Source organism: Vibrio sp. D431a, from assembly GCF_030248655.1.
Lineage (GTDB): Bacteria > Pseudomonadota > Gammaproteobacteria > Enterobacterales > Vibrionaceae > Vibrio > Vibrio alginolyticus.
Genome location: NZ_JAHGAP010000007.1, coordinates 1 through 108,936, shown reverse-complemented (window position 1 = coordinate 108,936; position 108,936 = coordinate 1). Strand labels below are relative to the sequence as shown.

The following is a 108,936-nucleotide window of genomic DNA, read 5'->3' as shown; positions in this document are numbered from 1 at the left end:
TAGAAGGTGGTAATTTACTACGGCTACTCATTTAATGGCTCCTATTTGCATCGCAAAAGTGAGTTACATCTCATCTCGTTCATTTCTAAAGGGTTTAGTTATCACAACGTGATGTTAATGCTTTGTTCGAGGGACTCGTTGACTAGAATGTCGCCAGAATTCAAAGGAATGAATCATGCAGCTTCATGCGATTTTTTTATATCCAGAGAAAGCTAAAGCCATAAGAAGGAGTGGTTTTGTGATCGATAAAGTTTGCCCCGTCGTTCTACGTAATCAAAATCAAGAGATCCTACTTTTTAAACATCCGTTGGCGGGTGTTCAGCTCGTCAAGGGCACTGTTGAAGTGTTTGATGAAAGTTACATCATAGCGGCCAAGCGGGAGCTCGCTGAGGAGTCTGGTATCACACATGTTCGTTCCGCACGATATTTATGCTCATGGGACAGTGGCTTTCAAAATCAAGCATGGCATTTTGTTTTGTGTGAGTGTGCTGATCTCGCTAATTCATGGCTGTTTCATACGCAAGACGATGGTGGACATGATTTCGCGTTCTTCTGGCACGATGTCGAGAGCGGCCTTCCCGCGAATGCACATACTGTGTTTCAGCGCGGGCTGGAAAAGGTACGAGAGTTGCTAAACCAAGGCGTGATTTAAAGGAGGATTCTGTCGTTGCATTGGCGGATTTGGGACAATGACAAAGCAAACACTATGCTTCTACTAGAAGCAAATAAAGAAGGTAGAGTAGCCGTTACTGTTCTCATCGTGTTGATAATGGCACTGTCGATCTCAAAAATGGCGATGAGATTACAAATGTTTAAGTGACTTCTATATGCTTTGCTCATTCATTCAGATAAGGAAACGGTAATGGATAAATTCGTCTTGTTTCTCTTATGCCTTTTTATGACAGTTGGCGGAGTGGTTCATCTTTATGACAACATTGTTGGTGGCTTTTTACCTTACGATTTTGCGCCACGCTGGTTGAATATGTATTGGAGCGCTTTGGGACTATTGGACTTATTAGCAGCGTATCTATTGGTCAAGCATCGCCGCTCTGGCATAGTCGTTATGTTATTGATTCTTATAGCCAATGTTATCTTTAGTTCCCACGCTCACTATACATTAGAAATATTAGATAACAACGTCGCCCTACAAATGAAGACACTGTTTTTAGGGTTCTCATTTGGGGTATCTATCTGGTTATGGAATGCGCGAAAACATAGTCAATCGCGCCAAATATTTCGTTAATTATTATTTTCACAACACTCGATTAAGGATTGTAAACAGGGACTCGTTATGAACGATTTTAAAGACTTGGCCAGTTTTGCTGGTTTCAGCGTACTGACAGGTTTGAGCTTTGCCACCACTTTCTTCAGCCTTGCTTTTCTATACAGCTCAATAGAGGCACAGCAAGTAATGAACACCAATGCTTTGGCATGTGCAGTGCTTGGTGTTGTTGGTTTATTTGTTGGTATTACTCAGTTAAACAAAAAGCGTCAGCTAGCAGAAAACTAATCTGTTCTTACACATCATGAGGATGAAGTAGTGTTTAACAGGGGTTTAGGCTTGGTCTATTCGTTTTGTTGACATACTTCATCCAACAATATTTTTTCAACCATTACTTCTTCTCTTTATTGTAGCGAAAGGGCTGCGTTAACAGCTTATCTAATCTTTGCTCTTCTTCGTCTCTAATTTCCGGCACACCAATAACAACATCTTCATGACCCAACTTAGGCTGAGCTCGGTATGTCCCAAAAAAGCGGTCCCAAACTGAAAGGAAAAAACCAAAGTTTGAGTGGGTCTCTTTTACTATCACTGAATGGTGCACGCGATGCATGTCTGGTGTAACGATGACGTTTCGCAGTTTTTGGTCCATAGATAAAGCCAGTTTTGCATTACTGTGATTAAACATCGCGCTCGCATTAAGCACAATTTCAAATACCACAATTCCGATAGGTGAAACACCTAAGATAAACACGGCTGCAATTTTTACTCCCATTGAAATGATTATTTCGAAGGGATGAAAGCGTGCGCCTGTGGTGACGTCTATGTCGAGATCGGCGTGATGCATTCGGTGAATCTTCCACAGCGGTTTTACATGATGAAAGACAACATGCTGAGCGTAAATGACGAAATCAAGCAAAATGACGGTTAGAAAAATATTTAACCAAGCGGGGAGGGACAGAATATTCAGCAGCCCCCATTGTTGCTCCTGAGCTATGACCGCAGCTTGAAAGGCGGCGATAGGCATGATTAAAGCAATAACTAGGCTGTTAAAAGCAACCAATGACAAGTTATTGACCCAACGAAACCTGCGCGAAGCGGTCAGTGTTTTTCTAGGCAATTTGTTCTCCCAAATGGCACAAAGCAATAATACGCCAAGGAAAAAGCCTAATCTGAGCCATGAGGGTTCTTGAAATGTCGTTTCTGTCACTGTCATTCCCTTATTTATTTCTTTATCTATGACCGAGATAAGAGTGAAATTATTTCAACACACTGCTGATGGGCTTATCTTGAGGCGAAACCATAATATCAGTAGAATCGCGCTCTACTTTTTACTTGGCATTACTTACCATGAGAATTCACGCTTTCCACCGTTTATATCAGTACCGACAATCTATCTCAACCAAGCCTTTCAACGCGCGTGGATGTAAAGTGGTTCGTTGCCAATATTGCCAGGTTTCTGAGCAACACTGTTTGTGCGACCTTCAGCCAAACATCAAGGCCAATATTGCATGTATGTTGATTGTTTCTGAAAACGAAGTGTTTAAGCCAAGTAATACCGGTCGTCTAATCGCTGATACGATTCAAGAGACTTACGTGTATCAATGGAACCGAACAGAACCGTCTGAAGAGATGCTAGCGCTACTACAGGATGACAGTTACCAACCGGTGATTGTATTTCCTGCAGACTATGTGGATGATCCCTCTCGTTTAATTGAAGATCTAGAGCCAGGGCGATTGGTAAAAGAAGATGTCGAGAACAAAAAATGGTTGCTGATCTTTATTGATGGTAGCTGGCGTGAGGCGCGAAAGATATTCCGTCGTTCTGATTTTCTTAAATCTTTGCCTGTGCTTTCCATTGAGCCGGAATCTCTGTCTGAATACATCATGCGCCGCTCCGAGAATGATCAGCATCTTTCAACCGCCGAAGTCGCGACATTAGTTTTAAAACAAGCTGGTGAGCCTAAAGCTGCGGAATGCCTTCAATTGTGGTTTGAAGCCTTCAGAGAAACTTACATGCTGAGCAAGACTCGAGTCAAAAACGACCCTAACCAGCCACACTTGAAACGTTTCAAAGAGTGGATGAAAACCGAGAGCTGACTCTAAGGAATGAGCTTTTGTTGATGGTATGTTGTTCAACTGGCTTCGGTGAGGGGATAAATCTGCATTCGGTCACGGTTTGCAGGCGTACAGATATGGATAATGCCATCAGTTTATACTTTTGACTCTAGCCATTTTTGAGAGTCGTTTGAAGCATTTTTTAGGAGAGAAATACATGTATTACGGCTTTGATGTCGGTGGCACTAAAATTGAATTTGGTGCATTTAACGAGAAGCTTGAGCGTGTAGCGACGGAACGTGTACCTACACCAACAGACAACTACGAGCTGCTGGTTGATACCATTGCGGAATTGGTGAATAAATACGATACAGAGTTTGGCTGCGAAGGTACGATTGGTCTTGGCTTGCCAGGTATGGAAGACGCCGATGATGCAACGGTACTAACAGTTAACGTTCCTGCGGCAAAAGGCAAACCACTTCGTGCTGATCTGGAAGCTAAAATCGGTCGCAGCGTAAAAATTGAAAACGATGCAAACTGTTTCGCGCTTTCTGAAGCGTGGGACGAAGATCTTCAAGATGAACCATCTGTACTAGGTTTGATCCTTGGTACTGGTTTTGGCGGTGGCTTTATCTACGAAGGTAAAGTATTCTCTGGCCGCAACCACGTAGCGGGTGAGGTGGGTCACACACGTCTTCCTATCGACGCATGGTTCCACCTGGGTGAAAACGCACCATTACTTGGCTGTGGCTGTGGCAACAAAGGCTGTTTAGATAGTTACCTATCTGGTCGTGGTTTCGAGCTTCTTTACGCGCATTACTACGGCGAAGAGAAGAAAGCGATCGACATTATTAAAGCGCACGCAGAGGGTGAAGAGAAAGCAGTAGAGCACGTCGAGCGCTTTATGGAGCTGCTAGCAATCTGCTTTGCAAACCTGTTTACTGCAACAGACCCACACACCGTTGTACTTGGTGGAGGCTTATCTAACTTCGAATTGATTTACGAAGAGATGCCAAAACGCATCCCTAAACACTTATTGTCTGTGGCTAAGTGTCCTAAGATCATCAAAGCAAAACACGGTGATTCAGGTGGTGTACGCGGCGCTGCGTTCTTAAACATCAAGTAATGACTTAAACCTTACTCGATATAAAGTAAGAAGAAATTTAAAGCCCCGTTTAGACTTTCAAGGTTAAACGGGGCTTTTACTTATATACCTAAGTAATTTCGGTATGCTCGGGTATAGATCATGAACAAAAGTAGCATGCATAAAAAACTCACGACGAATCGTGAGTTTTCTGTTTGCAGCTAAGCTTATTTGTTCTTTTTGCCTACGCCTAGGTTTTCTTTTTGAGCTAGGGTGATTTTACTAAAGCCTAATTTTCTGAAGTAGTTGTCGCGGTAGTTGCGCACTGCTTTAGTGTCAGACACTGCTTCGATTTGTTGCTCCATCTTTAGGAACTCAGTGATATCGATACCTTCTGCCTCGGCAACTGCTTCTTGAATGTTGCGGTGTTGCTGGTATGAGAATGTCAGTTCTTTGTCTTGGTCTTTGTAAGTGTAAAGAATGGTGCGAGCCATAGCTGTCTCTCTGAAAAGGTTTCTGTATTAAACAAAAAGGCCAGACTCGCTGACCTTTGAATTTCTAGTTTGAGCTAGATTCTGCCTTGAAGTGGGATAATTGTCACGCTTTCTCCCGCTTTTACTGTATCAATAGCTGGGGAGATTTCGATCAAACAGTTTGCCTCACTCATTGAGCGCAAAATACCAGAGCCTTGCTTGCCTGTTGTACGAACGGTTAAACGGCCAGTTGCATCCAGTTCATAGACGCCACGGCTAAACTCGGTACGACCTTGTCGAGAGCGAAGGTTTTCAGTCGCGATGGCATTCACTTTCAGAGGCTTCCAGCCTTGTTCGCCTTGCATCTTACGCAGTGCAGGCTCGACAAAGTTAATGAAAGAGACCATCACGGCAACAGGGTTGCCCGGCAGACCAAAGAACGGCTTGTTGTTGATTTGACCAAACGCGAGTGGACGTCCCGGACGCATGTTGATTCGCCAAAAATCGATTTGACCAAGTTTATCCAAGGCAAGTTTGATGTAATCCGCATCACCAACAGATACGCCACCAGAAGTCATAACCACGTCCGCTTGCGCCGATGCGTTTTCCAACGCTTCAATCATTAACTGTTCGTTGTCTTCCAGAATACCGAAATCCAAGATCTCGCAGCCGAGCTTTTCAAGCATGCCCATGATGGTAAAACGGTTGGAATCGTAGATAGAATTCGCTTTTTGCTCTGTTCCCGGTGCTTGTACTTCGTCACCGGTGGAGAACACGGCAACTTTCAATTTGCGGAATACATTCGCTTCACCAAAGCCAAGCGAAGCGATCATGCCCATCTCTGGAGAGGCGAGGCGAGTACCTGCGGTAAAGACGTCACTGCCGATAGCGAGATCTTCACCTGCTTGACGAACGTTTTGGCCTGCTTTGATATTCGCACCGTTAAAAGTGACCTTGTCACCTTCTTGAATGGCTTGCTCACGCATGACCACTGTATCGCCGTTACGTGGTGTTGGTGCGCCAGTCATGATCTTAACTGCTTGACCAACTTCCAGAGGCTGCTCGTAAGCATGGCCCGCCATCACTTCAGCAACCACTTGGTAGCTATCACGGTCAACATCATCACTGCGGATGGCATAACCGTCCATCGCGGAGTTGGTGTATTGCGGCACATTTACTGGTGAAACGATATGTTCCGCAAGAACGCGGCCATAGGCGTTTTCAATCTTGCATGCTTCTATTTCCGAAACCGTGTTCACCAAAGAAAGGATTTTCTCTTGGCCTTGAACCACAGAAAGGAAAGCAGGAGAAAGGGTATCGCAACATGCGGCTTCTTTCTCTTTGTTTTTTGGTGCGTTCGCTTCTTGAACATACTGAATAACGAACTGAGCAATCGCTTCAAGATCATTGATGTTCATTTGTGGCAGTTCAGAGTCCAACTCGCCGCCGTCTGAAGCGATAGCGATGATGTTTTCATCGTTTGGATAAAGCCAAGGCTTGCCGACTTCTTCACGGTGCAATTCGATTTTAGGAAACGCGATGTTTTTGCAGCCTTCGACCAAAACCACATCAAGCATGTCTTCATCAAAACGTGTTAATAGGTATTCAAACTCCGCTTCGGCTTCTGGCGTTTCTGTCATTAACGCAAAACGGTTGCGAGAAGCAATCAGCATTTGAGATGCGCCAGCTTTGCGTAAACGGTAGCTGTCTTTACCCGGCTTATCGACATCGAAGTTGTGATGAGCATGTTTTAGCATGCCAATGCGCAGGCCCGCTTCAGTTAGCTTTGGCAATAGGGCTTCAAGCAGTGTGGTTTTGCCTGTGCCTGAATAAGCCGCAAAACCAAGAATAGGAATGTTTAGCGTGTGTTTCATGATTCTAATTGTCCAAATTGCGCCAGTTCTTCCGGAGTGTTCAAGTTGACGAAACAGTTTGGTGAGTCGCTAAAGTCAACGTAACTGGTGTTGCACTCTTTGTAGAGCAGAATGATTTTGCGGTCGCCACGTTCTAAAAACGCGGTGAGTTTTGGCAGTACGCGCTTGTGGTAGAGCGTAAAAACAGGTTGCTGATGGTCACCATCATGCGCGACCAAAATATCGCTGTCTTCTTTGACAAACTGGCAGAAACGCTCGACAAGGTCGGTGTTAATTTGAGGGCTATCGCAAGGTACAAATCCGACCCAGTCAGTTTCAGCATGCATCAAACCCGCGTGAATACCGCCCATAGGCCCAGGGAAATCTTTGAATTGATCACTAAATACGAAACCAAATTTGCTGTACGCATCTTGGTTTCGGTTGGCATTAATTAAAATGCGTGGAGTTTGTGGAGATAAACGTTCAATAACGTGTTCGATGAGTGGCTTCTGATTTAACTCAATCAGACCTTTATCTTTTCCACCCATACGGCTGGCTTGGCCACCAGCCAAAATGACCCAACTAGTTTGTGTTGGTTGAAGCATATGCATTCTCTTGGGATGTTTCTTTTGGTATGACATACAACAGAGGAGACTCTATCAAAGTCTTGTCTTTAATCCACCACTGTTTTTTACATAAGTCGGTCAGTGCGTTTGCCTGATGGCTTGTCACCACGATACTGGAACCGCGATCCAAAAGATCTTTCGCCATCACCACCAATCGTTCAATGGATTCTTGGTCTAAAGACGCACTTGGCTCATCCATCAATAAAATCGACGGTTTTAAGATCCAAGCCCTTGCCATGGCAACGCGCTGTTTTTCACCGCCGGACAACACGGAAATATGTTCGTCCGCTAAGGTTTCTAAACCTACCATGCGCAGCGCGTGAATAACTTGAGCTCGCTTATCTTTTTGCGTGTCTTGTTGATATTTCACTCCATAGACTACGTTTTCATATACAGTGCCGTCAAAAAGGTAAGGGGATTGATGGAGATAAATCACATCGACACGACCATTGCGACGCGTCAGTCTTTTCAGCCACGTATCTTTTGGCGCAACAACATCGCCAGTAGAGGGTTTGAGCAAGCCAGCAAGGATTTTGAGTAGGGTAGTTTTGCCCACACCATTGTCACCCTTGAGATAAATGGCATCATTTGGGCCGATGGCTAACTCAGGGATGTGGAAAAGCACACGCTCTTTAAAGCGCATGGATAACTGTTCGGCGGTGATTTTTATAGTCATAATTCGCCTCGACATGGGGTTAATGGTGAGTCGTTTGTTTGCTTCATGTTCTATGTTCTGAGGTAGCCTTTGCCTCTCATACTTGATAAGAAGAAGTTTAGAGCCAACGCTAAAGATAGTAATACAATTCCTAATGCAACTCCTTGCGCAAAAGCACCTTTACTGCTTTCCATTGCGATAGCCGTGGGAATATTTCGCGTCACGCCCATAATGTTCCCACCAACCATCATTGAGCAGCCCACCTCGGTCACGATACGTGAAAATCCTGCAATGATAGCCGCAAGTAGAGGAAAGCGGGTTTCCCAAATCATCGTTGCTGCCAAGCGCGGAATGGAGACGCCCAGCGTGATGGCAGTTTCCACTGCACGACGGTCGCTAGATTGTAATGCACCATGCATCATCGATACCAAAACAGGGAAGCAGATCACCATTTGGCCGAAGATCATTGCCTTCTGAGTGAACAGCATTTGCCAGTCTCCCCAAGGGCCAGCACGCGACAGCAACATGTACAGCAACAGGCCAATCACCACGGTAGGGACCGCTTGCAGCGTATTTACGATCGACAACAAAAACCATTTACCGCGAAAGTCGGTATACGCCAGTACAAAGGACATCAAAATAGCCGGCAATACCACTAGGGATATTGCCGTAATAGAAACACTAAAGGAGACCGCAACGATCTCCCATAGGTCTGCATCAAAATTCACCAGTAAGCGAAGCGCTTCCAGTGTTGTATCAGCAAGATTCATATTGCGTTATTTGCTCTCAGCATTCGCAACAAACAGTTGTTTACCGTTTAGGCGGAAACCATTGATAAGTTCCTGTCCGCGAGGGTTTACCAACCAATCACTGAATGCCTTCGCACCTTGGTAGTTGATCGTTGGGTAACGCTCAGGGTTAACAAGAATAACTTGGTACGGGTTAAACAGTTTTTCATCGCCTTGGAACAGAATTTCTAGATCCAATTTGTTTTGGTAAGCCAGCCATGTGCCGCGGTCCGTCATGGTGTAGCCTTGCATTTCAGACGCCATGTTTAGAGTTGGGCCCATACCTTGACCTACGCTACGGTAGCCACCAAAGTTCGGTTCGATTTTAGTTTGAGCCCAGAAGCCCATTTCTTTTTTGTGCGTACCAGAATCATCGCCGCGAGAGATGAACGTTGCGTTTTTGTTTGCGATCTCTTTGAATACATCTAACACGCCTTCGTCATTTTTGATTGTTGCTGGGTCAGCTTTCGGGCCTACAATCACAAAGTCGTTGTACATTAGCTTGCGAGGTAAAACGCCGTAGCCTTTCTCAACAAATGCGCCTTCAGCTTTTGGTGCATGTGTCATCACCAAATCTACGTCACCGTTTTCGCCCATTTTTAAGGCTTTACCCGTACCTGCAGCAATAACATCGACTTTGTAGCCCGTGTCTTTTTCAAATTGTGGAAGCAGGTAATCAAGTAAACCTGAATGGTAAGTACTGGTTGTGGTTGCAAGGCGAACATGTTCTCCGTCTTGAGCAGAAAACGCAGAGTAACTTACAAGCGTGATAGACGTTGCAGCCAGAGTTAGCGCAATTTTTTTCATTTTTATGTGTTCCTTTCCAATGATTCTTTGGAATCTCTCCAGGTTTTAGGGAGAAGCCTTTTTGGACGAGAGCGATTAGCGTAATACGCAAGTTGTCTTAGGGTGTTGGAATAAGCAAACATCAACATCCTGAGATCACTTAAATGCGCTCCGTATCCACCTTATAGCAAACAAGATGCCAACCTTTTACAAGCTTAAAGTGCTTGGTTTATGCACTAAATCATGGGGTTATTTGCATAAAAGTTTGCGTTGGTACAAAATGTCGCACTTTTTGTAGGGTATCTCTGTTTAAACTTGGTACACTCTGTCCCATCGAAATCCATCTGGGGTAAATATGTCTACTCAATCCCATCTTAGTACAAACCAACAATATAGCGCCTTTTCCGTACTGGTCGTCGATGATGAATTAGGCATGCAAGCCATCTTGAAAAAGGCATTGGGTAAGCTTTTTTCACATGTCGATACAGCTGGTAGCATCGAAGAAGCAGAACAACTGCGTAATTCTCGACATTATGATCTGATCTTACTGGATATTAATCTGCCAGGGCGTTCTGGAATTGAGTGGGAAGAAGCGTTTGAAGATGATGACAAACGTGCCGATGTGATTTTTATGACGGGTTATGCGGATTTAGAAATTGCCATTCGAGCGCTACAGCTCGGTGCTTCCGACTTTATCCTCAAACCATTCAACCTTGAGCAGATGTTAAAAGCGGTCAGTCGCTGTATGGATCGCCGTTTGAACGAACGCATGCAGTACGCCATGACACGCGATTACCAACGTCACAATACCTCAGAGATCATCGGCGGCTCAGAAAAAACGCGTCTGCTTAAGCAACTTATTAACCAATTTGCACCATCACGTGCTTCTGTTTTGGTGGAAGGTGAGTCGGGTACGGGTAAAGAGCTAGTTGCACGAGGTATCCACCAGGCGAGTGGGCGAACGGGCCCGTTTGTGCCAATCAACTGCGGTGCGATTGCACCAGAGCTTTTAGAAAGTGAGTTGTTTGGTCATACATCGGGCGCGTTTACCGGTGCAAAAAAATCGCGTGAAGGTTTGTTCCGTGTTGCGAACGGTGGCACCTTATTTCTTGACGAAATCGGGGAGATGCCACTTGCAATGCAGGCATCATTATTACGTGTGTTAGAGCAGCGTACAATTCGCCCTGTCGGTTCAGAAAGAGAGATCAGTATTGATGTCCGTATCGTAGCGGCAACCAACCGAAACCTGCAAGAAGAGGTCAATCAAGGTAATTTCCGCAGTGACCTCTATTACCGTTTAAACGTTCTGAAAATTGAAGTGTGTCCGCTGCGAGAGCGCAAAACCGACTTATTTGAGTTGGTGCCATTTTTCAGCAACATGCTGACGCGCGAGCTCGGTATGCCTGCGCCCAAATGGGCGCACGAGGACATGGAAGCCATGAGTGAGTACGATTGGCCGGGAAACATTCGTGAGCTGAAAAACTTGATTGAGCGTTGTATCTTGCTTGGCAAACCACCTGCACACTATTGGCGAGAGCTGAATGGCGGGCATTCACTGCCTAATGTATCGATTACTGTTTCTCACTCAGCTGAGTTACCAACCTTTAAAGAAGGCAAAGAATTTACTGGCGAGGGCTATCCAAACAGCTGGACGTTAAAAGAAGTCGAGAAAGCACATATTAAACAAGTCGTTAACTTGCATGAAGGCAATAAGTCTGCTGCTGCTCGTGACTTGGGCGTAGCTCGCAAGACCTTAGAACGTAAGTACAAAGAATGGGATTCTGAGGGTGAGGAATATGCCGACTAACGGCCCACAACACAAAGGATTGTCAAAATGGACGCACCGTTTTAAAACCATGGTGCGTTATCGCTTGTTATTCTTAACCTCTGCGCCGATTTTCCTCACATTGTTAGCTCTTATCGGCATTACGATTTATTGGTCTATTCATTACACGTGGCAAAATGCGCTGCTTGATGTCTCGGAACGTCTTGGTGTTGCAAATAACAGCGTAACGTTGTTACAGCAAAAGCAAGCCAATTACGTGCGGGCGTTTGCCGATTCGTACGATTTCCGTATTCGCATTAATCAAGGAACGCCACAAGGTGACCTGCAAAAGTGGGTCACAGAGCAGAAGAAAAGATATGCTTTAGATTTTCTCTCTTTCCAACGCGTTAATTCCATGGAAAACAAATTCCGCTTTATGGATCTCACCAAGCGCGAATCGTTTTTTGATGTACTCAATAAAGAAGAACTCGAAGGCCTCGATCCTGAACTCGCCAAACGAGCAGAAGTGCCTATTCTTGCTGATGGTGACAGGGAGGTGCGTGGGTTAGTCAGTCGGACCGTGATTCCGGTATACAGCCAAGCGAACGATTTGATCGGCTTTCTTGATGGTGGTTTGCTCCTTAACAACAGCACAGTGCTGGTGGATCAAATCCGCGATCTCATTTACTTAAGTGATAACGACCGCCTTCGCCCTGTGGGTACGTTGACGGTATTTCTCGATGATTTGCGTGTGAGCACCAACGTTCCTCTAGACAGCGATCATAGACTAGGGCGCGCTATAGGCACTCGCGTGAGCGCCGAAGTGTATAACCAAGTACTTTCTAAGGGTGAACAGTGGGTTGATCGCGCTTATGTGTATGACGCTTGGTATATTACGGCGTATCAACCGATCAAAGACCAATACGACAATGTTATTGGTATGCTTTATACCGGTTACCTCATGTGGCCATTCGTTAAAGCCTACATGACGAACATTGCCGAAATCAGCTTGATTACGGTTATGTTATTGCTGGTTTCCGGCGTGATGGTATATCGCGGTTCTTATGATCTGTTTCGACCGATCGAACGCATTCATAAAGTGGTGAAGCAGGTCCAACAAGGTAAAGAAAAACGGATTGGCCCGTTAGGATTAGATGCCGATCATGAACTTGCGCAGTTAGCCAGACAGTTTGATGATATGTTAGACGCGCTAGAAGAGCGCAAAATTGAACTGAAAAACTCCGCAGCTCAACTTGAATGCAAAGTTCAAGAGCGTACGGCAAGCCTGAGAGAAAAAACCCAAGATCTTGAACTGCATATTCAATTGCTCAACCAAACCCGCGACAAACTCGTTGTTCATGAAAAACTGGCAGCACTGGGAGAACTCACCGCGGGGATTGCTCACGAAATTAATAACCCAACCGCCGTGATTCTTGGCAACGTAGAATTGATCCATTTTGAATTGGGTGACGATGCAAGTCGAGTACAAGAAGAAATTGATGCGATTCACGCGCAAATTGATCGTATCCGCAATATCACACGCAGTTTATTGCAATACAGTCGCCAAGGCGGTGTTCAAGATGAAATCACTTGGCAACATGTCAATCCTATCATTGATGAAAGCATCACCTTGGTTAAAACTGGCACCAAGAAACGCGACGTTGAGTTTGTGACTGACCTACAAGCGCACACGTCCGTTGAGATAAACCGTCACCACTTGCTACAAATCTTAGTTAATTTGCAAATGAACGCCATTCACGCAATGAGCGGTAAAGGAACTTTAACAGTAGTCAGTGAAGACTGGATTGAAGAGGGCGAAGTGAAAGGAGCCGCGATTCATGTTATCGATGAGGGCTGCGGTATTAAACCAGAAAACTTGAGTCGAATCTTCTCGCCATTTTACACAACGAAACGAGAAGGCACAGGGTTAGGGCTATCGGTCTCCCAAAGTATTCTCAGCCAAACGGGTGGTGAGTTAAAAGCAGAGTCTGAATGGGGAACAGGCAGTAAATTCAGTATTTATTTACCTAAAAAAGCCGAACTGATCCTAGAGGTGACGAACATCGCTTAGTCACTTTTTTGAAGCATTAATGGAAAAAGAGCCACTGACGATAGTGGCTCTTTTTTGTATTTAATGACGCATTTATGTTTACGCTTTTGCTTCTTAGAAACCTTACAATGATTTCACTTGGAGTGAATTAATAAAAACAACACTTGCAGTATGTAGCATGAACAAGTACCGTTGCCCGGTTTTTCTAAATACACCCCAATTGCTAAGGTAAAGGTTTTGATCTCCACAGCGAATATTACTCAACAATTCGGCGCTAAGCCGCTATTCGAAAACATTTCAGTTAAGTTCGGCGAAGGCAATCGCTACGGCTTAATTGGAGCTAACGGTTGTGGTAAATCAACCTTTATGAAGATCCTCAGCGGCGAGCTTGAGCAAACCAGTGGTAACGTAAGCTACGATCCAAACGAGCGCGTTGCAAAACTGAACCAGGACCAGTTCGCTTACGAAGAATTTACGGTAATCGATACCGTCATCATGGGTCATAAAGAACTATGGGAAGTGAAGAAAGAGCGTGACCGCATCTACTCACTTGCTGAAATGAGCGAAGAAGACGGCATGAAAGTGGCTGACTTAGAAGTTCAGTTTGCTGAAATGGACGGCTACATGGCAGAAGCCAAAGCGGGCGAGCTTCTTCTTGCTGTAGGTATCCCAATGGAGCAACACTTCGGTCTAATGAGTGAAGTAGCACCAGGTTGGAAACTTCGTGTGCTTCTAGCGCAGGTTCTATTCGCAGACCCAGATGTGATGCTTCTTGACGAACCTACCAACAACTTGGACATGGACACAATCCGTTGGTTGGAAGACACGCTAAACGCGCGTAACTGCACAATGATCATCATTTCGCACGACCGTCACTTCCTAAACTCAGTATGTACACACATGGCTGACTTGGACTACGGTGAACTACGTGTTTACCCAGGTAACTACGACGAGTACATGACGGCGGCTTCTCAAGCTCGCGAACGTCTACTAAACGACAACGCTAAGAAGAAAGCACAAATCGCTGAGCTACAAACTTTCGTTGCGCGTTTCTCTGCAAACGCATCGAAAGCAAAACAAGCGACATCTCGTGCGAAGCAAATCGACAAGATCAAATTGGACGAAGTGAAAGCGTCTAGCCGTCAAAACCCATTCATTCGTTTTGAACAGTCTAAAGAGCTGTTCCGTAACGCTCTGATTGTAGAAAACCTGAGCCAAGGTTTTGAAGAGGACTTGTTCTCAGACTTCAATGCAATTTTTGAAGTGGGAGAGCGCGTTGCGATCATCGGTGAAAATGGTGTGGGTAAAACAACACTTCTAAACACGCTTGCTGGTGTACTTGAACCGCGTGCTGGTGAGTTCAAATGGTCTGAAAATGCAAACATCGGTTACTACGCGCAAGACCACGCGCATGACTTTGCAGAAGATATGAATCTAACGGATTGGATGGGTCAATGGCGTCAAGAAGGTGATGACGAGCAAGTCGTTCGTGGTTTCCTTGGTCGTATGCTGTTTGGTCAAGATGACATTAAGAAGTCAGTAAAAGTACTGTCTGGTGGTGAGCAAGGTCGTATGCTGCTTGGTAAGCTAATGATGCACAAGCCAAACATGCTGCTAATGGACGAACCAACCAACCACATGGACATGGAATCAATTGAATCTTTGAACACCGCGCTTGAGCAATACAAAGGCACGTTGTTCTTCGTCTCTCACGACCGTGTATTCGTAGACTCGTTAGCAACGCGTATTATCGAAATCCGCGATGGTAAAATCACAGACTTTAAAGGCACTTACTCTGAGTTCCTAAAATCTCGTGGCGTTGACGCGTAATTACTCGCAAAGCGTTTAAAAAGCAAAAGCCTCGCTATTTAGCGAGGCTTTTTTGATATTTGGCCTTAATCCTTAAACTGACCGGTTATATACGCATAGAGCCCGACCACGCCAAAGGTAATAATCATAGAAAGCATGATACCGCTGGGCGTAAGCAGAAAATTCCACAATTGGTCATTATTCATAGTCCACATCCTCTGTGAATCCGCATTATTGGTTTTAGTTTACACTGAAAAGGTGTTATTGGTTGCCTTTTACATCAAATTCAACCTTGTCGGCTCCTGTAAACACTTGGAAGCGCAAACCTTTCGCACGCGCAATGGTCGTAATACCAAATTGCTTCGCTAGATCTAACCCCATTTGAGTAACGCCAGAGCGAGAAAGCAGAACAGGAATGCCCATTTGAGCCACTTTAATCACCATCTCTGATGTAAGGCGACCAGTTGTGTAGAAAATTTTATCTTCACCTGTTTCTTCTTTGAGCCACATCTCACCTGCAAGTGTATCCACTGCGTTGTGACGGCCGACATCTTCCACAAATGACAACACTTCATTACCTTTGCAAACCGCACAGCCGTGTACTGCGCCCGCTTTTTTGTAGGTGTCGTTGTAATGAGTTAACGCTTCCAGCGCAGAATAAATTTCTGACTGCTTAAGAGAAACTTGAGGCACTTGATAATTTTCAAGCTGCTTCATCACGTTGCCATACATGGTGCCTTGGCCACAACCTGAGGTGACGGTTTTCTTTTTCAGGGCGCCTTCTAAGTGTTCAGTGTTTTCTTTAGTAATCACCGCTGCGGAATGCGTTTCCCAGTCAATAATAACGGATTCAATCGCGGCTGGATCGGACAGGAAGCTTTGGTTTTTTAAATAACCCAGTACTAGTGCTTCTGGACGCGAACCTAGCGTCATGAGCGTGACCACTTCTTTCCAGTTCAGCATGACCGTAAGAGGACGCTCGCAAGCGATTTGCTTCGTGAGCTTTTCGCCGTACTCGTCGTACACATCGACTTCAATGGTTTGCAGGGGATTTTCACTGGTTTTAATAATATTTGGTTTCAGCACAGTCGTGTCCTAGTGATTAAGAGCGTTAGGTTGCTACGCATTTTAGCTTGTTAAGTGGCTAGCAAATCTCATTCCAAAATAGCGGTTCCCACAGAAATTGCGAGGTTTTATGTCAACAATGCATTAAAACTGCGAGTTCGCAGTAATGACACATCAATACATTTGAGTTTCGTCTAGTTTGGTACTTATAGCCTGAGGGAGTATATAGACTAAGTTATATCAGCTTGGCGCGTTTATTGCTTCGAAGACAATAAAAATGGTCGAAAACGGGGGCAAAATCTCCTGTGTGTTTTCAGACCAAAAATAGAAAGACTGGGTGAGTTATGTCGGATAAGAAAGATTTCGAAAAAAATTACGAAAAGACTGAGGATACATGGCCAATCGGCGTAGAGCTTGTTGAGCATGAGATCAGTACAGGGATTTGGGTGACAACCCAATGGCAGTTGACAGGATTTGCGCTGAATCCGACGGAAGAGACTCCAGATGTTTGTCCGTTGCAATTACATAAAGATGAACGTACAGACTACCGCTTTAACTTAAGCTCTCAGCAACCTAAACTCTTTTTAGTGATGGATAACGTCGAGTCTGGTGAAAAACCAGCGATACAGTTACTGACGGCTTCACAATCTGTTGCGGCGCAATATATGGATGGTGATAACCTTGTACTATCTAACGATATGCCGTTAGCCGTTCAGGCTTGGATGGAAGCCTTTATTGGTCGTCACGGTGAGTTGTTAGAAGTAAGACGCAAGAAACGCAAAGGAGCAGGCAGAGCAAATGGCAACTAGTTTTTTAAGCCGTTGGTCGAAACGTAAACTAGAAGAATCTTCCCAACATGCTGAAGAGATCACGCCGATAGCAGAGACGGAGCAATCCGAAGATAGTGTCACAGCGCTTTCAAACGCTGACGAAAGCTTAGATGCTTTGAACGTCAATGAGGATAGTCAGGCTCCAGACATTACCGCGAGTGTAGAGACTGAAAAAACCGAAGAAATGTCTGTGGCGCAACTGCTGGTTTCTGAAGCTTCAGAAAGTGTTAAGAAAGCCGCGCTGCGCAAAATGTTCTTGTCCGAAGAATTTAACGTGCGTGACGGCCTAGACGATTACGATGATGATTACAGTAACTTAAAGTCACTTTCTCAAGACGTCGCTGAGACGCTGCGTGATTGGGTTAAAGACAAAGTGGAAGACGAACCAGACGCTGAAACTGCGCAAGGGTCTGAGCTTAGCGCTAACGATATCGCACCAGAGGTAGTTGAAGACGCAGAGTCAAACACCGACAAAAGTGGCCAAATTACTCAAGATGAAAATGAACTGTATATAAATACAGTTCCTGGCGAAAGTGATACTTTTGCTGAAGAATCACAGCCTAACGAGGTGAGACAAAATATACCACACAAAGAATAGGTACATTTTGACTAAACACTCAATGAGCCGGCTGAGACAAAATGTCTCAACCGGTTTTTTTATCCCTACTATTTGTCAGTGAAGTTGATAACCTATTGATTTTAAGTTGATATTTTATTGGCATGACACTTGCTATCTGTTGCTCAATACCAATCTGGTTGAAGTTAGTACGGACGCACTGCGTAGTATTCATCGCCTGTAGACGGCGGAATAAGAATGCTCATTGATAAGTTAATCAGCAGAATCTCCGGCGCTAACTACACTAAGAGATGGAAAAGACTATCCATGTTCATAAATGGAATTGAGCAATGCTGAAACAATTATTAGAACAAGCAACTTCCAATAACGGTAAAGCGAGGCTGTACGCTTTCGAAAATACCGTAGAGTTGACCAATCTTATTCCACCAACCGTAAGCTATGAAAGCGGCGGTAACACCTTGATTGTGGGCCCAACGGCAATCATCGAAAGTGCGGCAGTACAATTGTCGCAAATGAACAGCCTAACGCTGCTTTCTACCGATGGCGAAAAGGGCACAAATCCCGAGCTTTATTACGCCAATTCGGTTCAGGTTTCAGGGTTCTTAGGTACGTTTGAAGTTCTGATTGAAAATCATGGTTCGACCAACAATCTTGCCAAGGTCGCGATCAATAGCGATTGTTTCGATATCGTACTCGATCTTTGCCTTAACAGCTGCATGTCGGAAGAAGTCCCAGTACCGGGCTACTACCCAGTAGGTCGTGGCTATCCGAAACTGGCTGAAGCGTTGGAAGAGATTCCAACCTTAATGGGGACGTTCGATAAACCGAAATTCTTCCGTTTAGATACCGATTTATGTGCACACAGCTCTCGTGGCGTAAAAGGTTGCGAACGGTGTGTGGATGCTTGTCCGGCAGGGGCACTATCGAGTGAAGGCAGCGACAAAACGGGCCATCGCATCGAGATCAACCCATACCTATGTCAAGGCTTGGGTACTTGTGCTACAGCGTGTCCGACAGAAGCGATTCATTACGCACTGCCAAACCCTGAAGATACGCAAAAGTTTATTGAACGTACGCTCGCCAACTATGAGCAAGCGGGTGGTTTAGATCCTATCGTATTGATTTGCAGTTCTCGCCACGAGAGCTACAACGTGATGGCACTAAAAGCACTGCCAGATAATGTGATTCCAATTGTGGTGGAAGAACTGCCTTCGGTTGGTATTGATACTTGGTTCGCCGCGCTTGTGAATGGTGCTACTCAGGTGCTGTTTGCGGCTTCACGTTTTATGCCTCAAACCATTATTCGTATGCTTAATAGCGAAGTAGGTATTGCTCAAGAGCTGCTCGGTCAGCTTGGTATCGCCAAAGAAACCATCGACATTCTGTATCTAGAGTCACTACGTGAAGGTGCTCCGACACTTTGTACCGAGTCTTTTGATTTGGCATTAGGAGACTTGCAAGGCAACAAACGTCAGCGTCTATTTACGGCGTTGGATGCGTTGTCCGCATCACGTATTCCAGTCGAGAACATTGTTGAGCTGCCAGCGAATGCACCTTACGGCACAGTCTCTTGTGAAAGTAAAGATTGTACGTTGTGCATGAGCTGTGTGGCTGTGTGTCCAACACGTGCATTGCATACGGACGGTCGATCTCCGTCGCTTAAATTCGTCGAGCAAGACTGCATTCAATGTGGGCTGTGCGAGAAGGCGTGTCCAGAGAAAGTGCTGACGCTTACTCCTCGTATGAACTGGGTGAAAGAAGAACGCCAGAAAGCGGTTGTGATTCATGAAGAAAAGGCAGCCGAGTGCATTCGTTGTCACAAGCCTTTTGCTCCGCAATCGATGATCGACATGCTACAAAACAAGTTACGCGGTCACTCTCACTTCTCTGATGAAGCGGCGATCAATCGTATCGCGATGTGTGAAGACTGCCGTGTGATCGACATGTTTGAGTCGATGGCAGAAGACCCAATGAAACAACTGAAATACTAGGAGCTCGCAGTGGACACACAACAAGAACAAACACTGAGAACAGACATTTATCTCGTTCTATCTGCACTTTTTCGTAGTGCGCCTAGTGATGAAATGCTGGCGTTCCTGAAATCGCTAGAAATTGAACCGTCTGAGAGCGCGATGCAAAAAGCTTGGCTCGCACTGCAACAAGCCGCGAACGAAGCGCAGCGAGAAGCGTTAGAAGAAGAATATCAAGATCTGTTTATTGGCATTGGACGTGGTGAAGTTGTGCCATTCGGATCTTGGCATCGCACTGGCTCGATGATGGAAAAACCGTTAGCGGAAATTCGTCGCGATTTGGATCTTTTAGGCATCGAACGAGAAGAGAACGTGAAAGAGCCTGAAGACCATATTTCTGCACTGTGCGAAGTGATGGCAATGCTGACAGGTGAAGAGGAAGAACTTCAACAAGCGGTGTTTAACAAACACATCGCCCCTTGGTTCCAATCTTTTACGCGCCAACTAGAGAGCGCAGAAAGCGTGAACTTCTACAAGCCAGCTGCACAGCTTTGCGATGCGTTTTTAACGTTAGAGCAAGTGCGCTTTAGCGTGAACACCAAAAGCAGTAAGAACAAATTAAAAATTGATGTGAAAAACGTCACTGATTACGAGTAATCGAGCAGTACTTGGTCATATCGATAGAGAGGCATGAGTCTCCAAAGATCTACCGTAAGGTAAGGAAGCAATGATGAAAGATAATAAAGAAATAAACACAAGCCGTAGGGATCTCCTAAAAGGCTTCACAACCGCTGCCGTTGCCGGTGCTGTTGTTGCGGGAACCACGAAAGTGGCCGTTGCTTCAGAAACGGTTGAGCCTTCTGAAAATGACGTGAAGAAGAAAGGGTATCGTGAAACTCAACACATTCGCGATTACTACGACACACTTTAGGAGATAACGGATGAAACTTGTCAAACGCTCCGACAGTGTGAGCAAAGAAACGAATCAGCTTGGCGTATCTCGTCGTGCATTCATGAAAAACACTTCGCTTGCCGCTGGTGGCGCAGTGGTTGGTGCTAGTCTATTCGCACCGGGAATGATGAAAAAAGCGCAAGCAAAATCAGTCGATCCAGAAGCGAAAACAGAAATAAAACGTACTATCTGTTCTCACTGCTCAGTGGGTTGTGGTATTTACGCAGAAGTTCAAAATGGTGTTTGGACGGGTCAAGAGCCTGCATTCGACCACCCATTTAACGCCGGTGGTCACTGTGCAAAAGGCGCAGCACTGCGTGAACATGGTCACGGTGAGCGTCGTCTAAAATACCCAATGAAGCTTGAAAACGGGAAGTGGAAAAAGCTTTCTTGGGATCAAGCGATCGAAGAAATCGGTAACAAGGTGATGGACATCCGTAAAGAGTCCGGCCCTGATTCGGTTTACTTCTTGGGAAGCGCAAAGCACAGCAACGAACAAGCGTACTTGTTCCGCAAAATGGCATCACTTTGGGGTACGAACAACGTTGACCACCAAGCGCGTATTTGTCACTCAACAACCGTGGCGGGTGTAGCGAACACTTGGGGTTACGGTGCGATGACCAACTCTTTCAATGACATGCACAACTGTAAGTCGATGCTATTCATTGGTTCAAACCCAGCTGAAGCACACCCAGTAGCGATGCAGCACATTCTGATCGCAAAAGAGAAGAACAACTGTAAGATCGTCGTAGCGGATCCTCGCCGTACGCGTACTGCTGCGAAATCAGATCACTACGTTTCTCTTCGTCCAGGTTCTGACGTAGCATTCATTTGGGGTGTGCTGTGGCACATCTTCGAAAACCAATGGGAAGATAAAGAGTTCATCCGTCAACGTGTATTCGGTATGGATGAGATCCGTGCTGAAGTGGCGAAATGGAAGCCAGCAGAAGTTGAGCGCGTAACAGGCGTAAGTGAAGAAGACGTTTACCAAACAGCAAAACTGCTTTCTGAAAATCGCCCAGGCTGTATTGTTTGGTGTATGGGTGGTACTCAGCATACTACTGGTAACAACAACACACGTGCTTACTGTGTGCTTGAGCTAGCGCTTGGTAACATTGGTAAATCAGGCGGCGGCGCAAACATCTTCCGTGGTCACGATAACGTACAAGGCGCAACCGACCTTGGCGTACTTTCTGACACGCTACCGGGCTACTACGGCCTTTCTGAAGGCGCTTGGCGTCATTGGTCAAAAGTGTGGGAAATCGATTACGAATGGATCAAAGGTCGTTTCGATGACAACGCTTATAGCGGTCAGAAACCAATGCACAGTGCAGGTATTCCTGTATCTCGTTGGGTTGATGGTGTACTGGAAAACAAAGACAACATTCGTCAACGCGAAAACATCCGTGCAATGTTCTACTGGGGACACGCAGTTAACTCTCAAACACGTGGTGTTGAGATGAAAAAAGCGATGCAGAAGTTGGACATGATGGTGATTGTGGACCCTTACCCAACGGTTGCTGCGGTAATGAACGACCGTACCGACGGCGTTTACCTGCTTCCTGCAACAACACAGTTTGAAACACACGGCAGCGTTACCGCATCTAACCGCTCTCTACAATGGCGTGATCAGGTGATTGAACCTTTGTTTGAATCAAAACCAGACCACGAAATCATGTACCTGCTTTCGAAGAAACTGGGCTATTCAGATCTTCTGTTCAAAAACATCCGTGTTGAAAACAACCAGCCGGTGATTGAAGACCTGACGCGTGAATTCAACAAAGGCATGTGGACGATTGGTTACACAGGCCAAAGCCCAGAGCGTTTGAAAGCGCACCAACAAAACTGGCATACGTTCCACAAAACCACATTGGAAGCGGAAGGTGGCCCTGTCAACGGTGAAACCTATGGTCTACCTTGGCCATGCTGGGGCACACCAGAAATGAAACACCCAGGTACACACATTCTGTACGATACGTCTAAGACGGTTGCAGAAGGTGGCGGTAACTTCCGTACGCGCTTTGGTGTGGAATTTGAAGGCAAGAGCCTTCTTGCAGAAGACAGTTATTCGAAAGGCTGTGAAATCAAAGACGGTTACCCAGAGTTCACTGACAAGTTGTTGAAACAACTTGGTTGGTGGGACGACCTAACTGCTGAAGAGAAAGTGGCAGCAGAGGGTAAAAACTGGAAGACTGACCTTTCTGGCGGTATTCAGCGTGTCGCGATCAAGCACGGTTGTATTCCATTTGGTAACGCGAAAGCGCGTGCGATTGTTTGGACGTTCCCAGACCGTGTGCCACTGCATCGTGAACCACTTTACACACCACGTCGTGACCTTGTAACGGACTACCCAACTTGGGAAGACAAAGATGCAATCTTCCGTGTTCCTACGTTGTATAAATCCATTCAAGAGCAAGACAAATCGGGCGAGTACCCAATCGTTCTGACTTCTGGCCGTCTGGTTGAATACGAAGGTGGTGGTGAAGAGACGCGTTCAAACCCTTGGCTTGCCGAGCTTCAACAAGAAATGTTTGTTGAAGTGAACCCGAAAGACGCGAACGATCTTGGCTTTAGAGATGGTGATGATGTTTGGGTTGAAGGTGCAGAGAAAGGACGAATCAAGGTGAAAGCGATGGTAACACGTCGTGTGAAACCTGGTTTGGCGTTCATTCCGTTTCACTTTGGCGGTAAGTTCGAAGGTGAAGACCTACGTCCTAAATACCCAGAAGGTACACAGCCTTACGTTGTTGGCGAATCGGCTAACACGGCAACCACTTACGGTTACGACCCGGTTACCTTGATGCAGGAAACCAAAGTAACCCTATGTAACATTCGTAAAGCGTAAGGAGTCTGACAATGGCACGAATGAAATTTCTATGTGACACCAAGCGCTGTATCGAGTGTAACGGCTGTGTTACTGCATGTAAGAACGAAAACGACGATGCGCTTGAATGGGGCATTCAGCGTCGCCGCGTGGTAACACTAAACGACGGTGAAGCTGGTGAAAACTCTATCTCTGTTGCTTGTATGCACTGTACCGATGCGCCTTGTATGGCAGTTTGTCCAGCTGATTGTTTCGAACATACTGAAGACGGCATCGTTCTTCACAATAAAGATCTGTGTATCGGTTGTGGTTACTGTTTGTTTGCTTGTCCGTTTGGCGCACCTCAATTTCCTAAACAAGAGGCGTTTGGTGAACGTGGCAAAATGGATAAATGTACTTTCTGCGCGGGCGGCCCAGAAACAGAGCCTGGCTCTGAGGAAGAACGCCAAAAGTACGGTGCGAACCGTATCGCAGAAGGCAAGTTACCGATGTGTGCATCGCTTTGTTCAACCAAAGCGCTGCTTGCGGGTGACGCAGAGAAAGTCTCTGACATTTTCCGTCAACGTGTGGTAGAACGCGGCGCGAAAAACGCAGGTTGGACAGACGGAAACGATCTTTCTTACGATGCGACGAAAAGCTAAGTAAGGAGAGGCACATGTTAAACACGCTTAAACGTGCATCTCTAGCAATGTTGTCAATGATGACGGCATTGCTGCTGACTTTTGCAATGCCTGCTTCAGCAGAGGGACAATCTTCTAAAGTTATTCTACAGGAGATCACGCAACTCGCCGGGGCAGACTATTGGCGCGAAGTCAGAGAGGGGCAAGAAGGCTACACCACGTCTCAATCGCCAGAACATGGCGTATTGATCAGTAAACCTGGTGAGACTTGGTACATTCTAAAAGAAAAATGGATGTCTCCTGCTGGTGCTGTCGCGATTTTCGGCAGTATTGCAATGGTAATCATGGCTTACGTATTCGTTGGTCCTTTGATGCTTAGCAAGCCGCGTACTGGTAAAAAAATGAAGCGTTGGTCTCGTTTAGACCGCGCGCTTCACTGGAGTATGGCGTTTACATTCTTAACGCTGGCATTCAGTGGTTTGATGCTGGTTTACGGTAAGCACTTCTTAAAACCGTACGTTCCTACTGAGTTCTGGGGCTTTATCGTCATGTTGGCGAAGCAGTACCACAATTACATGGGACCATTGTTCTTCATTTTACTGATGCTCGTGCTCTTTAAATGGTGGCGCAAGTCGATTCCAAACATGACAGATGTTCGTTGGTTTATGAAAATGGGCGGTATGGTTGGTAAACACAAAGGCACACATCCGTCAGCTGGTTTCTCAAACGGTGGTGAGAAGGCAATCTATTGGTTGTTAATCTTCTTTGGTGCTATCGCGGCAGTGAGTGGCTTAGTTCTGGACTTTCCTATCTTTGGCCAAACTCGCCGTGACATGGAGCTTTCTAACTTAGTTCATGCGATTTCGGCGCTGATTCTAATCTGTGGCTTTATCTTCCACATCTATATTGGTCTATTCGGTATGGAAGGTGCGCTAGAAGGCATGGTGACAGGTGAAGTTGATGAAACATGGGCGAAAGAGCATCACGATCTTTGGTATGAGGAAGTGAAGTCCAAAGAAGCGATGGGTGAAACAGATACGGCACAAACGGAAGTAAAAGGAGCGAAAGCGAATGAACAAACCTCATAACGGGATTTGGGTTGCGTACATCCTGAGCTGTCTGACCCCGTTTACGTTTCTGATCTCAGGCGTTATCGCAATTATCTATGCGGGTTACCGATTAGATAAGGGAGAAGACAGCGACGTAGTGATTTCTCATTACTACGGTTTAATTCGCACCTTCTTTCTCTACCTGACGTTTTTTGTTGTGTTGATCGTCACCGTCGCGACTTCTAACGGTGTACTCGTTGGCGTGAGTGATTATTGGTTGCATAGTACTTTGCTTGAAACCATCGCTTACTTTATTCCTTGGGTAGGGATGGTGTTTGCTGCATTAGCCATCTTGGTGTGGTTTATGCGAATGTTTCAAGGGATGCAGCAACTGCTCAATAACCAACCACACAGACCATCGACAGGTCCAAACCTTTAATCAGTATTCTTTAAGCAAAACCGCCGTAATAGGCGGTTTTTTTGTTGCTGTTTTGTCTCAAATATGAAGCGTTGAGTCGCAGTGGTGATACTTGATGCAACTTATTGAGTGAATTTACGTAACTGGGCAGAAAATCATAGTTAAGTAAGAAACATGTAAAAAAATCGCGTCACGATGAGACATTAGTCTCACTCACGCTATTGTTCATTTACTCAGGATTCATCGTCCCGTTAAAGTACGCTGCGCTCAGAAATTCAAAGAGTTGCATACGTGAAAATTGCCATCAATACATTCAGTCTACGCATACAGAGGAATCTCTATCGGAGGATGTTTGATTAAGGCATCTTGCTCTCACAAATAAAAAGAGCGAAACGAGCATTAAATGATGCGGCAAGGTAAGAAAAGGACAAACACGTTACGGCTATGATCCCTCAATTCGTCATTCCTATCACGAATCGCTTTGGCGAAAGTTATCACTTCTCTGGTCAGTTACTTACTAGCGGCGAACCTAAAACATTCGTGACCAAACAAGAGGCAATAGAGTTTCTTGAGAGCTTTGGTGAGCTTGACCTTCGCTCTGTCGAGGACTTGTTCTATACGATTGGTCAATTCAAGCCAAACATACCTGACGGTGAGCTTACTTCCCAACACTATAATTCAACGTTTGCCAATGCTTTGGTGAACGGTGATTTGCATGTCGCTCGAATTGTACCTACCGGCGAAAACTACGCACTCTCGTCAGCGGTTACGCCTCCACCGACTCAAAATACCGTCAATGCAAAACCATCGAAGGGAAAGGGGAAGTCGAATAAAAAGAGTGGCAGAAGTGCCGCATCCGCCAAGCCTCAGCAACAAAGCAGCGAAAAACATGAGAAAGCCGGTGATCCTGTATCACTTGTGACGGGTGAAGAAATTCTCGAACTCTATGATATCGAGCTACAACAAGGTACTACTTGGCAGCGTACTTACCGCTCTTCGCAGTCGGATGTAAATCATGGAATGGGCTTTGGTTGGCGACATGCATTTCAGTTTGAATTACGCGAAAAGACGGACGAGAAAGACAATGTTATCGCTTGGGAGTTTGTTGACGATAAGGCCGATATCACAGAATTTGAGCCAGTAGATATTGGAGCAACAAGTTACCAGATATACGCTGGTGCGAGCTGTTATTTCCTAAATTCAGCAACTCGGATCGTGACGCTCGCTAGTGGGCATCAATATCGATTTGAACAGAAAGATGATCGTTGGGTTGTTAAACAAGTCAGAAATGGCACGTTTTCAACGTTTCAACTGCAGTATTCTCGAAACCATCGATTGATCGAGATTGCATACAACAAGCGTCCGGTTCTTGAATGTCAATATGATAAGCAAGGACGCCTTGTAGAACTGCTAAATGCAAAGTCCCAAAAAGTTCTGACAACTTATACCTATGATGAGCACGATGATTTGGTCAGTGCAACTAATCATTTAGGCTTAAAGGAACAGTATCAATACCGCGGGCATTTAATTGTTAAACGTGTACGACCAACTGGCTTTACTCATTATTTTGAATGGGATGGCGAAGGTGCAAAAGCGAAATGCATCAGAAACGTTGGGGACGCAGGAATTTATGACTATCGCTTCCATTATCAAGGAAATCACTCTTCTTATTCTGACTCGTTAGATCATCAATGGTCTTTCTTGCATGACGAGCAGGGTAACTTACTCGAGAAAATAAGCCCCACAAGTAGAACTTGGCGATGGCAATATGATGAATTAGGGCGAAAAGCGCAAGCTATCTATCCTGATCAGTCAACGGTCAATTATCAATATAATCAGCATGGTCAATTAGTTTCTAAGTTTCATTCCTCTGGCAAAGAAATTCAATATGGTTATGACGGCTTAGGTAAGTTAGTTAAAACGGTTTCACCTGACGGGGATATCGAGAAGGCTTACTACAATAGCCTCGGTCAAAGAGTTTGGGATACCGATCAGTTCGGCTGTGTCACGGAATATGATTACGATAAACACGGTCAAGTCGTCAAAAAAGAGTCTGAAGATGGTAAGAAAAGTCAGTGGTGGTGGGATGAACAACAAAGACTTATCGCGAATGAAATAGACGGTACATTACTTCGTTATAGCTACAATGAAGAAGATTTAGTGAATGGCGTTGCTTATCCCGATGGGTGTATTGCTCAACTCGCTTATGATCAATTTGGCAGGCGTACATCAGTTCGTTATTTTAACGACGAAGACAAAGTCGGTTATAGCGAAGAATATTCTTACGATGAGCACAGCCGTGTTGCTCAGATTCGAACGCCAGCAGGCATTACCTCGTATCAATGGGGAGCACTCGCGCAACAAGAAGCAGTCATCTTTCCCGATGGCAGCCATATTTCTTACGAATACGATCAACAACGTAACCTGACTAAATTAGTTCGGAGTGACGGCTTAGAGTTCGAATTCCTGTATGACGATGAAGGCCAGCTGTCAGGAACTGTCGGGTTTGATAATCTACAAAGCCAATTTGATTATGATCATATGGGGCGAATCCATCGTAAGCAAGTCGCCGATAGGACGGTGCTGTATCGCTATGACGCTGCGGGTTATCTCAAGCACGTCAAAGCAGGAAATGGTAGCAGTATTGTAGAGAACCACTTCAATTATACGCTTGGTGGGCGACTTACTTTCGCATCCAATCGCCATCACACATTGCAATACCAATACTCTTCATTCGGGCATTTAACAAAGCGCATTCAAGGCCAGTTTGAGATAACGCAGGAGTTTAACAGAGTTGGCCAACGCGTATCTCAGGTACTGCCAGATAATACGGAGCTGAACTTCTCTTATGATCGATATGGGCGTTTTTCAGCGATTCGGTTTGGAAACCTAGATTTACCTCAAATCAAATTTCATTACGATGAAATGGGACGAGTTTCCCAAATTGAAACGGCATATTTTAATGAGCGCATCATTTATGATGGTGTTGGTCGTTTGGTTGAACAGCATTGGCCAGATAGAGAGAAAAAGTACGTTTACAATGCGCAAAACCGTATTTCATCAATCATTGATAATACGGCAGGAGCAACACACTATCAGTACGATGCCTTAGGGCAACTTAAACGAGTCAATGCTTCCGGAGATGTGACTAAATTTGAATACGATAGTTTTGGCAATCCTACTTTGCCAACTTCAGAGGTATTCGCTGATCGTATTGAAGTACACGATGGTGTCAGGTTCAAATATGACGCGCAAGGAAACCAGACAAAACGTGAGGGGCAAGGACACGTTCAGACTCGCGTATTTGATGCGTTAAATCAGCTCATTGAAGCTCACACCGACGATGGTATCAGTCAATATGAATATGATGCATTAGGGCGCAGAACGAAAAAAATTACACAAAAAGGCGTTACGGAGTTCCTGTGGGAAGGTGAACGTTTAATTGGTGAACGCTCTTCAGGTGCTTTCCGTTGGTACCTATATCAACCCGAAACTTACACGCCAGTGGCACTGCTAGAAAATGACGTTATTTATTGGTACCAGTGCGATCAAGTTGGTAAACCAGAGCGACTGATCGATTGCGAAGGGAATGTTGTATGGAGTGCCAGCTACGATGCTAACGGCTTTGCTCATGTACATATTGAAAATGTAGCAAATCCACTGCGTTTTCAAGGACAGTACTTCGATCAAGAAACCAACTTACATTACAACCTCGCTCGGTATTACGATCCTAAACTAGGACGTTTTATCCAACAAGATCCGATATCTATTGCTGGTGGTATTAATCATTACCAATATGCAGTCAACCCTATCCAGTGGATTGATCCAACAGGTTTCCTTTGTGAAGAAGGGCTAAAACGCTTGGGTCAAATGTTGGCAGAGTATCAGGCGCAAAGCGATGTTCCCCAAGAGGTTTGCGATCAGATTTTAGAAGCAGCAAAAGAGTCATCCGTCGGAGAAGATGGCGTTCGATCGCAAGTCAAAATCCGAAAACCCAAAGGTAAAAATCATATTCGATATGAATACGATTTAGACCATATTGATTGCGAGAGAAACGAGATTACTTTTTATCGTCATATCAATCATTCAGATGGCACCAGACACGAAGTGCAGTATGTTGTTGGGATTGAGGAGTTTGTAAATGCGCATGTTTTTGACTCAGAGAAAGTTGGTGGAGAGGAAGGTTGCACGATCTTCACTGAAGATCTTGTGCTGAATAAAGCAGAGTATAAAGAAAACTCAGAACTCAATATGAGTGATTATGAGCTAACAGAAAGAAACAAAGCAAAAATTGATGAATGCTTGAAAGAGCGTCAAGAGGCAATGGACGCTCGATCTGGCGAAGAGGGATATAACGCTCAAATTGGTAATATTAACCAACAGTCTGCAAAAATAGGTGAGTTGGCCGCGGATGACTTTGTCCGGAGTAAACGTCCTAATGCTAAGCTGCTTCATCCCAAAGATATTGGAACCTCAATTTCGAAGCCGGGCGACTTTGATATGGTTTACAAGGTGGAAGAGCCACCACCAGGCGAAATTATAATTGTTGAGGCTAAAGGTGGCAGCAGTTCGCTCGGTAGCCGTAAAATTGGCAATGAAGCATATCAACAAGGGACAAGCAAATATGCGGCGGAAATCGTTAAATTAATGTCTGAACAAAAAGCTGGTACAACAGAAAGAGCTGCTGCAGACGAAATTACATCAGCAGTGCAAGATGATATTCCAGTCAGGTATTTACATACCCAAGCAGAAATTGATGCTTCAGATGGCGTATCTAAAGTGAATGTAAAAGAGTTTGATATTAGCCTCGAAGAATTAGGTTAAGGGAAGTAAAGTTAGTATGAAAAAGATAAATAGAAAAGCAGCCTACGAGTTGAATACTGAGGAACTTAATTACTATACAAAACAAATAGAAAAAAACTTAGAGAAAAGAAAACATCGTATCACAATAAAGCGAGAAAACTTGATATATCTAACAGACGGGGTTTGGGAGCAAGTTAGGTTATATACTTTATTTCCAGTGTCTGAACTAAATGACCGAATAGGAACGCTGCGTCTATTTGAAGCCTCGATAATGCAAGCTAGCTATCATCGACTGGCTCAAAAACCTGAAAGCTCTTTGACGGTTAAGGTACCTGATCATCCTGAAATAACTTGGAAAGGCGAAGGTATTTTAAAAACAGGTTTCATTTGCCCCTCAATGTGGCTAGATGCGTATTTTACCTCTGTCATCGTTCGTGATAAACCTAGCATGGACGTATTGGCAAACTTTCCTATTTCTTTGATGAGACAGAGCTCTACCAAAGCGGGTGAGCTGTCTTATATGCTAGTAGACGTCATTCAGTCGTTCCACAATCGCACATCAGATTATCCTGATAAGCTGGTTTCAGCAATGGACGCGGCGGTAGCTCAAGGAGATAACTGGGCGTTGGAAATTGCGATGGGGATCCTAGAAACCTTCGCAGCGCTCACTACTAATATTGGTTATGATTTTGAGGAAGCGCTCGTTAAAAACCTACAGTTCCAAGAGAAATATCATCTTAGAGAATTAGGACCAGATAGGATAGGCATCAGAACTTTTATCAACTTCCCTCTGCTTGGCATGGCTTGCATGTGGTACGACAAAGGCAACCGTCTATCTGTTGAAACTGGTTGGCTTCCTCCCTATCTTGTCGAAGGACGTTGGTTAGAAGATGTAAAAGCAGGGAAGATCACTCGATAAACCCCTTTAGTTAGCAATTCAGTATATAAGCCACCTCTCATGAGGTGGCTTTTACGTTTTGTTGAGCTATATGGTGCGCATTATGTTGGTGCACTAAAACCATATTGGTGCACTTATTAGCGTGTTAAGCACCATTTAAAGAATGCGTAGTTTTATTAAAGTTCATACAAAACAATAAATTAAAGTGTAAGTGTTAGAAATGTAAATTGTGGAATGAGAATTGCTCTGTTAGACGCTCTATAAATTAAGTTCACCAAATTGGTGATGAGCCTAACTTTGATGCACAGGATAAGTGCGCTACAGATCAACGGAGACAATCATAATGAGTGTAACTGCCAATCAGGTACACGGCGCTGTACAAACTCTCACGCAAAGTTCCGACACACTTTTCTTACTACTTGGCGCAATCATGGTTTTTTTGATGCATGCTGGTTTTGCTTTTCTTGAAGTAGGAACCGTGCGCCAAAAGAACCAAGTTAATGCTTTAGTTAAAATCTTGGCCGATTTCGGTATTTCCGCCATTGCGTATTTTTTCATTGGATACTGGGTCGCTTATGGCGGCACCTTCTTTGCCGATGCAGAGACGTTATCTCAAGGCAATGGTTACGAGTTGGTGAAGTTCTTTTTCTTGCTGACTTTCGCTGCAGCGATTCCTGCTATTGTTTCTGGTGGTATTGCAGAACGAGCTCGTTTTTATCCGATTCTAATCGCAACATTTTTCACTGTCGGCATCGTATACCCGTTATTTGAGGGAATGATCTGGAACGGAAACTTTGGTGTTCAAGCTTGGTTTGAAAATACCTTTGGTTATGGCTTCCACGATTTTGCAGGTTCAGTCGTTGTGCATGGTGTTGGCGGCTGGATAGCGCTTGTTGCCGTCGTGTTTTTGGGCATGAGAAAAGGCAGAGTTCGAGCAGGAAAGCACACCAACTTTGCACCTTCGAATATTCCATTTTTGGCCTTGGGAGCTTGGATCTTATGTGTGGGGTGGTTTGGCTTCAACGTCATGTCAGCTCAAACTGTGTCAGGCATAAGTGGCTTGGTGGCTATGAACTCATTGATGGCAATGGTCGGAGGCATTGTCGCGTCATTGTTGGCTGGTAAGAATGACCCTGGCTTTATTCATAATGGCCCACTGGCTGGCTTGGTTGCTGTATGTGCGGGCTCAGACTTAATGCATCCTATCGGTGCTTTAGTGACAGGTGCGATTGCTGGCGTGCTATTTGTTTATCTTTTTACCCACCTACAAAACAAAACCAAGATTGATGATGTGCTGGGTGTCTGGCCTTTACACGGTGTATGTGGCGCTTGGGGTGGTATTGCCGCTGGGATTTTTGGTCAAAGCGCATTGGGTGGGCTAGGTGGCGTGAGCATTATCGTTCAGCTTCTAGGAACGCTTTTGGGCCTTTCCATCGCAGCGCTTGGTGCACTTGTAGTCTACGGTGCGATTAATACCAGTATGGGACTGAGGCTTTCAGAAGAAGACGAATTCAATGGCGCTGACCTAGCCATTCATAAAATATCTTCGACCAACGAGGATTGAGGCCAATATGGGAGCGGCATAAAGCCGCTCTTTTAGCAATTGTCTTTCTTGGCTTGGCCCGGAGGACAGAAATTACCATTACCTCGATGGTCATCATCATTGGTGCTGACTCTTACCTTTACATCATCGACTTCGCCTTCAACATTGGTAAGTTGACAGCCTGCCAAAGTCATAAGCAATATAAACGCTAGAGATACTTGTCTCATTGCTGTTCCTCTTAAATTGTAATTCTAATAGTGACCATTACGACTATGGTCTAATCCATATTACTACTGTTGCTATTCTTTCAGTGTTAAGCTAATGAAAAAACAGCAAGGATGAGTTATGAATTTCCCTTATAGAAATATTGTAGTACTTACTGGTGCAGGTATCTCGGCCGAATCTGGTATTCAAACATTTCGTGCGCAAGATGGCCTATGGGAGAATCACCGTATCGAAGATGTAGCAACGCCTGAAGGGTTTGCTCGCGATCCGGACCTTGTTCAAGATTTTTACAACCAACGCCGCAAGAAACTTCAAGATAATGCGATAAAGCCTAATGCAGCGCATGAAGCATTGGGTCGTTTAGAGGCTGAGTTAGAAGGTAAAGTGACGGTCATCACTCAAAATATAGACAACCTTCACGAAAGAGGAGGCAGTCAGAATGTGATTCACATGCATGGTGAGTTGCTCAAGGCCCGCTGTAGTGAATCTAGCCAAGTAGTAGAGCACAATGAGGACATTAAGACTGGCGAGCTTTGTCATTGTTGTCAGATCCCTTCACAAATGCGACCACATATTGTTTGGTTTGGTGAAATGCCACTGCGAATGGGTGATATCTACGCGTCATTAGAAGAAGCAGATTTGTTTATTTCGATTGGGACTTCTGGCGTTGTGTATCCCGCAGCAGGTTTTGTTCATGATGCAAAAATGCACGGCGCACATACCATTGAAATTAACCTAGAACCTAGTGCGGTAGAAAGTGAATTTGAGGAAAAACGCTACGGAAAAGCAAGCGTTGAGGTTCCAAAATTAGTTGACGAGATACTGGCTCTAGAAGGAAAAGAAAGAGCGTAATAACTTCAACAGGAAGAGTTTTTGTCTTGTCATTAAGAGCAAAAAAGCGGCTCATGAGCCGCTTTTTCATATCTTTAAAACTAACGAATTAGTTGTTCACTTTTAGCTTTTGGAAGTACTCATCGTACATTACGCTCGCTTCGCCAACTTCATCTTGCCAAGTACCGCTGTCCATCACTTCTTGTGGTGGGAAGATGCTTGGATCATTAGCAAATTCTTTCGGTAGCAGATCGTGTGCCGTTTTAACTGGAGTAGGGTAACCAATCTCTAGTGCGATTTTAGCTGCATTCTCAGGACGTAGTAGGAAATCGATCATCTTATGAGCGGCGTCAACGTTCTTTGCGCCAGTTGGAATTGCTAGGCTGTCCATCCAGAAGATAGTGCCTTTTTCTGGCCAGATGATGTCGATGTTCGCGCCTTCTTGACGAGCCATGTATGCAGAACCGTTCCAAAGCATGCCTAGTGAAACTTCACCCGCAAGGTAAGGGTTTGCAGGAAAGTCTGAGTTAAATACTAATACGTTTGGCATTAGCTTTTTCAGTTCTTCGTAAGCGGCTTTGATTTCTTCTGGGTTAGTCGTGTTTGGTGAGTAACCAAGCTTAGTCAATGCAATGTGGAATACTTCGCGAGAATCATCCATCAGCATTAGTTGACCTTCCCACTTGCTATCCCAGAAATCATCCCATTTAGAAACCGATGACTTGTCTAGCATGTCAGCATTGATACCAATACCGGTCGCCCCCCAAATGTATGGGATAGAGTAGTTGTTGTTCGGATCGAACGGTTTGTTTAGGAAGTTAGTATCAAGATCGGCAAAATGAGATAATTTCTCTTTGTCGATCTGTTGTAGCATGCCTTCTTTACGCATTTTAGAGACGAAATAGGTAGACGGTACTACCAAGTCGTAACCAGAACCTTGAGTTTTTAGTTTTGCATACATACTCTCGTTAGATTCGTATGTAGAGTAAATAACTTTGATTCCAGTTTCTTTTGTAAAGTCTTCAAGAACTTCGTTTGGAATGTATTCCGACCAGTTGTAGAAATACAGTTCTTGATCAGCAGCCATTGCAGGGGTAGCGATGAGCGTCGCTGCACATAGAGCGCTTGCGTAGAATTTACTTTTCATTTGTTTTCCGTTTTGTTTCGCGATTGGACAAGTCAATACTAGTTGGAGTTATCAATTTGAGCCAAATCGCAGTAAGCACAAATATGTTCATTTAGCTTGAATATCGTTGTCTCCTTGTTATGAGACGATAAATCTATGATACCAAGACAAATAAACCTAGCAACGCGCGATTATATCAGCCTAAGACAAAAATAGGCAGCGTATTGCTGCCTATTTTCCTATGGTTGATGACTTGTTACACAAGCTAGATTATTGTCCCGCTTTCAGCTTGAGGAAATAATCTTCGTACTTAACGGTTAGATCACCAACCGCATCTTGCCATTCAACGCGGTCAAGGTCTTCTTGAGAAGGGAACAGTGGGGCAACGTCTTTAAACTTAGCATTCGATTCTTCCACCGCCGTTAGGTAGCCAGTATCACGAGAGATTTGCTCTGCGATTTCTGGGCGCAGTAGGAAGTCAATCATCTTGTGAGCGGCTTCTACGTTCTTCGCACCGGAAGAGATAGCGAAGTTATCAACCCAGCCGATACCGCCTTCTTTAGGAAAAACGAGTTTAAGGTTCAGGCCTTCACTTTGTGCCGCTGCGGCGCTACCGTTCCAAAGCATACCAATGCCCACTTCACCAGACATGTAAGGTGCGCCAGGGTTGTCAGAGTTGAAAACTAAAACGTTAGGCATCAACTTTTGTAGCTCAGCGTACGCTTCATCGATTTGCTTAGGGTCTTTTGAGTTACCTGAGTAGCCAAGTTTACGCAGAGCGATATGGAACACTTCACGAGTGTCGTCCATCAACATTACTTGACCTTCAAGCTCAGGCTTCCATAGGTCAGCCCAGCTTTGGAAGTCGTTTGGATCGTACATATCTGCGTTAACCGCTAGGCCTGTAATCGCAACAACGTGTGGGATAGAGTAGTCGTTACTTGGATCGTAAGGCTTGTCTAGGTAGTTTTTATCTAGGTTGCCGAAGTTTTTCAGCTTAGTCTTATCGATCTTTTGTAGCATGCCTTCGTCACGCATCTTCGCCACGAAGTACGTTGAAGGTACTACTAGGTCATAACCTTGGTTATGGGTTTTTAGCTTTGCATACAAAGTTTCGTTCGACTCGTAAGTCGAGTAGATCACTTTGATGCCAGTTTCTTTAGTAAATTGCTCTAGGATATTACTGTTGATGTAAGGACCCCAGTTCATAAATACTAGTTCTTTATCATCCGCTGTCGCTGTACCAGAGAACAGAGAAAGCGCACATGCACTACCAGCTAATAGAGTAGCCCATTTTTTCATTGACGTTAGCTCCAAACCAAACGTTGTCCAATTTTGGACGATAGATAGAAAAACAGAATGGCATGTAACCATTCTGTTTCGTGATGTTAACAGGTGCGGATTCTACTTCACTTTTTCTCTTGCTAGCAACTGAGAAATTACTACCAAGACCAAAGAAACAATCAACATCACCGTTGCTAGGGCGTTCACTTCCGGTGAAATGCCCACCTTAACCATGGAGTAAATCTTCAATGGCAAGATTTCGTATGTTGGACCCGTTACAAACGAGCTGATGATCACATCGTCCAAAGACAGGGTAAAGCTCAATAACCAACCTGCGGCAACCGCTGGTTTAGCGAGAGGAAGGATGATCTGTTTCAAGATAACCCACTCGCTTGCACCAAGGTCTTTTGCTGCTTCCAACATTTTCACATCAAAGCCATTTAAGCGGCTGTATACAGTTACCACAACGAATGGTAGACAAAAGGTGATGTGAGCAATCAATAGTGTAAAGAAGCCAAGCTGTGCGCCTAATACTAGGAACAGAGCAAGTAATGAAATCGCCATTACAATATCGGGAGACATCATCACGACAAACAGCATGCCGTTTACCGCACCTTTACCTTTGAACGAGTAACGGAATAGGGCAACGGCCGTTAAGCTACCAATGATGGTTGCTGCTGTCGCTGAGAATACCGCTACGTTCAATGAATGCCATGCAGCTTGCATTAGGCTGTCGTTATTTACTAAGGTTTCGTACCATTTCGTGGTGAAACCACCCCATTTCATACCAAATTTGTTGGCATTAAATGAGTTAACAATTAAGACGATGATTGGCAGATACAAAAATGCATACACCAGCGCCATAAAGCTAAATCTAACTGTGCGTCCCATTAGTCTAGCTCCACTTTCTTATTCAATAGTTTGCCTGCTCTGTAGTAAGCGTAAAGCATCACAGCCATTGCGAAGGTGAGGGCGATACTGGTCGCAGCACCAAATGGCCAGTCACGAGCGTTCAATACTTGGCTCTTAATAACGTTACCAATCAGTAGGTTCTTCGCACCACCAAGAAGGTCAGAGATGTAGAACATACCTAGTGCTGGTAGCAGAACCAACAAACAACCACCGATAATGCCAGGCATTGTCAGAGGTAGAATCACTTTCGTAATGGTTTGGAACTTGTTCGCACCAAGATCTTTCGCCGCCTCGATATAAGTGTTGTCCAACTTCTCGATTGCCGAGTAAAGCGGCAGAATCATAAATGGAAGCAGGATGTACACAAGACCAATCATTACTGCTGTTTCGGTGTACATAATACGTAATGGCTTATCGATGATTTCCATCGCCATTAATGATTTGTTCAAAATACCTTGTGTACCCAGAACAATCTTCAGGCCGTAAGTACGGATAAGAGAGTTTGTCCAAAAAGGTACGATAACTAAGAACAACATAAATGGGCGCCATTTCTCTGGCATTTTCGCTATGATGTAAGCAAATGGGTAACCAATTACTAAACACAACAACGTCGCCACGATCGCCATGTAGAACGAGTGCATCAGCACTTTCGCATACAAGGGGTCGAGTAGACGTAAGTAGTTGTCGAAAGTAAATGTCATTTCGATTAAGTTTGCTTCATCACGCGTTAAGAAACTCGTACCGATAATCATCACATTTGGTACCAACACGAAAAGTGTTAACCAACCGACGATTAAGGTAATGATCGCGTTTTGAAGATTAATCTTCTTGCTTATCATTGAGGACTACCTCCCAGCTCTCAACCCAAGTGATAGCGACTTTCTGGCCAAGTGAGTGGTCCACATCAGGATCATCTTCGTTAAAGAATTCGCTAACCATTACACGCATGCCCGAATCCAATTGGATAACTGAATCAAGCGTCATACCTTTATAGGTACGCTCTGTTACGTGACCTACGATGCCTTTTTCTTCAGACTCTTTGATCTCTTCGATACGTAAGTCTTCTGGGCGAAGTAGTACTTGCAGTTTTTCACCTGCTTGCGCTTCCTGATCGTAGTAAACAACAGATTCGACACCTTCGATTTCTGCACGGATACGTTTCTCGTCGATACGCTCTAGCATGGTTGCGTTGAATACGTTGATCTCACCGATAAAGCGAGCAACAAATAGGTTCTTCGGCTCTTCGTAAATCTCACGTGGAGAACCATCCTGCTCGATAACACCATCGCGCATTACAATAATGCGGTCAGACATCGATAGGGCTTCTTCCTGATCGTGCGTAACGAAGATAAAGGTAATACCAAGCTGACGCTGAAGCTGTTTAAGCTCGATTTGCATTTGCTTACGCAGTTTGTAATCAAGTGCAGATAGAGATTCATCTAGCAGCAGTACTTTTGGCTTGTTCACAACCGCACGCGCAATGGCGATACGTTGTTGTTGACCACCAGAAAGTTGGTGAGGCTTACGCTGTGCCATTTTTTCTAGGCGAACCATGCGAAGCGCATCCATAACTCGTGGCTCGATCTCTGCTGCAGGTGTTTTCTGCATGCGAAGACCAAAAGCAACGTTTTCAAATACGGTCATATGAGGGAAGAGTGCATAACTCTGAAATACCGTGTTGACGTGCCTTTGCTCTGCAGGAACCTGTGTTACATCCTGGTCATCCAAAATAATTTGACCGTTATCTGCCGTTTCAAAACCTGCAATCATGCGTAAAACTGTTGTCTTACCACAACCAGAAGGCCCGAGAATCGTCAGAAATTCACCATGATTAACATCCAGATTTAAATTACCGATGATTTCCTTACCATCGAAACTTTTACTAATACCAGATAAACGAATAACTGGCTTTCCTGCTTGCGGTTTTGCGTTCAACGTCTGTATTTCCCCCACGTTCAAGCCGGGATTATCCCAGCTGATGTGACACTAACCATTCACTTTTGAGGCGCGCATCATAATCACCAAAAGTGTGAAATTAAAGCATTTTCTTATCTTGAAACAGAAATAATTTTGCAGGAAAAAGCCATCATTCCTTACCATACTGTTTTTATGAGATTAATTGGCATCTAGACACAGTTTGATAGCACTAAACTTTGTTCAACAATTGTTTCAATTTCATGACCTTGAAAGTGGTCAATTATCAACCATACAGTTGAGATTGCAAGGATTGTAGGTGAGTTGTGATGTTAGATGTGGAAAGATTTCTTTATAATGACGATTACATTAATTGACTGGAATTCCAGTCAAAATTTTACAAGTTAGTCTTGGATAAACTATGAACGACGATTTTGAGAAAGATTTCAATCTTGGGGGGAGTGTAGAGCGAGCTTTGTCTGGCAACTACGAGCTTAAAGCTGGCGCGGTTTTTAACGAAGCTTGGCGAGCAACCATCCAGCACTTTTTATCATTTTCTCCTGCCATTATTGTATTGCTTTTTGTCCAGTTAGGTATTTTCTATATTGCATTAAAACTGCAGTTGGGCGATTTGAGCGTTATTCTTGATGCATTTGAGAACCCAGAGTCGTTCACAAACGATATTGTGTCTTCTATTTATGTCGCGAATTTCAGTTATGAGGTGATTAGCGCACCAATTTATGCGGGGATCAGCTTGATGGCTATGAGCCATGTCGCCGGCCTGAAGACTAAGTTGCGCCATGTTGGAAAGGGGTTGCAGTTCACCATTCCTGTTATTCTAGCAACGCTCATGAGCTTAATGCTACAAGGTGTGGTTGGTATGATTTTTCCTTTACTGTCGCTGTATCTTTCCTTGGCATTTAGTCACTCTATTTTGTTGATTTGTGAGAAAAGGGTGCCACCAATGCAAGCGTTGCTGTTATCACTTCGCGCAATCAACAAGAAGATTTTTGTGGTCGCGGGGCTTTACTTAGGCGTGATGTTAATGTTTATTATTGCAGCAATGTTCTACGGTATTGGCTTGATTTTTGTGCTGCCATTCTTCTTCCATTTGAAAGGCATACTCTACCGCGAAATGTTTGGAATTAAGCTTAAGATCGTTACAACACAGAAAAACGATAATGATCACGATGGTAACTCACAGGTGTTTGATGCCTAATTCTTTGAAATCAATAAGTTTACGAGTGGCGGCAACCTGTATAGCCGCCACTTTTATTTCTATAGGCCCATATTTACACTACGAGAAACAGTTTAAATATGTGGAAAATCCTGACGTACTCTCTGGCAAGATTAAGCATGTCGATTTATCACACTTGCCATACATCGGTGATATCCCAGACTTCAATTCAATAAAAGATACGAAAGAGAAAAAAGCTGCTTTTTTTGATTTTTTAAGGCCTAAAATTGCTCTTGAGAATCAACGAATTCGTCATGAGCGGGCCTTTCTTACCTCTTTAAAGGTGGGACAAGTGACGCAAGAACAACAAGAGTATGCTCAGCGGTTATCATCTCTGTATTCGTTGCCCTTGAGTAACGATAAGATTGATCAAGCATGGCTAGACGAGATGCTTGTGCGAGTGAACGTCTTACCTGAAGCCTTGGTTCTAACTCAAGCGGCAAATGAATCTGCGTGGGGCACTTCTCGTTTTGCTACTCAAGCAAACAACTTGTTCGGCCAATGGTGTTATAAAAAGGGCTGTGGAATTGTTCCAGCGCAACGTGGCGCTAACAAAGTTCATGAAGTTGAAAAATTCGATTCTGTACAACAGTCTGTTCATGGCTACTTTATGAATGTTAATCGAAACCCAGCGTATGCAGACCTGCGTGAAATCAGAACATCTCTGGCTGAAAAGAACAAGGGCTTGTTAACGGTTGCAACCGCGTCAGAGTTAACGCATGGGTTGCTAGCCTATTCTGAACGTGGCATCGCCTATGTACACGATCTTCGCGCTATGATTCGTCATAACAACGCCTACTGGACGCAATAAAATAACGGATAAAATGAAAAAGTTAAGCCTAAGTCTATTGGGAAGTGCGGCGCTAATTCTTGTATCGCCGATAACCCAAGCTCAAGAGTACATGTTCACGTACTCAAAGTTATACACTCAACTAAAAAACAACAATAAAGAAGGGCATGACGATGTGAAAGTTGGTGTCTTTTTTGTGGACGCAAAAACTAAACAAATTTGTACGATAGAAAAAGCTTGGATGGAAAAAGAAGAGCACTATGAAGAGTTTGTTATCCCTGCTTCACAAGAGTTGCCTTTACCTGTTGATAAAAACTTAAAGTCAGCGAATCCGTTGGTTTTTATCGATACCCCAAAAGATACACGTTGCGATTACTCACTTGTCGTGATGACCAAAGAACCATTACAGGGTAACGTTTCTTACGAGCAACTTAAGCCTCTTCTACCTCAAATGCAGACGATGCTGGAAGATTTAGGCGGTATGTTTGCGGGTTGGTTTACACCGGAAGTTCAAGGTGTGACGATGGAGTTTGCAAATCAACTGAATGATAAAGTGATTTTCTCAAACGGAACCGAAAAGCCAATTGTCAATGGCAAGATACAAGTCGCACTAAGTGAAATAGGGCAAGGTGGCACAATGACACTACCAGAACCGACGATGCGAGTGTTACCTTATCTACCTAACGCAAAGAAATGAACACTGAACGTTTAGAAAGGGCTGCAATCGCAGCTCTTTTTTAATTTTGACCGTAACTAAAGTATCTTTCACACTCTTTTCTTAAAGACTCAATAAGACAAGCATTTAATCCTGCGTAAAAAGCTCGTATAATCCACGCCCCAAAGAAACCCATGTTAGGAAGTCCTAGTCGATTTATCGGCGATGTGAGAGCCCGCAATGAACCAAATAGATACAAGAAAAGAAACCCTAGAATTCAACAAGCTTCAGAAACGCCTAAGAAGACATGTTGGAAATGCCATTACTGATTACAACATGATCGAAGAAGGCGATGTTGTAATGGCATGTATTAGCGGTGGTAAAGATTCATTCGCGATGCTTGATATCCTGCTGAATCTTCAAAAAGCCGCACCGATCAAATTTGAAGTGGTTGCGGTAAACCTAGACCAAAAACAACCGGGCTTCCCTGAGCACATTCTGCCAGAGTATTTCGAAACACTGAATATCCCTTACTATATCGTCGATAAGGACACGTATTCCGTCGTAAAAGAGAAGGTACCAGAAGGCAAAACCACTTGTGGTCTGTGTTCACGCCTGCGACGTGGTACGCTGTATTCATTTGCAGAGAAGATTGGTGCAACTAAGCTTGCGCTAGGTCATCACATGGATGACATCGTCGAAACAATGTTCTTGAATATGTTCCACGGCTCTCGCCTTAAAGCGATGCCACCAAAGCTACGCTCTGATGATGGCCGTAACGTGGTCATTCGTCCATTGACTTACTGTCGTGAAAAAGATTTGATCAAATACGCTGAGCACAAGGATTTCCCAATAATTCCGTGTAACCTTTGTGGCTCTCAAGAGAACCTTCAGCGTCAATCTATAAAAGCAATGTTGATTGAATGGGATAAGAAGACGCCAGGGCGTGTGGAAGCAATTTTTAAATCAATTCAAAACGTAAGCCCAAGCCAACTAGCAGACCGCGAATTGTTCGACTTTGTTAACTTACCGCTAGATCGTGAAGGTAACCGCGAAGAGTATGAATTTAATGAGGCTGTCGTTTCTTCGACGAATATTGATGAATCGATGTTCATCGATGTTACGAACATCTAACTCGTAAAAAAGGAGGTCAATTAGACCTCCTTTTTTGTACCCAACGCTTTAACTGTTCCCAAACAAAAATCCCCCTGTATTCGGGGGATTTATTAGCGCTTATTTGAAAGCGCTCAATACATAGCAATACTAAAGAGAGATTAGGTTGCTGTATTTGGGTCGAGAGGGCTAATGTAGCCTTTTGGTTTTAGAGCCAACACGTCGCAATTTATTTTATCAATTACGTGCTCCGCTGTATTACCAATAAAGACAGCAGAAAGCCCTGTTCGCCCTGTGGTACCTAAAATAACCATTGCTGCGTTCAAGCGCTCTGCAGCTGCCGGAATGACATCTTCAGGTAAACCTTGCTCAACTATCGTTTGTTCTTCATCAAGACCATGTTTTTGGCGTAGTGCTTTCATAGCCGTTAAATGATGACCTCGCACTGCATCGGTATAAGTCGTTGGGTCAAATTCAGGAAGTTCAATCGTAATATTCGCCGGTGTAACGGGATAGGCGTTTACAAGATATGGCTTGGCCTCAAGCCGAGTGGTGATTTCTTTTAATCGCTCGACCATCGTATCGTTGAGATCAATATGAGTCGGGTTTTCTGAGCCCACATGTACTGAGGCAAGGATACTTGCTTGTTCCGGCCAAGCAGCATTCTTGATAAGAAGCACTGGAATAGGGCATTTTCGCAACAAGTGCCAATCTGTCGGTGTGAAAATGACAGACTCTAAAACATCATGCTTACGTGTGCCTTTGATGACTAGGTCATGATTGCCTGCATAGACTTCAGCAATAATCGCCTCATAAGGGCGGTTGTGCCAGACAACACAAACATCAAAGTCGAAGCCATCGTTTAGGTATGGTTGAGCAATTTTACGCATCCACTGCTCACGCTGATGAATGACACCTCGACGCATAGCATCTCTTTCATCCACTGATAGCATTGACGTCATGTCATACGAGAAATCGTAAATGGATAAAAAGAAAGTGATTCGGCTTCTAGATACACTTTTCTGAGCTAATTGAACAGCTCTTGCAAGTGCGGGCTGCTCATCATTATTGATGTCAGCTACAACAAGGATCTTACTGTATATACTCATAACTAAGCCCACTTCTATTGCAAAACCAGATACTGAATGTAAATTAAATCAGTATTTTGGAGTACTCACCGTACATTTTTACTGTAGCTTAGTTTGGAGAACTTTTTGAGGACTTTCGAAAGGAATTTATGAGAAATATGATGTAGCTCATTTTCGAGCTACATCAATAATTAGGGTGTATTATTCTTTAGTTACACCAGCAAGTTCCATCAATGCATCGTGGTCTAAGATAGTGATATATTTACCTTTTACGCTTAGGATCTCAGATTTCTGGAAACGACCTAACAAACGACTGATCGTTTCGACTGTAAGACCAAGGTAGTTGCCAATATCACCACGAGTCATAGTTAAACGAAACTCTCTAGGGCTGAAGCCACGCTGAGAAAAACGCGTTGATAGGTTGTAAAGGAAAGCAGCTAGTCGCTCTTCTGCGTTCTTTTTAGAAAGAAGCAAAATCATTTCCTGATCACCTTTAATTTCGTTACTCATCAAACGCATGATTTGCTGGCGAAGCTTAGGCATTTTACCCGATAGATCGTCTAAAATTTCGTATGGGATTTCACATACCATCGACGTTTCGAGTGCTTGAGCAAAGCTAGGGTGGGAGTCACCAGTGATAGCATCGAAACCGACTAAGTCTCCAGCTAAGTGAAACGCTGTGATTTGCTCATCACCTTGCTCTGTGATCGTATAGCTCTTGATGGTACCAGAGCGGATAGCGTATAGCGATTTTAGCTCATCACCGGCCTTAAAAAGCTCTTGTCCTTTTTGAATAGGCTTCTTACGTTCGATGATTTGGTCAAGCTGGTCAAGTTCTGCCTCATTTAGAGTGAACGGGATACACAGTTGACTAATGCTACAATCTTGGCAATGAATGGCGCAACCGCCTGATTGGATACGCTTTGTTGCAGGTTTTTCAGAAATCATAACAACCTTTCACTATTTGATATACATCAATATTTTAGCATCGCTTAATCCTAAAGGGTAGCAAAAATGTCACCTCAATAGAGTTTAACGTTATATGAAACCGAGTAATGCTAAGGCTCCTACAGCGGTATACGTACCATAGCCAATAAGGATTAATGCTGAAATATTTCTAAATATTAATGATTTTTGTAATTTCTGAAAATGATTGGCACCGTATCCAATAATAAGCATTGCAGGTAGCGTTCCGAGCCCAAACGCAAGCATAATTAGGCCGCCGTTCATCGCACTACCAGAAACCGCCGACCAAGTAAGCGCTGAATAAACTAAACCACATGGTAACCAACCCCAAATAAAGCCAAATGGCAACGCGTGAAGAGGATGCTTTAATGGCAACAAACTCTTCCCTGCCGGCGAGATAAAGCGCCAGAGATACTGCCCTAGCTTTTCTATTAAAAGTAAGCCTTGCCACCATTTAGCAATATACAGCGCGACCAGAATCATGAATAACGCAGCAATCAGCCTTAACCAAGCAAGAGAATGCGTTAACCCACTAAGCTCAGATAAACCTGATATAGCACCACCCACTAATGCTCCTATTAAGGTATAACTGATCAATCGTCCGAGGTTGTAGAAGAGGGGGATAAGAGGGGTGGTTTTATTTTTAGCAGAAGAGCCCATGGTAAGCAGAGACGCGATACCACCACACATACCCATACAATGACCGGCTCCTACTAAGCCGATCATCAACGCACCGATAAAATCAGGAGTCATAAAGGTCGCTACTTTTTATCACTATTAGATTGGTCTTCTTCGTCGAGAAGAATGTTGTGCCCTTGCCGTTCAAGATCTTCAAACTGATCGCTTCTTACCGCCCAAAGAAAAACGGCGACAGCAACACAAACGAGAACGATAGCGATGGGAATCAATATATAAAGACTTTCCATGTTTGCTTTCTCTACTTATTTCTCTTTGAGCAGGCGCAAAGAGTTAGATACAACGATAATTGAGCTTGCAGACATGCCAACTACTGCAATGTAGGGAGCCACTAAACCTGCGACCGCCAAAGGCAAAATTAACAGGTTGTAACCCAAAGACCAAGCCAAGTTTTCTCGAATAATCTTTCTTGTACGCAGTGCAAGCAAACGTGCTTCTAGTAGCTTTTCGAGATTATCCCCAAGTAACGTCATATCTGCAGAAGCTTTAGCGACATCTGTACCACCGCCCATTGCGACAGAAAGGTGAGCTCCGGCGAGAGTCGGCGCGTCATTGATTCCATCACCAACCATCATAGTGATACTGTTTTCGTCCAAGCTCTTAAGGTATGCAAGCTTATCTTCTGGCTTTGCTGACGCGACGATGTGACCGATACCAATTTCATTCGCCACTGGTTGGGCGTTTGAGAGAGAATCACCAGTTAGCAGGGTTGTCTTAATTCCAGCGTCAGCAAAACGTTGAATAAAGGCTTTGCTTTCTTTTCGGATAGGGTCGCGGTAGTAAAAGCTAGCGACATGCTTGCCATCAACCGACAGATAGACCGCCTGGCTTTCACCACTTTCTTTGCCTTGAACAAAAGCCGCACTGCCTATCTTAACGATTTTGCCATTCCATATCCCTTCAATCCCTGACCCAATCACGTTTTGCACATCAGACACGATAAAGTCATCATTGGTGAAAGTTGCAAAAGAACGAGCGATAGGGTGGTTTGCATGAGCCTCTAAAGCTGCAGCTAGTGATAGACAATCTTTCTGTGGGAGATCACTAAGTACCTTTGTTTCACAGATCTCAATATCACCTTTCGTTAGAGTGCCTGTTTTATCTACAACTAAGTGGTTGATCTTACATAATGTCTCAAACACATGGCCTTTACGAAGTAAAATGCCAAAATTACCCATTCTAGAGGTAGCACAAGTGAGTGCGGTCGGTGTGGCCAGAGATAGCGCACATGGACACGTAGCGACTAACACAGACAGCATGATCCAAAACGCATCATCTGGTTTTGTTTGATGCCAGTAAAACCAAGTACCAGCAGAGATGATAAGAATCACACCAACAAAGTAACGGGCGACAATGTCTGCAATTTCCGCAATTTTAGGTTTGGAGTGTTGAGCTTCATCTTGTAAACGCACGATGTTAGAAATCATTGAATCGGCCTTTGAGCTTACTACCTCAAGTTCAAATGATTCGTCTCCGTTTAGCGTTCCCGCATAAACAATATCGCCTTCTCGTTTCACAACGTGCACTGACTCACCCGTTAGCATGGATTCATCAATATGAATACGGCCTGAAATAACTTTACCGTCAGCGGGGATATGTTCACCAGGTAGAACGCGGATACGATCGCCAACTTTTAGCGTCTTCACGGGTATCTGATCACCGTCCAGCGTTGTAGCAATTGCCGGAATCAACTTAAGAAGGTTACCACTCGCTGCAGCAGCTTTGCGACGAGCGCGCATCTCTAAGAATCGACCTACTAACAAAAAGAAGGTAAACATCGAGATAGATTCAAAGAAGACTTCGCCTTGTTCAGTTACTGTTGCAACTAAACTTGCAACATAGGCAAAGATCAACGCGATAGAAACCGGGACATCCATACCAAGGGTTCGGCCTTTGATACTGCGCCATGCGTTTAAGTAAAATGGAAGAGCGGAATAAAGCAAAACAGGAGTAGCAAAAATCAAACTTACCCAACGAAAGTAACTTTTAAACTCTGGCTCTAAATCACCAAAGACTTCGAGATACAGTGCAACGGCGAGCATCATGACCTGCATGGTTGCTAAACCTGCAATACCTAGCCGATATAGATATTGCTTCATCATTCGATGGTAAGAAGCTTCTTGCTTATCTGCTTCAAAAGGTGCAGCTTTGTAACCAAGTTTATGTATAACGGAAAGGAGCTCGCTTAACCGTACCTGAGTTTTATCCCAGGCTAGTAACGCTCGATTGGTGGTTGTATTAACACGGATAGATACCAACCCGGCCGTATTAGAAACTTGCTTTTCGATTAACCACGCACAAGCGGCACATGAAACGCCTTCCAAAGAAAGGGTTACTTCAGAAACATTTTCGCGATTTCGTACGAATTCAGATTGTACATCCGCATTGTCATAATGAATTAAAGCTTGGAGTTGCTCTGGTACTAGATCTGCCTTTTCTGCAGGCGCAGTGCGGTATTGGTAATATGATACAAGACCACTATCGACAATAGTCTGCGCCACAGTTTCGCAGCCCGGACAACACATGTCGCGAATTTCACCCAATATTTCTACTTTGAAATCCGTGTTGGCTGGTACATCTTCACCGCAGTGATAACAGGATTTACACATATGCTTACTTCATTAACGGTGTTGAAGAGGCAGGAAACTCAACTTTACCTTGGATCATCCATTGCTTGTCGTGTGGTTGTAGTTCAACAAACCATGGTCCTTGAATAGATTCCTCAGCTTTTAGTCGGTAATTACCAGATGCATCCGCTGTTACAAGCTTTGTGAAGTCACGATCAGGAAGAGTACGATGAGTGAAAGTGGCCGTTAGAGCAGGGTAATGAGGTAGCTTCCCTTTAGCGAAAACAATCACAACATTGTTATTTTCAGAGGAAATCTCAGCGTTAAGACCTAGGTCACGAGCGACATTCATTTTACTAATGTCGATATTAATACCTTTGCCTTTTTTATAGTAATCCTCGGCGACTAAAGAAACAGAGTTGTTCGAGAAAACGACCACAGTAATCACAGTCCAAACTACGACAGTAAGAGGAAGGATGATTAGGAACCACGGCCAAAATTGTTTATACCAAGGCTTTACCATAAAAAAGTTCTCAACAGCTAAATGAAAAAATGTAAGGCGTTAAATTTAAAGGAAAGACAGCCCCTATGAAAGGGGCTGTTATTGCTATGTTACGTAATATCTCAGTTACTTACTCTCTGAGTTACTTAAACTCCAGACATATGAGGCAACGAGCTGAACTTTATCTTCACCCAAAATGTCTTTCCACGCAGGCATTACGCCTGAGCGTCCGTTCATTACGGTTTCTGTTACAGCTGCACGAGAGTCACCAAATAACCAGTCTTGGTCTGTAAGGTCAGGCGCACCGACTGCAGGGTTACCCTTACCATCGGTACCATGACAAGCAGCACACACTACGAAGCGTGCTTTACCTGCCGCGGCTTCACGAGCATTTACTTTACGACCAGATAAACTAAGTGTGTAACTTACAACTTCTTGAACACCTTGCTCACCAAGGGCATCTTTCCATGCTGGCATTTGACCAATACGGCCGTGCATGATGGTTGTAACGATCGCTGCTGGCTCGCCACCATATAGCCATGCATCATCAGTCAGGTTAGGGAAGCCTTTCTGACCACGTGCATCAGAGCCATGGCATTGAGAACAGTTTTGCAAAAACAAACGCTGACCAACTTTTAATGCTTCAGGATCTTGCGCAATTTCAGGAATTGGGCGTAGACCACTGTCATTGTGCGCAAGTTTACGGAATGCTTCGCCGAAGTAAGCGTCGGCATCATCCAGTTCTTTTGCATATTGGTTTAGTTGCTTGTTCTCTTGTGCTGCAGCGATGGCTTCTTTTGACTCTTCTAGTGAGCGAACGGTTTGAGCCGAACTCTGCCAGTTTAAAAAGCCCTTGAAGCTACCTAGACCTGGGAATAGGGCAAGGTAAACTGCTGCGAACACAAATGTGCTTACAAACAGGTAAGTCCACCACTTTGGTAGAGGGTTGTTTAGCTCGCGAATACCATCGTACTCGTGGCCCATGTCTTCCCCTTCCTCGACGCCCATTTTATCTTTAGCGCACCAAGTCAGGAGAATCGCACAGCCTACTAGCGTACCGACAGTAATCACGATAATCCAGAGACTCCAGAATGTAGTCATTACTTCTTCACTCCTTGGTTATTAGGGGTCTTTTGTTCTTCGTCAGCAAACACCAAGTTGGCATCTTCTTCAAAGCGTGCTTTACGCTTTTTACTAAATGCCCACCATACGATGCCAATAAAACTAGCGAAGAGTACAACGGTATAAATACTATGAATTGTACCGAAATCCATATGATCCCCTTACTTCATTGCATGACCAAGAGACTGAAGGTAAGCGATGATTGCATCCATCTCTGTTTTACCTTCTACTTCTTTAGCCGAATTCGCGATCTCTTCATCAGTGTATGGAACGCCGAACTGATCACGAAATAGCTCAAGTTTCTTCTGAGTTAGCTTACCGTCTAAAACGTTTTCAGCTAGCCACGGGAAACCTGGCATGTTTGACTCAGGTACAAGCTCACGAGGATCTAACAGGTGAACACGGTGCCATTCGTCAGAATAACGACCACCAACACGAGCTAAATCCGGGCCTGTACGCTTAGAGCCCCAAAGGAATGGGTGTTCCCAAACACTCTCACCAGCAACAGAGTAGTGACCGTAACGTTCAGTCTCTGAGCGGAAAGGACGAACCATCTGGCTGTGACAAACGTTACAACCTTCACGGATGTAGATATCACGGCCTTCCATCTCCAAAGGAGTGTAAGCGCGCAGATTTTCTACAGGTTCAGTCGTTTGCTTTTGGAAAATCAGAGGAGTGATCTCTACAAGAGCACCCCAACTGATAGCAAACACGATAAAAATAGCCAACAAACCGACATTACGTTCTAAGATTTCATGGCGATTATTAGAATTATTACTCATTCTTAAATCTCCTTATGCCGGATGTGGGATAGCTTTTAGGCTTTCTTTAGGTGCACTTACCGTTTTGTACGTGTTGTATGCCATTAGGAACATACCAGATAGGAAGATAAATCCGCCTAGGAAACGTACAAAGTAGAACGGATAAGACGCTTCTACAGATTCAACAAAACTGTAAGTTAGCGTACCGTCAGAGTTAACCGCGCGCCACATAAGACCTTGCATTACACCAGAGATCCACATCGCAACGATGTAAAGAACGGTACCGATTGTTGCTAGCCAGAAATGCACATTAACTAGACCAACAGAGTACATACGCTCTTGGCCAAATAGGCGAGGTACCAAGTGATATACAGAGCCGATAGAGACCATCGCAACCCAACCTAACGCACCAGAGTGAACGTGACCAATGGTCCAGTCTGTGTAGTGAGAAAGTGCGTTAACCGTCTTAATCGACATCATCGGGCCTTCAAAGGTAGACATACCGTAGAACGACAGTGAAACGATTAGGAAACGTAGGATAGGGTCATAACGAAGCTTATGCCATGCACCAGATAACGTCATAATACCGTTGATCATACCACCCCAAGAAGGAGCAAATAGAACCAGTGACATAACCATACCTAGAGACTGAGTCCAGTCTGGTAGCGCTGTATAATGAAGGTGGTGAGGGCCTGCCCAAATATATAGAGAAATAAGTGCCCAGAAGTGAACGATAGATAGACGGTAAGAATAAACAGGACGTTCAGCTTGTTTAGGAACGAAGTAGTACATCATACCTAGGAAACCAGCGGTCAGTAGGAAACCTACCGCATTGTGTCCATACCACCACTGAACCATCGCATCCACTGCGCCCGAGTAAATCGAGTAAGATTTACCGAGTGACACAGGAATAGCCATGCTGTTCACGATGTGAAGTACTGCTACTGTGATAATAAAGGCACCGAAGAACCAGTTTGCCACATATATGTGTGACGTGTTTCGTTTCACCAGTGTGCCGAAGAACACCACCGCATATGATACCCATACTAGCGCAATTGCGATATCAATAGGCCATTCTAGCTCAGCATACTCTTTACCCGATGTTAAACCGAGAGGCAAAGTAATGGCTGCTGCCAGGATGATTGCTTGCCAACCCCAAAAGGTGAAGGCAACGAGTGGGCCACCAAAAAGACGTGTTTGACATGTGCGCTGTACAACATAATAAGACGTTGCGAACAGAGCACTGGTACCAAACGCAAAAATTACCGCATTAGTATGCAGTGGACGTAAGCGACTGTACGTCAACCACGGCGTATCAAAGTTTAGCTGTGGCCAAACTAATTGAGCGGCAATCAAAACACCAACAGCCATACCAACTATGCCCCATAAAATGGTCACAAGGGTAAATTGGCGAACGACTGTATAGTTGTAGTTTTGTTCAAGCTGCTTTACTTGGCTCATTTGCATGCTTCCAATTTCTAATTAACTACACTTTTACTTCCAACACGACTTGCGTCGTAACACCACCCAAGTAAACTCTAGAATTCAAGTGTTATCATCACCTTATTTCCATTGCTGACTTTAATAAAAAGTGGCATTTTCAGCGTGACACTATACTTGAATTAACAATTCAATGACAGGGTAGTAACCTTACTGGACCTCTGGAAATCATTTTTTATTTAAAAAGTTTGAAGTTTGTAACAAGGATATTAGTAATTATGCCTGCACAAAAGTTAACAAAGGCGCGACTTGCACAAATCTTAATCATGCTCAGTGTTTTAATAGGCGCATTTTTCTGGCGTACCTTTACACACGAGAGTGTTAATAGCGTTGACTGTTCACAAAAAGAACGATGCGATGTAACAATTGAAGGAGAAATAATCACGATTAATCGTGACTCAATGGGAATTTCGCTCGAAACGATAGAAAGTAGCACTCTAAAAATTGATCTAAATCAATCTGGTAATTTTATCAATCTCAACGAGAAGCATAAGTCAGTAGAATGGGACATCATGCCTGAATCGAAAAAAATCACCTTTAAAAAAGGTGAAAACATTGTTGTAGTTCAATTATAAATACGATCTATCACGAGATAATCGTAACTTATTAATGAAATTAACACCTTCTTACCTAGAGAAAATTGGTTGGAATGGTATAACAGCAGAGTGATATCCAATTATAAAATCGTATGCATTGCCAATCAGTTTTTACTCATATTAAAGATGAAGACTCAGCGATAAAAACGCTCAGGTCCGAATTGACACAACAGAACTTGTCTTACGTGATGTGTTACTACACGGAAGAATACAATTTCGAGTTGATTCGAGAAGCGTTTCTTGCGCATTTTCCTGGTGTGCCTTTTCATGGCGCCAGTTCATGTCAAGCCGTAATGACAGATCAGGGCTTTCATACAGGACCAGTAATTGCGGCACTTGCTGTTTATGATACAGGTCCTCATGCTTATGGTACTGGTATTTCTAATCACAACTCAGGTGACAGCGTCACCAAGGCTTTGGATATGGCCCTTGAGAACGCAAACCGTGTAGGAGAGGTACCAAACTTAATTCTACTTCATGCTACACCAGGGCAAGAGGAATCAATCATTGCGTCTATAGATGAAAGATTTGGAACTCTAATTCCAATTATTGGTGGTTCGGCCGCTGATAATAACATCGCTGGGAAATGGTCTGTGATAACCGCCCAAGGCTCTCAAACTTCAGGTTTAAGCTTAACTCTCTTTTACTCCTCTCAACCTGTTGATATCGCTTTCAGCGCTGGGCATACACCAACTAATATCAAAGGTGTTGCAACCAAGACCAACGATAGATGCTTACTTGAAATTGATAATGAACCTGCGCTCAATGTTTATAGAAGGTGGACAAATCACCAGGATAACCAAGTAGGTAAAGATAACATGCTGTTTACAAACTCGAGTGCTTATCCATTAGGGCGGATCGCAGGTCATCTCTATGATCGCCCATATTACAAGTTATCCCATCCGATCCGTGAGACGCCAGATGGTGGAATCGAGTTGTTTACACGAATAGAAGAGGGTGACGAGCTCACATTAATGAAAGGAAGTCGTGAGCATCTCGTTGCGCGCGCTGCAAAAGTCGTCAATGCCGCTTTTAACCAAAAATTAGAAGAGTCTCGAAAAATTGGAGTGATAAATATCTTTTGCGCAGGTCCCATGTTGCACTTAATGCAAGACATGAATAGCGTTTGTGAACAAATTAACCAAGAACTAGAACATTTGCCTTTTATTTGCCCTTTTACTTTCGGCGAGCAAGGTAGATTTATTGGTGGTGAGAATGGACATGGAAACCTGATGATTTCATCGGCTATATTCCATAAACCTTATGAAAGATAAATACTTAGACATATATCAACAGGAAGCGCTTCAAGAAGCGTTAGTTGAGCTAAAGCAGGCTAGACAAAGAGAACGACTACTCGCTGATGAAAACAAGGCCATTCTTTCCGCGATATCTGCGATGAGTGAGGCAAAGAATCGGCATGAGATATTTACGGGATTAAACAATGTCCTCAAAAAGTACATCAACTTCGATGATTTTATTGTACTGACTCGTGATGGTGAACGATATCCCTTCAAGACATTGATATCAACTAATAGCGTATTTGATAATGTATCCTGGTTACACGGTAACACCTATCAAAGAGCTCTCAATGGTGAATGCATTCTACTGTTCGAGCCAGATAAACTCGCTGAGTTTGTTAACTTAAACAGCTTTATAAAAAGCCATGTAAACTCGGTCGTTTTAACTGGTATACGTTCAGAAGTAACGCAAACCGTAATCCTACTTATTGGAGCTCAGAAAGGGCACTTTAGCATAGAGAATAAGGAAACCTTGAGGCGGTTTCGTCCCTTAATTGAAAGGGCGGTCATTGATATCGAGACCAAAGAGAAGTTACAACGTATCGTTGAAGTAAGAACAACTCAGCTCGCTAAAGCAAGAGAAGAAGCAGAGCTTGCGAACCGGTCTAAGTCGGAGTTCTTAGCGATGATGAGTCATGAAATAAGAACCCCTTTAAATTCCGTTCTTGGAATGCTAGATATACTGAAGCAATCAACCTTGTCAGAAGAACAAATTGATGCTTTGAGCCAAATGGAGTGCTCTGCAGAGTTACTTCTCGCGATAATCAGTGACATTCTTGATCTTTCTAAAATCGAGTCAGGTCGCTTTCAGCTCAATGAACAATGGATTAACTTAAGAGACACTGTCACTTTTGTTATTTCTCAGCAAAAACAAATCGCTAAGAAGAAAAATCTTAAATTCAAGCTCAACTGTACTGTCACTAATGACAAACAATTTTGGATTGACTCCACGCGGTTATCTCAAATCCTGTTTAATCTAATAGGAAATGCAATAAAGTTTACAGACGAAGGTGAAGTAAAAGTTTCTGTATCTGAGCAAGATGCTGAACTTGTGATCTCAATATCTGACACTGGAATTGGTATATCTAAAGCAAAGCAAGAGCACTTGTTTACGGCATTTCATCAAGGAGACCGTTCCATCACGAGACGCTTCGGTGGTACAGGACTGGGGCTCGCAATAACCAAGCATTTAGTTGAAATGATGCGTGGCAAGATTGCCGTTAAAAGTGACGAGCATGTTGGTTCAACCTTTACGATTTCGATTCCAGTTTTGACTCGTTGCAATCAAAATCGTCCAGTTAGAATCGAAACCAATCAACCGACAAAAGCAATGGAACTTCTCGTCGTAGAAGATACCGAGTCGAATCAGTTCGTAATAAAGCTTATCTTAAATAAGCTTGGCCATAATGTTCATATCGCAAGCCATGGAGCAGAGGCATTAACATTTTTAGAAGAGAATGAGGATTTAATCGATTTGATTCTCATGGATGTCTCGATGCCAGTGATGGATGGAATTACCGCAACAAGACTTATTCGAGATAAAGGTCTCAGGACCCCAATTATAGCGTTAACTGCACATGCGCTAGAAAGCGATAGAGATAAATGCCTGGATGCCGGTATGGACGGATTCATTTCCAAGCCAGTTAGAAGACAAGATATCTTTGAAGCTATACAGTCATTTCAATAAGTAAAAAGGCGTTAATATAGATCTTAACAATCGATAGATTATTAAGATCTATATTAAGTATTTTATGGTAAATAACGATTATGTTTAATGCTCACAGTAAGGCCCTTAAATTTAAAATCTGCAGGGGAATAGGAGCATACTCAGACAACATTTAGCGTACAGCAATACGCAATTTAACATAACACATATAATGCGCACTAAGGAGTGAGATCTCAAAGCAATAATGTCCGGTTTTAGCTACTTTAAAATGTCCTCCTAAGATTAACAACATTGTTTGCTTTTGAGGCTTTAACCGAGGTTCCTGTGGACTTGCCATCGCTAGTTTGGTTTGTGGTTATGCTTACGAAGCAAATCAAATCTCTTATTGAAAATTGATGCGCGCTTAGTCCCCGACTTACTGGCGTGTCCTTCCGTAAGCACCTGAATCAATCTATGTATGGTGATGATGGCCAACTCACTGAATTTGCCACTCAATGGCATCACGATTACTAACTTAAGCGCTACCAAACAAAAAAGCCTTTCATACTCGCCTCGTACAACAGCAAAAATCAGCTAAACGCTCTAATCGCTCCGCAACGAAATCTGCCAAAAATCACGAGCTCAGTTGCGTTCTGAAACAATTATAAGCCTGTGGTTATATGGAGGCGAATGTACTTTTCGGGGTATTTGTAACGATAGCGTTTTCCTTTCTTCAAGTTGGACTTAACGTACCTACACACTTTTTGGTCACCACTGCTGGTTACTCTTTTTAATACTGCGTTTTTACTTTTGTGCTCCATTTCTATCATGACGTCACAATAACCTTGATAGCCATCAAACTTATTGTCTACTTTCTTTTGAAGCTTAGTCTTAATCTTTTTAGCCAACAGGTTCGTTTCTGAATCGTCAGCAAAAACTGAATTACTTGCAAAGATCAATACCATTAAAGTTACAACGTATCTCATCGTTTTGGTCCGTTTATGTTGTTGATTGTTCGATGATAAGTAATTTTTCTGTAGATACGAAAATGGGACGCCACATTGCGTCCCATTTAACATGATGAAGTAACTGATATGTAATTAAGCGCGCTTCTTGCCTTTGTTTGCTTTGAAGCCCTGGTGCGGAAAAACGTTACGAATCCTCTGTTGAACTTTTTTGGGAATGCCTTTGGAAAAGCTTAAGCGCATTCCTGTTCGTTGGCTATACACCTTCATTTCACCAGTAAACGGGTTATGCTCACTAATATCCTGTAAGTTGTGTTTGAAAGAAGGAGGTAGATGCCCTTTTACGTTACTAATATGGCCATTATCGAACTTTACTTTTAACACCGGCCTATCGACTGCGATCAACCAAAAGATCACGATGGCTGCAATTAAGATTACATATAACATTTGGCACTCCCTATCCTAGCTAGATAGCAATTTACTCAAATCCTCTTTAATTGAGGTAACTTTTTGACTCGCTTTTTCACTTCTCGACGCTTCGGAAAGCAAATATTCAATTGCGTCAGATAACGTACAACCAAGTTCATTCGCTCTACTAGAAAGCTTTTCCCAAACTCGGTAATCTAAATCAATGGATTTCTTCTTTGTATGGACTTGCTCTGCATTGAAGTGACGTTTCCGTTTCGCTCGGATAGCCTGCTTGAGTTTATTATCTAACTCTTCTGACATGTGGTTTTCTATCCAAGCTAAGACAAGTGTAGGCTCGTGTTCAAGGCGTTTTAGTTCTGCGACCGCTGCATCTGCTTCGCTTGTATCAATATGTCGGGTAATCGCTTCACCATCTTTCCATTTTTTGATGAGATACTTCCATTTCCACCCACATTCTAGATTCTCAAGCTGCTGATATTTCATTTGTTCCGACCCATAAACATAACCTAGTGACAGCGTAACCCAGATGGTTTACTTGGGCAAATAAAACTCTTAGAAGTATCGATGTTGATCACTCATTTGTCTAAGTATTGTTCATTGAGAGATGAATGCCGAGAGCAAACCAAATTGGTGCTAGGGTGTTATAGTCCGTTTCGTTATAATGTCGGCAAGATTGAATTACGATGAATTTTAATGAACCAACTTAATTGGCAAGACGTAACACCTTCACTTGAGCAGTACGAAGCACTTTTAAAGTCTGCACCTTCGTTAACAAAGAAGTCTTTTACTGATCTCCAACCGAGAATGTCGGCAACGATATCTCGTTTTTCAAAAATTTCCGGATTGACGCGAGTACTACTCATTAACTGCGTAGATAATTCTGTATATAGAGAGTTCATCAGTAAAGCTCTTCAGAGCCAGTCTAACGCTGCGATAGTTTTTTCGGAATCACTTGATGCCAAACGTTTATTTGACCGTTACAGTGTTGATGTAAGTGGTGATATTGCCTTCCAACCTGGTTTAATTTCACAGGCAGATAACGGTTACTTAATTGTACCGGCTAATCTAATTTTGGCTAACCCAGGGCTTTGGCCAAATATAAAGTCTGCAATTCAACAAAACCTTATCGAGCCACTGAACCTAAGCCCTACTCGTTTACCTACTTCAGTACCGCAAGCTAAAGCTTATGATGTAAAACTGATTGTAACAGGAGAAAGAAGTCAGTTAGCAGAGCTAGAATACATCGATGAAGACTTCTGTTCTGGCTTTGCCATGTATACGGAAGTTGAAGAAGATATTCATCTGTCAGAGCAGAATTTGACAGATTACTTTGGTTTAGTGAACTGGATATGTTCTCAATATCAGCTGCCTCACTTAACTGAATGTGGTTTTAGAAGATTGTTGCTAGCCGGTATGAGATTTACTGAAGATCAACATTATCTGCCTTTAGGAGTAATGTGGCACTCTCAACTTCTAACGCTTGCCAGCCAGTTCAGTGATGGTCACGCATTAGATTACAAGTCGTTAGATAAAGCGATTGACGACAAGTATTACCGAGAATCTTACCTTCCTCAGCGTGCCGTGTACGATATTTTAGATGGCCAAGTCATCATTGAGACAACTGGGGAACAAGTTGGTCAAATCAATGGCCTAACCGTTATTGATATGGCTGGGCACCCTGTCAGCTATGGTGAGCCTGCACGAATATCTTGTGTAATTCATTTTGGTGATGGCGATGTTTCCGATGTTGAGCGCAAAGCTGAGCTTGGAGGCAATCTACATGCAAAAGGCATGATGATTATGCAAGCTTTCTTGAGCTCTGCTCTGAAACTGGATGAACCACTGCCTTACTCAGCCTCCATCGTATTTGAACAGTCTTATAGTGAAGTTGATGGTGACAGCGCATCTCTTGCAGAACTTTGTTGCTTGGTAAGTGCTTTATCTGAATCTCCAATTAATCAACAAGTTGCGGTTACAGGGGCTGTTGATCAGTTTGGTCGAGTGCAAGCCGTTGGTGGCTTGAACGAAAAAATTGAAGGTTTTTATCAGGTTTGTAAACATCAAGGTTTTACAGGAAATCAAGGTGTTGTGATGCCAAAATCAAACCTTAAACACCTTGCATTACATAAAGATGTAATAGAAAGCATTAAAAATGGTGAGTTCCATATTTGGTCCGTTTCTACCGTAGATGAAGCTATTCCGATTGTAATGAATAAACCTTTTAGAGGTGAAGACGATAGCATTATTGGCAAAATAGCGGAACGTATTGAAAACTTTGAAAGACATGAGCATCCAGAAGGAATTGTGCAGCGCATCAAAAACTGGTTTGTCTAGTACTGATCGGAGTTGTTTAGCGTACACGTGTTCACTAAGATGCAGCTATCAAAAATTGGAGTAATTGATAATGCAAAACAAACGTGATTCTTATAACCGTGACGATCTACTTGCTTCTAGCCAAGGCGAACTGTTTGGGCCTGGTTACCCTCAGCTTCCTGCGCCAAACATGCTAATGATGGATCGTGTTACTAAAATGTCTGAGACTGAAGGCGATTTTGGTAAAGGTTTGATCTTGGCGGAATTGGATATTACTCCAGATTTGTGGTTCTTTGACTGCCACTTCCCTGGCGACCCAGTAATGCCGGGTTGTCTTGGCCTTGATGCGATGTGGCAACTTGTTGGTTTCTTCCTTGGCTGGGTTGGTGGCAAAGGAAAAGGTCGTGCTCTGGGTGTTGGCGAAGTGAAGTTTACAGGTCAGATCCTGCCAACAGCGAAAAAAGTGACGTACGAAATCCACATGAAACGCGTTGTAAACCGTAAGCTTGTGATGGGTTTGGCTGACGGTCGTGTATGTGTGGACGGCAAAGAAATCTACGTAGCAAAAGATTTGAAAGTTGGCTTGTTCCAAGACACTTCAAGCTTCTAATCACGATTTTAATCGATTTATTAAGGCTCCTATTTAGGAGCCTTTTTGTTATCGAGTGTTAACCTACTTCCCTATGTCCCTATAATGTAGAAAAGGCTCCGTAGAGCCCTTTCGAATCCTTCTTTTTGTATGTGGAGAGTTTATTTGTAGAGACCAGATTGTCTTTCATCTCTGGCATCACGCCAACCACCTAACCAATACGACCGAGCATCAACTTGTTGATATGGGCAAGCCTCTTGAGACCTTCCATTCAATCCAGCTTTGTAGCCTTGAGATTGAGCTCGTTCTAGGCGATCACGCTTTTGTCTCTTCATAGTTAATTCCTCATACAGGTCCATTTACTAACGTACAGCTGTTATTGTGAAACTTTGATGGAGTTTTTATGACTCCACTTATAAGAATCGATCAAAGTAGGCAATTTCTCAAGGCATAAAAAAAGCAGAGACTCAAATGTGTGAGCCTCTGCTTGATTTAAAAATTACTGACGATTTTTAACTATTTTCTACGGAACCCAAACAATCCAAGCATGGTCAAAGCTAACCAACCAAGGCCTGCACCTTGACGCTCTGTCGTCGTTGAGTCAATGCTTCGAGATACGATGTCGTCCTTAGTTGCGTCAGCAATAGGTACTAGTTTGACTGCTACAATTTGCTCTTCAGAGCTACATGTCGCATTGTTTGCTGTTGTGCTATAACCACCTGCACATTTCATAGCAGTACCAGAGATCACACCTGCATCATTGATATCAGTTGCGTCGATAATACGGAACTGATTGTTTTGTTCAGAGTAATCACCGCCATTAGTCAAACTGTCTAGGAACCAAGCTTTTCCATTAAACAATGTTGCAGCACGTTCACTAGTCTCGCCACCTAGGCTATATGGATAGATAAAACCGCGCTTACGACGTGGCTTGCCATCGTCTTCACGAGTCGTTTCCGCATCAAGTTGCCCGACGATTTCATTGTAAGAGTTGATACCGCCCATCTTACCGCCCGCACCGCTAAAGAAAATGCCAGTAGTTGGGTAAAAAGCGCTAATAGAATCCTTACGAACATCATCTACGATAAAGAGACGATTCGGAGCAGAGCCCGTTGGCATTAAGTATCCGCCCGAACGTTTCGCTTCACCAATAGCAACAAAATTAGAGTTAACGTCGGTTAAGCGTGAGTTTGTATGAACCGTATCATCACCTTCGCGCTGTCTAGCTCCTACAACAACTTTATTTTTCCAAGTTGCGTTTTCAACGCTACCTTCGGCTTCTAGAGTTCCGACAAAAACAGTCGCATTCAGGTAGTTATCATCACTGTAAGTGTTGTAACCTACGCCATAGACCGTTGTTCCATCAGTGACAAGGTCACGCATGCTCCCTTGAGCTAACCTTTCTCCATCTTTAGATGTGCCACTAGGCCAAGCCAATTCACTGACGGTTCCGCTTTGATCCCAAATCGCTGCTTTTGATGTGTGGTGAGATCCATTGGTATTGCTTGCTGTTCGAGAAACACTGCCAACAGTAAAAATGCCGTCTGTGCTCCAAGCATGGCTTTGCACAACACTTGCGTCACTATCGCCAGTAAGAATATTTGGCTCTACTGGTGCAACTACGGTATTTCGTGTTTCTAATGTAGAAGTATTTTCTGTGCTAACTTTACTCTGATTACCGACAGCTGCACCACCCTCGGTAAGCTGGTTGATAACATTGTTATATTCATTTTTATAAGCAGCAGAATCTTCTTCTATGAACGCTAACGCATTAGAAGTAAAGTCTTTACTACGTTCTTTATTCCACGGCGTCCAGTTTACTGAAGCCCATGAGTCACAGGTGGAATAGCGAAGCTGGTTGTAACAGTAACGCTCAAAGTCTTTGAGTTCTTGGATGTAATAAAAGCCAGCGTCTAATCCGAATGGGATTTCTTCACGATAGCTGTTCCCATCCACGGCTTGTGTCGCTGAAATCGGCGTAGTGCGAGTTTCCATTGCAAGTTTAAACTGCTCTGGCGTGCAGTTTGCTGCTGCATCAAAGCAGCCTAAAGCGAAAGGTGAACCTGTTGAAGGATCTGTACCTGCATCGCCCTGTTGAATTGCAACCCCGTAAGCCGTTTGGTAGTCACCGTTTGAACCATGATCCTGAGGTGAAACCTCAACAACTTGATACAATGCCGCCTGTGCGTTCATTGTGGTACCAACCATCATTGCAATGGCGGTCAATTTGAATTTATTACTACAATTCATTGAATTCTTAACTATCCTGTTGCATTGCTTCGAGTTCTTCCCATCTCTCGAATGCGATTTCCAACTCCTGCTCTAGTGCAGCAAGCTGTTCCAATACCGGCTGAGTTTGCTCTACAGGTTTAGCAAAGAACTCTGGATCGTTCACTTGCTCCTGAAGGCTCTCGATATCCGACTCTAATTGTTCAAGTTTAGCTGGTAGAGCCTCTAATTCTCTTTGCAGCTTATACGATAACTTCTTCGAATTGTTCTTAGGTTGCGTAGTTTTGGGAGTTTCCTCAACCACTTTCTCTTTCTTCGTTGGTTTTTCAACCTGACTGCGCGAAGCAAGAACTTGGTCACGCTGCTGTTTAGCATCATGATAACCACCAACGAACTCTTCGATTATACCGTTACCCTCAAAAATCCAGCTGGTTGTTACTGTGTTGTCTACGAACTCACGGTCGTGACTCACTAACAATAATGTACCCTGATAATTGGCAAGCATTTCTTCTAAAAGTTCCAACGTTTCGATATCCAAATCGTTAGTTGGTTCATCAAGAATAAGTAAGTTGTTTGGTTTCAACAAGATACGGGCTAGCAATAATCGGTTTTTCTCACCACCGGAAAGTGCCTTAACCGGGGTTCTGGCGCGCTTAGGTGCAAATAAGAAGTCTTGGAGATAACTCAGCGCATGACGCTGACGTCCCCCAACCATTACTTCTTGTTTCCCATCCGCTAAGTTATCGATCACTGTCTTTTCTGGATCCAAAATCTCTCGGTACTGATCAAAGTACGCGACTTCTAATTTTGTTCCGCAGTGTAAACGACCAGACTGCGCTTCCAATTGCCCTAATAGCAATTTAAGTACCGTACTCTTACCGCAGCCATTTGGTCCGATAAGTGCAATACGGTCACCACGCATGATGTTAAAGCTAAAGTCGTCGACAATTGTCTTGCCTTCGTAAGCAAAAGATACATTTTCTGCTTCAAATACAATCTTACCTGAACGAGAAGCATCATCGATGTTTAGGTTAACTTTACCTTGAACTTCACGACGGTCACGACGCTCTTCACGAAGTTTTTTAAGGGCTCGAACACGGCCTTCATTACGAGTACGACGTGCTTTAATACCTTGACGAATCCACACTTCTTCCTGAGCTAGTTTCTTATCGAACTCAGCATTTTGCATTTCTTCGACGCGAAGCATTTCTTCTTTGTCATTCAAATACTGTTCGTAATTACCAGGGAAAGAAGCTAATTGACCGCGATCTAAGTCAACGATGCGTGTCGCCATCGACTTGATGAATGCACGGTCGTGAGAAATAAAGATGATCGAGCCTTTGAAGTCTTTTAAGAAGTTCTCTAACCATTCGATCGTTGTCACATCGAGATGGTTTGTTGGTTCATCAAGAAGCAATACATCAGGATCACAAACCAGAGCACGAGCTAAAGCAGCTTTACGTTGCCAGCCACCGGATAGATCGGTCAGTTTGGTTTCTGGGCTTAGTTTTAAAGCGCCAAGTACGTTGTTAACACGGTCATCAAAGCGCCAAGCATTAGAATGATCAAGCTGCTCTTGAACTTTCGCCAAACGGTTAATGTTCTTCTCACTTGGGTCTTGAGCAACAAGATCGAGAAGATCGTGATAGATCTTCAATTGTTCGCCGATTTCAGCCAAACCGCCAGATACGTATTCGTAAACTGTACCCTCTTGATTGCGCGGTGGATCTTGTTCAAGCCGAGAAACTACTACGTCTTGAGTTATTTGAATCTTGCCATCATCCAACAAAATGTCGCCGGCAAGCACTTTCATTAACGTGGACTTACCTGCTCCGTTACGACCAACTAAACAAACGCGTTCGTTTTCTTGAAGAGCGAACTCCGCTTTGTCTAGCAATGGGTGGTCACCAAATGCAAGTTGTGCGTTATGAATGGTAAGTAATGCCATTATTATCCAACCAATGTGTGAGTTGTTCTAAGTCAAACGGCCAGTTCAACTCAGAATCTTGATATTTTAAGACGGGTATTGTGACGCCGTAACGAGAAAATAGTACATCATCGAACGCAATATCGATGATATCTGTTTGCTCGGCCAAACCGACTTGGTCTACTAGAGCAAATGCCATCTCACAAAGATGGCATCCCTCCGTGCTATACAATATCAGCACGTATTAATCCTTTTGTTTATACTACGCGTGCGTTACTAGCCAACAGTTATGAATCTGTTTATTACGCGCAAAATCTAATGGTAACGTTTGAGAAGAAATATTCTGAGCCTTCAAACCCAATTCAGCGAGTGATTCTTCATCCATCTTGAAATGACGTTTGTTATTTGAAAATACGATTGTGCCTTCACTTCTCAGTAAACGTTTGAGGTTCTTCATTAGCTTAATGTGGTCACGTTGTACATCGAATGATGTTTCCATACGCTTAGAGTTAGAGAACGTAGGTGGGTCAATAAAGATCAAGTCGTACTCACCTTTTGCGTTTTCTAGCCATTGCAAACAGTCCGCTTGTTCATATTTATGTTGGCGCCCTACACAGCCATTAAGCTGCATATTGTCTTTCGCCCAATTCAAGTAGGTGTTTGACATATCGACAGTTGTAGTGGAACGCGCACCACCAACTGCAGCGTGCACTGTTGCACTACCAGTGTAAGCAAACAAGTTAAGGAAATCTTTACCCTGTGCCATTTCGCCAAGACGACGACGAGTGATCTTATGATCCAAGAACAGGCCTGTGTCTAGGTAGTCATGAAGGTTCACGATCAGCTTCACACCGTACTCGTTTACTTCGAGCGTCTCTGATACCTGACCTAATTTTTGGTACTGGCTTCGACCTTTCTGCTTCTCACGAACTTTCAGTACAACTTTGTTCGCTTCGACACCGGTCACCTGAATCGTCGCACGGATAATGTCCGTTAGACGACGCTTGGCTTTTTCTTCAGGGATGTTCTTAGGTGCTGCGTACTCTTGAATCACAATTTGATCGCCGTACACGTCGATCGCTACGTTGTATTCTGGAAGGTCTGCATCGTAGATACGATAGCAGTCTAGTTTCTCTTTACGAGCCCACTTGCCAATCTTGCCAATGTTTTTCTTCAAACGGTTTGAGAAGTCTGGTGCGATTTGAACGTTAGTATCTGCACCTTTAACTTCATCAGCGCTGCGCTCGGCAATGCTGTAGTTCTTTTGGTGACACGGTAACGCACCGTTGTTCAATTTAAACTGTTTATCAGCGCGCATGCGAAGGCAACTCAAGAGCTCGTCTGAGCTAGAGAAGATAGATGCTTTACATCCGCCAAACTCAGATTTTAGCTGTCCACCGAATGCGGTATAGAGCGCAATCAGCCCCGGCTCAGTTCCTAGACGCTCACCGTAAGGTGGGTTTGAAACGATAACACCGTGTTCAAATCCTGCGGGACGAGTAATAGTTGCAGCATCACCTTGCGCAAACTCAATCAACTCTTCAACACCTGCTCTGCGGGCGTTTTCTTGAGCGACTTTTAATACTTTGGGGTCGTTATCGAATCCAAAAAACTTAGCGTCAACTTTCTTGACACCTCGTCTAGCTTGAACATTAGCCTCTGATTTAATCTCAGCCCAGGTCTCCGGTTCAAAGTCTTCCAAAACTTCGAAGCCCCATTGTTTGCGCTTAACGCCAGGTGCCATGTTGGCTGCCATCATTGCTGCTTCAATAAGCAAAGTACCAGAACCACACATTGGATCGAGTAATGGTTGATGCCCATCCCAGCCACAACGCATGATAATCGCAGAAGCAAGCGTTTCACGTAATGGCGCACGACCCGATTCTGGTCGATAACCACGCTGATGAAGACCACTACCTACCATGTCTACCCCAAGCAACGCTTTATCTTTATGCAAACGAACGTGAATACGAATATCTGGGCGTTCTTTGCTGATATTAGGACGTGGCAAGCCTTTGTTCTCAAAGCAATCTACGATGCCATCTTTGACCTTCATAGCCCCGTATTGGCTATTTCTAATCTCACGGTTTGTGCCGTTAAAGTCCACAACAAAGCGTTTAGAGCTATGAAATTGGTTAACCCAGTTAATAGTGGAAGTGGATAGATACAAGTCCATGTCGTTGTTACACGTGAACTCAGATAAAACACGTACAAATCGAGACGCTAAACGGCTCCACAAACAACAGCGATAAACCTGTTCGTTTGTCGCTTTAAATTTTACGCCTGCCTGTACTGGTTTCGCATTTTCAATGCCTAGTTTAGTCAGTTCTTCAACAAGCAAATTTTCCATGCCATTTGAAGTTACCGCGAGATATTGATTCATAGTGTTCTTTCGCTGATAAAAAATGGCTTCAATTATACCTGACTTTACGATCAATGCCTCGTTTTTAAAGGTATTTTGCCACCCGTTAGTTCAAATCATCACCACTCAAATGATCTAAAACTTTCAACATCTTTAGTTTGAATGTTTTTCATTCATGAACGTATTTTGTTTCCTTTAGAAGAAGTGAATACTTATTTACGCTCATTTTGGTATATACCAGCTAGGATTGATTGATGTAAATTACTTACAAATACCCTTTATAGGGGAATAAATAGGGTTGTTTTAGGCGCTAGGTTGCCTAATTAAAGGAGTAATCAAATTGAAATAAGTAAAATAAAAGTGACCAGCTTCATGTTTGCATGCATAGAAAACAAACAGTTTCATGGTATTTCGGATTGGAGTGTCAGAGGAAAGGACAAAAAAAATCGACCCACTAAGGTCGATTAAGGCAAACAAAGGAACGAAATAAAGAAAAATTAAACAGCTTTAACCCACCATTGCCATAGGGGTCATTGCAAAGAGGTGGTTTGCACAAGCCATGCGATCATGCATTACTTTAATCGGCTGCCCAAATTGAAGCGCCTTATTGCCATCAAGAACAAAGGCTTCTTGGTTAACATAAGCACATAAGCTCGATGTTTCGCCTGGTTCTAGAACGATGAACATACCATCAGAATATTGATTTGTGAGAAAGACCATGTCCCCTTCTTGAGGTTCATAATCAGAGGACTGTGCATCGAAGAACCAGCTCTTAGGCTGTACAGGTTTATGAAAACGCTTTGCAGCAACACAATACAGTGTTAATTCAGCTTGGCGATATTCACTGATATCGAGACAGCGAATGCGCTCATTAAACGTTTGAAATGCGCTGGCGTCATCAACGGTAAATTCACTGTTTGAGAAGGCACAGTTAACCAACAATTTTCGGGATAGATTGGTTTGGAAAATCATTTCCTCCCCCAGATCCAGCATTAAGCAAGCTTTTTGCTCGTCAAAATACCAATTCCATTTGTCGCTGGGTTTAAGCATTATTCCGTTCTCTCTTGACTAGTTAAATCAGTGGTAAAGAGGTAAGACGCTTAATTACCTACTCGTGATTTTTAAATTCTACAAACGAACGGATAAAAAAAAAGAGGAAACAAAGTCCTCTTTTTTATGTAACAGGTACTGATTTTTCAGTAGTTTTTGATGTATGTGTTAAAGATTCTTAACAATATCACGTACGAGACCTGGGCCGTGGTAAATAAAGCCAGTGTAGACTTGAACAAGTTTAGCGCCTGCCATGATCTTTTCTTTGGCTGCAACATAGGAATCTACACCACCAACACCGATAATTGGAAGTTTGTCTCCAAGCTCTTCATGAAGCTTACGTACGACCTCCGTAGAGCGTGATTGCACAGGGCGACCACTCAAGCCACCTGCCTCATTGGCGTGTTTCATCCCTTCTACGATCGTGCGATCCAAAGTTGTGTTAGTCGCGATCACACCATCTATATTGTTTTTCAATAAAGAATCGCAGATTTGGCAGATTTCATCGTCACTTAAATCTGGCGCAATCTTTAATGCTAACGGGACATACTTGTTGTACTTCTCTGATAACTCCGCTTGTTTCGCTTTTAATTCGGAAAGCAGTTCATCAAGCGCTTCACCATATTGAAGTGAACGAAGACCTGGAGTGTTTGGCGATGAGATGTTTACTGCAATATAGCCAGCATACTCATACACTTTTTCCATACAAATCAGGTAGTCCTCTGCCCCTTTTTCAATTGGCGTATCTTTATTTTTACCGATATTAATTCCGAGAACACAATTGAATTTTGCTCGTTTAACATTCTCGATCAAATTATCAACGCCTAGGTTATTAAAGCCCATGCGGTTGATGATCCCTTCTGCTTCCACTAAACGGAATAAGCGTGGTTTATCATTACCTGGTTGTGGTCGTGGCGTTACAGTGCCGACTTCGACAAAGCCAAAGCCCATGGCATCAAATGCTTCAATACATTCGCCGTTTTTATCTAAACCAGCCGCAAGACCAACAGGGTTACGGAATGTTAGACCCATACACTCAACTGGACGAGTTGGTAACTGTTGGCGGTAAAAGAGATCAAGTGGTGTGCCGTTAAAGCGTTGGAAGTTCTTGATTGCAAGATCATGTGCCTTCTCGGCATCGAGTTGGAAAAAGCCAGTTCTGGCTAGACGGTAAAGCATTGTGCCTCCGAAAGAAAAAAGCCCCGTGTAAACGGGACAATATTATTTACCGTTTTTCATCGTAATTCAATGAAAATGAACGTAATAAGTAAAAACCTATATATTTATAAGATTTTCAAATATAAAACAAACAATTACAATCAAGTTTCTGCTATAAAAATCGTAACTAACCGCTTAAAAGCAATCGATTTCACTCTGTTTTAATTTCAACTCAATGTGACAATGTAACTATTTTCGTTCCAAATGTGAATAATAGATAATAAAAAGCCCCGTTAAATAACGAGGCTTTTACTTATGACTTGATTATTCCACTACTCTTTCGATGAGCAGTTGAGGTTTAAAAGTACTAGCTCTCGAAGTGCTACAGAGAACTTAGCAAATTCGTGTACTGAGCCAACTTTGAACTCGTTTAAGATACTCTCCCAGCGGTGCAACGATTGCTCGTTAGTTTCAATCCAATCTTCTAACGCAGCCATCACATCAAGCTCTTCGGTTGAGCAGCCACAAGTCAGTACCTGAGCGGTAAGTTGACGTTGTTGCCAGTCCAGATCTTCACGGAATGCCGCTCTTGCAAGTGCTTGCCAGTTGTTATCAACGGCTTGGCTATTAATTTGCTTCAAGAACCAATGCAACGATAAACGGTCACCCAAGTTAAAGTAGAGTTTCGATGCTTGCTCAACCGTTTTACCTGTTTCACTTGCCACTGATGAAATATCCAGTGCAGATTGTAAGCTTGATAAGCGGGCAACTTGGTGAGCGAGTTTCTCTTCAACCCCTTTCTCTATCCAACCTTGAGCCAAGTCATTGTGTTCTTCAACTTCAGACTCAACTAACATAGTGTCTAGGGTTTCAGTGATAACATTGACATCTTGCTTGTAGATAGCAATCAACTCACCGACCGTGCATTTGCCGCTACGGTTACGAAGCAACCAGCGTGCAATTCGACGCAGTGCTCGGCGCACGTAAAACATAATTTCGTATTGAGCTTGCGCTGTCGCAACGTTATCAAGTTTGCGAGTTTGCTTGAGGATTGCTTCTAAATCAAAGATTTCTCTAGCCGCACTGTAAGCATTGGCAATATCGACAACACTTGCACCAGTTTCTTCTTGCAAACGAGTAACGAAGTTACAGCCCATTTCATTAACCATCTGGTTAGCCAATGCTGTAGCTATAATTTCAGCTCGCAGTGGGTGATTAACCATTTGATCTTTATAGTTACGTCGTAACGCACTTGGGAAATATTCAACAAGTTGTTTTGCATGGAATTCATCATTTGCGATTTCATCCGTAACAAGTTGCTGTTTAAGTACCATTTTACCGTAGGCAACTAACACTGATAGCTCAGGGCGAGTCAGGCCTAGTCCCTGTTTTTCACGCTCGATTAGCGTTTCATCATCAGGAATGTATTCGAGAGCACGGTCCAAGTACCCTGCTTTCTCCATAGTGTGGATGAATCGAATTTGCTCCTTAACAATGCCAACACCTTGCTGTTCAGTAACAGAGATCGACTCCGACTGACGGTAAGCATCATCCAAGACAATTTCACCCACTTCGTCTTCCATAGACTCTAGAATTTGGTTACGTTGCTTAACCGTAAGATCGCCATTTGAAACCAGTCCATTGAGGAAGATCTTGATGTTGACTTCATTATCCGAACAGTCAACGCCACCTACGTTATCAACGAAGTCCGTGTTCACTCGACCGCCAGTTAGTGCGTATTCGATACGACCAAGCTGAGTCATACCCAAGTTACCACCTTCGCCAACCACTTTGGCTCTTAAGTCACGGCCGTCAATGCGCAGCATGTCGTTAGCACGGTCACCAACATCTGTATGAGTTTCCGTCGATGATTTAACGTAAGTGCCGATACCACCATTCCAAAGCAGATCGACTTTCATTTTCAAGATCATCTTTATCAGATCGTTAGGCGCTAAAGATGCTTTCTTCGTACCTAACATTTTCTGAATTTCTGGCGTCAACTGGATCGATTTTGATCGACGAGAGAAGATGCCACCACCTTGAGAGATCAAGTCTTTGTTGTAATCTTCCCAGCTTGATCTTGGCAAATTAAACAAGCGGTTACGCTCTTCCCAGCTGCTGGCTGAATCTGGATTTGGATCAATAAAGATGTGCATGTGGTTAAACGCAGCTTGCAATCGAATATGCTTCGATAACAGCATACCGTTACCGAACACGTCACCTGCCATATCACCTACACCGATTGCAGTAAAATCAGTGGTCTGACAGTTGATGCCCATTTCACGGAAGTGACGTTTAACAGATTCCCAACCACCTTTTGCGGTGATTCCCATTGCTTTGTGATCGTAACCGTTTGAACCACCTGAAGCGAATGCGTCACCTAGCCAGAAGTTGTATTCTGCAGAAACAGAGTTTGCCAAATCTGAGAAGGTTGCTGTGCCTTTATCGGCAGCCACTACTAGATATGGGTCATCTTCATCGTGACGAACAACGTTTTGTGGTGGTACCACCTCTCCTTCAATGATGTTATCTGACACATCTAGCAGTGCACGGATAAAGCGTTTGTAACAACGCTGACCTTCCGCAAAAATTTCATCACGCGTGGTGAGAGATGGCTGGCGTTTACAAACGAAGCCGCCTTTTGCACCCACAGGTACGATAACAGTGTTCTTAACCTGTTGCGCTTTCACTAAGCCAAGAATCTCCGTACGGAAGTCTTCTTGACGATCTGACCAACGCAAACCACCACGAGCCACTTTTCCACCACGAAGGTGAACACCTTCAATATCTGGTGCGTAAACAAAGATCTCGAATGCAGGTACAGGCTGCGGAATCTCAGGAATATCACTTGGCTTCATTTTCAAAGATAACCAAGGCTTAGGCTGCTTATTCTCGTCTACTTGGTAGTAGTTGGTACGAAGCGTCGCCATGATCATTTCGATATAACGACGAATAATACGATCATCATCCAAGCTCTCTACACGATCCAACTGCTCTGTTAGCTTTTTAATTAGATCGTTTTGGCCTTTCTCGCTGCCTTTGTGTTTCGGATCAAATCGCTTGGTGAACAGCTTGACTAGACCTGTCGCTAAGTCTGGGTAGTGGCTTAGCGTGTCTTCGATGTACTGCTGACTGAATGGGAAGCCGACTTGGCGCATGTATCGTGCGTAAGCGCGAAGAATGGAAATCTCACGGCCAGATAAAGACGCACCTAATAACAATCGGTTGAAACCATCACTTTCAAGATTACCCGCCCAAATGGCAGCAAATGCTTGTTGGAAACGATCACGAGCTTCACGAAGGTCAACGGTTTTCTCGCTCTTATGCAGCATAGAGAAGTCAAGGATCCAGAAAGTCTGACCGTTGTTTTTCTCGATCTCATATGGCGATTCGCCAATCACACGCAAACCAAGGTTTTCCAACATCGGCATTACGTCAGAAAGGTGAATTGGTTCATCGCGATGATATAACTTTAAGCGGACAGCTTTGGAATCTGCTCCCTCTTCTTGAGGTCGGTAGAACAACATACCAAGTTTATTATCATCACTTAACGCTTCTAAGCGCTCGATATCTGCAACCGCAGAACCTGGCATCATGTCCTCTTTGTATGAGCGAGGGAACGCACTCATATATTCTTTTGAAAGAGGAAGGCCTTTACTTTCACCAAAGTTAGCAATGATGGATTCTTTTAGTCTGTCATCCCAAGAGGTAGAAACTTCCATTAGATTTTGCTCGATCTTTTTCACGTCTACGTCAATGTTGTTATTGTCTACACGAACAATGTAATGTGTTCTCGCTAGTGGGCTTTCTGAGAAGTACGTTGTAAATTCAACCTCTTGCTCGCAACCAAAGTACTGCTTAAGAATGCGTTGAGTTTGACGACGCAATTCTGTGTTGTAACGATCTTTAGTGACATAAACCATGCAACTGAAGAAACGACCAAATGGGTCTTTACGAACAAACAAACGCAGCAAGTCACGATCTTGCATTTGTACAACACCCATTCCCACCTCAAGCAGCTCTTCTTCATTAGCTTGAAGCAACTCGTCGCGTGGGTAGTTTTCTAAGATATTGTGCAATGCTTTGTATGAGTATGATCCGTGACGGTATCCACTTGCTTCAAGGATACGGTCAACTTTTTCGCGGATCAAAGGAATACTTTGTACCGCTTGGTTGTAAACGGCGGAGGTATATAAACCAGTAAAGCGATGCTCACCTATTACTTTACCGTTTTCATCAAACTTCTTAATACCGATGTAATCAGTATAAGCCGGACGGTGGATACGAGATGCTTTGTTACCTTTGGTGATGATCAGAGCGTATGGTTTTTTCGCTTCTAATCGCGCTGAATCTGATAATTCAGAGAGCTTGACGCTACGCACGCGCTTGTCATCAGCAAACAGACCTAGTCCTTTTTCTTTAGCAGGAACAAGTTCGGTATCACCATTGACCTCTTTTAAGTCATAATCTTTATAACCCATAAAGGTAAAGTTATGATCTTCTAGCCAACGAAGAAATGCGATCGTTTCATCCATACGATCAGTTTGGATAGAAACACGATCTTTATTTTTCTCAAGTTCATCAGTAACAAACTTAAGCTTATCAACCATCTGCTTCCAGTCATCAACGACTAAGCGAGTATCAGATAGAATTCTTAACAGCTCTTCTTTAAGCGCTTGCATCTCGTCTTTACTAGTAAGGCGGTCTACCTCTATGTGGAAAAGTGATTGAAGAACACCACCCTCACCGTTTACGTCTGTAACTTGGCCTTTTTTATCACGCTGAATCTGTGTTGGGTTATTCAACATTAGGTGACAAACAAGATCCAAACGCGCTAAAGCCATTTTGACTGAGTCCACTAAGAATGGACTATCTGGAACAACAATTTCTACGATTGTGTGTGTGGATTGCCAGCCTTGACGACTTACGGTCGGGTTAAATACTCGAACCGAAATCTCTTCTGGTTTTTTTTCATTGATATGGTGCCAAAGACTAACGACAGCACCATAAAGGTCGGATTCGTTTCGCTGAATTAGATCATCATCAGCAATGTTACTGAATAAGTGTTGAGCAAGTTTAGTTACAAGCGTTTGGTGAGAAAGCTCGAGTTTGTCTTGAATCAGTTGGTAAACCTTTTCAAGCAGAACCGGCACTACATTTTCACGCGCGGTCATATTCACACTCCACATTAGAATTGTTGTTTTGTAGGGGGACTTAGTAGCTAGGTTGTTACCTTAGAAACTAAGCATAGGTAATGCATGTGCCCATTGTAAAAGCATAATTACAAATGTTTAACAACTAATCGTAGTGGTAAGAGGTGAAATGTCCGATTCTGTGACTAAGATTCCTATTTAACTCTCTGCAAATACAATACATCACAGAGTTTCTAACTTAAGAAACTTATTATTTTGGTCAGTTGTTAGTCTAAACTGGCCTCTAACGCCCAATTGACTAAGAAATGGTCTAAATCTCGCGGCGGGTAACTGCAAACGCAAACCGTTGTGTGTGACAACTTGAACAACACTTGCCGCACCAGAATAATGAGATAAAAACGTTTGATATGAAATGTTGAGATTGAAGTAGTAATAGTTCATGAAGTGAAAACTAAGTGACATAAACACAATAGGGTGGTCTAAATGACCACCCTATTGTGTTGTTTACTATTCGTCTAGTGCTTTAGTCACTTTTTCGAATAGATCTTTAGCAAGATTATCCATTGCTTTGAGCTTTTCAAGTTCTGCACGAATCATTGCTTGGCGAGCTTCATCGTATTTACGGAACTTAAGCAAAGGATCAATCATTCGAGAAGCTACTTGTGGGTTCGAATCATTTAGTTGGCGAAGAATTTCACCGGCAAACTGGTAACCTACACCGGATTTATCATGGAAACGTACAGGGTTCGCACTTAAGAACGAGCCAATTAAGCTACGCGTACGGTTCGGATTTTTCAAACTAAATGCTTCGTGGTTCATGGTTGCTTTTACTTTTTCAAGAGCATCCTCTGCAGGATTGCTACCTTGAAGTGCAAACCACTTATCCATAACCAAACCGTCGTGCTTCCATTTATCGCTGTAATCAGCCATAAGTGCTTCACGACACTCGAGCTGAGCGTTATTTGCAGCACTCATCGCAGCAATCGTATCTGTCATGTTATTTGCAGATGCGTATTGCGCGTTGACTAAATCATTACCTTTTGCCGTATGTGCTAGGTACTGTAGGCAACGGTTACGTAAAGCACGCTTGCCAATAGCAGCATGGTCGATCGTATACTCTGCTTGCTTAAGCGTGTGATAAGTCGCACTTAGCTCATCTTCTAATTCCTTAGAAAGTGACACTGTAATGCTGTTTAGCACTTTATCTACGGCATCGATATCAATTTGCTGGTACCAACCAGTAATCTCATTGATTGAAGGCATAGAGAAAACTTGAGCAATGAAAGCTGGCTCAAGCGTTTCATCCAACAGCACACCGCGGAAAGCATCTATCACACCTTCAGAAAGCGATACTTCTTGTCCCGCTTGAACGTTTTTCACATTCTGACGAATGTATTTAGCCAATAGCATTTGGCTAGCGTCCCATCGAGCAAAATCGTTCGTTGCGTGCTTCATCAAGAAGACTAACTCGTCATCGCTGTAATCGTATTCTAATTTGACTGGTGCCGAGAATTCACGCAACAAAGATGGCACTGGCTGTTCTTCGACATTTTCAAATACGAACGTTTGCTTATCTTGTTTAATATCCAGCACGTTATGAACAGATTCACCGTTACTCATCAATGGGATAACTTGACCTTTCGAATCATACAACTCGATATCGAACGGGATATGCAGCGCTTGTTTTTCTGCTTGGTCTTGCGTCGGCTCCGTAAATTGCTCTACCGTTAGTGCGTAAGTTTTTGCATCAGCGTTGTATTCGCTATTTACGCGTAGCGTTGGTGTACCCGATTGGCTGTACCACAAACGGAACTGTTTTAAATCAACACCGGTGGCATCTTCCATTGCAGAAACAAAGTCTTCACACGTCGCGGCGGTACCATCGTGACGTTCAAAATAAAGTTTCATTCCTTTTTGGAAGCCCTCTTCGCCAAGGAGTGTATGGTACATGCGAATAACTTCGCTGCCCTTTTCATACACCGTTAGCGTGTAGAAGTTATTCATCTCAATGACTTTGTCAGGACGAATCGGGTGAGACATTGGGCTTGCATCTTCCGCAAATTGAGGACCACGAATAATACGTACGTTATCAATACGGTTATCAGCACGAGAGCCTAAGTCAGAAGAGAATTCTTGGTCACGGAATACGGTTAAGCCTTCTTTTAGACTTAGTTGGAACCAGTCACGACAAGTGACACGGTTGCCAGTCCAGTTGTGGAAGTACTCATGACCGATCACAGCTTCGATGCCTAAATAATCACGATCTGTCGCAGTTTGATCGTTCGCCAGCACATATTTTGAGTTAAAAATGTTCAAGCCTTTGTTTTCCATTGCACCCATGTTGAAGAAATCAACAGCAACGATCATGTAAATATCCAGATCGTATTCCAGGCCAAAGCGTTCCTCATCCCACTTCATCGAGTTGATCAGCGATGTCATCGCATGACCTGCACGATCTAAGTTACCTTTATCAACAAAGATTTCTAAATCAACACTGCGACCTGACATCGTTGTATATTTGTCACGCAATACATCAAAGTCGCCTGCAACAAGGGCGAACAAGTAAGCTGGTTTTGGATGCGGATCCTGCCATTGAACCCAGTGACGACCGTTCTCTGCATCGCCTTCTGCAATTCGGTTACCATTGCTCAGCAAATATGGATAAACCGCTTTATCTGCGATCACTTTTGTTGTGTATTTTGCTAGAACATCCGGACGGTCTAGATAGTACGTGATACGGCGGAAGCCCTCAGCCTCACACTGAGTACAAAATGCGCCGCCTGATTTGTACAAACCTTCGAGTGCTGTATTCGCTTCAGGATCAATTTTGGTGACGATTTCAAGTTCAAACTCGGATGGAAGATCGGTCAGTACCAGCGACGACTCCTTCACCTCGTGATGAGCCCAATCCTCACCATTTACTTTTACAGCGTGTAGCTCAAGTCCTTCGCCATCGAGTTCTAGCGTTGTTGTATCGCCTTTTTGAGCAACTTTTGATACCGCCGTAACGATTGTGTCATTGTCATATAGATCAAAAGTAAGATCGATATCAGTAATCGCATGAGATGGCTCTTTATAATCTTTACGATATTTGGCCTGGGGAGCTTGAGACATGAGCATAAATCCTTGTATGTCGAACAACAAAAATACCAGACTGCATGATCAAAAATGCAGTTCTGGTATCACTATATAAGCTATTTGTAGGGGTTGTGGTATCAGAATACAAGTCTTTCCATCAAAAAACGGAGCTTTTAGTGCTCTAGCTCCGTTTTTTGATTAACATTTAAACAACATTAATGACTTACCGTACGCACGCGTAATTTGGCGCATGTTAAAGGCATCATGGCGTAACTCTATTGAGTACGGCGTACATATCACCATTGGAATCTTCGATCGTTAGCTCATTCTTGTTGAGCTTATACGTTGTTCCATGCTCGCCATTTTCATACAACAGAACCAAAAACTCATCTTCTGTGTAAAACACACCTTGTTTGATGGACTCATCCCCTTCTTCGTTCGAAACCCTAAACATGAACACGAAATCAGGTTGAAGTATCAAATCCATCTGATTAATGTTGTTGGCCACTAGACCGTCGCCAGATACGTGAGAGCTAGACCAAATACCTGCAAGTGAATTGGATAATCCCTTAGTGAATGTTACACCATTAAGATCAAGCGTATTATGGTTGTTGCGATAGGCATAAATTTGAGGCTCGTCGGTGTTTAAACCAAGAACGATGGTGTCTTCATTTGCGTTATACAGCCCTTCCCAATGGTCAACGGAATAGTCTTTCTTTTGAATATCAATAGAAAAGCTGTAGTCAGAACCTAATGAGAGTTTGATCGCACGAAAGTTTTCAGCCGACTCTTCGGGGTTTGGGTTCATCAAATACCAGTCTCCGATGAGAAACGGCGTGTCAAAGTGACTTAATTCATCTTCTCTGGTGTTTTCTCCACCAAACACACTAAAGCAGCAAAAGCTAAGTAAAATAAAGAACCACTTCATATCGGCATCCTTATCGTTTTCTTTTAGCTTAGCCAGTAGTCCTCACTTTCGCGAAATTTTAGATGTAGATCACGTAAATTATTGGGGGAAAATAAGCGAATATCTTGCTCGATACCGAGACAGCGGAAGGCAAAAAGGCATAAAAAAAGAGTGAATCTGAAAGACTCACTCTTTTTATTCTAAATTGCCAGTTATTATGACTGATTTTCCTGCTTAAGTAGATCGACCATAATCGCGACAGACTCATCTAAATAAACATCAGGAGCCTCGTAGTCTTTTGGTATGTCATCCAATGTTTTGAATGCTTTTTTACCCAAAGCAACTTGACGTTCATTTATGCGTTGTAATCGAAGGGCTTCCGCTTTATCCGATTCAGCTTTACGAACTTTTTCGTTCAAAGACAAAGTATTATCGTCTTTTTCTTTACGATATTTCTCGATGTCTTCATTGATAAAGCGGAACTCCATCTCATCAGAAATACGCTTGTTATGAAGAGCAGTAAGTTTTTCAACTAAGGCGTCGTTACTTGGAAACGTTTGATATTGTGCCTTATCAATCTGATCCCAAGGTAAAGCATTGTCTTCAACACTTTCACCTGTTTCAGAAGCCTCAATTGGCGTTGGGTACGAAATATCTGGTGCAACACCACGATTTTGCGTACTTCCACCGTCAATACGATAAAATTTCTGAATCGTGTACTGAACATAACCTAGCTCTTTATCGAACAGATCATAAATATGATTCAGTGAACGATGTTGCTGAACTGTACCTTTACCGAAAGAGTTTTCACCTAAGATGATTGCACGATTATAATCTTGCATTGCCGCTGCAAAAATTTCAGATGCTGAAGCACTGTAGCGGTTAATCAATACCGTCAATGGGCCATCATAACTCACTTTTCCATCGGTATCGGCATTCACCTTGATGCGGCCATAGCTGTCACGAACTTGAACTACAGGACCTTCTTTAATGAATAAACCTGTCAATGCCGTTGCTTCTGTTAGCGCACCACCGCCATTGTTGCGTAGATCAACGATTACGCCGTCAACGTTTTTGGTTTTCAACTCAGCTAGTAATTTATCGGTGTCTTTCGATAAGCCGACGTAGAAACTTGGTACTTCTAAAATACCAATCTTCTTACCGTCTTTTTCGATGATTTCTGACTTAACTGCACGATCTTCTAAGCGAACTTTGTCACGAACAATTGTGACAATGTAACTCTTCGCATCGTTACCTTCTGGCAAGATCTGTAGATTAACCTTTGTGCCTTTAGGGCCTTTGATTAACTGAACAACATCATCCAGACGCCAACCGATCACGTCGACAATTTCTTCACCGTCTTGTCCAACACCAGTGATTCGGTCCCCTTCACCAAGTTGCTTACTCTTTGAGGCCGGACCGCCAACAACAAGTGAACGAATTACTGTGTAATCGTCTGTCATTTGCAAAACGGCGCCGATACCTTCTAGAGAAAGGTTCATTTCCGATTGGAATTGCTCGGCATTACGTGGAGAAAGGTAGCTTGTATGAGGGTCAACCTGTCGCGCGAAGGCATTCATATACAACTGAAATGCGTCTTCATTGTTGGTCTGTGTGATGCGCTTCATCGCGTTGTTATAACGCTTCTCTAAAACTTCTTTAATCTCTGGCCACTCTTTGCCAGTCAGTTTCAGATTTAACGCGTCATATTTCACACGCTTGCGCCACAACTCGTTGAGCTCTGCTTCGTCTTTTGGCCATGCGGCCTCAGAGCGGTCTAACTCTATCTCGTCATCGGTATCAAACTTGATCTCTTCATCGAGTAGAGTTAACGCATAAGCAAAACGATCGAAACGCTTCTGCATTGAGAGGTTGTAAACATCAAAAGCAATTTGGTTGTTGCCCGATTTAAGCTGATCATCAAGCTCGACTGACCAATTTTTAAATGAATCGATGTCTGCTTGAGTGAAAATATTTCTATTGTAATCAAGCAACTCTACATAGCGTTCAAAGATCGCTTTAGAGAAATCATCATTGAGGCTGAAGTGCTTATAATGAGAGCGGGTAAATCGCGAGGTGACTCGTTTGCTAGCTGTTTCATGCTGAACTTCAGGAGAAAGAACCGGCAGGTCATCTTTATGTAGTTTGGCTTCAAGAGCCTGAGCTGATGCTGCTAGCCATAAGCTAGCAGCAATCAGGGTCACTTTTGAACGGCAATTCATGCGTAGGAGTATCTCCTTTATGCGCGCAAGTGCTCCGCTTTCACAACCATTTGTAGGCCGTTAGCAAGTTGAACACGTACATCATCCTTATTGATTTCAACAATGGTCGCTGCCATGTTTCCTTTGCCCATGTTCACGTTAACTGCGTTACCTACTGTGATTTCATCAGCATTTAGAGCGCGCGTTTCTACAGGCTTAGTTGGTTTTTGTACTTTTGGTTTATTAGTACGACGAGGCTGTTGAGGCTTTTTAGCCGCAGGTTTCGCTTTCGCCTTACCCTCTTCACGAGCTTTTTGTGCTTGTTCTTTACGACGAGCCTGAACTTTCGCCTTGCTTTCTGCAAGTGTCGCTTTCGCGTGTTCAACGTGCTCTTCTTCTAGCTCACCACAAGGGTTGCCATCTAGGTCTACACGTACTGCACCTGGTTTTACACCATGTAGGTAACGCCATGATGAAGTGTACTGTCTTAACGCTGCACGAAGCTGTGTTTTGCTTACTTTTTCGTCTTCATTTAGACGTTCCGCAAGATCTTGAAAAATACCAATTTTCAGAGGTTTTGCTTCACCTTCTAAAGTAAAGCACTTAGGGAAACATTCAGCAATATATGCAATAACTTCTTTGCTGTTTTTTAACTTTTCAGTCATGAGGGGTCCTGATTTGAGCGGATTTCCGCGAGCATTAAGAAAAAATATTCTCGTATTATAGTGACATGCCAAGGAAAAACCACACTCGAAGGCTAATTTATGCGTCGTTCGCGTGTGAATTAAGCAGCTTTTCTACTTCAACCATGAAATGAGTGAGACCTTCTTCGTCTGTTTCATTAAATCGGCCAATACTTGGACTATCAATATCAAGTACACCAACCACCTTTCCATTAATAGAAAATGGAATCACAATTTCTGAATTGCTCGCTGCATCGCACGCAATATGCCCCTCAAATTCGTGAACGTCGTATACTCTTTGTATAGTATTAGTTTGTGCAGCAGTACCGCAGACGCCTCGACCCATTGGGATACGAACACAAGCTGGTTTTCCTTGGAACGGACCAAGAACAAGCTCTTCACCTTTTGTTAGGTAAAAGCCTGCCCAGTTAAGATCGTCAAGTTCCATGAAAAGCAATGAGCTCAAGTTTGCTAGGTTCGCAATAAAGTCTGGTTCAGACTCAATTAGAGCAACAGCTTGTTTGGTTAGTCTTTGGTATTGTTCTAAGTTCATATTAACTTCCTACTTACTATAAAAGCTTCCATTCTCAATGTATGGCGCTAAAATGCAGCCCTACTTTATAATAGGACTTATTCTCAATTACAATGCTTCTGAAAAATGACACTATTAGCCGTTCTTGGTTGATAACACAAGTAAAAAAGCACAAGTCCAAGCTGATCATAGCGAACTTGATAGCGGTGCTTGCAACCTTGATTAGTGTTCCAATTCCCCTCCTCATGCCTTTGATGGTTGATGAGGTCTTATTGGACCAACCTGCAAAAGGCTTAGACGCCATGAATGCCATTCTCCCTGAAGCGTGGCACACTCCGACAGGCTATATTTTCTTCACCCTGTTCTTGGTTGTTCTTATGCGAGCTGCGAGCCAAGGATTAAATATCCTTCAAAGCCGACAATTTACGCTTGTTTCAAAAACCATCACGTTTGAGATGCGCAGTAAAATGATCGACAAACTCGGCCGTATCAGCATCCGACAATACGAAACCAAAGGTAGCGGAGGAATCAACGCACACCTTATCACTGACATTGAGACCATTGATAAATTTATTGGTTCTACGTTAGCAAAATTCGTTATCAGTTTTCTGACTGTTATTGGTACTGCTATCGTTCTACTTTGGCTCGATTGGCGACTTGGTCTGTTTATCCTGTTAGTTAACCCTATTGTCATTTACTTCTCACGTAAACTAGGCAGTATGGTTAAACATCTGAAACGGAAGGAAAATCATTCTTTTGAAATTTTCCAAAACCGTTTGGTTGAAACATTAGATGGAATCTACCAACTACGCGCAGCCAATAAAGAGCGAGAATTCCTCCAACAACTCAAAGACAGTGCGAACCAAGTTCGCGTTGATGCAGACAAGTATGCTTGGCAATCTGAAGCGGCTGGTCGCGTTTCTTTTCTTCTCTTTTTGATCGGCTTTGAATTATTCAGAGCTGTCGCAATGTTAATGGTCATGTTCAGTGACCTTACTATTGGCCAAATATTTGCCGTTTTTGGTTACCTATGGTTCATGCTTTCTCCTGTTCAAGAGTTGCTTGGGATTCAGTTTTCTTGGTACAGCGCTAAAGCCGCATTAAAACGCATCAACGACTTATTAGAGTTAGAAGAAGAGCAGAGACCGGTTCCTAAGGTAAATCCTTTCAAAGAAGGTAGAGAAGTTGACGTTAAAGTAGAAAACATTAATTTCTCTTACAATAATGAAAACAAAGTCCTAGATAATCTTTCTTTACATATGCCGGCAGGAAAGAAAGTGGCGTTAGTTGGCGCAAGCGGCGGTGGTAAGTCAACCTTGATACAATTACTTATTGGGGTTTACCGTCAAAACTCCGGTAGCATTCGCTTTAATGATGAATTAACAGAAGATATTGGTTTTGAAGTAATTCGCGACAAAATTGCCGTGGTATTACAGCAACCTATACTATTTAACGACACCTTGAGGCATAATCTAACGCTTGGTGGGGATTTTGACGAAATGTCACTTTGGCGTGCGCTTGAAGTGGCTCAGCTGCAAGATGTTATTTCTCAACTGAACCACGGCTTGGATACTCAAGTTGGTCGTAATGGCATTCGTTTGTCAGGAGGTCAACGACAACGGCTTGCCATTGCTAGAATGGTGCTGAGTAATCCTCAATTTGTTATTTTAGACGAAGCCACGTCTGCGCTAGATACCGCTACTGAAGCGGCTTTACACAAAGCACTGACCGAGTTCTTACGTGGTAGAACAACATTAATCGTTGCGCACCGACTATCCGCTGTTAAACAAGCCGATTTGATCTACGTGCTTGAAGATGGGAAAGTGACGCAAACAGGTACTCATGGTGAGTTAGTTGAGCAAGAAGGCTTATATCAAACCTTATATGGGGGCATACAGTCCCACGCTTAAATCGTTCAAGCTAGAGAGGTCGTTATGACCTCTCTGTCTAAGCACGCCATGCAACCCAATAACGTACGTCTGTGCCAAGGTTGTGAATTGCCTGTCGACATCGTCGACTTACCCCATGGCAAAAATGCACACTGCCCTCGTTGTGGTACACAATTATATCGCGGAGGTAGCCCTAGCCTCTCTGGTAATCTAGCCGTCGCGATAACCTGCATCCTACTATTTATTCCATCGCACTTTTTTAACTTTATTAGCATCCGACTCTTTGGTGTGATGATTCCGGCAACCCTACCTTCAGGGATGATCACATTGATGGAAGAAGGATTTGTTCTTCTTTCATTGCTCATTCTATTTTGTAGCTCTCTTGCGCCACTGACGGTTTGTGTTTCAGTGGTAACGGCACATATTTCTTTACATCAACGATGGTTCCGTGGGCTTCGTATCTCACTGTGGCTAATTCAACATTTGAAGCATTGGGTTATGTTGGATGTGTTCTTAGTTAGCATCGCCATTTCCTGTTTTAAACTCCAAGATTATTCCGACATTTTCGTCGGTCCAGGGTTAATTGGTCTGGTTCTTTTGCAGATATTTACCGTTTTGTTAGTTTCAAGAATCAGCGTCCGTCGTTATTGGGAAGCTTGGAAGCCAGAAAGTTTATATGCTTTTGAGCATAAAGATGTGCATTGCCATGAATGCCACTTGTCCCAACCTGAAGGTGACCATTGCCAGCGTTGTCATCACGAGTTATATCATCGCAAGCCAAACTCCATTCAGAAAACATGGGCTTACCTCATCGCAGCAACGGTCGCCATCTTCCCTGCTAACCTGATCCCTATTTCCATCTTGCTTACCAATGGTAAGCGTTTGGAGGACACTATTTTTTCAGGCGTGGCTGGTTTGGTAAAAAGCGGCATGTATGGAATCGCTGCGATCATTTTTGTTGCCAGTATCGTTGTCCCGGTGATTAAAATACTTGGGCTCGCCTACATCATGCTTTGCATCCAATTCAAACGTTCGGTGTTTAAGAGACAACGAATGATGGTTTACTTTGTTGTTAAATGGATCGGTAAATGGTCTGTGATGGATTTGTTTGTTATTTCTATCATGATGACTTTAGTCGATCGTGGTCAGATACTGGATTTCACACCAGGATATGGCGCCGTAGCATTTGGTGTTGTCGTAGTGTTGACCATGCTTGCAGCAGAAAGTATTGATCCAAGGCTAATCTGGGACCAAACAAGCCCAAAACAATCAGAAAAAGAGTCAATGAATGAGTGATCAGAACAGTTCTCAAACGTCATACGTACCAGATGTAAAGCGGAGTAAAGGCATATCTCCTCTTTGGCTGTTGCCAATTTTGACCATGGTCTTAGCTGGCTGGCTTGTAGTGAAGTCGATACACGATGCAGGACAACGAGTGCAAATCTATTTTTCTGATGCCGCTGGTCTTGTCGCCGGCCGAACCACTATCCGTTACCAAGGATTAGAAGTCGGCATGGTAAGAGACATTAACCTCACCGAAGATCTCGGCAGTATTTATGTCGATGCTGATATCTATCCTGAAGCTGCAAAGTTACTGAACGATAAAACACGCTTTTGGTTAGTAAAACCAACAGCTAGCCTAACGGGAGTTTCCGGACTGGATGCGCTCGTCTCAGGTAACTACATCTCGATTCAACCCGGAGATGGTCAAGAGTTTGAGACAACATTCCATGCGTTAGACTCTGCCCCAACAGATTTACGTGTTTCTCAAGGTTTGAATATTAAGCTCAAAAGCCGTGATTTAGGTGGTGTATCGGTTGGCTCTCAAATTGTTTATAAGAAAATCCCAATCGGTGAAGTGTACAGTTACCAGCTAGATGAAGATGCAAAATCTATCACTATTCAAGCCAACATTCAGGATCAATACCGACATATCATTAACAACCGCAGTCGATTCTGGAACGTCAGTGGAATTGGTGCCAGCATCGGTTTTGAAGGTGTCGATGTAAGACTAGAAAGCATGAGTGCCTTACTAGGTGGCGCCATCGCAGTCGACTCTCCGGATGATGGTGAGCCTGTAGAAGAGAACACCGAGTTCCGTTTGTATAAAGATTTGAAAACTGCTGGTCGAGGCATCGCGGTTAAAATCGTCCTACCTGATGACAGCAAGATCAGCGGAGAAGGCGCTCCAATTATGTATCGCGGAATTGAAATTGGCCAAGTTACGGACTTGAGCCTTTCCGAAGGTCGAGAAGTGATATTGGCGTCAGCGGCAATTCAACCCGCTTTTAGTGACATGCTGACGACAGGTACTCGATTTGTCTTAGAAGAAGCAAAGGTGTCCCTTTCTGGTGTTGAAAACATTGCTAATTTAGTGCGAGGAAACTTCTTAACGATCGTGCCGGGCGCGGGTGAACGCTCTCGCCGCTTTACTGCGATTCGTAAAAACGTGTTTAACCAACAGCAAGAAAAGTCTATCGCGATTCGGTTGGTGTCCGACAATTCGTTTGGCCTAGATAGCGGTGCCAATGTACTTTATAAAGGCATCGTTGTTGGTTCAATCATCAAAGTGGGCCTAGTTAAGGAAGATAAAAAATCACAACACGAAGTATTTATGGATGTATTGATTGACCATGAATACAAACATCTGATCAAATCAAACAATCGTTTTTATGTAACCGGCAGTGCATCAGCAGAGTTAACTGAATCGGGGCTCAGCGTTACCGTTCCTCCAGCAAAGCAGTTGTTAACCGGGTCAATTAGTTTTGTGAGCGAAGGCAAGCAGGATATTCAAAAAGAGTATCAACTGTTCCAAAATGAATCATTGGCTGAATTGGCGCAGTACAATCAAAGTGGCTCTAGGGCGCTAACACTATTTGCTTCTGAATTGCCGCCGATTTCCAAAGGCAGCCCTCTACTCTATCGTAATCTTCCAGTTGGTAACGTCTCCGATTTCCAACTAGTTGATGGCGGAGTACTAATTAAGGCTACTATCGAAAACCGCTTCGCTTATCTTGTAACGCCACAAACCGTTTTTTGGAATCGTTCAGGGATTGAGATAGATGCATCATTAGCTGGCGTCAGTGTGAAAGCGCACCCTTTGAAGTCGTTAATCGAAGGTGGCATCGCTTTTGACTCCGTACCAGGCGTTGAAAACAAAATCGGAGAAAACTGGAAGCTGTATTCTGATCAAAAAACCGCTCGCAAGTTTGGGCGCGTCATTGCTTTAGAAACCGACGGTTCGCAAGAGATTGCTAAAGGAATGCCGATTGAATATCAAGGTGTTAAAGTTGGTGAAATCACTCTGGTTGTACCGAATTTTCGTCGTAACATGGTTGAAGTCACTGCAAGGATCCTACCTGAATACGTAGAAAACATTGCAGTTGAAGGCTCACATTTTTGGCTAACTGAACCAGAAATTGGTTTAGGTGGCGTTAAAAACCTCGGGGCGTTGGTGTCGAAATCCATCAGTGTTGAACCAGGTAAAGGTAAAGCTAAATTTGATTTTCAATTAGAAAATAGTTCAGAACGCGTGCATGGAATCATGTTTACGTTACAAAGTGAACAGAGAGGCTCAGTACAAGTCGGTACCCCTATTCTTTACCGCCAGATGGAAGTTGGCCAAGTGACCGACGTAAGCCTAGGAGAATTTGCTGATCGCATCGTCACGACTATCAAAATACAGCCTGAATATGCTTACCTCGTTCGTCAAAACAGTGTGTTCTGGAATGTTTCAGGAGTAGATGTTTCCATCGGGCTTACCGGCGCTAACATCAAAGCGGGAACCTTTGATAGTTTAGTTCGCGGAGGAATTGCGTTTTCAACGCCAGAGCAATCGACTATTCCACCAGCGGCAAAGAGTGGGCAATCTTTCTTTTTGTATCCACAAGCTGAAGAAGGTTGGACTCAATGGCGTACAGCAATTCCGAAGCCGTAGAATAAAGCTCAATTCACGTACAATTGAAGTTTGATCATTTTAAAAGAGCAGCAATCGCTGCTCTTTTTTATTGCTCGGCCCTTGTCACTATTCGTTTCTGCTTCGCTTTCGTATATTATTTGCCACAAATTCTGCAAACGAGATCCCACATTGCATCCTAATGTTTACATCCCAGACGCGTTTCTGGAAAAAATCCAAACTATTCTTCCTGCTCACCTCAACATGGAAGACTTTATCGCGTCGTGCCAAAAGCCACTACGCAAAAGTATTCGAGTTAATACGTTGAAGATCAGTGTTGAAGCGTTTCTAGAACGAACAGAAGCAAAAGGCTGGAAGCTTTCTCCCGTGCCTTGGTGTGACACAGGTTTTTGGATTGAAGCGGACGAGTCAGTTGTACCATTAGGCAACACAGCAGAACACATGTCTGGCTTATTCTACATTCAAGAAGCCAGTTCGATGATGCCGGTATCTGCTCTGTTTATGAATGATGAATCTTACGATGCCGTGTTAGATACCGCAGCCGCTCCAGGCTCAAAAACCACTCAAATTGCAGCTTTAATGAACAACGAAGGTGTGCTTGTGGCCAATGAATACGCCGCAAGTCGTGTAAAAGTACTGCACGCTAATGTGGAACGTTGTGGAGTACGTAACGCCGCACTAAGTAACTTCGATGGGCGCGTTTTTGGCGGTTGGCTACCAGAACAATTTGATGCGGTTTTGCTCGACGCGCCTTGCTCTGGAGAAGGCACCGTTCGCAAAGACGAAGATGCGATGAAAAACTGGACGCAAGCTTCCGTACTCGACATCGCTGACACACAGAAAGATCTTATTGAAAGCGCCTTCCATGCATTAAAGCCCGGTGGTGTGATGGTTTACTCAACATGTACGCTCAGTACAGAAGAAAACCAACAAGTTTGTCAACACTTGAAAGAAACCTTTGGGGATGCTGTAGAGTTTGAAAGCCTTGAGAACTTGTTTGAAAACGCAGAGGCAGCTCTAACTGAAGAAGGCTTTTTGCATATTTTCCCGCAGGTCTACGACTGTGAAGGGTTCTTTGTTGCAAGAATTCGCAAACAGGCTGCTGTTGAGGCGCCAGAAGTCAAAAAGCGCATGGGGAAATTCCCCTTTGCTAAAACTTCAAAAAAAGAATCGACAGAAATTGCTCAACAACTCCAAAGCGCGTTAGGTATTAAACTTCCAAATGACAGTTCTGTATGGCTTCGCGATAAAGATGTCTGGTTATTCCCTAATGCTTTAGAAGCGATGATCGGCGAATTACGCTTCTCCCGTATGGGTATAAAGATCGCGGAAGCACATAAAAATGGCTACCGTTGGCAACACCAAGTCGCGACTGCCCTGGCGACAGGTTCTGAAAGCAACGCCATTGAACTCAGTATTGAAGAAGCGCGCGAATGGTACATGGGGCGTGATGTTCGCCCACAAACCATTCCTGAGGGAATGAAAACAGGTAAAGGCGAAGTGCTTGTCACCTATCAAGGCGCAGTTATTGGCCTTGGCAAGTGGGTAAGCAACCGAATAAAGAATGGTCTCCCTCGCGAATTAGTACGAGATAAGAACTTATTTTAAAAGACGTAAAACGAACCATAAATAAATGAAAAGCCATCGTATTTGCGATGGCTTTTTAATTCGTAAGTATGAAAGCAAGTGGGCTCGCTAGCGATCCGGACACGCTGTACTAAACTAGTTGTATCAAAGTAATGCTTTGATGTGGCATTTCTCTCTATGTTCACCAACAAAATTATTGTTGGACAAGTTTAGCGCAGGCTCTGCGGAGCCGTTTCCCCTAGGCCCAAAAAAAAGGAAAAGTTTGGGCCGTTTTTTTGGCTGTAGATCCGCTATACGTGAGTTTGGACTACGCTAGACGAATACCGTCTTTCTCAATGACAATTTTACCCTGCTTGTATAAGCCACCGATGGTCTTTTTATAAGTCCCTTTACTTGTGCGGAAAGCATCAAAAATCGCTTCAGGAGACGACTTGTCATTCAAAGGCAAAAATCCGCCTTTCTTCTCTAGCAGGTCAAGGATCTTACTAGAAAGATCGTCCATTTTCGCCACACCTACTTTTTGTAGAGCAAGGTCGATTTTGCCATCTTCACGAATGTGCTTAATAAAGCCTTTCAGCTTTTTACCGATGTAAAGCTTACCAAAAACATCCGATGGGAAAATCATGCCCCAATGCTTACCGTTAACGATAGCTTTATAACCAAGTTGACTACGCTCTGCGATGATCAAATCAACTTGTTCGTTAACTTCATAATTCGCTGGAGTTTTATCTAACCATTTATTGAACTTAGTCGTACCAACAATGCGACCTGACGCTTTGTCGGTATAAACATACACTAAAATGGTTTGTCCGGCAGAGAAGCGAGTGCGTTGCTCACTAAAAGGAATCAGTAAGTCCTTTTCTTTGATGCCCCAATTTACAAAAGCACCTGTCGCATTCACACCCTCAATCTTCATTAAACCCCACTCACCCACTTGGGCAATTGGTCTTTCAATGGTCGCAGCAAGTTGGCTTTCTGAATCGAAGTACAGAAATACGTCTACATACTCACCAATTTCAGTACCCTCTGGTACATACTTACTAGGTAGTAGAACAGAACCGTAATCATCGCCATCCAGAAATACGCCAAAATCAGCCTTTTTAATGACTTCTAAGCTGTTAATTTGACCAATTTTAATCATTGATTTTGTCTCTTTTTAAATTTACGTGGAATTATACCTAAACTAACAAGAAAATCAGAGAGAAAAGCATAGTGCTCTGTTATGCTGTTGTCGTTCAGCTATATGCCCCAGTCACTCTTTTAGCACTCTTATACTTACCTGCTCAACGGAACGCATAAGTTAAGAATGCTTTAGCAAAGTCAGGAGCTTTCTTTGGTCACCGTCGATAAACAAGACTCAATAACATTAAAAATCAGTCATGCACTCGCAAAGAGCAAAAGTGTCGACCTAGATATTTACTTTTTTATACCTGGTGAGCTTGGTTTAAACGCCGATATCATCAGTGAATCCGAATTTTATTACACCTCAATCACACAGCAACGATCTTATTACAGTACTGAAATCCTTCTTCCGCTAGTACACAGTCGACTTGCCAAACGTGGACGCCTGTCGAATCAGCAATACCGAGTAAGTTTGAGTTTGTTCGCTTACCAATACGTTATCGCGCTAGACAAAGCGGTAGCAAGTTTAAACAAGCATGAGAACAACTCCGTAACGGAAGATGAAGTGGACGAAGTTATCGAGCTCACGCTTGAGATCTTAAAGCGCTTGCGGCGTTCTATTCCTTATGAAGAGAACTTAAAACGCTACTACGTTAACATCGATAACTATCTGTCTTGGTATACCGAGCAAAAGTTCCTGTCACTGGTGGCCCATCTACCACGTGAAGGCGACTATGGCACGATAAAAAAGCGTCTGATCACGCTATGTGAGAAAGAGCAAGCCCATCGTAAACTCAACAAATACAACTCATCAAGAGTCGTTGAAGACGTTACTCGCCTATCTAACAAAATGCGCTTGCTAAGGCGATTGATTGAACACCCTATCGTGCTTCGTGAAGAAACCATATCGATGGGTAACAACATTAAGCGCGCTATCAAAGGTATTGCAACCGGTTTAGTGATGGTTGTCGTGACCTCGACCGTGATTCTCGCTCGCGATTATCTGGGGGAAATTTCTGCCTCATTCATTATCGCGATGTCTTTTATTTACGCTTTACGAGAAATCTTTAAAGATGATTTACGCGATGCCATGTGGCGATGGATCCGTAAAGGCAAACCAAAATGGCGTAAGAAGTACGTTGATCCAACGACGAAAAAAGTGGTTGGCAAAAAATTGGAGTGGCTCGATTATCGTACCTTAAGTAGCTTGCCGGATAAGATTCAAAGAATACGTAAAAAACGCGTCGTTCAACGTGAAGAGCAGATTCTTCATTATCACGAGAAAACCGAAATGGCGACCTCTCTTTTCTTGAGTGGTTACGAACAAACGAGAGAAACATTGAACATCAGTTTGCGCCCTATCATCCGCTTGATGGATAAAAGCTCAAACCGAGTTTACCGTTTAAATGAAGGTCAAGTAACCAAAGAGTCAGTAGAGAAACGTCATTTGCTCAATGTGATTGTCAAAGAGGACAACCACACCGATGAGCCTGTTTATTACCGCTGGAAAGTGGTCTTAAATCGCTCCAAAATCGTCTCTATCGAGAAGATTGAACTCAATTAAGCCAACGCCTTTAAACAAACGAGCCACAAACCACTAGGCAGCCTCTTTTCTTTGTTGGGCTGCTTTTTTTATCGAAAGAGTAAGCGAAAATTCAGCCATTGGCTCGTCACCATGTAAGTTAGGACACAGCGCGACAATTTTTACGTCACGATTTACTCGTTCACCCGTTGCCAAGGTGTGCTCGAGCATCTCATCAATGACATGACCATCGTTACAAACAAAGTGCACATCGGCTTCCGGGCGCTTTAAAAACTCGGCTTTCACACCTTTAAATGCTAGCGAGATCGCTTCTCCCTTTTCTTGCGCTTTACTCATAGCAAGAAAACCACCAGCAACATCAGCGCCAACGGCTAAAGCGCCGAAATACATGCTATTCAGGTGGTTCTTCGTTCTTCTGCGCAATGGGATACGAACCTCAACATGCTTGCTATCTATCGCAATGATTTTAGGGTGGCAAAGCCAAATCAGCGGCACTTTCGAAAAGCCAAACAGATTTAGATACAAATTCGCACGACGTAGAGCTGATAACATTTTGGTCTCCTTACCAATCTAGTCAGACCAGTTAATCAACGAAAGAAATAGATGTCAAAGAAATGTTAACAAAAGCTCGATCTCACGAGTTATTTAACCCTCATGAAGTGACGGCGTCACCCGTGAGGTATGAAGTTTATCGCAGTTACTTAGATTACCTTACAGCGAGATAGATAAAATGGTTATAAATTCAAATGTATATATATTGATTTAATGATCAAGTTTTGTCATTTATACATAAGTCATTTAAATGAATACCTACACCTTTGTATACAATTCGGTATTTCCTGGCGAAGATTCCCGTGAAACGGTTTATTCCTGCCTGTAATTCCGTTATCTTTACCCCTTCGCAATAGAGAATAAAGCTATAACATGCCTATAAAAACAGATGAATTGAGAACCCAGCCTTTGGGTCCAATGCCTACCCCAGCAGAGCTAGGTAGTGTACATCCTATTACGGATGACGTTGCAGACCGTATCGCTCAATCTCGTCGTCAGATTGAAAACATTTTATCGGGTGAAGACGATCGCCTTCTTGCGATTGTAGGTCCGTGTTCTGTTCACGACACTGAAGCTGCCATTGATTACGCCACTCGCCTGAGTGAAATCCAAGACAAGTACAAAGACGAACTGTTTATCGTGATGCGTACTTACTTTGAAAAGCCTCGTACAGTAGTTGGTTGGAAAGGTTTGATTACGGACCCTAACCTAGATGGTTCTTACGCACTTGAAGCTGGTCTTCATAAAGCTCGTAAACTACTACTGGATATCAACAAGCTTGGTCTTGCGACTGCTACTGAGTTTCTTGATATGATCACTGGCCAATACATCGCGGATTTGATCACTTGGGGCGCGATTGGTGCTCGCACAACGGAATCACAAATTCACCGTGAAATGGCGTCGGCACTATCTTGCCCAGTTGGTTTCAAAAATGGCACAAATGGCAACGTAAAAATTGCAATTGATGCAATTCGCGCATCGAAAGCATCGCATTACTTCTACTCGCCAGATAAGAACGGTCGAATGACGGTTTACCGCACAAGTGGCAACCCTTACGGTCATATTATTCTGCGCGGTGGAGAAAAAGGCCCTAACTTTGATGAAGCATCAGTCAAACAAGCATGTGATGCTTTAGCTGAGTTTGGATTGCCACAACGTTTGGTTGTGGATTTCAGCCATGCAAACTGTCAGAAGCAACACAGAAAACAAATCGACGTAGCTCAAGACATTTGTAACCAAATTAAGTCAGGCAGCACTCGTATTGCGGGTATCATGGCAGAAAGCTTTATTCTTGAAGGCAATCAGCCAATGACTGACATCAATAACCTAACGTATGGTCAGTCTATTACAGATCCATGCCTAGGTTGGGAAGACACTGCTACAATGCTAGATATGCTGGCAAGCGCAGTTAAGTCCCGAAAGTCCCTATAACAAAATAATCAAGGAATCTTCATGCCATCGTTTGATATTGTTTCTGAAATCGATACGGTTGAACTACGTAACGCCGTTGATAATGCTAACCGTGAATTGTCTACTCGTTTCGATTTCCGCAACGTAAATGCGAGCTTTGAGCTAGTAGAAGAAAACGTAAAAATGTCTGCGGAAGGTGACTTCCAACTTAAGCAAATGCGCGACATTTTACGCGGCCACTTAGCGAAGCGTAACATTGACGCGAACGCAATGGATGCACAAGACCCAGACGTTACTGGTAAAAACTGGCACCAAACTCTGCTTTTCCGCCAAGGTATTGATACTCCAACGGCGAAAAAAGTAGTGAAACTTATCAAAGACGCAAAGTTAAAAGTACAAGCTTCTATTCAAGGCGACAAAGTACGTGTTACCGGTAAGAAACGCGACGACCTGCAAGCGACAATGGCAGCGATTCGTGAAGCAGAGATGGGTATCCCATTCCAGTTTAACAACTTCCGTGATTAATCAATCTGAGAAGTAAATAAAAACGCCAGCGCATAATCCGCTGGCGTTTTTTATTGGCTTTAGTGTAACGAACTACGTATCCACTTTAGCATTTGGCATTGCTAGATAACTAAGTCCTGTCCTTGCAGCAATACGAATTCGCTCGTTCCTTGTGGTATGAACACGCAAATTCGAAGCTTTTCAGCTTTAGCCTTGGCCAGCATATCCGAAAGCTCAGCAGCGCTCGAGAAAGCTTCTCTTTCTGCATCTCTTCGTATTAGTTCTAACACATTCGCTTCACATCGAGTTGAGTACAGAGCCAGCTCCGCTTGTTGCATATAGCGTACGGCTTTTATTGGCAACATCTCAACATCTTTCCCAACATGAACCCAAGTACAACTTCCCTTTTCATCTAAAGGCGTTGCCATGGTCGCTTGGTAAATTGCTTCTAACTCACGATTATCTCGCGCGTTTTCCACCTCGGGGTTCGAGAAGAATTGCTCCCAAAACTTGCGGCGTAAATCGACACTAGGCAGCGCCTCTTTAATTGAGTTTCGCTTTGAGTTAGCAAAGTCCGCCATCAACCCCATGTTTTGTGGCAGTATCGATTCAAGTTTTTCACGGATGTTTCGAATTAAAACTGGCGAAGCTCCACCACTAGAGATTGCGATTTGGATGCGGCCACGATTAATCATAGACGGCGTGATGAAATCACAATAAGGCTTATCATCCACAACGTTAACCAAGATGCCTAGCTCTTTGGCATCTTTGTACACTTGGTGATTTAGCTCAGGATTGTCTGTCGTCGCCCACACTTGAACAAAGTTTTTAGTGACAATGTCACTCGAATAGAAACGTTGTACCCAGCGCAGTTGATGCTCAGAAGCAAGCTTAGACAGAAAATCAACCAACGTCGGAGAAACGATAGTCACATCCGCCCCAGCCTTTAGCAACGCTTCCACCTTTCGGCTTGCCACCTCACCGCCACCCACGACGAGAACGGGTTTATTAATTAAATCTAAGAACAGAGGAAAATATCGCATTTCAATCCATGATTACTCTAATTAGCTGTTGTAGACCATGCTACCAAAAATGGGGCAAGCTCATCACCCTGTTTCGGTATCACAAATAATTTTTGTTTGAATTTTTACTGAACTTCACCTTGCTCAGCTAATGACAGTTTTAATAACAACTTTTTATTCTTTTGTATTGTTCACTCTTCTATTGATTGTTCTGATGCACCAAATTGTCCATGAATTGCACTATTTACAAACAATTAACATTTCGTCATTCTAAATCTCAAGGCACTTTGTAAGTTCTCTCAAAACTTCATTTAAATTATATATTTGAGAATTAACAGATCCTTTCCTACGCTTATAACTGGTTGATCTATCGAATGCCGTTTCTTCGAAAATCAATCACGTAGGACGATAACTCTAACGAATTGGACACGTTATTTCAGGTCACTCCTGATTAAACATGGATCATACAGGAAGGATACAAATGGCAAATAAACTCACAGTTCTTGCTTCCGTCGTAGCGGCTTCTACTGCGATGATGGCAACATCAGCTCAAGCAGCAGACACTACTCTGGACAAAGTCACAAAACAAGGCTTTCTTACTTGTGGCGTAAGTACCGGTCTACCTGGTTTCTCTAACCCTAACTCAAAAGGCGAATGGGAAGGTATCGACGTAGAATATTGCCAAGCACTGGCTGCAGCCGTTCTTGGGGATAAAACGAAAGTTAAATATGTACCCCTAACCGCAAAAGAACGTTTCACTGCGCTTCAATCTGGTGAGATTGATGTGCTTTCCCGTAACACGACCTGGACTCTCCACCGTGACACTGCACTGGGCCTAAACTTCGTAGGTGTGAACTACTACGATGGTCAAGGTTTTATGGTGAAGAAGGAACTTGGTATCTCAAGTGCTAAAGAGCTTGATGGTGCGTCGGTATGTGTTCAATCAGGTACAACAACCGAGCTAAACCTTGCAGATTATTTCCGCAACCAAGGCATGGCGTACAAACCAGTGGTATTCGACACAGCGGCGCAAACTTCGAAAGGTTTTGATGCGGGACGCTGTGACGTATTAACAACTGACCAATCTGGCCTTTATGCACTACGTTTGAATTTGAAAGATCCGTCCTCTGCGGCCGTTCTTCCAGAAATCATCTCTAAAGAGCCACTAGGTCCAGTCGTTCGTCAAGGCGATGATCAATGGTTTAACATCGCTAAGTGGACATTGTCTGCGATGATTAACGCTGAAGAATACGGTATTAGTTCGAAGAATGCGGATGAAATGCTGAAGTCAACAGATCCAAACATCAAACGTATCCTCGGTGTTGATGGCCCTAAAGGCAAAGGTTTGGGTATTCGTGATGATTGGGGCTACCAAGTTATCAAACAAGTTGGTAATTATGGTGAAAGCTTCGAGCGTACAGTCGGTACTGGTTCGCCGTTAGAAATCTCTCGTGGCGTTAATGCGCTATGGAATGCGGGCGGCTTTATGTACGCGCCACCAATCCGATAGAAAGAGTTAATCAGGGCGGTTCATGCCGCCCTTTTTCTTGATTATATCTCACTGTATGAGTAAGGATCGCTCATTGGATGGCGAAAAGCGCTCGCTTGGTGGAACGGCTTTAAAGGTTCGTAAGTCACCAGACATGAGAGCGTTATTCTTTAGCCAGCAAGGACGAAACTTCTTTATACAGGCCGATATCTATAACTAAGGTTTGAGGTTATCGCTGTATGAAACCGACACAAGATGCATCGCCAAGTACGATGTCCAAACCAAGCGGAAGCAAGAGCCTGATTTATAATCCTGCCTTTCGTTCTGCTATTTTCCAGATCATTGCCATTGCTGCACTGGTATTTTTCTTTTACACGATTGTAAACAACGCTCTCAATAACTTAGATGCTCGTGGTATTGCAACGGGCTTCGGTTTTCTGAATCAAGAAGCCGGGTTTGGTATTGGGTTAACACTAATTGAATACGATGAAACGTACTCTTACGGTAGAACATTTATCATCGGCCTTCTTAATACGGCGTTAGTCTCCGTATTAGGTATTATTCTGGCTACTGTGATTGGCTTTACCATGGGGGTTGCCCGCCTTTCTTCTAACTGGTTAGTTAGTCGTTTAGCGGCAGTTTATATCGAAACTTTCCGAAATATCCCCCTTCTTCTGCAAATATTCTTCTGGTATTTCGCTGTTCTTCAAGCATTACCCTCACCACGCCAAAGCTTAAGTCTTGGTGAAGCTATTTTCCTGAACGTTCGTGGCTTATATTTCCCTGCACCGACTATGGAACCCGGCAGTAGCTACGTTATTGCCGCGTTAATCTTCGGGGTAATCGCAAGCTTATTAATTAATGTATGGGCGAATAATAAGCAACGTCTCACTGGGCAACAAACCCCAATGGGAAGAATAGTTTTGGGTTTAGTTGTTGGCCTTCCATTGGTTGTGTACTTCCTTGCTGGTATGCCAATTTCACTGAATTATCCTGAACTAAAAGGGTTTAACTTCCGAGGTGGTATTAGCATTATTCCTGAATTGGCTGCGCTACTTTTGGCATTGAGTGTTTATACAGCTTCTTTCATTGCTGAGATTGTGCGCTCTGGTATTAATGCGGTTAGCCATGGTCAAACCGAAGCAGCGATGTCGCTAGGCTTACCACGCTCGAAAACTTTAAAGCTTGTTGTCATTCCTCAAGCGTTACGAATTATTATTCCACCTTTAACCAGTCAATATCTCAACCTCACCAAAAACTCATCGTTAGCGATGGCGATTGGTTACCCAGATCTTGTCTCTGTGTTTGCTGGTACTACCCTGAACCAAACGGGACAAGCGATTGAGATCATTGCGATGACGATGGGCGTGTACTTGACATTAAGTCTGATTACGTCTGCATTAATGAACTTGTATAACCGTAAAGTCGCGCTGGTGGAGAGATAATATGAGTACTCATCAATTTCAACCGGATCTCCCACCACCCGCCAATACTGTAGGCTTCGTTGGTTGGATGCGGAAAAATCTATTTAATGGCCCTATCAATTCCATTGTTACTGTCATTCTTGCGTATATTGTCGTAACTGCAATATGGTATATCGTGGATTGGGCGTTTATTAACGCAGACTGGATTGGCTCAACGCGTGACGACTGTAGCCGAGATGGTGCTTGCTGGGTATTTATCAGCGTGCGCTGGGAGCAGTTCATGTATGGTTTTTATCCAGAGTCCGAACTATGGCGCCCTCGCCTTTTCTATATCACATTGGCCATATTTACTGTTTTACTCGCGTATGAGAAGACACCGAAACGGATGTGGATTTGGCTTTTCTTCGTAAACATCTACCCATTCATCATCGCTGGGCTGTTATACGGTGGTGTCTTTGGACTAGAAGTGGTCGATACACACAAGTGGGGTGGACTACTCGTTACACTCATTATTGCGCTAGTTGGTATCGTAGTTTCATTGCCAATTGGTGTGGTGCTTGCGCTTGGTAGACGTTCAGAGATGCCGATCATTCGCAGCATTTGTACCGTCTACATTGAAGTTTGGCGTGGCGTTCCTCTGATTACGGTTTTGTTCATGGCTTCGGTTATGCTTCCATTGTTTATGTCTGAAGGCTCAGAGACAGATAAACTGATTCGCGCCCTTATAGGTGTGGTTATGTTTGCCTCCGCTTACATGGCAGAAGTGGTACGCGGTGGTCTACAAGCCATTCCGAAAGGTCAATATGAAGCCGCTGATGCGCTTGGGTTAAGTTACTGGAAAAAGACTGGGCTGATTATCTTGCCACAGGCGCTAAAGATTACTATTCCTTCTATCGTGAACACCTTCATCGGTTTGTTTAAAGACACCAGTTTGGTACTCATCATTGGTATGTTTGACGTACTCGGTATAGGGCAAGCAGCAAACACCGACCCTGAATGGTTAGGCTTTGCTACAGAAAGTTATGTATTTGTCGCGTTAGTGTTTTGGGTATTTTGTTTTGGCATGTCACGCTATTCGATATGGCTTGAAAACAAACTTCATACCGGTCACAAACGATAACTCATCAAGATCAAGGACGTATTATGACGCAACAACAAGACTACATGATCCAATTGAAGGACATGAATAAATGGTATGGTGAGTTTCACGTACTAAAAAATATTAACCTCGACGTTAAGCGCGGCGAGAAAATCGTTATCTGTGGTCCATCAGGGTCGGGAAAATCAACGATGATTCGCTGTATTAACCGTCTTGAAGAGCACCAAGCAGGCAGCATTTACGTCTCTGGTACGGAATTAACTGAAGACTTAAAGAACATTGAAGCAGTGCGCCGAGAAGTGGGCATGTGCTTTCAACACTTTAATCTCTTCCCTCATTTAACCGTACTGGAAAACTGTACGCTCGCGCCTATCTGGGTGAAGAAGATGCCAAAAGATGAGGCAGAAGCAGTTGCGATGAAATATCTGGAACGTGTAAAAATTCCAGACCAAGCGGAGAAGTATCCCGGTCAGTTGTCTGGTGGTCAGCAGCAACGTGTGGCGATTGCTCGCTCTTTGTGTATGAACCCTAAAGTCATGCTTTTTGATGAGCCAACATCTGCACTCGACCCGGAAATGGTTCGCGAAGTACTGGATGTAATGGTCGAACTCGCCGAGGAAGGCATGACTATGCTTTGTGTGACACATGAAATGGGCTTTGCTAAAGAAGTTGCCGATCGCGTGATATTCATGGACGCAGGAGAGATCATCGAAGAAAACAACCCTGTTGATTTCTTCGAAAATCCTCAATCGGATAGGACCCAAAATTTCCTAGCGCAAATCTTACACCACTAAGATTTAGCCGAATCGACATAAAAAAGCACTGGTTTCTATGAAGCCAGTGCTTTTTGTTACTAAATTCAAAAATCTGTGTAAGAATCAATATAGCTATGCTAGTCAGTAATATTGTGTTACAAGTTGCCAAATACATAACATCTTATTTCTATTATTATTTTATCTAAGTTACGTATGGTTAGGGCTTGATTTTTTGAACTTTCAATCCCATAAATGTACTTAAAAGAAAGTCTCTTATCGAGGAAGATTATGAACAGTCCAATGTTTACCCGCACTTCAACTCAAGAAAGTGCTCTACAAACGAACAAAGTATTGCGTAATACTTACGCTCTACTTTCAATGACACTTTTATGGTCGGCAGTCGTTGCTGGCGTTGCAATGGCATTTAACCTTCCACATCCAGGTATCATCCTAATGCTGGTTGGTTTCTACGGCCTATTATTCTTAACAGAGAAAAACCGTAACAACAGTCTTGGCCTTGTGTTTACGTTCCTATTTACTGGCTTCTTAGGTTACACCGTTGGCCCTATTCTAAACATGTACATAGGTGCAGGCATGGGCGATATCGTATTAACCGCACTCGGTGGTACGGCACTATCTTTCATGGCAGCATCGGCATACGCACTAACAACGAAACGTGACCTATCGATGATGGGTGGCTTAATGCTATCACTATTTGTTGTGCTGGTTGTGGGCATGATTGCAAGCTTCTTTATTCAATCAACCCTTTTACACTTGGCGTTGAGCAGCTTGTTTATCATTTTCTCTACTATGGCGATCCTGATGACAACACAAAGCATTATTCGTGGCGGTGAAACAAACTACATCTCTGCGACAGTAACTTTGTATGTATCAATCTACAACATCTTCATCAGCCTACTAAGCATTCTAGGCATCATGAACGACGATTAATCGTTTCTCGTTAAGTAGAATCAAAAAGCCCGAAGGTAATTCCTTCGGGCTTTTTCTTTGCAAGTAATTCAGTTTGTTACGCTTGGTCTACCGCCAACTCGATAACTTCGTCAGCTTCTGGGTTTTCTCTAAAGCGTCTCACTTTAATCGTTTCCTCTCCTAACATGATTTGCTTGGCGATTCGGTGCATACCGTCAAAAACACGATAGTCACTGGTTAAGATTACCGGATACGACAAATCAGCATTGTTGATTCGTTGGCAATGTTTTGCAATTTCACGGCAGGTTGGCTGTGGCCCTTCATGACTAAACCAAGTCACTTCATTTGGGCCTTTTATATCAGCAATCGCAATTTCTTCTACAGGTAAGGATTCTGCAAGTTGCCAAATTCGCTCGATGGACCAAGTGGATTTTACATTGTCATTAATCTCAATGTAACGTTGTTTCGACATGACTAACTCCTTGTCATCATTGTTGTTTCTAACCTGAATACAGGCTTTCATTAATCCAATGAGAATATCGGTCTATGAAAACAAACACAACGTTGTCAGCTATTCATTCACCCATAAAATCCCATAATCAGACAAGTAGCCAAGAAAAAACCAAAACAAAAATGAATAAGCCTGGATATCCATGCAATTTCGTTGGTACTCACCCCGTAAAATTTCTAACAAACTGAATAGTTTCCTATTTATTTGAATAAAAGAGCATTTCTATCAAAGTGCCTAGCTCAGTCAAAAACACTCACCATTTTGTACGCTTTTGATTCGCTCGATACGACTTCGAGATTCTTTTGTTGAGAACATTCTCGGCTGTCGCTAATCTATAAACATCCATGTTTACTTAACGGATAAAACGTTATGTTCGTTTACAACGGCAAAGAAATTGAAACGGATGCTCAAGGCTACTTATTGGATCATACTCAATGGGAAGAAGGTATGATTGAGCTTTTAGCAAAAGAAGAAGACATCGAGCTTACGGATGCTCATTTGGAAGTTGTGCATTTTGTGCGAGACTTTTATGAAGAGTTTAATACCTCCCCTGCAGTGCGTATGCTTGTGAAAGCGATGGAAAAAGCGCACGGCCCAGAAAAAGGTAATAGTAAGTATCTATTCAAGCTGTTTAAAAAGGGGCCAGCCAAACAAGCAACCAAATTAGCCGGCCTACCAAAGCCAGCTAAATGCTTGTAGATTCATAAAATTTTAAAACCGCGTAACGGCTTATACGACGCAGGCTCCTGCATCACATGCTCTACTGTTGCCGTTCGCGGTCCTTCTTGTAACCATTTCGAAAACGCAACTATTTGCGCGTCTGTTCCACACGCCATCACTTCAACATCACCATTGTTTAGGTTCTTCGCATAACCTGTTAACCCTAGCTTCAATCCTTGATGGGAAGTATGGTAACGAAAGCCCACGCCTTGAACATGACCTTTTACTATAAATCTCTCACACTTTACGTTCATCTTTGTACCGCTTCTTTTTACTGAGTGATATATTCTTTTCGTCTATTCACCCCACTAAGGATAGTGGGTTTTTGCACGGTTATTATAATTATGAAAGAAATTCCATTCCGCTGGATTGATAAGTATCTCATTCACTTAAAGATTCAAGAAAAGTTCTATTTGCTCTTCGTTCTCCCTCTTCTTGCTTTAGTCATTCTCACTCTCGTCCTTAATAGCGCGGCTAATACACTGATCTCAAGTATGTACCAAGAAGAGCTCATGCTTATGAAAGGTCTGATAGAGGCAGGCAATCTTTCTCAATCTCAAGTAGCAAGCCTCATAGCGGGTTCAGAAACCGTTTCTATTGGCTCAGGGCCGCAATCCGTGTCAGTTTTAAATGGTGCGTACAGCTTGGTTGCAAACCATGAACTTTCTTTATGGACTGCCCTATCAACGACTCAAGTGAGCATCATCTGTGTGAGCTTGTTTATTCTCGCTCTTGGCGTTTACTACATCATGACGTTTATTGGCGGCGCGATGTTCACGATGAACAAAGCATTAAACACCCTTGCTGGTGGCGACTTAACTGCGAGAATGAACTTCTTCCCTGTTCGCGACGAGTTTAGTGAAATTGCTATTACGATAGACAAAGTTGCAGAACGAGAGCAACAAATGGTGCTGTCGATTCAAGAGTCTGTGGCGTTAATGCAACAAATTAGCTCAGACCTGAATCAATCGATTCATCACAGTTCAGATATTTCAGCGACTCAGCAGGAACACCTCAACTCTCTTGCGAGTGCAACTGAACAGATGGCATCAACGATTCGAGAAGTCGCGACACTAGCTCACGATTCAAGCACGCAAACCGATGATGCGCGAAACGTGGCTCAGTCTGGACAAGTGAAAGTTGAGAATACGCTTCACTCGATTTCGAACCTTTCTAATGAGATTCAATCTGCGTCTCAAGCCGTTGCCGAGTTAGATGCCAATGCCGCACAAATTGATGAAGTCGTGACAACCATCAATGGGATCTCCGAGCAAACCAACCTACTTGCTCTGAACGCGGCTATTGAAGCTGCACGTGCTGGAGAACAAGGTCGTGGATTTGCGGTCGTTGCGGATGAGGTTCGCGCTCTTGCGGGACGCACTCAGCAAGCGACAGTGGAAATCCAAACGATGATTGAATCGTTACAGCGTAACAGTCAGTCACTTACTAAGCTGATGGAAGTGACAGTTAATAACGCAAATGAGGGACAAAACCTCATGACGGAAGTGAATCACGAAATCGGCTCTTTGGCAGATAAAAATCAAACTATCTCCGACAGTAGCATTCAAATTGCAACAGCAGCTGAAGAGCAAGGTGTAGTCGCGGACAATATCGCCTCAAGCGTTGAAGAAATTCGAGTTCAAGCAGATAACGTGTGCAATATGATAAGCACGACTTCACAAAACGTTGATCAACTGCGTAAGCAAAGCGACACAATGGAAGCACTACTTACTGGACTTAAAGCATAGCAACGGAATCTATTACAGCAAATTCAATAAAAGGGTCACTTTAGTGACCTTTTTTGTATTTAAAAGTCACTACAATGTACTGGATTGCCGAGGGATATTGCTTTTACCATTTACATCCCGGACAATACGCCCCTTTCAAAATTCAACAAGAGCTAATGAAATGACAGCTGCTATCTATTTGGTTAAAGGTCGTGAGAAATCGGTCAAGCGCAAGCACCCTTGGATCTTCTCTCGAGGCATCAACAAAGTTGAGGGCGAACCTGCTCTTGGCGAAACGGTTGATGTATTCACTCACGACGGTAAATGGCTAGCTAAGGCGGCATATTCGCCAGCTTCACAAATTCGTGCTCGTATTTGGAGTTTTGATAAAGAAGAAATCGACACCGCGTTTTTCGTTAAACGACTTAAAGACGCACAACTTCTTCGTGAAGACATTATCAAACGTGATGGCCTTACGGGTTATCGCCTTATCGCAGCAGAGTCTGACGGCTTACCTGGCGTTACGATCGACCGTTACCAAAATTTCTTTGTGTGCCAACTTCTCAGTGCTGGCGCAGAACACAATAAGCAGGCTATTGTTGACGCTCTGATTGAGTGCTTCCCTGATTGTAATGTGTACGAGCGCTCTGACGTGGCCGTTCGTAAAAAAGAAGGTTTAAAAGAGAGCACGGGCGTCTTGCACGGCGAAGAGCCACCTAAATCAGTCGTCATCGAAGAAAATGGCGTAAAGATTAGTGTAGATATCGTTGGCGGACACAAAACAGGTTTCTACCTAGATCAACGTGATAGTCGCCAGCAAGCGATGAAATATATGAAAGGCAAAGAAGTTCTTAACTGCTTCTCTTACACAGGTGGCTTCGGACTTTACGCTCTAAAAGGTGATGCAAAGCGTGTGATTAACGCTGACGTGTCGCAACCTGCTTTAGATACCGCAAAATTCAACGCAGAGCTAAACGAGTTTGATATTTCGAAGAAGCGTGCCGTGTTCCTAAATGCAGACGTGTTTAAGCTGCTTCGTGAGTATCGTGATCAAGGAACTCAGTTCGATGTTGTGATCATGGACCCACCGAAGTTCGCAGAGAGCAAAGCACAACTAAACGGCGCATGTCGTGGTTACAAAGACATCAACATGCTAGCAATGCAAATTCTAAAACCGGGCGGCACGCTACTAACCTACTCGTGCTCTGGCTTGATGGATCAAGTTCTGTTCCAGAAAATCATCGCTGATGCAGCCGTAGATGCTAACCGCCAAGTAAAGTTTGTGGAGCGTTTTGAACAAGCCGCTGACCACCCAACCGATACCGCATATCCAGAAGGTTTCTACTTAAAAGGTTTTGCATGTAAAGTGCTTTAGGCTACGAATAAGTAAGACAAAGCAGAAGAAAAGGGCCTACTGGCCCTTTTTCATTATGGCTCTAAGTTAACCTTAGTTAGTGCGGATAACACATCTCTCTCAAAGTCCGCATTTCCCACGATTAAATCACTAAACTCTGTCGCCCCGTTTTCTATTACGATAGTTTGAATTGAGTTTCCATCGTTATGGGTTATTTCTAGAGATAAGTCATCGCCATCAATGTTCAAGTCAATACTATTGAGAAGTTCTTCTATCGTATTGTGCCCTGCATCTTCAACGACTTCACTCAGATCTAAGGTGTCCAAATCTCTCTCAAAACCTCTAATTAGATCTGTTCCTGTATCCAAGGAGTCGTTGACCCATTTAAAGACATCTGCCTCGTTATCATTACCGATCAAGATGTCATGACTTACGTCCACTTCAGCTTCAATAATATTTGCAGAGCCATTACTTGAAGCATTTACTCCTCCGTTTTCATCAATAACGAATTGCAGGGTGTTCTCACTTTGATCACCATCGTTATCCGTCAATACATAATCGAAGTCTAACGTTTCAACAGTATCACCCACCGCACCATAAAATGCATACGCACCGTCGTTTAAGTCGATTTCCAGAGTATGTTTGCTGTCGATATAGATAGTAAGCTGCATCGTTGTGTCGTCAAATGCATGCGAAATACCATCGTTATTGTCAGTTACTATTAGGTCTGAACCATCAAACGAATAAGTGACACCGTCATGTTCTATTTCGCTAATATAACCACCATCTGCACCAATACCTGTATCTGGAGAAGTGGTATACATCAAGTTCCCCCCAACAGGTTGAATCACTGACTGCAACATAACCGGAGGTAATTGAGTTACGTCAGGAACCACAACACCATCAAGGTCTTGATTCAAAAAGCCATCATATGCTACGCGATCTAATTGCTCCGGCATAAGATTAACGCCCATACCATACGCTAGGGCTGTTATCTGATTATCAGGATCGGTTAGGTGATCAATCCAACTCTGCTCGCGAGCGTCGTTTATAAATGATGACGCAGGGTTTGGCTGACCATCTGACAAGAAGTAACTAACATTCGACGCACTGGTTAACTTACCTACATCATCCCATGACTGTTTTGCTTCATTTAGCGCGTTGTTATAGTTAGTCGCGCCACCCGCAGTTAGCGTCTCAATATACGCTTTGGCCTCCTCGACCGTCAGCCACGTCGCAGCACCTATAGCGTAAGTGGATGCTGTACTGCTATAAGTAATAATTTGAACTCGCGTTTGACCGATAGACTCATATTGATTCAATAACTGAGTTGCCGAATCTTTCATTATCTGCAAGCGATTATCCGTTCGCATAGAACCCGAGACATCCATTATGAGCTGAACGTTGGCACTTTCTTTAGTTTCTGCAACTACATCGTGAATAATAGATGCAGAATCTGGTGAGTCATCTTCCACAATAACGTTGACCGTTGTGGAGTTAGTAAGACCACGAGCATTCGAGACAAGCACAGGCACCTCAATATTTAAGGTGTCTTCTCCAGATGGGTTGGAGTGATCAATCGGACCAAGAAGCTCCGTAGATACCACTCCAGTATCATTGACTGATATTTTGATAACCTCTTCACCGTTCGCTGAACCGATAAGCATTTGGTCGTTATTTGATAACGTCCACGTTACAGAGATACCGTTACTAGTAAGAGCTGTAGATGGTTCACTGAGCGTAACAGAATCAACGGTTTGACCCAGCGTCAATTGTTCTACATCAGTACTCGAGTCAGTTGTGTCATCAAAGCCGTTTAGAGCAGAGTCATCAGCAATGGCGTTGCTTAAGCCTTCCTCAGAAACGTTTAGTGTTACACCTTCTACAATTGGTGGGGCGTAAGGGTTGACAGAAAAGTACCCCGTTTTACTGTCGCCATCATTATCAGTAATAGTGTAGTTAAAATCGATATCCCCATCGCCATAAGGTGAGGTCAAAGGCAAGTATTGGAAGAACTCCCACTTTCCAGTGCTAGGTGTAAGTTGAACTTCGAATGCAAGCTCTCCATCAGCCTCTGCAATCAGTCTATTAGAGTTTTGTGGATCGACGTATATCAACACGTCTTTACCATCTAGAGTCTCTAAACCAGCCTCACCTCCATTTAAGACTATAGAACCAGGGCCATCAGCTCCATATACAGCACCGAGGTTCCCATCCGCACTAGCAATTGGCACGCCAGAGTACGCACCTGTAAAGGTTATTGATTTAACGGTAAAGTCACTGTTGTCTTCAGTATCCGGGCCATTGCCATTACTGGTCGCCTCGAGGATGATTTTATCAAAGCCTCCCTGTTGAACATTGAAATTTGCCGCGTAATCACCACTGCTTGCGTCAGAGCTGAACGATTGCTGAGCAATTAATACACCATCTCTATAAAAAGATGCGATTCCTTTCTCAAGTTCACCACCAAACATTTTCTCAAATTCTATTTCTGCTCCGTAAGCAACTTTATTGCCTAAGTCTATGATTAACTGCTCTGATACACCCTCATTACCCGCGAATCGATAATCGACTTCGTTTTCTAATTGGAAGCCGTTGTTACCAGAACTTTTAACGCCAATCCCTTCTGATGATTGATTGATTTCAGCTGTTCCCAGCATCACAGATTCGTCAGACACAAAACCGTTTGCAGTCACAACAACGTCCCCAAATGTTCGACTGGTTGCATCTGCCTCACTTCCTGCAAAATCTATGCGCCCTGTCAGAACGTTAGGTGCACCAGTAAGCGACACATCGACGGGTTGAACAACAACAGGCACGTATGGGCAATCATCTTCAACGGCCACATTTAAGCTTTGAGATGTTGTTGTTTGTCCATCACTTACAGAAATCTGTAAATCAAAGTTGATGATGTCTTCCACATCATTAACAGGATGATCAAGTGGCTCAAACAGAGTAATAGTATAGTCCCAAGAGCCTTGACCTGAAGCTGAAGGCTCGCTCAGCACAACAGTAGCAACAACGCTCAGGTGAGCAGTTTTCGCAGTCAGCGTTTGAGTACTGTTGTCCCACGTCCACGATATAGGCTCCCCTCCTGATGTTAGGTTGTTAGGGCCTGCCAATACCACTGAAACATTCGCCGTGTCTGGATCGGCAACTGTGAATGTTCCTGAGAAACTTGCGGAGTTAGTGGTGTCTGAAGGTGCTCCTGTATTATCAGGGATACCATTAGCTAAACCTTCTTCCGAAACAACTGCATTCACAACATTTGAAATAGAAGGAGGAGCATCATTATCAATAATCGTTGCCGTACCGGTATCGCTGCCTTGCACTGCACCAATGCCGGTTACTGTCACGCTGAAGTCTTCAGGGCCTTCATAAACAGCGTCATCAATGGAAGCAATACGCACATCAAACTCAGTTTGCCCCGCTGGCACCGTTACTACACCATCGTTTGGCACTGTCACCCAACCACTTCCCGTGTTGTATTCTAGGGTGCCCAAATCTCCAACTTCGGTGTCACCCAAGTTGAGGCCTAGCTCGATTTGAACTGTAGACTCGGAGGCATTCGATAGCGTCACTTTGAAGTTGGCTGTCTCACCCTCATTAATGGTGCCAGCATCTGAAATAGTCACGCTTGGACGGTCATCATCCGGATCGGGACCCGGGCCACTGCCGTCATCCACTATCGTTGCCGTCCCCGTATCGCTGCCTTGCACTGCGCCAATGCCAGTCACCGTCACACTGAAATCTTCAGGGCCTTCATAAACAGCATCATCAATGGCAGCGATGCGCACATCAAACTCAGTTTGCCCTGCTGGCACCGTTACCACGCCATCGTTTGGCACTGCAACCCAACCGGAGCCTGTGTTGTATTCTAAGGTGCCTAAGTCTCCAACTTCGGTGTCACCTAAGTTCAGGCCTAGCTCGACTTGAACAGTGGACTCAGAGGCGTTCGACAACGTCACTTTGAAGTTGGCTGTATCCCCCTCATTGATGGTGCCAGCGTCTGAAATAGTCACGCTTGGACGGTCATCATCCGGATCGGGACCCGGACCCGTGCCGTCATCCACTATCGTTGCCGTACCGGTATCGCTACCTTGCACCGCCCCAATGCCAGTCACCGTCACGCTGAAATCTTCTGGGCCTTCGTACACCGCGTCATCAATGGAAGCAATACGCACATCAAACTCAGTTTGCCCTGCTGGCACCGTTACTACGCCATCGTTTGGCACTGCAACCCAACCGGAGCCTGTGTTGTAT

General features: G+C 43.6%; 93 protein-coding genes. 46 read left to right on the top strand and 47 right to left on the bottom strand.

Features of this window, described 5'->3' with window-relative positions; translation table 11 throughout:
* Nucleotides 1–238 precede the first annotated feature (238 nt).
* The 3 genes from KJB35_RS05540 (at nt 239) to KJB35_RS05530 (ending at nt 1,510) form a co-directional block, all read left to right on the top strand.
* Nucleotides 239–652 carry an NUDIX domain-containing protein gene (locus KJB35_RS05540; RefSeq protein ID WP_025766662.1) on the top strand — a complete coding sequence of 138 codons (414 nt, stop codon included), beginning with the start codon at nt 239–241 and terminating at the stop codon, nt 650–652.
* 210 nt (nt 653–862) lie between these two features.
* On the top strand, nt 863–1,243 hold the full coding sequence (locus KJB35_RS05535) for a hypothetical protein (protein ID WP_213907954.1): 381 nt from the start codon (nt 863–865) through the stop codon (nt 1,241–1,243).
* A 48-nt stretch (nt 1,244–1,291) separates the two neighbouring features.
* On the top strand, nt 1,292–1,510 hold the full coding sequence (locus tag KJB35_RS05530; RefSeq protein ID WP_005389537.1) for a hypothetical protein: 219 nt from the start codon (nt 1,292–1,294) through the stop codon (nt 1,508–1,510).
* 103 nt (nt 1,511–1,613) lie between these two features.
* Here KJB35_RS05530 and KJB35_RS05525 read toward each other — a convergent pair whose 3' ends face one another.
* Complete coding sequence (locus KJB35_RS05525; RefSeq protein ID WP_031777247.1) at nt 1,614–2,429, bottom strand: sterol desaturase family protein; 816 nt, start codon at nt 2,427–2,429, stop codon at nt 1,614–1,616.
* 140 nt (nt 2,430–2,569) lie between these two features.
* On the opposite strand from KJB35_RS05525, the gene KJB35_RS05520 reads away from it, so the two are divergent.
* Both KJB35_RS05520 and nagK read left to right on the top strand, forming a co-directional pair.
* A complete protein-coding gene (locus tag KJB35_RS05520) occupies nt 2,570–3,319 on the top strand; it encodes a tRNA-uridine aminocarboxypropyltransferase (RefSeq protein ID WP_053350551.1) in 750 nt (249 codons plus the stop codon).
* A gap of 175 nt (nt 3,320–3,494) precedes the next feature.
* Nucleotides 3,495–4,403, top strand: coding sequence for an N-acetylglucosamine kinase (gene nagK, locus KJB35_RS05515; protein WP_005377586.1), 909 nt, complete (start codon nt 3,495–3,497; stop codon nt 4,401–4,403).
* A 185-nt stretch (nt 4,404–4,588) separates the two neighbouring features.
* Here the strand turns inward: nagK and KJB35_RS05510 are convergent, their stop codons facing one another.
* The 6 genes from KJB35_RS05510 to KJB35_RS05485 all read right to left on the bottom strand — a co-directional run bounded on the left by KJB35_RS05510 (nt 4,589) and on the right by KJB35_RS05485 (nt 9,563).
* Nucleotides 4,589–4,855, bottom strand: coding sequence for a DUF2960 domain-containing protein (locus tag KJB35_RS05510; RefSeq protein ID WP_005377584.1), 267 nt, complete (start codon nt 4,853–4,855; stop codon nt 4,589–4,591).
* Nucleotides 4,856–4,929: 74 nt separating this feature from the next.
* The gene (locus KJB35_RS05505) at nt 4,930–6,708 is read right to left on the bottom strand and encodes a bifunctional molybdopterin-guanine dinucleotide biosynthesis adaptor protein MobB/molybdopterin molybdotransferase MoeA (RefSeq protein ID WP_130544940.1); all 1,779 of its coding nucleotides are present in this window, start codon (nt 6,706–6,708) and stop codon (nt 4,930–4,932) included.
* Nucleotides 6,705–7,292 carry a molybdenum cofactor guanylyltransferase MobA gene (gene mobA / locus KJB35_RS05500; RefSeq protein ID WP_005377572.1) on the bottom strand — a complete coding sequence of 196 codons (588 nt, stop codon included), beginning with the start codon at nt 7,290–7,292 and terminating at the stop codon, nt 6,705–6,707. The genes KJB35_RS05505 and mobA overlap by 4 nt, the downstream gene beginning before the upstream one ends.
* Nucleotides 7,270–7,989, bottom strand: coding sequence for an energy-coupling factor ABC transporter ATP-binding protein (locus tag KJB35_RS05495; protein ID WP_025766658.1), 720 nt, complete (start codon nt 7,987–7,989; stop codon nt 7,270–7,272). The genes mobA and KJB35_RS05495 overlap by 23 nt, the downstream gene beginning before the upstream one ends.
* Before the next feature lie 50 nt (nt 7,990–8,039).
* Complete coding sequence (locus KJB35_RS05490) at nt 8,040–8,738, bottom strand: ABC transporter permease (RefSeq protein WP_005389524.1); 699 nt, start codon at nt 8,736–8,738, stop codon at nt 8,040–8,042.
* 6 nt (nt 8,739–8,744) lie between these two features.
* Nucleotides 8,745–9,563 (bottom strand): substrate-binding domain-containing protein, encoded by an 819-nt coding sequence (locus tag KJB35_RS05485; protein WP_005389522.1) that lies wholly within the window; start codon nt 9,561–9,563, stop codon nt 8,745–8,747.
* 334 nt (nt 9,564–9,897) lie between these two features.
* Between KJB35_RS05485 and KJB35_RS05480 the strand changes: the two genes are divergently transcribed.
* The 3 genes from KJB35_RS05480 (at nt 9,898) to KJB35_RS05470 (ending at nt 15,187) form a co-directional block, all read left to right on the top strand.
* On the top strand, nt 9,898–11,349 hold the full coding sequence (locus KJB35_RS05480) for a sigma-54 dependent transcriptional regulator (protein ID WP_182038954.1): 1,452 nt from the start codon (nt 9,898–9,900) through the stop codon (nt 11,347–11,349).
* On the top strand, nt 11,339–13,378 hold the full coding sequence (locus KJB35_RS05475) for a cache domain-containing protein (RefSeq protein ID WP_213907955.1): 2,040 nt from the start codon (nt 11,339–11,341) through the stop codon (nt 13,376–13,378). Before KJB35_RS05480 ends, KJB35_RS05475 begins: the two co-directional genes overlap by 11 nt.
* Nucleotides 13,379–13,594: 216 nt before the next feature.
* A complete protein-coding gene (locus KJB35_RS05470) occupies nt 13,595–15,187 on the top strand; it encodes an ABC-F family ATPase (protein WP_025766654.1) in 1,593 nt (530 codons plus the stop codon).
* Nucleotides 15,188–15,427: 240 nt separating this feature from the next.
* Here KJB35_RS05470 and KJB35_RS05465 read toward each other — a convergent pair whose 3' ends face one another.
* Nucleotides 15,428–16,252: a formate dehydrogenase accessory sulfurtransferase FdhD gene (locus KJB35_RS05465; RefSeq protein WP_005377552.1), complete on the bottom strand. Its 825-nt coding sequence runs from the start codon at nt 16,250–16,252 to the stop codon at nt 15,428–15,430.
* A 323-nt stretch (nt 16,253–16,575) separates the two neighbouring features.
* On the opposite strand from KJB35_RS05465, the gene KJB35_RS05460 reads away from it, so the two are divergent.
* The 12 genes from KJB35_RS05460 to KJB35_RS05405 all read left to right on the top strand — a co-directional run bounded on the left by KJB35_RS05460 (nt 16,576) and on the right by KJB35_RS05405 (nt 32,736).
* Entirely contained in the window at nt 16,576–17,040 is a 465-nt protein-coding gene (locus tag KJB35_RS05460; protein WP_005377550.1) for a DUF3305 domain-containing protein, read from the top strand.
* A complete protein-coding gene (locus KJB35_RS05455; protein ID WP_213907956.1) occupies nt 17,030–17,659 on the top strand; it encodes a DUF3306 domain-containing protein in 630 nt (209 codons plus the stop codon). Before KJB35_RS05460 ends, KJB35_RS05455 begins: the two co-directional genes overlap by 11 nt.
* 308 nt (nt 17,660–17,967) lie before the next feature.
* Nucleotides 17,968–19,629 (top strand): 4Fe-4S binding protein, encoded by a 1,662-nt coding sequence (locus KJB35_RS05450; RefSeq protein WP_213907957.1) that lies wholly within the window; start codon nt 17,968–17,970, stop codon nt 19,627–19,629.
* 9 nt (nt 19,630–19,638) lie between these two features.
* Nucleotides 19,639–20,265: a molecular chaperone gene (locus KJB35_RS05445; RefSeq protein ID WP_017820684.1), complete on the top strand. Its 627-nt coding sequence runs from the start codon at nt 19,639–19,641 to the stop codon at nt 20,263–20,265.
* A 73-nt stretch (nt 20,266–20,338) separates the two neighbouring features.
* A complete protein-coding gene (locus KJB35_RS05440; RefSeq protein WP_005377542.1) occupies nt 20,339–20,539 on the top strand; it encodes a twin-arginine translocation signal domain-containing protein in 201 nt (66 codons plus the stop codon).
* Nucleotides 20,540–20,549: 10 nt separating this feature from the next.
* Nucleotides 20,550–23,405, top strand: a complete 2,856-nt coding sequence (locus KJB35_RS05435) for a formate dehydrogenase subunit alpha (RefSeq protein ID WP_213907958.1) — start codon at nt 20,550–20,552, stop codon at nt 23,403–23,405.
* Between the two features lie 11 nt (nt 23,406–23,416).
* The gene (fdh3B, locus tag KJB35_RS05430) at nt 23,417–24,025 is read left to right on the top strand and encodes a formate dehydrogenase FDH3 subunit beta (protein WP_005377536.1); all 609 of its coding nucleotides are present in this window, start codon (nt 23,417–23,419) and stop codon (nt 24,023–24,025) included.
* Nucleotides 24,026–24,039: 14 nt separating this feature from the next.
* The gene (locus tag KJB35_RS05425; RefSeq protein ID WP_285356743.1) at nt 24,040–25,092 is read left to right on the top strand and encodes a formate dehydrogenase subunit gamma; all 1,053 of its coding nucleotides are present in this window, start codon (nt 24,040–24,042) and stop codon (nt 25,090–25,092) included.
* Nucleotides 25,076–25,492: a membrane protein gene (locus KJB35_RS05420; protein ID WP_005377532.1), complete on the top strand. Its 417-nt coding sequence runs from the start codon at nt 25,076–25,078 to the stop codon at nt 25,490–25,492. Before KJB35_RS05425 ends, KJB35_RS05420 begins: the two co-directional genes overlap by 17 nt.
* 423 nt (nt 25,493–25,915) lie before the next feature.
* Nucleotides 25,916–30,295 carry an RHS repeat-associated core domain-containing protein gene (locus KJB35_RS05415; RefSeq protein WP_285356745.1) on the top strand — a complete coding sequence of 1,460 codons (4,380 nt, stop codon included), beginning with the start codon at nt 25,916–25,918 and terminating at the stop codon, nt 30,293–30,295.
* A gap of 16 nt (nt 30,296–30,311) precedes the next feature.
* Entirely contained in the window at nt 30,312–31,193 is an 882-nt protein-coding gene (locus tag KJB35_RS05410) for an immunity 49 family protein (protein ID WP_053307099.1), read from the top strand.
* 322 nt (nt 31,194–31,515) lie between these two features.
* Nucleotides 31,516–32,736 carry an ammonium transporter gene (locus KJB35_RS05405; protein ID WP_053307100.1) on the top strand — a complete coding sequence of 407 codons (1,221 nt, stop codon included), beginning with the start codon at nt 31,516–31,518 and terminating at the stop codon, nt 32,734–32,736.
* A 32-nt stretch (nt 32,737–32,768) separates the two neighbouring features.
* Here the strand turns inward: KJB35_RS05405 and KJB35_RS05400 are convergent, their stop codons facing one another.
* The gene (locus KJB35_RS05400; protein WP_169695108.1) at nt 32,769–32,942 is read right to left on the bottom strand and encodes a hypothetical protein; all 174 of its coding nucleotides are present in this window, start codon (nt 32,940–32,942) and stop codon (nt 32,769–32,771) included.
* A gap of 118 nt (nt 32,943–33,060) precedes the next feature.
* On the opposite strand from KJB35_RS05400, the gene cobB reads away from it, so the two are divergent.
* Nucleotides 33,061–33,792, top strand: a complete 732-nt coding sequence (gene cobB, locus KJB35_RS05395) for a Sir2 family NAD+-dependent deacetylase (RefSeq protein WP_213907246.1) — start codon at nt 33,061–33,063, stop codon at nt 33,790–33,792.
* A gap of 88 nt (nt 33,793–33,880) precedes the next feature.
* On the opposite strand, the gene KJB35_RS05390 is transcribed toward cobB, so the two are convergent.
* The 5 genes from KJB35_RS05390 to potA form a co-directional block, all read right to left on the bottom strand.
* The gene (locus KJB35_RS05390; protein ID WP_033905298.1) at nt 33,881–34,918 is read right to left on the bottom strand and encodes an extracellular solute-binding protein; all 1,038 of its coding nucleotides are present in this window, start codon (nt 34,916–34,918) and stop codon (nt 33,881–33,883) included.
* 249 nt (nt 34,919–35,167) lie between these two features.
* On the bottom strand, nt 35,168–36,199 hold the full coding sequence (locus tag KJB35_RS05385; protein ID WP_042522970.1) for an extracellular solute-binding protein: 1,032 nt from the start codon (nt 36,197–36,199) through the stop codon (nt 35,168–35,170).
* A 102-nt stretch (nt 36,200–36,301) separates the two neighbouring features.
* Nucleotides 36,302–37,072: a spermidine/putrescine ABC transporter permease PotC gene (potC, locus tag KJB35_RS05380; RefSeq protein ID WP_005389180.1), complete on the bottom strand. Its 771-nt coding sequence runs from the start codon at nt 37,070–37,072 to the stop codon at nt 36,302–36,304.
* Nucleotides 37,072–37,932 (bottom strand): spermidine/putrescine ABC transporter permease PotB, encoded by an 861-nt coding sequence (gene potB / locus KJB35_RS05375; protein WP_005377512.1) that lies wholly within the window; start codon nt 37,930–37,932, stop codon nt 37,072–37,074. The genes potC and potB overlap by 1 nt, the downstream gene beginning before the upstream one ends.
* Nucleotides 37,913–39,028 carry a spermidine/putrescine ABC transporter ATP-binding protein PotA gene (potA, locus tag KJB35_RS05370; protein WP_047102297.1) on the bottom strand — a complete coding sequence of 372 codons (1,116 nt, stop codon included), beginning with the start codon at nt 39,026–39,028 and terminating at the stop codon, nt 37,913–37,915. Before potA ends, potB begins: the two co-directional genes overlap by 20 nt.
* Nucleotides 39,029–39,428: 400 nt before the next feature.
* On the opposite strand from potA, the gene KJB35_RS05365 reads away from it, so the two are divergent.
* The 4 genes from KJB35_RS05365 (at nt 39,429) to ttcA (ending at nt 42,823) form a co-directional block, all read left to right on the top strand.
* Nucleotides 39,429–40,226 (top strand): hypothetical protein, encoded by a 798-nt coding sequence (locus KJB35_RS05365; protein WP_005389175.1) that lies wholly within the window; start codon nt 39,429–39,431, stop codon nt 40,224–40,226.
* Nucleotides 40,219–41,055, top strand: a complete 837-nt coding sequence (locus KJB35_RS05360) for a glucosaminidase domain-containing protein (protein WP_017634900.1) — start codon at nt 40,219–40,221, stop codon at nt 41,053–41,055. Before KJB35_RS05365 ends, KJB35_RS05360 begins: the two co-directional genes overlap by 8 nt.
* 13 nt (nt 41,056–41,068) lie before the next feature.
* A complete protein-coding gene (locus KJB35_RS05355) occupies nt 41,069–41,731 on the top strand; it encodes a DUF2987 domain-containing protein (RefSeq protein WP_042522976.1) in 663 nt (220 codons plus the stop codon).
* A gap of 198 nt (nt 41,732–41,929) precedes the next feature.
* Nucleotides 41,930–42,823, top strand: coding sequence for a tRNA 2-thiocytidine(32) synthetase TtcA (gene ttcA / locus KJB35_RS05350; protein WP_005377502.1), 894 nt, complete (start codon nt 41,930–41,932; stop codon nt 42,821–42,823).
* A 140-nt stretch (nt 42,824–42,963) separates the two neighbouring features.
* Here ttcA and uspE read toward each other — a convergent pair whose 3' ends face one another.
* The 10 genes from uspE to ccoN form a co-directional block, all read right to left on the bottom strand.
* Entirely contained in the window at nt 42,964–43,911 is a 948-nt protein-coding gene (gene uspE, locus KJB35_RS05345; protein WP_005377500.1) for a universal stress protein UspE, read from the bottom strand.
* A 180-nt stretch (nt 43,912–44,091) separates the two neighbouring features.
* Complete coding sequence (locus tag KJB35_RS05340; protein WP_005377497.1) at nt 44,092–44,838, bottom strand: FNR family transcription factor; 747 nt, start codon at nt 44,836–44,838, stop codon at nt 44,092–44,094.
* Between the two features lie 90 nt (nt 44,839–44,928).
* A complete protein-coding gene (locus KJB35_RS05335; protein ID WP_033905304.1) occupies nt 44,929–45,609 on the bottom strand; it encodes a sulfite exporter TauE/SafE family protein in 681 nt (226 codons plus the stop codon).
* Nucleotides 45,610–45,617: 8 nt separating this feature from the next.
* Nucleotides 45,618–45,782, bottom strand: a complete 165-nt coding sequence (gene ccoS / locus KJB35_RS05330; protein WP_005377493.1) for a cbb3-type cytochrome oxidase assembly protein CcoS — start codon at nt 45,780–45,782, stop codon at nt 45,618–45,620.
* 15 nt (nt 45,783–45,797) lie between these two features.
* Nucleotides 45,798–48,161: a heavy metal translocating P-type ATPase metal-binding domain-containing protein gene (locus tag KJB35_RS05325; RefSeq protein WP_033905305.1), complete on the bottom strand. Its 2,364-nt coding sequence runs from the start codon at nt 48,159–48,161 to the stop codon at nt 45,798–45,800.
* 4 nt (nt 48,162–48,165) lie between these two features.
* Entirely contained in the window at nt 48,166–48,642 is a 477-nt protein-coding gene (locus KJB35_RS05320) for a FixH family protein (RefSeq protein ID WP_005377489.1), read from the bottom strand.
* Nucleotides 48,643–48,747: 105 nt separating this feature from the next.
* The gene (gene ccoP, locus KJB35_RS05315) at nt 48,748–49,722 is read right to left on the bottom strand and encodes a cytochrome-c oxidase, cbb3-type subunit III (RefSeq protein ID WP_005377487.1); all 975 of its coding nucleotides are present in this window, start codon (nt 49,720–49,722) and stop codon (nt 48,748–48,750) included.
* Nucleotides 49,722–49,895 carry a CcoQ/FixQ family Cbb3-type cytochrome c oxidase assembly chaperone gene (locus KJB35_RS05310; RefSeq protein WP_005377485.1) on the bottom strand — a complete coding sequence of 58 codons (174 nt, stop codon included), beginning with the start codon at nt 49,893–49,895 and terminating at the stop codon, nt 49,722–49,724. Before KJB35_RS05310 ends, ccoP begins: the two co-directional genes overlap by 1 nt.
* 9 nt (nt 49,896–49,904) lie before the next feature.
* Entirely contained in the window at nt 49,905–50,525 is a 621-nt protein-coding gene (gene ccoO / locus KJB35_RS05305) for a cytochrome-c oxidase, cbb3-type subunit II (RefSeq protein WP_005377475.1), read from the bottom strand.
* A gap of 12 nt (nt 50,526–50,537) precedes the next feature.
* Entirely contained in the window at nt 50,538–51,965 is a 1,428-nt protein-coding gene (gene ccoN / locus KJB35_RS05300) for a cytochrome-c oxidase, cbb3-type subunit I (RefSeq protein ID WP_005396488.1), read from the bottom strand.
* A gap of 257 nt (nt 51,966–52,222) precedes the next feature.
* Between ccoN and KJB35_RS05295 the strand changes: the two genes are divergently transcribed.
* The 3 genes from KJB35_RS05295 (at nt 52,223) to KJB35_RS05285 (ending at nt 55,585) form a co-directional block, all read left to right on the top strand.
* The gene (locus tag KJB35_RS05295) at nt 52,223–52,579 is read left to right on the top strand and encodes a hypothetical protein (RefSeq protein WP_171342957.1); all 357 of its coding nucleotides are present in this window, start codon (nt 52,223–52,225) and stop codon (nt 52,577–52,579) included.
* A 113-nt stretch (nt 52,580–52,692) separates the two neighbouring features.
* The gene (locus KJB35_RS05290; protein ID WP_017634895.1) at nt 52,693–53,874 is read left to right on the top strand and encodes an FIST signal transduction protein; all 1,182 of its coding nucleotides are present in this window, start codon (nt 52,693–52,695) and stop codon (nt 53,872–53,874) included.
* Nucleotides 53,864–55,585 carry an ATP-binding protein gene (locus KJB35_RS05285; RefSeq protein ID WP_005377471.1) on the top strand — a complete coding sequence of 574 codons (1,722 nt, stop codon included), beginning with the start codon at nt 53,864–53,866 and terminating at the stop codon, nt 55,583–55,585. Before KJB35_RS05290 ends, KJB35_RS05285 begins: the two co-directional genes overlap by 11 nt.
* A gap of 620 nt (nt 55,586–56,205) precedes the next feature.
* Here the strand turns inward: KJB35_RS05285 and KJB35_RS05280 are convergent.
* The 3 genes from KJB35_RS05280 to matP all read right to left on the bottom strand — a co-directional run bounded on the left by KJB35_RS05280 (nt 56,206) and on the right by matP (nt 57,420).
* A complete protein-coding gene (locus KJB35_RS05280; RefSeq protein ID WP_213907961.1) occupies nt 56,206–56,529 on the bottom strand; it encodes a hypothetical protein in 324 nt (107 codons plus the stop codon).
* A gap of 114 nt (nt 56,530–56,643) precedes the next feature.
* Nucleotides 56,644–56,955: a DUF3634 family protein gene (locus tag KJB35_RS05275; protein WP_005377468.1), complete on the bottom strand. Its 312-nt coding sequence runs from the start codon at nt 56,953–56,955 to the stop codon at nt 56,644–56,646.
* Nucleotides 56,956–56,970: 15 nt separating this feature from the next.
* Nucleotides 56,971–57,420 carry a macrodomain Ter protein MatP gene (gene matP, locus KJB35_RS05270; RefSeq protein WP_005396497.1) on the bottom strand — a complete coding sequence of 150 codons (450 nt, stop codon included), beginning with the start codon at nt 57,418–57,420 and terminating at the stop codon, nt 56,971–56,973.
* 210 nt (nt 57,421–57,630) lie between these two features.
* Here matP and KJB35_RS05265 point away from each other — a divergent pair, with 210 nt between their 5' ends.
* Nucleotides 57,631–59,271 carry a Lon protease family protein gene (locus tag KJB35_RS05265; RefSeq protein WP_170890639.1) on the top strand — a complete coding sequence of 547 codons (1,641 nt, stop codon included), beginning with the start codon at nt 57,631–57,633 and terminating at the stop codon, nt 59,269–59,271.
* A gap of 70 nt (nt 59,272–59,341) precedes the next feature.
* Complete coding sequence (gene fabA, locus KJB35_RS05260; protein ID WP_005390081.1) at nt 59,342–59,860, top strand: bifunctional 3-hydroxydecanoyl-ACP dehydratase/trans-2-decenoyl-ACP isomerase; 519 nt, start codon at nt 59,342–59,344, stop codon at nt 59,858–59,860.
* Between the two features lie 140 nt (nt 59,861–60,000).
* Here the strand turns inward: fabA and rmf are convergent, their stop codons facing one another.
* From rmf to KJB35_RS05190, 14 genes are all read right to left on the bottom strand, one after another.
* The gene (rmf, locus tag KJB35_RS05255; protein ID WP_005377453.1) at nt 60,001–60,174 is read right to left on the bottom strand and encodes a ribosome modulation factor; all 174 of its coding nucleotides are present in this window, start codon (nt 60,172–60,174) and stop codon (nt 60,001–60,003) included.
* A 181-nt stretch (nt 60,175–60,355) separates the two neighbouring features.
* Nucleotides 60,356–62,089: a DUF3466 family protein gene (locus KJB35_RS05250; RefSeq protein ID WP_005390080.1), complete on the bottom strand. Its 1,734-nt coding sequence runs from the start codon at nt 62,087–62,089 to the stop codon at nt 60,356–60,358.
* A 7-nt stretch (nt 62,090–62,096) separates the two neighbouring features.
* Entirely contained in the window at nt 62,097–64,016 is a 1,920-nt protein-coding gene (locus KJB35_RS05245; protein WP_137282029.1) for an ABC transporter ATP-binding protein, read from the bottom strand.
* Nucleotides 63,994–64,236, bottom strand: coding sequence for a glutaredoxin family protein (locus tag KJB35_RS05240; protein WP_017821808.1), 243 nt, complete (start codon nt 64,234–64,236; stop codon nt 63,994–63,996). The genes KJB35_RS05245 and KJB35_RS05240 overlap by 23 nt, the downstream gene beginning before the upstream one ends.
* Nucleotides 64,237–64,257: 21 nt before the next feature.
* A complete protein-coding gene (rlmKL, locus tag KJB35_RS05235; protein WP_053350765.1) occupies nt 64,258–66,378 on the bottom strand; it encodes a bifunctional 23S rRNA (guanine(2069)-N(7))-methyltransferase RlmK/23S rRNA (guanine(2445)-N(2))-methyltransferase RlmL in 2,121 nt (706 codons plus the stop codon).
* Nucleotides 66,379–66,864: 486 nt separating this feature from the next.
* Nucleotides 66,865–67,407, bottom strand: coding sequence for a cell division protein ZapC (locus tag KJB35_RS05230; protein WP_005377444.1), 543 nt, complete (start codon nt 67,405–67,407; stop codon nt 66,865–66,867).
* A gap of 168 nt (nt 67,408–67,575) precedes the next feature.
* A complete protein-coding gene (pyrD, locus tag KJB35_RS05225; protein WP_017634281.1) occupies nt 67,576–68,586 on the bottom strand; it encodes a quinone-dependent dihydroorotate dehydrogenase in 1,011 nt (336 codons plus the stop codon).
* Between the two features lie 311 nt (nt 68,587–68,897).
* Nucleotides 68,898–73,739: an NAD-glutamate dehydrogenase gene (locus KJB35_RS05220; RefSeq protein WP_062730584.1), complete on the bottom strand. Its 4,842-nt coding sequence runs from the start codon at nt 73,737–73,739 to the stop codon at nt 68,898–68,900.
* A gap of 201 nt (nt 73,740–73,940) precedes the next feature.
* On the bottom strand, nt 73,941–74,159 hold the full coding sequence (locus tag KJB35_RS05215; RefSeq protein ID WP_005377440.1) for a DUF2835 domain-containing protein: 219 nt from the start codon (nt 74,157–74,159) through the stop codon (nt 73,941–73,943).
* 66 nt (nt 74,160–74,225) lie between these two features.
* Entirely contained in the window at nt 74,226–76,832 is a 2,607-nt protein-coding gene (pepN, locus tag KJB35_RS05210; protein WP_064353942.1) for an aminopeptidase N, read from the bottom strand.
* Between the two features lie 226 nt (nt 76,833–77,058).
* Entirely contained in the window at nt 77,059–77,724 is a 666-nt protein-coding gene (locus tag KJB35_RS05205) for a hypothetical protein (protein WP_005377438.1), read from the bottom strand.
* A gap of 194 nt (nt 77,725–77,918) precedes the next feature.
* Nucleotides 77,919–79,925 (bottom strand): carboxy terminal-processing peptidase, encoded by a 2,007-nt coding sequence (gene prc, locus KJB35_RS05200; protein ID WP_017634279.1) that lies wholly within the window; start codon nt 79,923–79,925, stop codon nt 77,919–77,921.
* 17 nt (nt 79,926–79,942) lie between these two features.
* The gene (gene proQ / locus KJB35_RS05195) at nt 79,943–80,569 is read right to left on the bottom strand and encodes an RNA chaperone ProQ (protein ID WP_005377435.1); all 627 of its coding nucleotides are present in this window, start codon (nt 80,567–80,569) and stop codon (nt 79,943–79,945) included.
* 97 nt (nt 80,570–80,666) lie between these two features.
* The gene (locus KJB35_RS05190) at nt 80,667–81,140 is read right to left on the bottom strand and encodes a GAF domain-containing protein (protein WP_005377433.1); all 474 of its coding nucleotides are present in this window, start codon (nt 81,138–81,140) and stop codon (nt 80,667–80,669) included.
* Between the two features lie 92 nt (nt 81,141–81,232).
* Here KJB35_RS05190 and KJB35_RS05185 point away from each other — a divergent pair, with 92 nt between their 5' ends.
* From KJB35_RS05185 to rsmF, 4 genes are all read left to right on the top strand, one after another.
* Nucleotides 81,233–83,029 (top strand): ABC transporter ATP-binding protein, encoded by a 1,797-nt coding sequence (locus tag KJB35_RS05185; protein WP_021033889.1) that lies wholly within the window; start codon nt 81,233–81,235, stop codon nt 83,027–83,029.
* 24 nt (nt 83,030–83,053) lie between these two features.
* Entirely contained in the window at nt 83,054–84,304 is a 1,251-nt protein-coding gene (locus KJB35_RS05180) for a paraquat-inducible protein A (protein ID WP_005377429.1), read from the top strand.
* Nucleotides 84,297–86,945, top strand: a complete 2,649-nt coding sequence (locus KJB35_RS05175) for an MlaD family protein (protein WP_017634276.1) — start codon at nt 84,297–84,299, stop codon at nt 86,943–86,945. The genes KJB35_RS05180 and KJB35_RS05175 overlap by 8 nt, the downstream gene beginning before the upstream one ends.
* A gap of 150 nt (nt 86,946–87,095) precedes the next feature.
* Nucleotides 87,096–88,532: a 16S rRNA (cytosine(1407)-C(5))-methyltransferase RsmF gene (gene rsmF / locus KJB35_RS05170; protein ID WP_170890642.1), complete on the top strand. Its 1,437-nt coding sequence runs from the start codon at nt 87,096–87,098 to the stop codon at nt 88,530–88,532.
* Between the two features lie 286 nt (nt 88,533–88,818).
* Here rsmF and KJB35_RS05165 read toward each other — a convergent pair whose 3' ends face one another.
* Nucleotides 88,819–89,652 carry a S1 RNA-binding domain-containing protein gene (locus KJB35_RS05165; protein ID WP_054576876.1) on the bottom strand — a complete coding sequence of 278 codons (834 nt, stop codon included), beginning with the start codon at nt 89,650–89,652 and terminating at the stop codon, nt 88,819–88,821.
* A gap of 192 nt (nt 89,653–89,844) precedes the next feature.
* Here KJB35_RS05165 and KJB35_RS05160 point away from each other — a divergent pair, with 192 nt between their 5' ends.
* Nucleotides 89,845–91,197, top strand: coding sequence for a hypothetical protein (locus tag KJB35_RS05160; RefSeq protein WP_005377421.1), 1,353 nt, complete (start codon nt 89,845–89,847; stop codon nt 91,195–91,197).
* Between the two features lie 33 nt (nt 91,198–91,230).
* Here KJB35_RS05160 and KJB35_RS05155 read toward each other — a convergent pair whose 3' ends face one another.
* The gene (locus KJB35_RS05155) at nt 91,231–91,728 is read right to left on the bottom strand and encodes a DUF4442 domain-containing protein (protein WP_005377418.1); all 498 of its coding nucleotides are present in this window, start codon (nt 91,726–91,728) and stop codon (nt 91,231–91,233) included.
* A 372-nt stretch (nt 91,729–92,100) separates the two neighbouring features.
* Here KJB35_RS05155 and KJB35_RS05150 point away from each other — a divergent pair, with 372 nt between their 5' ends.
* Both KJB35_RS05150 and KJB35_RS05145 read left to right on the top strand, forming a co-directional pair.
* On the top strand, nt 92,101–93,159 hold the full coding sequence (locus tag KJB35_RS05150) for a 3-deoxy-7-phosphoheptulonate synthase (RefSeq protein ID WP_005390197.1): 1,059 nt from the start codon (nt 92,101–92,103) through the stop codon (nt 93,157–93,159).
* 21 nt (nt 93,160–93,180) lie between these two features.
* Nucleotides 93,181–93,663, top strand: coding sequence for a YajQ family cyclic di-GMP-binding protein (locus KJB35_RS05145; protein ID WP_005377415.1), 483 nt, complete (start codon nt 93,181–93,183; stop codon nt 93,661–93,663).
* A 101-nt stretch (nt 93,664–93,764) separates the two neighbouring features.
* On the opposite strand, the gene KJB35_RS05140 is transcribed toward KJB35_RS05145, so the two are convergent.
* Nucleotides 93,765–94,685, bottom strand: a complete 921-nt coding sequence (locus KJB35_RS05140; protein WP_005377406.1) for a bifunctional precorrin-2 dehydrogenase/sirohydrochlorin ferrochelatase — start codon at nt 94,683–94,685, stop codon at nt 93,765–93,767.
* A 460-nt stretch (nt 94,686–95,145) separates the two neighbouring features.
* Between KJB35_RS05140 and KJB35_RS05135 the strand changes: the two genes are divergently transcribed.
* The 6 genes from KJB35_RS05135 to KJB35_RS05110 all read left to right on the top strand — a co-directional run bounded on the left by KJB35_RS05135 (nt 95,146) and on the right by KJB35_RS05110 (nt 100,382).
* Entirely contained in the window at nt 95,146–96,174 is a 1,029-nt protein-coding gene (locus KJB35_RS05135; RefSeq protein WP_005377403.1) for an amino acid ABC transporter substrate-binding protein, read from the top strand.
* 55 nt (nt 96,175–96,229) lie between these two features.
* A complete protein-coding gene (locus KJB35_RS05130; protein ID WP_155396903.1) occupies nt 96,230–96,373 on the top strand; it encodes a hypothetical protein in 144 nt (47 codons plus the stop codon).
* Between the two features lie 19 nt (nt 96,374–96,392).
* Nucleotides 96,393–97,598 (top strand): amino acid ABC transporter permease, encoded by a 1,206-nt coding sequence (locus KJB35_RS05125; RefSeq protein WP_005377402.1) that lies wholly within the window; start codon nt 96,393–96,395, stop codon nt 97,596–97,598.
* A 1-nt stretch (nt 97,599) separates the two neighbouring features.
* Nucleotides 97,600–98,697: an amino acid ABC transporter permease gene (locus tag KJB35_RS05120; protein WP_005389988.1), complete on the top strand. Its 1,098-nt coding sequence runs from the start codon at nt 97,600–97,602 to the stop codon at nt 98,695–98,697.
* Between the two features lie 23 nt (nt 98,698–98,720).
* Nucleotides 98,721–99,470, top strand: coding sequence for an amino acid ABC transporter ATP-binding protein (locus KJB35_RS05115; RefSeq protein ID WP_005377400.1), 750 nt, complete (start codon nt 98,721–98,723; stop codon nt 99,468–99,470).
* Nucleotides 99,471–99,719: 249 nt separating this feature from the next.
* Complete coding sequence (locus KJB35_RS05110; protein WP_025766607.1) at nt 99,720–100,382, top strand: Bax inhibitor-1/YccA family protein; 663 nt, start codon at nt 99,720–99,722, stop codon at nt 100,380–100,382.
* Nucleotides 100,383–100,458: 76 nt separating this feature from the next.
* Here KJB35_RS05110 and KJB35_RS05105 read toward each other — a convergent pair whose 3' ends face one another.
* On the bottom strand, nt 100,459–100,833 hold the full coding sequence (locus tag KJB35_RS05105; RefSeq protein ID WP_042523006.1) for a chromosome partitioning protein ParB: 375 nt from the start codon (nt 100,831–100,833) through the stop codon (nt 100,459–100,461).
* A 408-nt stretch (nt 100,834–101,241) separates the two neighbouring features.
* Here KJB35_RS05105 and KJB35_RS05100 point away from each other — a divergent pair, with 408 nt between their 5' ends.
* Nucleotides 101,242–101,571, top strand: coding sequence for a TusE/DsrC/DsvC family sulfur relay protein (locus KJB35_RS05100; protein ID WP_005377396.1), 330 nt, complete (start codon nt 101,242–101,244; stop codon nt 101,569–101,571).
* 2 nt (nt 101,572–101,573) lie between these two features.
* On the opposite strand, the gene yccX is transcribed toward KJB35_RS05100, so the two are convergent.
* Complete coding sequence (gene yccX, locus KJB35_RS05095; protein WP_033905335.1) at nt 101,574–101,846, bottom strand: acylphosphatase; 273 nt, start codon at nt 101,844–101,846, stop codon at nt 101,574–101,576.
* 90 nt (nt 101,847–101,936) lie between these two features.
* Here yccX and KJB35_RS05090 point away from each other — a divergent pair, with 90 nt between their 5' ends.
* Nucleotides 101,937–103,340: a methyl-accepting chemotaxis protein gene (locus KJB35_RS05090; protein WP_053304484.1), complete on the top strand. Its 1,404-nt coding sequence runs from the start codon at nt 101,937–101,939 to the stop codon at nt 103,338–103,340.
* 160 nt (nt 103,341–103,500) lie between these two features.
* Nucleotides 103,501–104,694 (top strand): class I SAM-dependent methyltransferase, encoded by a 1,194-nt coding sequence (locus KJB35_RS05085; RefSeq protein ID WP_285356776.1) that lies wholly within the window; start codon nt 103,501–103,503, stop codon nt 104,692–104,694.
* 53 nt (nt 104,695–104,747) lie between these two features.
* On the opposite strand, the gene KJB35_RS05080 is transcribed toward KJB35_RS05085, so the two are convergent.
* Nucleotides 104,748–108,936 (bottom strand): Calx-beta domain-containing protein (locus tag KJB35_RS05080; RefSeq protein ID WP_285469420.1); only part of this gene is annotated, 4,189 nt, incomplete at its 5' end.

What these genes read in the sequence shown, in the direction of transcription:
- KJB35_RS05535 (WP_213907954.1), top strand. Translation starts at nt 863, where the DNA reads ATGGATAAATTCGTCTTGTTTCTCTTATGCCTTTTTATGACAGTTGGC.
- KJB35_RS05530 (WP_005389537.1), top strand. Translation starts at nt 1,292, where the DNA reads ATGAACGATTTTAAAGACTTGGCCAGTTTTGCTGGTTTCAGCGTACTG.
- KJB35_RS05520 (WP_053350551.1), top strand. Translation starts at nt 2,570, where the DNA reads ATGAGAATTCACGCTTTCCACCGTTTATATCAGTACCGACAATCTATC.
- nagK (WP_005377586.1), top strand. Translation starts at nt 3,495, where the DNA reads ATGTATTACGGCTTTGATGTCGGTGGCACTAAAATTGAATTTGGTGCA.
- KJB35_RS05510 (WP_005377584.1), bottom strand. Translation starts at nt 4,855, where the DNA reads ATGGCTCGCACCATTCTTTACACTTACAAAGACCAAGACAAAGAACTG.
- KJB35_RS05505 (WP_130544940.1), bottom strand. Translation starts at nt 6,708, where the DNA reads ATGAAACACACGCTAAACATTCCTATTCTTGGTTTTGCGGCTTATTCA.
- mobA (WP_005377572.1), bottom strand. Translation starts at nt 7,292, where the DNA reads ATGCTTCAACCAACACAAACTAGTTGGGTCATTTTGGCTGGTGGCCAA.
- KJB35_RS05495 (WP_025766658.1), bottom strand. Translation starts at nt 7,989, where the DNA reads ATGACTATAAAAATCACCGCCGAACAGTTATCCATGCGCTTTAAAGAG.
- KJB35_RS05490 (WP_005389524.1), bottom strand. Translation starts at nt 8,738, where the DNA reads ATGAATCTTGCTGATACAACACTGGAAGCGCTTCGCTTACTGGTGAAT.
- KJB35_RS05485 (WP_005389522.1), bottom strand. Translation starts at nt 9,563, where the DNA reads ATGAAAAAAATTGCGCTAACTCTGGCTGCAACGTCTATCACGCTTGTA.
- KJB35_RS05480 (WP_182038954.1), top strand. Translation starts at nt 9,898, where the DNA reads ATGTCTACTCAATCCCATCTTAGTACAAACCAACAATATAGCGCCTTT.
- KJB35_RS05475 (WP_213907955.1), top strand. Translation starts at nt 11,339, where the DNA reads ATGCCGACTAACGGCCCACAACACAAAGGATTGTCAAAATGGACGCAC.
- KJB35_RS05460 (WP_005377550.1), top strand. Translation starts at nt 16,576, where the DNA reads ATGTCGGATAAGAAAGATTTCGAAAAAAATTACGAAAAGACTGAGGAT.
- KJB35_RS05455 (WP_213907956.1), top strand. Translation starts at nt 17,030, where the DNA reads ATGGCAACTAGTTTTTTAAGCCGTTGGTCGAAACGTAAACTAGAAGAA.
- KJB35_RS05450 (WP_213907957.1), top strand. Translation starts at nt 17,968, where the DNA reads ATGCTGAAACAATTATTAGAACAAGCAACTTCCAATAACGGTAAAGCG.
- KJB35_RS05440 (WP_005377542.1), top strand. Translation starts at nt 20,339, where the DNA reads ATGAAAGATAATAAAGAAATAAACACAAGCCGTAGGGATCTCCTAAAA.
- KJB35_RS05435 (WP_213907958.1), top strand. Translation starts at nt 20,550, where the DNA reads ATGAAACTTGTCAAACGCTCCGACAGTGTGAGCAAAGAAACGAATCAG.
- fdh3B (WP_005377536.1), top strand. Translation starts at nt 23,417, where the DNA reads ATGGCACGAATGAAATTTCTATGTGACACCAAGCGCTGTATCGAGTGT.
- KJB35_RS05425 (WP_285356743.1), top strand. Translation starts at nt 24,040, where the DNA reads ATGTTAAACACGCTTAAACGTGCATCTCTAGCAATGTTGTCAATGATG.
- KJB35_RS05420 (WP_005377532.1), top strand. Translation starts at nt 25,076, where the DNA reads ATGAACAAACCTCATAACGGGATTTGGGTTGCGTACATCCTGAGCTGT.
- KJB35_RS05415 (WP_285356745.1), top strand. Translation starts at nt 25,916, where the DNA reads ATGATCCCTCAATTCGTCATTCCTATCACGAATCGCTTTGGCGAAAGT.
- KJB35_RS05410 (WP_053307099.1), top strand. Translation starts at nt 30,312, where the DNA reads ATGAAAAAGATAAATAGAAAAGCAGCCTACGAGTTGAATACTGAGGAA.
- KJB35_RS05405 (WP_053307100.1), top strand. Translation starts at nt 31,516, where the DNA reads ATGAGTGTAACTGCCAATCAGGTACACGGCGCTGTACAAACTCTCACG.
- KJB35_RS05400 (WP_169695108.1), bottom strand. Translation starts at nt 32,942, where the DNA reads ATGAGACAAGTATCTCTAGCGTTTATATTGCTTATGACTTTGGCAGGC.
- cobB (WP_213907246.1), top strand. Translation starts at nt 33,061, where the DNA reads ATGAATTTCCCTTATAGAAATATTGTAGTACTTACTGGTGCAGGTATC.
- KJB35_RS05390 (WP_033905298.1), bottom strand. Translation starts at nt 34,918, where the DNA reads ATGAAAAGTAAATTCTACGCAAGCGCTCTATGTGCAGCGACGCTCATC.
- KJB35_RS05385 (WP_042522970.1), bottom strand. Translation starts at nt 36,199, where the DNA reads ATGAAAAAATGGGCTACTCTATTAGCTGGTAGTGCATGTGCGCTTTCT.
- potC (WP_005389180.1), bottom strand. Translation starts at nt 37,072, where the DNA reads ATGGGACGCACAGTTAGATTTAGCTTTATGGCGCTGGTGTATGCATTT.
- potB (WP_005377512.1), bottom strand. Translation starts at nt 37,932, where the DNA reads ATGATAAGCAAGAAGATTAATCTTCAAAACGCGATCATTACCTTAATC.
- KJB35_RS05365 (WP_005389175.1), top strand. Translation starts at nt 39,429, where the DNA reads ATGAACGACGATTTTGAGAAAGATTTCAATCTTGGGGGGAGTGTAGAG.
- KJB35_RS05360 (WP_017634900.1), top strand. Translation starts at nt 40,219, where the DNA reads ATGCCTAATTCTTTGAAATCAATAAGTTTACGAGTGGCGGCAACCTGT.
- KJB35_RS05355 (WP_042522976.1), top strand. Translation starts at nt 41,069, where the DNA reads ATGAAAAAGTTAAGCCTAAGTCTATTGGGAAGTGCGGCGCTAATTCTT.
- ttcA (WP_005377502.1), top strand. Translation starts at nt 41,930, where the DNA reads ATGAACCAAATAGATACAAGAAAAGAAACCCTAGAATTCAACAAGCTT.
- uspE (WP_005377500.1), bottom strand. Translation starts at nt 43,911, where the DNA reads ATGAGTATATACAGTAAGATCCTTGTTGTAGCTGACATCAATAATGAT.
- KJB35_RS05340 (WP_005377497.1), bottom strand. Translation starts at nt 44,838, where the DNA reads ATGATTTCTGAAAAACCTGCAACAAAGCGTATCCAATCAGGCGGTTGC.
- KJB35_RS05335 (WP_033905304.1), bottom strand. Translation starts at nt 45,609, where the DNA reads ATGACTCCTGATTTTATCGGTGCGTTGATGATCGGCTTAGTAGGAGCC.
- ccoS (WP_005377493.1), bottom strand. Translation starts at nt 45,782, where the DNA reads ATGGAAAGTCTTTATATATTGATTCCCATCGCTATCGTTCTCGTTTGT.
- KJB35_RS05325 (WP_033905305.1), bottom strand. Translation starts at nt 48,161, where the DNA reads ATGTGTAAATCCTGTTATCACTGCGGTGAAGATGTACCAGCCAACACG.
- KJB35_RS05320 (WP_005377489.1), bottom strand. Translation starts at nt 48,642, where the DNA reads ATGGTAAAGCCTTGGTATAAACAATTTTGGCCGTGGTTCCTAATCATC.
- ccoP (WP_005377487.1), bottom strand. Translation starts at nt 49,722, where the DNA reads ATGACTACATTCTGGAGTCTCTGGATTATCGTGATTACTGTCGGTACG.
- KJB35_RS05310 (WP_005377485.1), bottom strand. Translation starts at nt 49,895, where the DNA reads ATGGATTTCGGTACAATTCATAGTATTTATACCGTTGTACTCTTCGCT.
- ccoO (WP_005377475.1), bottom strand. Translation starts at nt 50,525, where the DNA reads ATGAGTAATAATTCTAATAATCGCCATGAAATCTTAGAACGTAATGTC.
- ccoN (WP_005396488.1), bottom strand. Translation starts at nt 51,965, where the DNA reads ATGAGCCAAGTAAAGCAGCTTGAACAAAACTACAACTATACAGTCGTT.
- KJB35_RS05295 (WP_171342957.1), top strand. Translation starts at nt 52,223, where the DNA reads ATGCCTGCACAAAAGTTAACAAAGGCGCGACTTGCACAAATCTTAATC.
- KJB35_RS05290 (WP_017634895.1), top strand. Translation starts at nt 52,693, where the DNA reads ATGCATTGCCAATCAGTTTTTACTCATATTAAAGATGAAGACTCAGCG.
- KJB35_RS05285 (WP_005377471.1), top strand. Translation starts at nt 53,864, where the DNA reads ATGAAAGATAAATACTTAGACATATATCAACAGGAAGCGCTTCAAGAA.
- KJB35_RS05280 (WP_213907961.1), bottom strand. Translation starts at nt 56,529, where the DNA reads ATGAGATACGTTGTAACTTTAATGGTATTGATCTTTGCAAGTAATTCA.
- KJB35_RS05275 (WP_005377468.1), bottom strand. Translation starts at nt 56,955, where the DNA reads ATGTTATATGTAATCTTAATTGCAGCCATCGTGATCTTTTGGTTGATC.
- matP (WP_005396497.1), bottom strand. Translation starts at nt 57,420, where the DNA reads ATGAAATATCAGCAGCTTGAGAATCTAGAATGTGGGTGGAAATGGAAG.
- KJB35_RS05265 (WP_170890639.1), top strand. Translation starts at nt 57,631, where the DNA reads ATGAACCAACTTAATTGGCAAGACGTAACACCTTCACTTGAGCAGTAC.
- fabA (WP_005390081.1), top strand. Translation starts at nt 59,342, where the DNA reads ATGCAAAACAAACGTGATTCTTATAACCGTGACGATCTACTTGCTTCT.
- rmf (WP_005377453.1), bottom strand. Translation starts at nt 60,174, where the DNA reads ATGAAGAGACAAAAGCGTGATCGCCTAGAACGAGCTCAATCTCAAGGC.
- KJB35_RS05250 (WP_005390080.1), bottom strand. Translation starts at nt 62,089, where the DNA reads ATGAATTGTAGTAATAAATTCAAATTGACCGCCATTGCAATGATGGTT.
- KJB35_RS05245 (WP_137282029.1), bottom strand. Translation starts at nt 64,016, where the DNA reads ATGGCATTACTTACCATTCATAACGCACAACTTGCATTTGGTGACCAC.
- rlmKL (WP_053350765.1), bottom strand. Translation starts at nt 66,378, where the DNA reads ATGAATCAATATCTCGCGGTAACTTCAAATGGCATGGAAAATTTGCTT.
- KJB35_RS05230 (WP_005377444.1), bottom strand. Translation starts at nt 67,407, where the DNA reads ATGCTTAAACCCAGCGACAAATGGAATTGGTATTTTGACGAGCAAAAA.
- pyrD (WP_017634281.1), bottom strand. Translation starts at nt 68,586, where the DNA reads ATGCTTTACCGTCTAGCCAGAACTGGCTTTTTCCAACTCGATGCCGAG.
- KJB35_RS05220 (WP_062730584.1), bottom strand. Translation starts at nt 73,739, where the DNA reads ATGACCGCGCGTGAAAATGTAGTGCCGGTTCTGCTTGAAAAGGTTTAC.
- KJB35_RS05215 (WP_005377440.1), bottom strand. Translation starts at nt 74,159, where the DNA reads ATGAACTATTACTACTTCAATCTCAACATTTCATATCAAACGTTTTTA.
- pepN (WP_064353942.1), bottom strand. Translation starts at nt 76,832, where the DNA reads ATGTCTCAAGCTCCCCAGGCCAAATATCGTAAAGATTATAAAGAGCCA.
- KJB35_RS05205 (WP_005377438.1), bottom strand. Translation starts at nt 77,724, where the DNA reads ATGAAGTGGTTCTTTATTTTACTTAGCTTTTGCTGCTTTAGTGTGTTT.
- prc (WP_017634279.1), bottom strand. Translation starts at nt 79,925, where the DNA reads ATGAATTGCCGTTCAAAAGTGACCCTGATTGCTGCTAGCTTATGGCTA.
- proQ (WP_005377435.1), bottom strand. Translation starts at nt 80,569, where the DNA reads ATGACTGAAAAGTTAAAAAACAGCAAAGAAGTTATTGCATATATTGCT.
- KJB35_RS05190 (WP_005377433.1), bottom strand. Translation starts at nt 81,140, where the DNA reads ATGAACTTAGAACAATACCAAAGACTAACCAAACAAGCTGTTGCTCTA.
- KJB35_RS05185 (WP_021033889.1), top strand. Translation starts at nt 81,233, where the DNA reads ATGCTTCTGAAAAATGACACTATTAGCCGTTCTTGGTTGATAACACAA.
- KJB35_RS05180 (WP_005377429.1), top strand. Translation starts at nt 83,054, where the DNA reads ATGACCTCTCTGTCTAAGCACGCCATGCAACCCAATAACGTACGTCTG.
- KJB35_RS05175 (WP_017634276.1), top strand. Translation starts at nt 84,297, where the DNA reads ATGAGTGATCAGAACAGTTCTCAAACGTCATACGTACCAGATGTAAAG.
- KJB35_RS05165 (WP_054576876.1), bottom strand. Translation starts at nt 89,652, where the DNA reads ATGATTAAAATTGGTCAAATTAACAGCTTAGAAGTCATTAAAAAGGCT.
- KJB35_RS05155 (WP_005377418.1), bottom strand. Translation starts at nt 91,728, where the DNA reads ATGTTATCAGCTCTACGTCGTGCGAATTTGTATCTAAATCTGTTTGGC.
- KJB35_RS05150 (WP_005390197.1), top strand. Translation starts at nt 92,101, where the DNA reads ATGCCTATAAAAACAGATGAATTGAGAACCCAGCCTTTGGGTCCAATG.
- KJB35_RS05145 (WP_005377415.1), top strand. Translation starts at nt 93,181, where the DNA reads ATGCCATCGTTTGATATTGTTTCTGAAATCGATACGGTTGAACTACGT.
- KJB35_RS05140 (WP_005377406.1), bottom strand. Translation starts at nt 94,685, where the DNA reads ATGCGATATTTTCCTCTGTTCTTAGATTTAATTAATAAACCCGTTCTC.
- KJB35_RS05135 (WP_005377403.1), top strand. Translation starts at nt 95,146, where the DNA reads ATGGCAAATAAACTCACAGTTCTTGCTTCCGTCGTAGCGGCTTCTACT.
- KJB35_RS05130 (WP_155396903.1), top strand. Translation starts at nt 96,230, where the DNA reads ATGAGTAAGGATCGCTCATTGGATGGCGAAAAGCGCTCGCTTGGTGGA.
- KJB35_RS05125 (WP_005377402.1), top strand. Translation starts at nt 96,393, where the DNA reads ATGAAACCGACACAAGATGCATCGCCAAGTACGATGTCCAAACCAAGC.
- KJB35_RS05120 (WP_005389988.1), top strand. Translation starts at nt 97,600, where the DNA reads ATGAGTACTCATCAATTTCAACCGGATCTCCCACCACCCGCCAATACT.
- KJB35_RS05115 (WP_005377400.1), top strand. Translation starts at nt 98,721, where the DNA reads ATGACGCAACAACAAGACTACATGATCCAATTGAAGGACATGAATAAA.
- KJB35_RS05110 (WP_025766607.1), top strand. Translation starts at nt 99,720, where the DNA reads ATGAACAGTCCAATGTTTACCCGCACTTCAACTCAAGAAAGTGCTCTA.
- KJB35_RS05105 (WP_042523006.1), bottom strand. Translation starts at nt 100,833, where the DNA reads ATGTCGAAACAACGTTACATTGAGATTAATGACAATGTAAAATCCACT.
- KJB35_RS05100 (WP_005377396.1), top strand. Translation starts at nt 101,242, where the DNA reads ATGTTCGTTTACAACGGCAAAGAAATTGAAACGGATGCTCAAGGCTAC.
- yccX (WP_033905335.1), bottom strand. Translation starts at nt 101,846, where the DNA reads ATGAACGTAAAGTGTGAGAGATTTATAGTAAAAGGTCATGTTCAAGGC.
- KJB35_RS05090 (WP_053304484.1), top strand. Translation starts at nt 101,937, where the DNA reads ATGAAAGAAATTCCATTCCGCTGGATTGATAAGTATCTCATTCACTTA.
- KJB35_RS05085 (WP_285356776.1), top strand. Translation starts at nt 103,501, where the DNA reads ATGACAGCTGCTATCTATTTGGTTAAAGGTCGTGAGAAATCGGTCAAG.